Origin of the sequence: Phenylobacterium sp. (assembly GCF_037968635.1) — a bacterium.
GTDB lineage: Bacteria > Pseudomonadota > Alphaproteobacteria > Caulobacterales > Caulobacteraceae > Phenylobacterium.
Map to the genome: position 1 here is coordinate 1 of NZ_JBBKVV010000061.1, position 114,588 is coordinate 114,588.

102 protein-coding genes and 1 tRNA gene (1 of these 103 only partly in view) are annotated in these 114,588 nt (G+C 67.6%); 53 read left to right on the forward strand and 50 right to left on the reverse strand.

Annotation, left to right across the window (positions count from 1 at the left end):
* Positions 1-258: 258 nt before the first annotated feature.
* The gene (locus tag AAC997_RS06485) at positions 259-1,233 is read right to left on the reverse strand and encodes a hypothetical protein (protein WP_340644872.1); all 975 of its coding nucleotides are present in this window, start codon (positions 1,231-1,233) and stop codon (positions 259-261) included.
* Positions 1,234-1,365: 132 nt separating this feature from the next.
* On the reverse strand, positions 1,366-2,475 hold the full coding sequence (locus tag AAC997_RS06490; protein WP_340644873.1) for a L,D-transpeptidase: 1,110 nt from the start codon (positions 2,473-2,475) through the stop codon (positions 1,366-1,368).
* Between the two features lie 38 nt (positions 2,476-2,513).
* Here AAC997_RS06490 and AAC997_RS06495 point away from each other — a divergent pair, with 38 nt between their 5' ends.
* Positions 2,514-3,383, forward strand: coding sequence for a D-alanyl-D-alanine carboxypeptidase family protein (locus AAC997_RS06495; RefSeq protein WP_340644874.1), 870 nt, complete (start codon positions 2,514-2,516; stop codon positions 3,381-3,383).
* A gap of 160 nt (positions 3,384-3,543) precedes the next feature.
* Entirely contained in the window at positions 3,544-4,329 is a 786-nt protein-coding gene (locus AAC997_RS06500) for an alpha/beta hydrolase (RefSeq protein WP_340644875.1), read from the forward strand.
* 167 nt (positions 4,330-4,496) lie between these two features.
* On the opposite strand, the gene AAC997_RS06505 is transcribed toward AAC997_RS06500, so the two are convergent.
* Positions 4,497-5,135: a glutathione S-transferase gene (locus AAC997_RS06505; RefSeq protein WP_340644876.1), complete on the reverse strand. Its 639-nt coding sequence runs from the start codon at positions 5,133-5,135 to the stop codon at positions 4,497-4,499.
* Between the two features lie 68 nt (positions 5,136-5,203).
* Between AAC997_RS06505 and AAC997_RS06510 the strand changes: the two genes are divergently transcribed.
* A complete protein-coding gene (locus AAC997_RS06510) occupies positions 5,204-6,847 on the forward strand; it encodes an acyl-CoA dehydrogenase family protein (RefSeq protein ID WP_340644877.1) in 1,644 nt (547 codons plus the stop codon).
* Between the two features lie 6 nt (positions 6,848-6,853).
* On the opposite strand, the gene AAC997_RS06515 is transcribed toward AAC997_RS06510, so the two are convergent.
* Complete coding sequence (locus tag AAC997_RS06515; protein ID WP_340644878.1) at positions 6,854-7,459, reverse strand: TetR/AcrR family transcriptional regulator; 606 nt, start codon at positions 7,457-7,459, stop codon at positions 6,854-6,856.
* A gap of 118 nt (positions 7,460-7,577) precedes the next feature.
* Entirely contained in the window at positions 7,578-8,231 is a 654-nt protein-coding gene (locus tag AAC997_RS06520; protein ID WP_340644879.1) for a helix-turn-helix domain-containing protein, read from the reverse strand.
* 506 nt (positions 8,232-8,737) lie between these two features.
* Here AAC997_RS06520 and AAC997_RS06525 point away from each other — a divergent pair.
* Positions 8,738-8,938 carry a twin transmembrane helix small protein gene (locus AAC997_RS06525; protein ID WP_340644880.1) on the forward strand — a complete coding sequence of 67 codons (201 nt, stop codon included), beginning with the start codon at positions 8,738-8,740 and terminating at the stop codon, positions 8,936-8,938.
* Between the two features lie 2 nt (positions 8,939-8,940).
* Positions 8,941-9,510: a cob(I)yrinic acid a,c-diamide adenosyltransferase gene (locus AAC997_RS06530; RefSeq protein WP_340644881.1), complete on the forward strand. Its 570-nt coding sequence runs from the start codon at positions 8,941-8,943 to the stop codon at positions 9,508-9,510.
* Positions 9,511-9,625: 115 nt separating this feature from the next.
* Here AAC997_RS06530 and AAC997_RS06535 read toward each other — a convergent pair whose 3' ends face one another.
* The gene (locus AAC997_RS06535) at positions 9,626-9,889 is read right to left on the reverse strand and encodes a hypothetical protein (RefSeq protein WP_340644882.1); all 264 of its coding nucleotides are present in this window, start codon (positions 9,887-9,889) and stop codon (positions 9,626-9,628) included.
* A gap of 150 nt (positions 9,890-10,039) precedes the next feature.
* Between AAC997_RS06535 and AAC997_RS06540 the strand changes: the two genes are divergently transcribed.
* From AAC997_RS06540 to AAC997_RS06595, 12 genes are all read left to right on the forward strand, one after another.
* Positions 10,040-10,786 carry an electron transfer flavoprotein subunit beta/FixA family protein gene (locus AAC997_RS06540; RefSeq protein ID WP_340644883.1) on the forward strand — a complete coding sequence of 249 codons (747 nt, stop codon included), beginning with the start codon at positions 10,040-10,042 and terminating at the stop codon, positions 10,784-10,786.
* Positions 10,786-11,730, forward strand: a complete 945-nt coding sequence (locus AAC997_RS06545; protein WP_340644884.1) for an electron transfer flavoprotein subunit alpha/FixB family protein — start codon at positions 10,786-10,788, stop codon at positions 11,728-11,730. Before AAC997_RS06540 ends, AAC997_RS06545 begins: the two co-directional genes overlap by 1 nt.
* Positions 11,731-11,973: 243 nt before the next feature.
* Positions 11,974-12,852 carry a 3-hydroxybutyryl-CoA dehydrogenase gene (locus tag AAC997_RS06550; protein ID WP_340644885.1) on the forward strand — a complete coding sequence of 293 codons (879 nt, stop codon included), beginning with the start codon at positions 11,974-11,976 and terminating at the stop codon, positions 12,850-12,852.
* 34 nt (positions 12,853-12,886) lie between these two features.
* Complete coding sequence (locus AAC997_RS06555; protein ID WP_340644886.1) at positions 12,887-13,318, forward strand: DinB family protein; 432 nt, start codon at positions 12,887-12,889, stop codon at positions 13,316-13,318.
* Between the two features lie 97 nt (positions 13,319-13,415).
* Complete coding sequence (locus AAC997_RS06560) at positions 13,416-15,074, forward strand: choline dehydrogenase (RefSeq protein ID WP_340644887.1); 1,659 nt, start codon at positions 13,416-13,418, stop codon at positions 15,072-15,074.
* 86 nt (positions 15,075-15,160) lie between these two features.
* Positions 15,161-16,420 carry an EAL domain-containing protein gene (locus AAC997_RS06565; RefSeq protein ID WP_340644888.1) on the forward strand — a complete coding sequence of 420 codons (1,260 nt, stop codon included), beginning with the start codon at positions 15,161-15,163 and terminating at the stop codon, positions 16,418-16,420.
* A 33-nt stretch (positions 16,421-16,453) separates the two neighbouring features.
* The gene (locus AAC997_RS06570; RefSeq protein ID WP_340644889.1) at positions 16,454-17,308 is read left to right on the forward strand and encodes a TIGR01459 family HAD-type hydrolase; all 855 of its coding nucleotides are present in this window, start codon (positions 16,454-16,456) and stop codon (positions 17,306-17,308) included.
* Positions 17,309-17,451: 143 nt separating this feature from the next.
* Positions 17,452-17,874 carry a MaoC family dehydratase gene (locus tag AAC997_RS06575; protein WP_340644890.1) on the forward strand — a complete coding sequence of 141 codons (423 nt, stop codon included), beginning with the start codon at positions 17,452-17,454 and terminating at the stop codon, positions 17,872-17,874.
* A gap of 5 nt (positions 17,875-17,879) precedes the next feature.
* Complete coding sequence (locus AAC997_RS06580; RefSeq protein WP_340644891.1) at positions 17,880-18,815, forward strand: bifunctional riboflavin kinase/FAD synthetase; 936 nt, start codon at positions 17,880-17,882, stop codon at positions 18,813-18,815.
* Between the two features lie 166 nt (positions 18,816-18,981).
* A complete protein-coding gene (gene ileS, locus AAC997_RS06585) occupies positions 18,982-21,894 on the forward strand; it encodes an isoleucine--tRNA ligase (RefSeq protein WP_340644892.1) in 2,913 nt (970 codons plus the stop codon).
* Between the two features lie 2 nt (positions 21,895-21,896).
* A complete protein-coding gene (lspA, locus tag AAC997_RS06590; protein ID WP_340644893.1) occupies positions 21,897-22,382 on the forward strand; it encodes a signal peptidase II in 486 nt (161 codons plus the stop codon).
* A gap of 79 nt (positions 22,383-22,461) precedes the next feature.
* Positions 22,462-23,019 carry a DUF3035 domain-containing protein gene (locus tag AAC997_RS06595; RefSeq protein ID WP_340644894.1) on the forward strand — a complete coding sequence of 186 codons (558 nt, stop codon included), beginning with the start codon at positions 22,462-22,464 and terminating at the stop codon, positions 23,017-23,019.
* A gap of 52 nt (positions 23,020-23,071) precedes the next feature.
* Here AAC997_RS06595 and AAC997_RS06600 read toward each other — a convergent pair whose 3' ends face one another.
* Complete coding sequence (locus AAC997_RS06600; protein WP_340644895.1) at positions 23,072-24,007, reverse strand: TraB/GumN family protein; 936 nt, start codon at positions 24,005-24,007, stop codon at positions 23,072-23,074.
* Between the two features lie 58 nt (positions 24,008-24,065).
* Between AAC997_RS06600 and mutL the strand changes: the two genes are divergently transcribed.
* Entirely contained in the window at positions 24,066-25,910 is a 1,845-nt protein-coding gene (gene mutL / locus AAC997_RS06605; RefSeq protein ID WP_340644896.1) for a DNA mismatch repair endonuclease MutL, read from the forward strand.
* Here the strand turns inward: mutL and AAC997_RS06610 are convergent, their stop codons facing one another.
* Positions 25,911-26,237, reverse strand: coding sequence for a cell division protein ZapA (locus AAC997_RS06610; RefSeq protein WP_293495474.1), 327 nt, complete (start codon positions 26,235-26,237; stop codon positions 25,911-25,913). It abuts the gene before it with no gap.
* Positions 26,238-26,240: 3 nt separating this feature from the next.
* Positions 26,241-26,549 (reverse strand): DUF4164 family protein, encoded by a 309-nt coding sequence (locus tag AAC997_RS06615; RefSeq protein ID WP_340644897.1) that lies wholly within the window; start codon positions 26,547-26,549, stop codon positions 26,241-26,243.
* A 135-nt stretch (positions 26,550-26,684) separates the two neighbouring features.
* Between AAC997_RS06615 and tkt the strand changes: the two genes are divergently transcribed.
* From tkt to fba, 5 genes are all read left to right on the forward strand, one after another.
* Entirely contained in the window at positions 26,685-28,655 is a 1,971-nt protein-coding gene (gene tkt / locus AAC997_RS06620) for a transketolase (protein WP_340644898.1), read from the forward strand.
* 11 nt (positions 28,656-28,666) lie between these two features.
* Entirely contained in the window at positions 28,667-29,866 is a 1,200-nt protein-coding gene (gene purT, locus AAC997_RS06625) for a formate-dependent phosphoribosylglycinamide formyltransferase (protein ID WP_340644899.1), read from the forward strand.
* Between the two features lie 197 nt (positions 29,867-30,063).
* Positions 30,064-31,071 (forward strand): type I glyceraldehyde-3-phosphate dehydrogenase, encoded by a 1,008-nt coding sequence (gene gap, locus AAC997_RS06630; RefSeq protein WP_340644900.1) that lies wholly within the window; start codon positions 30,064-30,066, stop codon positions 31,069-31,071.
* Positions 31,072-31,081: 10 nt separating this feature from the next.
* Entirely contained in the window at positions 31,082-32,272 is a 1,191-nt protein-coding gene (locus tag AAC997_RS06635; protein WP_340644901.1) for a phosphoglycerate kinase, read from the forward strand.
* A gap of 30 nt (positions 32,273-32,302) precedes the next feature.
* Complete coding sequence (gene fba, locus AAC997_RS06640) at positions 32,303-33,388, forward strand: class II fructose-bisphosphate aldolase (RefSeq protein WP_340644902.1); 1,086 nt, start codon at positions 32,303-32,305, stop codon at positions 33,386-33,388.
* A 63-nt stretch (positions 33,389-33,451) separates the two neighbouring features.
* On the opposite strand, the gene AAC997_RS06645 is transcribed toward fba, so the two are convergent.
* Both AAC997_RS06645 and AAC997_RS06650 read right to left on the reverse strand, forming a co-directional pair.
* Positions 33,452-34,588, reverse strand: coding sequence for a serine hydrolase domain-containing protein (locus tag AAC997_RS06645; protein ID WP_340644903.1), 1,137 nt, complete (start codon positions 34,586-34,588; stop codon positions 33,452-33,454).
* On the reverse strand, positions 34,585-36,828 hold the full coding sequence (locus AAC997_RS06650; protein ID WP_340644904.1) for a TonB-dependent receptor: 2,244 nt from the start codon (positions 36,826-36,828) through the stop codon (positions 34,585-34,587). Before AAC997_RS06650 ends, AAC997_RS06645 begins: the two co-directional genes overlap by 4 nt.
* Before the next feature lie 156 nt (positions 36,829-36,984).
* Between AAC997_RS06650 and AAC997_RS06655 the strand changes: the two genes are divergently transcribed.
* Positions 36,985-38,253 carry a TetR family transcriptional regulator gene (locus tag AAC997_RS06655; RefSeq protein WP_340644905.1) on the forward strand — a complete coding sequence of 423 codons (1,269 nt, stop codon included), beginning with the start codon at positions 36,985-36,987 and terminating at the stop codon, positions 38,251-38,253.
* On the opposite strand, the gene AAC997_RS06660 is transcribed toward AAC997_RS06655, so the two are convergent.
* The 4 genes from AAC997_RS06660 to AAC997_RS06675 all read right to left on the reverse strand — a co-directional run bounded on the left by AAC997_RS06660 (position 38,250) and on the right by AAC997_RS06675 (position 41,031).
* Entirely contained in the window at positions 38,250-39,890 is a 1,641-nt protein-coding gene (locus tag AAC997_RS06660) for an MFS transporter (protein WP_340644906.1), read from the reverse strand. The genes AAC997_RS06655 and AAC997_RS06660 overlap by 4 nt on opposite strands.
* Before the next feature lie 87 nt (positions 39,891-39,977).
* The gene (locus AAC997_RS06665) at positions 39,978-40,187 is read right to left on the reverse strand and encodes a hypothetical protein (protein ID WP_340644907.1); all 210 of its coding nucleotides are present in this window, start codon (positions 40,185-40,187) and stop codon (positions 39,978-39,980) included.
* 54 nt (positions 40,188-40,241) lie between these two features.
* Positions 40,242-40,733, reverse strand: a complete 492-nt coding sequence (bfr, locus tag AAC997_RS06670; RefSeq protein WP_340644908.1) for a bacterioferritin — start codon at positions 40,731-40,733, stop codon at positions 40,242-40,244.
* Positions 40,734-40,845: 112 nt separating this feature from the next.
* Positions 40,846-41,031, reverse strand: coding sequence for a (2Fe-2S)-binding protein (locus AAC997_RS06675; RefSeq protein WP_340644909.1), 186 nt, complete (start codon positions 41,029-41,031; stop codon positions 40,846-40,848).
* 197 nt (positions 41,032-41,228) lie between these two features.
* On the opposite strand from AAC997_RS06675, the gene AAC997_RS06680 reads away from it, so the two are divergent.
* From AAC997_RS06680 to AAC997_RS06710, 7 genes are all read left to right on the forward strand, one after another.
* Positions 41,229-42,614 carry a cytochrome ubiquinol oxidase subunit I gene (locus tag AAC997_RS06680; RefSeq protein WP_340644910.1) on the forward strand — a complete coding sequence of 462 codons (1,386 nt, stop codon included), beginning with the start codon at positions 41,229-41,231 and terminating at the stop codon, positions 42,612-42,614.
* Positions 42,611-43,633 carry a cytochrome d ubiquinol oxidase subunit II gene (cydB, locus tag AAC997_RS06685; protein WP_340644911.1) on the forward strand — a complete coding sequence of 341 codons (1,023 nt, stop codon included), beginning with the start codon at positions 42,611-42,613 and terminating at the stop codon, positions 43,631-43,633. The genes AAC997_RS06680 and cydB overlap by 4 nt, the downstream gene beginning before the upstream one ends.
* Complete coding sequence (locus AAC997_RS06690) at positions 43,617-43,769, forward strand: DUF2474 domain-containing protein (protein ID WP_340644912.1); 153 nt, start codon at positions 43,617-43,619, stop codon at positions 43,767-43,769. The genes cydB and AAC997_RS06690 overlap by 17 nt, the downstream gene beginning before the upstream one ends.
* A gap of 31 nt (positions 43,770-43,800) precedes the next feature.
* Complete coding sequence (thiE, locus tag AAC997_RS06695; RefSeq protein ID WP_340644913.1) at positions 43,801-44,448, forward strand: thiamine phosphate synthase; 648 nt, start codon at positions 43,801-43,803, stop codon at positions 44,446-44,448.
* 66 nt (positions 44,449-44,514) lie between these two features.
* Positions 44,515-45,084, forward strand: coding sequence for an elongation factor P (efp, locus tag AAC997_RS06700; protein ID WP_215343057.1), 570 nt, complete (start codon positions 44,515-44,517; stop codon positions 45,082-45,084).
* The gene (locus AAC997_RS06705) at positions 45,084-45,878 is read left to right on the forward strand and encodes an inositol monophosphatase family protein (protein ID WP_340644914.1); all 795 of its coding nucleotides are present in this window, start codon (positions 45,084-45,086) and stop codon (positions 45,876-45,878) included. Before efp ends, AAC997_RS06705 begins: the two co-directional genes overlap by 1 nt.
* A gap of 34 nt (positions 45,879-45,912) precedes the next feature.
* Complete coding sequence (locus AAC997_RS06710) at positions 45,913-46,932, forward strand: glycerophosphodiester phosphodiesterase (protein WP_340644915.1); 1,020 nt, start codon at positions 45,913-45,915, stop codon at positions 46,930-46,932.
* Here the strand turns inward: AAC997_RS06710 and AAC997_RS06715 are convergent.
* Entirely contained in the window at positions 46,929-48,779 is a 1,851-nt protein-coding gene (locus AAC997_RS06715) for an ABC transporter transmembrane domain-containing protein (protein WP_340644916.1), read from the reverse strand. The genes AAC997_RS06710 and AAC997_RS06715 overlap by 4 nt on opposite strands.
* A gap of 120 nt (positions 48,780-48,899) precedes the next feature.
* On the opposite strand from AAC997_RS06715, the gene rpmE reads away from it, so the two are divergent.
* On the forward strand, positions 48,900-49,124 hold the full coding sequence (gene rpmE / locus AAC997_RS06720) for a 50S ribosomal protein L31 (RefSeq protein ID WP_215343053.1): 225 nt from the start codon (positions 48,900-48,902) through the stop codon (positions 49,122-49,124).
* 96 nt (positions 49,125-49,220) lie between these two features.
* Here the strand turns inward: rpmE and AAC997_RS06725 are convergent, their stop codons facing one another.
* Both AAC997_RS06725 and AAC997_RS06730 read right to left on the reverse strand, forming a co-directional pair.
* Entirely contained in the window at positions 49,221-49,733 is a 513-nt protein-coding gene (locus AAC997_RS06725) for a DUF1465 family protein (RefSeq protein WP_340644917.1), read from the reverse strand.
* A 137-nt stretch (positions 49,734-49,870) separates the two neighbouring features.
* Positions 49,871-50,077 (reverse strand): DUF1192 domain-containing protein, encoded by a 207-nt coding sequence (locus AAC997_RS06730; RefSeq protein ID WP_340644918.1) that lies wholly within the window; start codon positions 50,075-50,077, stop codon positions 49,871-49,873.
* 84 nt (positions 50,078-50,161) lie between these two features.
* On the opposite strand from AAC997_RS06730, the gene AAC997_RS06735 reads away from it, so the two are divergent.
* The gene (locus AAC997_RS06735; protein ID WP_340644919.1) at positions 50,162-51,139 is read left to right on the forward strand and encodes an NAD(P)H-quinone oxidoreductase; all 978 of its coding nucleotides are present in this window, start codon (positions 50,162-50,164) and stop codon (positions 51,137-51,139) included.
* 110 nt (positions 51,140-51,249) lie between these two features.
* Here the strand turns inward: AAC997_RS06735 and AAC997_RS06740 are convergent, their stop codons facing one another.
* The 5 genes from AAC997_RS06740 to AAC997_RS06760 all read right to left on the reverse strand — a co-directional run bounded on the left by AAC997_RS06740 (position 51,250) and on the right by AAC997_RS06760 (position 56,898).
* On the reverse strand, positions 51,250-52,035 hold the full coding sequence (locus AAC997_RS06740; protein ID WP_340644920.1) for an ABC transporter ATP-binding protein: 786 nt from the start codon (positions 52,033-52,035) through the stop codon (positions 51,250-51,252).
* A gap of 11 nt (positions 52,036-52,046) precedes the next feature.
* Positions 52,047-52,922 (reverse strand): nitrate ABC transporter permease, encoded by an 876-nt coding sequence (ntrB, locus tag AAC997_RS06745; protein WP_340644921.1) that lies wholly within the window; start codon positions 52,920-52,922, stop codon positions 52,047-52,049.
* Positions 52,923-52,934: 12 nt separating this feature from the next.
* Positions 52,935-54,221, reverse strand: a complete 1,287-nt coding sequence (locus tag AAC997_RS06750; RefSeq protein WP_340645006.1) for a CmpA/NrtA family ABC transporter substrate-binding protein — start codon at positions 54,219-54,221, stop codon at positions 52,935-52,937.
* A gap of 7 nt (positions 54,222-54,228) precedes the next feature.
* Positions 54,229-55,596, reverse strand: coding sequence for an alginate export family protein (locus AAC997_RS06755; protein ID WP_340644922.1), 1,368 nt, complete (start codon positions 55,594-55,596; stop codon positions 54,229-54,231).
* A 423-nt stretch (positions 55,597-56,019) separates the two neighbouring features.
* Positions 56,020-56,898 (reverse strand): SDR family NAD(P)-dependent oxidoreductase, encoded by an 879-nt coding sequence (locus AAC997_RS06760; RefSeq protein ID WP_340644923.1) that lies wholly within the window; start codon positions 56,896-56,898, stop codon positions 56,020-56,022.
* A gap of 441 nt (positions 56,899-57,339) precedes the next feature.
* Here AAC997_RS06760 and AAC997_RS06765 point away from each other — a divergent pair, with 441 nt between their 5' ends.
* The 5 genes from AAC997_RS06765 (at position 57,340) to AAC997_RS06785 (ending at position 66,512) form a co-directional block, all read left to right on the forward strand.
* Positions 57,340-59,958, forward strand: coding sequence for a TonB-dependent receptor (locus tag AAC997_RS06765; protein ID WP_340644924.1), 2,619 nt, complete (start codon positions 57,340-57,342; stop codon positions 59,956-59,958).
* A 454-nt stretch (positions 59,959-60,412) separates the two neighbouring features.
* Positions 60,413-61,936: an MFS transporter gene (locus AAC997_RS06770; protein ID WP_340644925.1), complete on the forward strand. Its 1,524-nt coding sequence runs from the start codon at positions 60,413-60,415 to the stop codon at positions 61,934-61,936.
* 4 nt (positions 61,937-61,940) lie between these two features.
* Positions 61,941-63,437: an MFS transporter gene (locus tag AAC997_RS06775; RefSeq protein ID WP_340644926.1), complete on the forward strand. Its 1,497-nt coding sequence runs from the start codon at positions 61,941-61,943 to the stop codon at positions 63,435-63,437.
* A gap of 28 nt (positions 63,438-63,465) precedes the next feature.
* Entirely contained in the window at positions 63,466-64,959 is a 1,494-nt protein-coding gene (locus AAC997_RS06780; protein ID WP_340644927.1) for an MFS transporter, read from the forward strand.
* A gap of 65 nt (positions 64,960-65,024) precedes the next feature.
* The gene (locus AAC997_RS06785) at positions 65,025-66,512 is read left to right on the forward strand and encodes an MFS transporter (RefSeq protein WP_340644928.1); all 1,488 of its coding nucleotides are present in this window, start codon (positions 65,025-65,027) and stop codon (positions 66,510-66,512) included.
* A 9-nt stretch (positions 66,513-66,521) separates the two neighbouring features.
* On the opposite strand, the gene AAC997_RS06790 is transcribed toward AAC997_RS06785, so the two are convergent.
* The 5 genes from AAC997_RS06790 to AAC997_RS06810 form a co-directional block, all read right to left on the reverse strand.
* A complete protein-coding gene (locus AAC997_RS06790; RefSeq protein WP_340644929.1) occupies positions 66,522-67,751 on the reverse strand; it encodes a TetR/AcrR family transcriptional regulator in 1,230 nt (409 codons plus the stop codon).
* Between the two features lie 137 nt (positions 67,752-67,888).
* Positions 67,889-68,242 (reverse strand): YdbL family protein, encoded by a 354-nt coding sequence (locus AAC997_RS06795; protein WP_340644930.1) that lies wholly within the window; start codon positions 68,240-68,242, stop codon positions 67,889-67,891.
* Between the two features lie 12 nt (positions 68,243-68,254).
* Positions 68,255-68,440 carry a YnbE family lipoprotein gene (locus AAC997_RS06800; RefSeq protein ID WP_340644931.1) on the reverse strand — a complete coding sequence of 62 codons (186 nt, stop codon included), beginning with the start codon at positions 68,438-68,440 and terminating at the stop codon, positions 68,255-68,257.
* Between the two features lie 10 nt (positions 68,441-68,450).
* A complete protein-coding gene (locus AAC997_RS06805) occupies positions 68,451-71,513 on the reverse strand; it encodes a YdbH domain-containing protein (protein ID WP_340644932.1) in 3,063 nt (1,020 codons plus the stop codon).
* A gap of 96 nt (positions 71,514-71,609) precedes the next feature.
* Complete coding sequence (locus tag AAC997_RS06810; RefSeq protein WP_340644933.1) at positions 71,610-72,386, reverse strand: SDR family oxidoreductase; 777 nt, start codon at positions 72,384-72,386, stop codon at positions 71,610-71,612.
* A gap of 172 nt (positions 72,387-72,558) precedes the next feature.
* On the opposite strand from AAC997_RS06810, the gene AAC997_RS06815 reads away from it, so the two are divergent.
* From AAC997_RS06815 to AAC997_RS06825, 3 genes are all read left to right on the forward strand, one after another.
* Positions 72,559-74,640 (forward strand): 3-hydroxyacyl-CoA dehydrogenase NAD-binding domain-containing protein, encoded by a 2,082-nt coding sequence (locus AAC997_RS06815; protein ID WP_340644934.1) that lies wholly within the window; start codon positions 72,559-72,561, stop codon positions 74,638-74,640.
* 113 nt (positions 74,641-74,753) lie between these two features.
* Complete coding sequence (locus AAC997_RS06820; protein ID WP_340644935.1) at positions 74,754-75,956, forward strand: acetyl-CoA C-acyltransferase; 1,203 nt, start codon at positions 74,754-74,756, stop codon at positions 75,954-75,956.
* 274 nt (positions 75,957-76,230) lie between these two features.
* On the forward strand, positions 76,231-77,292 hold the full coding sequence (locus AAC997_RS06825) for a GDSL-type esterase/lipase family protein (RefSeq protein WP_340644936.1): 1,062 nt from the start codon (positions 76,231-76,233) through the stop codon (positions 77,290-77,292).
* A 109-nt stretch (positions 77,293-77,401) separates the two neighbouring features.
* Here AAC997_RS06825 and AAC997_RS06830 read toward each other — a convergent pair whose 3' ends face one another.
* The 11 genes from AAC997_RS06830 to ybaK form a co-directional block, all read right to left on the reverse strand.
* The gene (locus AAC997_RS06830) at positions 77,402-78,796 is read right to left on the reverse strand and encodes a D-arabinono-1,4-lactone oxidase (RefSeq protein WP_340644937.1); all 1,395 of its coding nucleotides are present in this window, start codon (positions 78,794-78,796) and stop codon (positions 77,402-77,404) included.
* A complete protein-coding gene (locus AAC997_RS06835) occupies positions 78,793-79,140 on the reverse strand; it encodes a c-type cytochrome (RefSeq protein WP_340644938.1) in 348 nt (115 codons plus the stop codon). Before AAC997_RS06835 ends, AAC997_RS06830 begins: the two co-directional genes overlap by 4 nt.
* Positions 79,141-79,370: 230 nt before the next feature.
* The gene (locus AAC997_RS06840; RefSeq protein ID WP_340644939.1) at positions 79,371-80,147 is read right to left on the reverse strand and encodes an alpha/beta fold hydrolase; all 777 of its coding nucleotides are present in this window, start codon (positions 80,145-80,147) and stop codon (positions 79,371-79,373) included.
* Between the two features lie 12 nt (positions 80,148-80,159).
* Entirely contained in the window at positions 80,160-81,431 is a 1,272-nt protein-coding gene (locus tag AAC997_RS06845; protein ID WP_340644940.1) for an LLM class flavin-dependent oxidoreductase, read from the reverse strand.
* Positions 81,432-81,500: 69 nt separating this feature from the next.
* Complete coding sequence (locus AAC997_RS06850) at positions 81,501-84,497, reverse strand: DUF2339 domain-containing protein (RefSeq protein WP_340644941.1); 2,997 nt, start codon at positions 84,495-84,497, stop codon at positions 81,501-81,503.
* Positions 84,498-84,557: 60 nt separating this feature from the next.
* Positions 84,558-85,217 (reverse strand): GDSL-type esterase/lipase family protein, encoded by a 660-nt coding sequence (locus AAC997_RS06855; protein ID WP_340644942.1) that lies wholly within the window; start codon positions 85,215-85,217, stop codon positions 84,558-84,560.
* A gap of 56 nt (positions 85,218-85,273) precedes the next feature.
* Positions 85,274-86,065: a hypothetical protein gene (locus AAC997_RS06860; RefSeq protein WP_340644943.1), complete on the reverse strand. Its 792-nt coding sequence runs from the start codon at positions 86,063-86,065 to the stop codon at positions 85,274-85,276.
* Between the two features lie 20 nt (positions 86,066-86,085).
* Complete coding sequence (locus AAC997_RS06865) at positions 86,086-87,522, reverse strand: autotransporter outer membrane beta-barrel domain-containing protein (RefSeq protein WP_340644944.1); 1,437 nt, start codon at positions 87,520-87,522, stop codon at positions 86,086-86,088.
* A gap of 152 nt (positions 87,523-87,674) precedes the next feature.
* A complete protein-coding gene (locus AAC997_RS06870) occupies positions 87,675-89,969 on the reverse strand; it encodes a TonB-dependent receptor (RefSeq protein ID WP_340644945.1) in 2,295 nt (764 codons plus the stop codon).
* 241 nt (positions 89,970-90,210) lie between these two features.
* Positions 90,211-91,911 carry a LuxR C-terminal-related transcriptional regulator gene (locus tag AAC997_RS06875; protein ID WP_340644946.1) on the reverse strand — a complete coding sequence of 567 codons (1,701 nt, stop codon included), beginning with the start codon at positions 91,909-91,911 and terminating at the stop codon, positions 90,211-90,213.
* A gap of 66 nt (positions 91,912-91,977) precedes the next feature.
* Complete coding sequence (gene ybaK, locus AAC997_RS06880) at positions 91,978-92,454, reverse strand: Cys-tRNA(Pro) deacylase (RefSeq protein WP_340644947.1); 477 nt, start codon at positions 92,452-92,454, stop codon at positions 91,978-91,980.
* Positions 92,455-92,505: 51 nt separating this feature from the next.
* Here ybaK and AAC997_RS06885 point away from each other — a divergent pair, with 51 nt between their 5' ends.
* Complete coding sequence (locus tag AAC997_RS06885) at positions 92,506-93,123, forward strand: hypothetical protein (protein WP_340644948.1); 618 nt, start codon at positions 92,506-92,508, stop codon at positions 93,121-93,123.
* A 59-nt stretch (positions 93,124-93,182) separates the two neighbouring features.
* On the forward strand, positions 93,183-93,872 hold the full coding sequence (locus AAC997_RS06890; RefSeq protein ID WP_340644949.1) for a hypothetical protein: 690 nt from the start codon (positions 93,183-93,185) through the stop codon (positions 93,870-93,872).
* A gap of 12 nt (positions 93,873-93,884) precedes the next feature.
* Here AAC997_RS06890 and AAC997_RS06895 read toward each other — a convergent pair whose 3' ends face one another.
* Together AAC997_RS06895 and AAC997_RS06900 are read right to left on the reverse strand one after the other, a co-directional pair.
* The gene (locus AAC997_RS06895) at positions 93,885-96,674 is read right to left on the reverse strand and encodes a PAS domain S-box protein (RefSeq protein ID WP_340644950.1); all 2,790 of its coding nucleotides are present in this window, start codon (positions 96,672-96,674) and stop codon (positions 93,885-93,887) included.
* A 77-nt stretch (positions 96,675-96,751) separates the two neighbouring features.
* Positions 96,752-97,255 (reverse strand): RNase H family protein, encoded by a 504-nt coding sequence (locus tag AAC997_RS06900; protein ID WP_340644951.1) that lies wholly within the window; start codon positions 97,253-97,255, stop codon positions 96,752-96,754.
* 81 nt (positions 97,256-97,336) lie between these two features.
* Between AAC997_RS06900 and AAC997_RS06905 the strand changes: the two genes are divergently transcribed.
* Positions 97,337-97,699 carry a hypothetical protein gene (locus tag AAC997_RS06905; RefSeq protein ID WP_340644952.1) on the forward strand — a complete coding sequence of 121 codons (363 nt, stop codon included), beginning with the start codon at positions 97,337-97,339 and terminating at the stop codon, positions 97,697-97,699.
* On the opposite strand, the gene AAC997_RS06910 is transcribed toward AAC997_RS06905, so the two are convergent.
* The gene (locus tag AAC997_RS06910) at positions 97,696-99,879 is read right to left on the reverse strand and encodes an ATP-binding protein (RefSeq protein WP_340644953.1); all 2,184 of its coding nucleotides are present in this window, start codon (positions 99,877-99,879) and stop codon (positions 97,696-97,698) included. The genes AAC997_RS06905 and AAC997_RS06910 overlap by 4 nt on opposite strands.
* 285 nt (positions 99,880-100,164) lie before the next feature.
* Between AAC997_RS06910 and AAC997_RS06915 the strand changes: the two genes are divergently transcribed.
* The 3 genes from AAC997_RS06915 (at position 100,165) to AAC997_RS06925 (ending at position 101,462) form a co-directional block, all read left to right on the forward strand.
* A complete protein-coding gene (locus tag AAC997_RS06915) occupies positions 100,165-100,302 on the forward strand; it encodes a hypothetical protein (RefSeq protein ID WP_340644954.1) in 138 nt (45 codons plus the stop codon).
* A 126-nt stretch (positions 100,303-100,428) separates the two neighbouring features.
* Positions 100,429-101,091: a ParA family protein gene (locus tag AAC997_RS06920; protein WP_340644955.1), complete on the forward strand. Its 663-nt coding sequence runs from the start codon at positions 100,429-100,431 to the stop codon at positions 101,089-101,091.
* Between the two features lie 203 nt (positions 101,092-101,294).
* Positions 101,295-101,462 carry a hypothetical protein gene (locus tag AAC997_RS06925; protein WP_340644956.1) on the forward strand — a complete coding sequence of 56 codons (168 nt, stop codon included), beginning with the start codon at positions 101,295-101,297 and terminating at the stop codon, positions 101,460-101,462.
* Here the strand turns inward: AAC997_RS06925 and AAC997_RS06930 are convergent.
* The 5 genes from AAC997_RS06930 to selD all read right to left on the reverse strand — a co-directional run bounded on the left by AAC997_RS06930 (position 101,454) and on the right by selD (position 106,417).
* Positions 101,454-101,954, reverse strand: a complete 501-nt coding sequence (locus AAC997_RS06930) for a CPBP family intramembrane glutamic endopeptidase (protein ID WP_340644957.1) — start codon at positions 101,952-101,954, stop codon at positions 101,454-101,456. The genes AAC997_RS06925 and AAC997_RS06930 overlap by 9 nt on opposite strands.
* A gap of 8 nt (positions 101,955-101,962) precedes the next feature.
* Complete coding sequence (locus tag AAC997_RS06935) at positions 101,963-102,892, reverse strand: DUF6454 family protein (protein ID WP_340644958.1); 930 nt, start codon at positions 102,890-102,892, stop codon at positions 101,963-101,965.
* Positions 102,889-104,163 (reverse strand): serine hydrolase domain-containing protein, encoded by a 1,275-nt coding sequence (locus AAC997_RS06940; RefSeq protein ID WP_340644959.1) that lies wholly within the window; start codon positions 104,161-104,163, stop codon positions 102,889-102,891. The genes AAC997_RS06935 and AAC997_RS06940 overlap by 4 nt, the downstream gene beginning before the upstream one ends.
* 68 nt (positions 104,164-104,231) lie before the next feature.
* A complete protein-coding gene (locus tag AAC997_RS06945) occupies positions 104,232-105,350 on the reverse strand; it encodes a cysteine desulfurase family protein (protein WP_340644960.1) in 1,119 nt (372 codons plus the stop codon).
* An 11-nt stretch (positions 105,351-105,361) separates the two neighbouring features.
* Entirely contained in the window at positions 105,362-106,417 is a 1,056-nt protein-coding gene (gene selD, locus AAC997_RS06950) for a selenide, water dikinase SelD (protein WP_340644961.1), read from the reverse strand.
* Positions 106,418-106,517: 100 nt separating this feature from the next.
* Between selD and mnmH the strand changes: the two genes are divergently transcribed.
* The 5 genes from mnmH to AAC997_RS06975 all read left to right on the forward strand — a co-directional run bounded on the left by mnmH (position 106,518) and on the right by AAC997_RS06975 (position 111,379).
* Positions 106,518-107,579, forward strand: coding sequence for a tRNA 2-selenouridine(34) synthase MnmH (gene mnmH / locus AAC997_RS06955; RefSeq protein ID WP_340644962.1), 1,062 nt, complete (start codon positions 106,518-106,520; stop codon positions 107,577-107,579).
* Positions 107,580-107,854: 275 nt separating this feature from the next.
* Positions 107,855-109,093, forward strand: coding sequence for a DUF1254 domain-containing protein (locus AAC997_RS06960; protein WP_340644963.1), 1,239 nt, complete (start codon positions 107,855-107,857; stop codon positions 109,091-109,093).
* Positions 109,094-109,521: 428 nt separating this feature from the next.
* Positions 109,522-110,058 (forward strand): hypothetical protein, encoded by a 537-nt coding sequence (locus AAC997_RS06965; protein WP_340644964.1) that lies wholly within the window; start codon positions 109,522-109,524, stop codon positions 110,056-110,058.
* A complete protein-coding gene (locus tag AAC997_RS06970; protein WP_340644966.1) occupies positions 110,048-110,497 on the forward strand; it encodes a hypothetical protein in 450 nt (149 codons plus the stop codon). The genes AAC997_RS06965 and AAC997_RS06970 overlap by 11 nt, the downstream gene beginning before the upstream one ends.
* A 351-nt stretch (positions 110,498-110,848) precedes the next feature.
* Complete coding sequence (locus tag AAC997_RS06975) at positions 110,849-111,379, forward strand: YbjN domain-containing protein (protein ID WP_340644967.1); 531 nt, start codon at positions 110,849-110,851, stop codon at positions 111,377-111,379.
* 54 nt (positions 111,380-111,433) lie between these two features.
* Here AAC997_RS06975 and AAC997_RS06980 read toward each other — a convergent pair.
* The 3 genes from AAC997_RS06980 to AAC997_RS06990 form a co-directional block, all read right to left on the reverse strand.
* Positions 111,434-111,523 (reverse strand) — tRNA-Ser (locus tag AAC997_RS06980).
* Positions 111,524-111,620: 97 nt separating this feature from the next.
* Positions 111,621-112,118, reverse strand: coding sequence for a ribonuclease E activity regulator RraA (gene rraA / locus AAC997_RS06985; protein ID WP_340644968.1), 498 nt, complete (start codon positions 112,116-112,118; stop codon positions 111,621-111,623).
* Positions 112,115-113,665: a class I adenylate-forming enzyme family protein gene (locus AAC997_RS06990; protein ID WP_340644969.1), complete on the reverse strand. Its 1,551-nt coding sequence runs from the start codon at positions 113,663-113,665 to the stop codon at positions 112,115-112,117. Before AAC997_RS06990 ends, rraA begins: the two co-directional genes overlap by 4 nt.
* A 204-nt stretch (positions 113,666-113,869) precedes the next feature.
* Between AAC997_RS06990 and AAC997_RS06995 the strand changes: the two genes are divergently transcribed.
* Positions 113,870-114,588, forward strand: the 5' portion of a protein-coding gene (locus AAC997_RS06995) for an AMP-binding protein (protein WP_340644970.1). 763 nt of this gene lie beyond the right edge of the window; the window shows 719 of its 1,482 coding nt (coding positions 1-719); its start codon is at positions 113,870-113,872; its stop codon lies off the right edge, out of view.

Below are 114,588 nucleotides of genomic sequence, written 5' to 3' on the forward strand. Positions count from 1 at the left end.
ACGCCGCCGCCTCCCTTACCTGCGCCTGAACCTCCACCGCGCCCGGAACCGCCTCCAGAGCCGAGCCCGCCGCCGGCGCCGGAACCCGCACCGCCACCCCCCGAGCCCACGCCAATAGCCGCACCCACGCCAGAGCCGCCGCCCGTCACGGAGCCCGCCATTGCCGATCCACCGGATGAGCCGGCGGAGGATGTGGATGAATCAGCGCCGCCGCCGGCGCTCTGAGCCTCTCCCCTGGCGGGAGACGGATCGCGCGCTTCAGGCCACCTGACGCGGGGCGGCCTCAGGCGCGGGATCGGTGAGGCGCAGGTCGTCGATGCGGATGGGCGCAAAGCCGCGCGAAGGATCCCAGTCCAGGCGGCCACCGAGGGCCGTGACACAGGAGATCGGCTCCAACTGGGTCAGGTCCATGCGCGACAAGGCGGCGTGAGGCAGCCGGACATAGAGGACCGGATGTTGTTCGTACTCCCCCGTGCGGCCCGGCAGATGGACCCGGGTGACCACCTCGACAGACTCCCCGCCCACCACCGAAAGCACCTCGGCGCCGATGCGCAAGGTGATGGAGCAGACGTTGGTGATGTGCATCTGCTGGACGTTGGAGAACGGCAGCAGGGCATAGCCGGCGCGCTCGTTGTCGACGGGGATGATCGCCTCGTCGGGCATCGCGTCCAGTTCGAGGGCGTCCAGATAGACGATGATCCGGCCTGAAGCGGGCATGGTGATGGCGAAGCCCTCGAGGGCCGGAGTGATAGCCTCCATGTCGAGGTTGATTCGCAGGGTCTGCTCAATGGCGCTCAGGTCCAGGGCCAGCACGCTGGAGGCCAGGTTGACGTCAAGATTGTGCGCGTCGGCTGCACGCTTGCCCCGGTTGTAGAGCTCAGCGTCTTCCTTGGCGGCCGACAGCACGGCCTCGGCCAGGGCTCTCCTGCGGTCGGCGCCCAGGCCGAACAAGGCGTCGATCAGGCCCGGCTCATAGCGGGCCAGCTTCTTGCGGGCGATCTGCTCCTTGGTGTGCGTCCGCGGCGCGGGGTCGACGAGGCCCTGGGCGGCGATCGTATTCCAGTCCTTGCGGGCGTACTTGATGCAGTGAGCGCGGGTGAGATTCTCCACCAGCTTGTCGTACTTGGCGGCGTTCGCCACGGTGGTGTCCGGCTTCCTGGCGCGGGCCGACGGGCGCTCCTTGCGCTCCCGATCACGCAGGGTGCGCTTTGTCGCCCGGTCGATCCGATTCATCGTCGCGATCACGGTCTTAGCCGCCTGCCCTGACATTCCGCCGCTCCGAGACTTTTCGTCACACCCATTCTGGGTACTATCTGAGTAACCCCGGTTTCTGACTGAGCGGTTAAAATGTCGCCAGCCGGTTGATCATGCTGCTGTTTTTCCCGCTTTGGTTTCAGAACCGAGAAACACCACCACCGCGCCCTTTTTGACGGCGGCGCCCAGTTCGTTGGCGTCCCAGTTGGTCAGCCGCACGCAACCATGGCTGTCGGTCTTGCCGATATGGTTCGGATCGGGGCCGCCGTGAATGCCGTAGGTGTCCTTGGTGAGGTCGATCCACATGGAGCCCACCGGATTGTTGGGGCCGGCGGCGATGGTGAATTTGCCCTTCTTGCCATCTCCGAAGGTCAGGCGCTTGGGGTCGTAGATCCAGGTCGGATTGGGAGCGACGGTGTTCACCGCCCACTCCCCGGACGGCGCCGGACGGTCGGTGGAGCCCACCGAGGCCGGATAGACCGCCAGCAGCACATCGCCCTCGCCATAGGCGCGAACCTCGCGCTCGGCCTTGTCCACCTCGATGCGAGTGACGGCTGTGTCCAGCTTGTCGGCGCCGGGCGCCAACACGACGATGGCCGTGCCCGCGACGGCGAAGTCGGCGTCGGGGTTGAGGGTCTTCAGCAGCTTCTCATCCATGTGGAACCGCTCGGCGAACATCTCCGAGGCGCTGGCGAAACCCAGGTGATCGAGCTTGGCCTGGTCCTCACTCTTGGCGGGGATGGCGACGAAGGGGCCCTTCAGGTCGTCTGAGGTGATGACATGGTCATGGGTGACCGGCGTGGCGCCGGCCGTCAGGGCGTTCCAGGTGGCTTCGTCAAGTTTGCCCGAGGCGGTCAGGTTCCTGGCGCTCTGGAACGCGGCCAGGGCCTGACGCATGTTCTCGCCCATGACGCCGTCGATAACGCCCGGCGAGAAGTGGGCCCGGTCCAGCAGGACCTGGGCGCGGATCAGGGCCGGCTTCAGCAGAGCGGCTTCCGTCACTGTGTCGGCGGGAAGGACAGCGTTGTCGATCGCCTTGCCCTGCTCGGAGGTGGAGGCGGTCACCAGGGCGGGGATAGCCAGCGGCTGGGTGGAGACGTCTTGCAGCGTCGGCGCAGCTTGCGCGTTGGCGAGGGGTGACGCCGCCTTTCCGCCGGGCGGCGGTTCGGAACAGGCGGCGAGCGCCACCGTGAGGACAAGGATCGATGCAGACCAGTTCATCAGTGGACCTCCGCCATAAGCCGCGCAGAATGGGCGTCGTGACCAGGAAGCCCTCAAGATGGCGGCGGTTCCGGCAAGCGGCAGGAGGCCTCCTGGCCGCGACGGTGGCCCTGACCGCCATGGCCGCCAGCGCCCAGACCCCGCGCTCGGTCTGCACGGTGGCGGCCTTCGAGCCCCCGGCTCGGATCAACGCCTCGTCTCTGAGAAGCCTCGTCTGGGCCCCCTTCCGCCGCGACGAAATCGGCTGGGAAATCTATGCCCGCCAGATCCAGCGCGAGTTGCGCACAACCTGCGCGCCCGACACCTCCCGGTTCGCGCAACTGCTGGCCGGCTTCCAGAAGCGCTTTCGCATGAAGGCCACCGGACAGATGGACGCCGACACCTTCCTGCGGTTCAAGGGCGTCTGGCAGGAGCGCCGGCCCTTCGTGATGGTCAACCTCAATGGCTATTGTCCGCCCGCGCCCGATCCCGCGACCCTGGCCATCGCCGCGCCGACCGAGAGCTATGGCGGCAAGACCATTCCCCTGCGGCCCGGAACGCTGAACGCCTATCGCGCGATGGTGGCGGCGGCCAAGCGGGAGGTCCCGGCCATCGCCAAGGACACCCGAAGCCTGACCATCTTCTCCGGCTTCCGCGATCCGGACGCCGATGCGGCGCGCTGCCTGGCGGACGCCAATTGCGACGGCGTGGTTCGAGCCACCTGCTCGCCGCACCGCACGGGCCTGGCGCTCGACCTCTATGTGGGTCAGGCGCCCGGCTATGGCCCGGACTCCAGCGCCGATCCCAACCGGCTCTACATGACGCGCACGCCGACCTATGGCTGGCTGGCGGCGAACGCCCACCGGTTCGGCTTCGTGAACTATCCCTTCGAGCCCTGGCACTGGGAGTGGATCGGGCAGGCCCCGTAGAGCCAGACATCCGAAAGCGGCCGCCGGATCCGGGGCCGTCGCGCCCTGTTCCCCAGGTTGGAGCCGTTCTGATCGTTCAAATGGTCATTTGAAACGGCAGGGCTCCGGGCCATCATGACGACGACACGGCCGCAGAGCCGCGCTGCACACGGAAACGCCCATGCCGACCTTCACCTCCGACGGCCTGACCCTGGCCTATGACGACAATGTCCCGCCCGGCGGCGGCGAGCGCACCATCGTCCTGGTTCACGGGTTCTCGTCCAACCGCAACGAGGGCTGGAAGCGCACGGGCTGGTACACCGCCTTCGATCGCCGCCGCGTCCGCTGCATCGCGCTCGACCAGCGCGGGCACGGGGAGAGCGCCAAGCCGCACGACGCGCAGGCCTATACCCGCGACAAGCTGGCCGGCGATGTCATCGCCCTGCTGGATCACCTGGGCCTGAACCGGGTCGACCTGTTCGGCTATTCCATGGGGTCGCGGACCGCCCTGGCCACAGCGCTCAAGGCGCCGGACCGCATTTCGAACCTGATGCTGGGCGGGGTCGGCGGGACCCTGATCGGCGAGCGCGCCCTGCCCGGGGGCAATCCGATGGCGCAGGCGATGCTGGCGGAGGATCCCGAGACCATCACCCAGCCGATGCTGAAGAGCTTCCGGCAGTTCGCCGACGAGCAGGGGGAGGACCGCCAGGCGCTCGCAGCCATGACCGGCGCCCAGAACCCGGCCTTCGACAGGGACGCGATGGCGGCCCTGCCCATGCCGGTCCTGGTGGTGGCGGGCCAGGGCGACACCGGGGCCGGAGACCCCGCCGACCTGGCGGCCGTCTTCCACCACGCGCACGGGATCACCGTTCCCGGCTGCGACCACTTCTCGGCCATTCCCCACGCGCTCACCAAGGCCGCGGTGTTCGACTTCCTCGATGGGGAACTGGACTATCCGAGCCGGTAGGTCCTCCTCCAGCGCGCCAGCGCGATGAGGGGAGGTGGACCGTCGCGCAGCGGCGAGATGGAGGGGATCGCCGTCGGCGACATCTTCGACCCCAAAAACGAGAGTCAAAGTCCCCCTCAGTCAGCGTCGCTGACAGCTCCCCCAATGGGGGAGCATCTTGGTTCCGCCTAAGCCTTGGCGCGCGGGCCCATATTGTAAGGGCCGCCTTTTTCCAGGGCGGTCTGGTAGGCCGGGCGAGCCTGGAAGCGTTCCAGCCAGGCGGCGATGTTGGGATAGGTCGCCAGACGGCCAAAGGCGCCGGTGACCTCGCCGACGAAGCTCATCTGGACGTCGGCGCCAGAGAACTCCGACCCCATGATCCAGTCCTTGCCGGCCAGGGCGCCGTCGACATAGCCCAGGTGATTGGCGATCTCGCTCTCCAGGCGCGGGTGCAGCGGCGCCCCGGCCTCGCCCAGGCGGCCGACATACATGAACAGCATCAGGGGCAGCATGGCCGAGCCCTCGGAATAGTGCATCCACTGCTGATAGTGGTCATAGGCGGGCGTCGACGGATCGGGCTGCAGCCGGCCGCCGGCGTGGCGGCGGATGATGTAGTCGATGATCGCGCCACTCTCGATGACCGTCATGTCGCCGTCGGTGATCACCGGCGACTTGCCCAGAGGATGGACGGCCTTCAGCTCCGGCGGCGCCAGCCGGGTTGTGGCGTCCCGGGCATATTGTTTGATCTCGTAGGGAAGCTTCAGCTCTTCCAGCAGCCAGAGAATGCGCTGCGAGCGCGAGTCGTTGAGGTGGTGGACGACGATCATGGTGCGTATTCCCTGAAGCTGTTTACGACGTATAGGCTCACCGTACGGCGGGCGCCTATAGTCGCGCGATGACCGCATTGATCCTGCCCCAACTGACCGATCTTCTGGCCGAGGCCGCCGAAGCGGCGGAGGCCGTCGTGACCGAGGCCAAGGCCGCGGTCTCGGCCCTGGTCACCCGCGACGGGCGGCTGGATCGCGCCGCCGTGGACGCCCAGCAGCACGTGGCCCACGGCCTGGCCTGGGCGGCCGCCTATGCCGAGACCCTGCGCCAGACAGCGGCCTGGGGGCGGGATCTGGGAGACGGCTTTGGTGAAGCCGAGGCCCTGCCCGCCCAACTTCTCGCGTTTGAGTATCTGAGCCAGCTCTCGGGCGGCATCCCCATGAACCAGGGCGAGACCTTCCGGCTGACGGACCTGGGCCTGATGGACGACCGCCTGCGCCCTGTGATCGACCGCTTGAGGCCAGGCGCGTCCCAGGCGGTGAAGAGCCGGATCGTCGAGCTTCTGGAGGCCGCGCGGGGCCGCCCCTCCCTGGAGGCCAGCGGCCTGGACGCCACGCTGGAGATGATCCGTGACCAGTTCCAGGCCTTCGCGGCGGCGAAGATCACGCCCTTCGCCCACGGCTGGCACCTGCGCGACGAACTGATCCCGCTGGACCTGCTGCAGGAGCTGGCGGAGTTGGGGGTGTTTGGCCTGACCGCGCCGGAGGCCTACGGCGGGTCGGGCCTGGGCAAGATCGCCATGTGCGTGGTGTCCGAAGCCCTGTCGCGCGGCTGGATCGGGACCGGGTCGCTGGGCACGCGTTCGGAGATCGCCGCCGAATTGCTGCTGGCTCATGGAACAGAAGATCAGAAGGCGCGCCTGCTGCCCGGCATCGCCTCCGGCGCGATCATTCCCACGGCGGTCTTCACCGAGCCGGAGTCCGGCTCGGACCTTGGCTCCCTCAGGACCCGGGCGGTGCGCGACGGCGAGGTCTGGCGCGTCAGCGGCGCCAAGACCTGGATCACCCACGCGGCGCGCGCCGACCTGATGACCCTGCTGGTGCGGACCGATCCGACCTCCAAGGACCATCGCGGCCTCTCCATGCTGCTGGCGGAGAAACCGCGCGGCACGCACGCCGAGCCCTTCCCCGCAGCCGGCATGAGCGGCGGGGAGATCGGGGTGATCGGCTATCGCGGCATGAAGGAGTACGAGCTGGCCTTCGACGGCTTCGAAGTCCCCCAGGCCAACCTGTTAGGGGGCGTTGAGGGTCAGGGATTTTCCCAGCTGATGGCCACCTTCGAGAGCGCCCGTATCCAGACCGCCGCCCGCGCCATCGGGGTGGGTCAGGCCGCCCTCGACATCGCCCTGGACTACGCCCTGGCGCGGCGGCAGTTCGGCCAGCCGATCGCCGACTTCCCCCGCGTGGCCAACAAGTTGGCCATCATGGCGGCCGAACTGCTGGGCGCCCGGCGGCTGGCCTGGTTCGCGGCGCGGGCAAAGGACGAGGGCCGACGCTGCGACCTGGAGGCCGGCATGGCCAAGCTGGTGGCCGCCCGCGTCGCCTGGGCGGCAGCCGACAACGCGGTGCAGATTCACGGCGGGACAGGGTTTGCGGTGGAACAGCCGGTGAGCCGTCTGCTGGCCGACGCCCGCATCCTGAACATTTTCGAGGGGGCCGGAGAGATCCAGGCCCAGGTGATCGCCAGACGCCTGCTTGAAGGGGCGAACTGACCGCCCTCAGGGCCTCGGCGCGAAGCCCTGGCAGATCAGGCCGATATGCTTGTCGAAGACCGCGCTCAACGTCTCGGCGTCGCTATCATTCCAGGCCGCCAGTCGATAGGTCCAGGCGTAGGAGGCCATCAGGGTGTCGACGATGATGTCGAGATCGATTGCGGGGTCGACGTCGCCGCGAGTGATACCCTCCGACAGGCAGTCCTTCACCACCTGCTTCAGGCGCAGATTGCGGCCGAAGGGACGGGAGGCGGGCTCAAGGGTCCAGTCATAGGCCGCCGCGATGTGGGCCAGGAACAGCTTGGTGCGCCGGGTTTCGAAGGCGTAGTGGATGGCGAACATCGAGGCCAGGCGGTCGGCGGTGGAGCCGCGCAGGTGAGGCACCACGCGATCAAGTTCGGCATAGAGGGCGTCCAGCCGGTCGGCCATGACCTGGCTGAGGATGTCGCCCTTGGAGGAGAAGGTGGTGAAGACGCTGCCCACCGAGACCTCGGCGACGCGCGCGATCTCGCGGACCGTGGTCTCTTCGTAGCCTCGCGTCTCGAAGAGATCGCGCGCCGCGTCGAGCACGCGTTGCCGCGTGGCCTCCTTCTGAGACTGCCTGACGCTCAAACGGCTTCCCCCCCGAGACCACGTCGTGAATGCGCGGCTTGACCCATGGTTAGGGTGAAACTCCGCGCGGCGACGCCTCGCTCAACCGGGCGCGACAGTACGTCGCACCCGAACAGGGTCAACCCCGGCGGGCGCCGGCCAGGATCACGCGGATCTGATCCTTCGCCTTGGCCTGCAGCGCATCGATGCTCCAGCCCAGGAAGATCGCCTCCGGATAGTTGGCGAGGTAGCAGTCGAACAGCATCTGGGTGCGAAGCTTGACCTCCGCCTCCTGGCTGAGTTCGCCGCGCTCGACACCGGCCAGCAGTTGCTCGGCGATTAGGTCGTGCAACGCCAGGACCGGCGCCATGTTGCGCAGCTCGGGGCCCTGGTCGGGAGTCCAGGAGATCGAGAAGGCGGCGCGGGCCAGGGGCAGCTGGCTCTTGTAGAAGGCGTAGCCGGCGCTGAAGGCCTTCAGCAGGCAGTCGTCAACGGCGCGGCCGCGATGGGCGGCTTCACGCATGACCTCGGCGAGGCTGGCCATGTCGACCAGCATGATCTCGCGGAACAGGTCCGACTTGTCGGCGAAGTTGGCGAACACCGCACCGGTCGACATGCCGGCGGCCGCGGCGATGTCGCGGATGGTGGCGCCCTCATAGCCTTCTTCGGAAAACAGGCGGCGCGCGGCGGCCAGCACCTTGGCGCGAGTCTGCTGCTTGGCCAGGGCGCGCCGGGTGGGGACGCGGACTTCGGCTTCCTGGGCGCCGTGGAGGGTGGAGGGGTCGTGTTTCATGATGTGCGTTCAGCCGGGGGAGGGCCGCCTTCGCGAGTTGTTCAATCCGTACGCAAGCTCTTCGATCTGACGCTCCAGCCCGACGTGACTCCGCACGGGCGGGCGCCCGGTCAGAAACATCGTCGCGCTGATCAATCGTCAGCCCGCACTACAACTGCAGAATCAGGACGCGGGGAGGCGCCCAAGCCATGGGCCCGAATGGGCGGCACGGCATTTCTCGTTCTCTAACCTGATCGCCGCCGCGCGTCCAAGCGAAAGGGTCATTTTTGATCAAGTTCACCTAACTCGTTCCGCGATCCGAGCAAGGAGGTGCATTTAGCTCATAGGTTGAAGCTGGGCCGTGTGGCGCAGCGTCGCACGCGCCCATATTGGGGCGATTTCGATCATTGCAGGTTGGAAATAGAAGGTCCGGCATATCCCCGATCAGTGAGCGCGCTCGTGTAACGGCGTTCAAACGCGCGATTCGGCAGGTGGTTTCGCGCGGCCGACCGCCCTAGATTGCGGCCATGGAACGCGCATTCGACATCCTCATCCCGCTCGCCCTGCTGGCGGTGACGGTCACCCTGTTCATCGGCCTGTTCGCCCTGTTCCGCGGCGGCGAGTTCGGCCGGTCCTATTCTAACAAGCTGATGCGGTTGCGGGTGCTGCTGCAGGCGATCGCCGTGGCCCTGCTGGTCGCGGCCGTCTGGTGGCGGCACAGGGGCTAGGGATGGTCACGCTCAACAGAATCTACACCCGCACGGGCGACAAGGGCGCGACGCGCCTCGCCACCGGGGCGACCGTCAGCAAGGCGTCGCTCCGGGTTGAGACCTACGGGGCGGTGGACGAGACCAATGCCTGTATCGGCCTGGCGCGACTGCACACCACCGGCGATTTCGACGCCATACTGGCGCGCCTTCAGAACGAGTTGTTCGACCTCGGCGCCGATCTATCGACCCCGGCCAAGCCTGATGAGGCTCCCGGCCAGATGCTGCGCATCCTCGACAGCCAGGTGGCGCGCATCGAGAGCGAAATCGATCTGCTGAACGACGCCCTGCCGGCCCTGACCTCCTTCGTCCTGCCGGGTGGGACCCCCGCGGCGGCGGCCCTGCATCAGGCCCGGACAGTGGCGCGGCGAGCCGAGCGCATCGCCGTGGCCCTGATGGAATCGGGCGAGGACGTTTCCGGCCCCGCCTTCCGCTACCTCAACCGGCTGTCGGACCTGCTGTTTGTGGCGGCGCGTCACGCCAACGACCAGGGCCGGGCTGACGTGCACTGGGTCTCGGGGGGAACCCGCTAACCTCTCCGCTCGTCCCGGCGAACGCCGGGATCCAGGTCGTAGGTCACGACCTGCGCCAAGAATCCTGAAAGCGGCCGAAGGTATCTGGGTCCAGGCCTTCGCCGGGATGAGCGGCCTATTTGACGGCCGCAGCCCTGACCTTGGCGGCATGTTCCTTGGCGGCCTTGCGCTGCTCGGGCGTGTCGAGGACCCGACCGGTGATGTCGGAGATCAGGACGGGCCGCGCGCAGGTCCGACCGCGCCAGTCCCACCAGTCCCCGCGGGCCTCGCAGGCCTGGCCAGGCATGGCCCAGCCCACCTGATAGACCACGACCCCCACCAGCGAGAGGGCGAAGACCCCCACGAAAATCAACATCAGGCGCTTGATCGTTCGGTTCATGATCTTCGTCTTGGCAGGGGTTTCAGGGGGCTTAGACGGCCGCCCCGTCAAAATTGCGGCGCTGTGTGGCGGGCCTCGGCTTGCATTGCGCGTCGGAACCGTTATGCCCCAACCGTTCAATTTTTAGCAATTTGAGGCGTCAGCGAAGCCATGAAGGTGCTCGTCCCCGTAAAGCGGGTGATCGACTACAACGTCAAGGCCCGGGTCAAATCCGACCAATCCGGTGTGGACCTTGCCAATGTGAAGATGTCCATGAACCCCTTCTGCGAGATCGCGGTCGAAGAGGCCGTTCGCCAGAAGGAAAAGGGCGTCGCCACGGAAGTGGTGGCCGTGTCCATCGGCCCGATCCAGGCGCAGGAAACCCTGCGCACGGCGCTGGCCATGGGCGCCGACCGGGCGATCCTGATCCAGACCGACCAGGATCCCGAGCCCCTGGCTGTCGCCAAGCTGCTCGCCGCCATCATCGGTGAAGAGAGCCCCGACGTGGTGATCATGGGCAAGCAGGCCATCGACGGCGACAACAACGCCACCGGCCAGATGCTGGCGGCCCTGCTCGACTGGCCCCAGGCGACCTTCGCCAACTCCATCGAGTTGAACGCAGGCGACGCCAAGGTGGGCCGTGAGGTCGACGGCGGCATCCAGACCATCGACGTGACCCTGCCGGCGATCATCACCGCCGACCTGCGTCTCAACGAGCCGCGCTACGCCTCGCTGCCGAACATCATGAAGGCCAAGAAGCAGCCGCTGGACGTGAAGGACGCCGCTTCGCTCGGCGTCGACACCGCCCCGCGCCTCAAGGTCGTCAAGGTCACCGAACCGCCGAAGCGCGGCGGCGGCATCAAGGTGGAAAACGCCGCCGACCTGGTCACCAACCTCAAGACCGCAGGGGTGCTCTAATGGCCGTTCTCGTTATCGCCGACCATGACAACGCGTCCCTGAAGGACAGCACCCACAAGACCGTGACCGCAGCGCTCGCGCTGTCGTCCGACGTCGACATCCTGGTGGCCGGGTCCGGCGCCAAGGCCGTCGCCGAGGCCGCCGGCAAGATCGCCGGCGTCCGCAAGGTGCTGCTGGCCGAGAGCGACGCCCTGGGCCAGGGTCTGGCCGAGGCCGTCACCGCGGTCGCCGTGCCCCTGATGAGCGGCTACGACGCCGTCCTGACGCCCGCCACCTCGCAGGGCAAGAATTTCAGCCCCCGCATCGCGGCCAAGCTGGACGTCGCGCAGATCTCGGAAATCGTCGAAGTCGTCGACGGCTCCACCTTCGTGCGCCCGATCTATGCCGGCAACGCGCTGGAGACCGTTCAGTCCTCCGACGCCAAGAAGGTGATCACCGTTCGCGCCACCGCCTTCAAGGCGGCGGGTGAAGGCGGTTCGGCCTCGGTCGAGAGCATCGGCGCCGGCGACGGCGCGCCCAAGACCAAGTTCATCGACCAGCAACTGGTGAAGTCGGCCCGTCCCGAACTCGCCGGCGCCAAGATCGTCGTCTCCGGCGGTCGGGCCATGGGTTCGGCCGAGGAATTCCAGCGGGTCATCGACCCCCTGGCCGACAAGCTCGGGGCCGCCATCGGCGCCAGCCGCGCGGCGGTCGACGCGGGCTACGCCCCCAATGACTACCAGGTCGGTCAGACCGGCAAGGTCGTCGCCCCGGAGCTCTACATCGCCATCGGCATCTCCGGCGCCATCCAGCACCTGGCCGGGATGAAGGACTCCAAGATCATCGTCGCGATCAACAAGGACGCCGACGCGCCGATCTTCCAGGTCGCCGACTTCGGTCTGGTGTCCGACTACAAGACCGCCGTGCCGGAACTGATGGACGCCCTGGCCGCCGCCGGGAAATAACTCGCAGCGGACATCGTTGACACGACCTGGGGCGGCTCCGCGAGGGGCCGCCCCTTTTCGTCGCGGGTGGCCGAAACCGTCCCTGCACGGGCCTGATCGCGGCGTCCGGGCCACAGTCTCAGGCCCTCCTTGCGCTGCGGCGCAGCAAAACCCTTGGCGGCGCCGCACATCGGCATGTTAGAAACCCGTCACAAGCGGCGGCGGACAGGGGATACCGCCCCGTATGATCGAGGCTTTGGCGGCATGGTGGATATCAGGTCGGTCGGCGTCATTGGCGCTGGTCAGATGGGTTCGGGCATCGCCCACGTGGTCGCCCTGGGCGGCTACGACGTGCTGCTGCACGATGTGAGCGCCGAGCGGATCGAGACGGGCCTGGCCCAGATCCGCAAGAACATGACCCGTCAGGTCGTGCGCGGCATCATCACCCAGGAAGCCATGGATGTGGGCATCGCCCGCATCAAGGCCGCCCCGGAACTCCAGACCATCGGCGGCACCGACCTCGCCATCGAGGCGGCCACCGAGAACGAGGAGGTCAAGAAGTCGATCTTCAAGGCGCTGACCCCACACCTCGGGCCCGACACTCTGCTGGCGTCGAACACCTCGTCGATCTCCATCACCCGCCTGGGCGCGGCCTCTGACCGGCCCGGCCGGTTCATCGGCCTGCACTTCATGAACCCGGTGCCGCTGATGAACCTCGTGGAGATCATCCGCGGCATCGCCACCGACGCCCCGACCTACGAGACCGCCGTCAACTTCGCCAAGTCGCTGGGCAAGACGACCGCCAACGCCGAGGACTTCCCGGCCTTCATCGTCAACCGCGTGCTGGTGCCGATGATCAATGAGGCGATCTACACCCTGTATGAAGGCGTCGGCACGGTGGACGCCATCGACACGGCCCTGAAGCTGGGCGCCAACCATCCGATGGGCCCCCTGGAGCTGGGCGACTTCATCGGCCTGGATACGGTGCTGTCGATCATGAACGTGCTGTACGAGGGTCTGGCCGATTCCAAGTACCGGCCTTGCCCGCTGCTGGTGAAGTACGTCGAGGCCGGCTGGCTCGGCCGCAAGACCGACCGCGGCTTCTACGACTACCGCGGCGAGGTGCCGGTCCCGACGCGGTAAACTGGCGGACGTTCTTCGGGCAGGAGACCCCGGCATGGATGTCCTGAAGACACGCCTCGCCAAGACGCTCGACCTTACCAACGCCCTGGCTGAGGGCCTCTCCGCCGACGCCCTCAAGAGCCACAATGGCAAGGCTCCGTCCAACCCCATCGGCGGGCAATTCTGGTGCTTGGTGGGCGCGCGGGAAAGCTACGCGCGCGCCTTTGAAGCCGGACGCTGGCGCGGTTTCTCCTGCAGCCTGGCGGAACCCGGCGCGCCAGCAGCGGTGCAGGCCGCATTGGCGGCTTCGCGCGACCTGGTGCTGGCGCGACTTTCTGCTGCGCCGGGCGACCTGGACGAGGCCCGCCAAGGCATTCTGGTCGACCTCATCGAGCACGAGGCCCAGCATCACGGCCAGCTGATCCGCTATTTCTACGCCAACGCCCTGCCCTTCCCTCCAGCCTTCGCGAGCCGCTACGCGCTGTAGGGCGTCGACGCTGCGCAGCTAACGGATTTGGCCGTTTACGGCGGCGCTTCGAACCGACACAACGGCGCCTGCAACCCACCAAGCAGGAGCCGCCCCGATGTCCGACACCTCGACCGCCGACTACATCATCGTCGGCGCCGGTTCGGCCGGCTGCGTGCTGGCCAACCGCCTGAGCGCGGACGCCGCCAACACCGTCCTGCTGCTGGAGGCCGGCGGGGACGACCGGCCCACCAGGGAACCCAGCCAGTTCCTGTCCAACGTGATGATCCACGTGCCGGTGGGTTACGCCCAGACGCTGAAGGATCCCAAGGTCAACTGGCTCTACCCCACCGAGCCCGATCCGGGCACCGGCGGGCGCGTCCACACTTGGCCGCGCGGCAAGGTCCTGGGCGGCTCGTCCTCGATCAACGGCCTGCTCTATATCCGCGGCCAGCAGGCCGACTATGACGGCTGGCGGCAGCTGGGGTGCGAGGGCTGGGGCTGGGACGACGTCGCCCCCTATTTCAAGCGCTCGCAGCACCAGGAACGCGGCGCCAATGCGCACCATGCCGTGGGCGGGCCGCTGAACGTCTCCGACGTCACCACCAAGCACCCGGTGTCCGACGCCGTGGTGGAGGCCTGTGTCGAGGCCGGTATCCCGCGCAACGAGGACGTCAACGGCGAGAACCAGGAGGGCGTCAGCTACTATCAGCTGACCGTGAAGAACGGGCAGCGCCAGTCTGCGGCGGTGGCCTATCTGCATCCGGCCATGGGCCGGGCGAACCTCAAGGTCGAGACCCGCGCGCTCACCACCAAGGTGATCTTCGAGGGCAAGAAGGCCGTCGGGATCGAGTACCTGCAGGACGGCGTCCGCAAGATCGCCAAGGCCCGGCGCGAGGTGATCCTGGCCGGCGGCGCGATCAACTCACCGCAACTGCTGCAGCTGTCGGGCATCGGCCCCGGCGAGCTGCTGCGCGACCACGGCATCGAGGTGATCGCCGATCTGCCCGGCGTCGGCGAGAACCTTCAGGACCACTACGTCATGGGGGTCACCTACCGTCTGAAGCCTGGGACGATTTCGGTCAACGAACTGACCAAGGGGCCACGCTTCCTGGGCGAGATCCTGAAATACGCCTTCCAGCGCAAGGGTCTGCTGACCTTGTCGGCGGCCCATGTCGCGGCTTTCTGCAAGTCTCGGCCCGATCTGGCGGGGCCAGACATCCAGTTCCATATCCTGCCGGCCTCGCAGAACCTGGAAAAGGCCATGAGCGGCAAGATGGAGCTGGACGGGGCGCCTGGCCTGACCATCGCGCCGTGCCAGGTGCGGCCTGAGAGCCGTGGGACCATCCACATCAAGTCGGCCGACCCCACCGTCTATCCCGCCATCGCCCCCAACTACCTCTCCGATCCCCTGGACCAGGAGGTGGCGGTGGCCGGGCTGAAGTGGGCCCGCAAGATCGCCGCCCAGCCGGCGCTCGCCAGGTATATCGACCACGAGATGCTGCCCGGCCCGGACTTCAGCAATGACGAGGCCCTGCTGGGCTACGCCCGCATGGCCGGATCGACCATCTATCACCCGGTGGGAACCTGCCAGATGGGGTCAGGACCCATGGCGGTGGTGGACGCCCAGCTTCGGGTGCGCGGCGTCGAGGGCCTGCGGGTGGTGGACGCCTCGGTGATGCCGCGCCTGGTGTCGGGCAACACCAACGCACCGACCATCATGATCGCTGAGAAGGCCGCCGACATGGTGCTGGGCAGGGCCGCCGCGTCCAATTAACGCGACACGCTCGCGCAATCGTTAATCCGTTCGACTTGCACCGGCGGCGCATCCGATACTGAGGAGCGATTCGGGCAGGCGGGACCATGCGACGGCTCACATTGGCGCTGCTTTCGGGCGCCTACCTCTGTGTTGCACTGATCTTCGCCCTCCTCATGTGGCGTAACGGGGGAGGCTGGGCGGCTGGCCTCTCCATGCTCGCGGCTGGATTCGCCCTTTGCTACACCTTCCATGGCCTGATCATGCACAGCCTGGAGAACGTCGCCCTGCGGCGTGAACTCGAGAACATCCGCGAGGCGCAGCGCATCCTGATCGACCAGATGGAGCGTATGGACGCCCGGGTGGTCGAGGTCGTCGAAACCGTCACCGACGACGCCGCGCGCCGCTCCGAGGAGCTGACCGGCGAGGTCCACATGCTGGAGGACCTGGTGCAGCGTATGGGCCAGCGGCTGGAGGAGCGAATGGTGCAGGCGCCGCCCACCGCTCGCCACGCGCCGCAGCACCGCCAGTCCGCCGCCCTGCTGGAAACCATCCGCGAGGCGCTGGCCGAGAACCGCGTCGACCTCTACCTGCAGCCGGTCGTGGGCCTGCCGCAGCGCCGCACCGTCTTCTACGAGAGCTTCTCGCGCCTGCGCGACGAAACCGGCCGGGTGATGATGCCCGCCGAATACCTGGCCGTGGCCGAGCCTGAGGGCCTGGTCACCTCCATCGACAACCTGTTGCTGTTCCGCTGCGTGCAGATCGTCCGGAGGCTGGCCAAGACCGACAAGAAGATCGGCATCTTCTGCAACATCTCCACCTCCAGTCTGGCCGACGAGAGCTTCTTCCCGCAGTTCCTCGACCTGCTGGCCGCCAACCGTGACCTGGCCGGCGCCCTGATCTTCGAACTGGGCCAGGCCGCCTTCGACGCGCGCGGCGCGGTGGAGGCTCGCAACATGGGCAAGCTGGCCGACCTCGGCTTCCGCTTCAGCCTGGACAAGGTCGTGGACCTGGACCTGGACTTCCAGGACCTGGCCCGCTCGGACGTGAAGTTCCTGAAGATCGGCGCCCAGTTCCTGCTGGGCCAGTTGATGGACACCGACGAGGGGCTGGTGCTGAAATCGATGCCCGACCTCGCGGCCCAGGACTTCGCCACCCTTACCCGCCGCTACGGCGTGGAGATCATCGCCGAGAAGGTCGAGGAAGAGCGCCAGATCGTCGACATCCTCGAGCTCGACATCGCCTATGGCCAGGGTCACCTGTTCGGCGAACCGCGCCCGATCAAGGACGCCATCCTGGCCGAGACCGATCCCCCCGCCGAGTTCCTGCGCACCAACATGCGCCGCCGCGCCGGCGGCCGGCATTGACCATCTAGGCTCGGGCCTTTACCGCCCGGCTCCATGACCGCGCTGATCTCCGGACTCTCCGACCTCGCCGACCGCTACGACGTGATCCTCTCCGACGTCTGGGGCGTGATCCACAATGGGCGCGAAAGCTTCCCCGCCGCCTGTGGCGCTCTGGAGACGTGGGGGAAGACCAAGCCCGTGGTGCTGATCTCCAATTCCCCGCGCCCCTCACACTCGGTGATACCGCAACTGGACGAGCTGGGCGTCCAGCGCGCGACCTGGCAGGCCTTCGTCACCTCAGGCGACGCCACCCGGGTGCTGCTGAGTGAACTCGCCCCCGGCCCGGCCTGGCGGGTCGGCCCCGACCGCGACGCCCCGCTCTATGAGGGCCTGGGTCTCGACTATGCCGACTACGACAAGGCCGCTTTCATCTCGGTGACCGGGCCCTATGACGACGAGGTCGAGGGGCCTGGCGACTACCAGGAGCAGTTCGAGGCCTGCGCCGAGCGCGGACTGGTGATGACCTGCGCCAATCCCGACATCGTCGTGCAGCGAGGCGACCGGCTGATCTATTGCGGCGGGGCGCTGGCCCAACTCTACGCCCAGCTGGGCGGCAAGGTGCTGATGGCCGGCAAGCCCTATGCGCCGATCTACGACCTGTGCCTCGTCGAGGCTGAACGACTGCTGGGCCGCCCCGTCGATCCCGCCCGCGTGCTCTGCATCGGCGATGGCCTGCCCACCGACGTGAAGGGCGCCAACGACCAGGGCCTGGACGTGCTGTTCGTGGCCAGCGGCATCCATGGGGCCGAGACCATCGGGGCCGACGGGCTCAACGCCAAGGCGGTGGAGGATCTGCTGGCCGCCGACGGCCTGACCGCGACCTACGCGATCGCGGACCTGATCTGGTAGGCGCTCCCGCCACCGGCGGCCCGGAGTTTGATCGCAAACTCCTCAGCAGTCCTTGCGAGCTTTGCCGTCAGGTCCGATCTCGTCCAGGGCTTCGCTTGGCGGGCCAAGGCGGCTAAGGAAGGCCAACGGTAGGGGACGCGCGCGTGCAGGGACTGTTCTTCGAAGATCTGAGTGTCGGCCAGTCGGCCGAGAACACCAAGGTCGTCACCGCCAATGACGTGGAGGCCTTCGCCGCTGTCTCCGGCGACACCAACCCCGTGCACCTGGACGAGGCCTATGCAAGGACCACCACCTTCCAGACCCGCATCGCCCACGGCATGCTGTCGGGCGCCTATATCTCCGCGGTGATCGGCACCAAGCTGCCGGGCCCGGGCGCGATCTACCTGTCGCAGTCCATGCGGTTCCGACGGCCCGTGAAGCTGGGGGATCTCGTGGTGACGCGCGTGACGGTTCAGGCCCTGGACGACAAGCGCGGCCACGCCACGTTGGCCACCGTCTGCCAGGTGGACGGCAAGACCGTGGTGGACGGCGAGGCGGTGATCATGGTCCCGCGGAAGGGCGCCTGACCTTCATGCGGATCGTTCACGACTGGCAGGACCTGGCCGAACGCGACCGCGGCGCGGCGGTGGCCCTGGGGAATTTCGACGGCGTGCACCGCGGCCACCAGAAGGTGATCGCGCTCGCCGCCAAAGCCGCCGGCCAGCTGAAGGCGCCGTTGGGGGTGGTCAGCTTCGACCCGCATCCGCGCCGCATCTTCCAGCCGAATTCGCCGTCCTTCCGGCTGATGCAGCCCGACCAGCAGGCCCGCGCCCTGGCGGGACTGGGGGTCGATATCTCCTACGTCCTGCCCTTCACCCAGGAATTCGCCGAGATGAGCGACCGGGAGTTCGTGGTGGAGGTGCTGCACAAGGGCCTGGGGATCCGTAACGTGGCCGTCGGCTTCGACATCTCCTTCGGCAAGGGCCGCACCGGCAGTCCCGAGACCATGGCGCGCTACGGCCAGGACCTGGGCTTTGGGGTCTCGGTGGCCCAGGCGGTGGGCGAAGGTAACGCCAAGTTCTCCTCCACCGCGGTGCGCGAAGTCCTGCGGGACGGCCATCCCGAGATCGCCGCGTCGATCCTGGGGCGGCCCTTCGCAATCGAGGGCATGGTGGTGCGCGGTCGCCAGCTCGGCCGCACCCTCGGCTATCCCACGGCCAACGTCGCCCTGAACGACTATGTCCTGCCGCGCTTCGGCGTCTACGCCACCCGCACCCGCCTGCCCGACGGCCGCGAGATCGCCGGGGTGGCCAATATCGGGGTCAGTCCCATGATCGACGGGGTGACAGCGCCGCGCCTGGAGGTCTGGCTGTTCGACTTCGACGAGGACATCTACGATCAGGTGATCGAGACCGACCTGATCGCCTTCCTGCGCGACGAAGCCAGGTTCGACAGCATGGACGCCATGACCACCCAGATCATGGCCGACGCCGCCCAGGCGCGGACCCTGCTGCTGCCGGAGCTGTAGCGCGCAAAGGGCTCGCCCCACGCGCGCCCCTCTGCTATCTCGGCCCGCTATGACCTTGGTTCGGACATTGTCGCGAATTACCCGCCCGGCGTGACGCCGCCGGACGAAGCTCCAGCGCGCGCCGGGATCACCCGCACACTCGTTCCGAACATCGCTGGAAAGCCCCATGGCCGACGACGCTGACAAGCCCGCGCGCGACTATCGCGAAACCGTCTTCCTTCCCGACACCCCGTTCCCGATGCGGGCGGGCCTGCCGGTCAAGGAGCCCGAGATCCTGGCCCGCTGGGCCAAGATCGATCTCTACAACACCGCGCGCGCCGAGCGGCAGGCGGCAGGCGCGCCGCTGTTCGTGCTGCATGACGGCCCGCCCTACGCCAACGGCGCCATCCACATCGGTCACGCCCTGCAGAAGACTCTGAAGGACTTCGTGGTCCGCTCGCGGTTCGCGCTGGGCTACGACGTCGACTACGTGCCCGGCTGGGACTGTCACGGCCTGCCGATCGAGTGGAAGATCGAGGAAGAGCTGCGCGGCCAGGGTCGCCGCAAGGACGAGGTCTCCAAGGCCGAGTTCCGTGAGCGCTGCCGCGAATACGCCGCCAAGTGGATCGACGTGCAGCGTGACGGCTTCAAGCGCCTGGGCGTCGTCGGCGACTGGGAGAACCGCTACGCCACCATGGACTATTCGTCCGAGGCGGCCATCGTGGCTGAGTTCCACAAGTTCGTGACCTCCGGCCAGCTCTATCGCGGCTCCAAGCCGGTGATGTGGAGCCCCGTCGAGCGCACGGCGCTCGCCGACGCCGAGGTGGAATATGCCGATGTGAACTCACCGACCATCTGGGTGAAGTTCCCGGTGGTCGACGGCAGCGACGCGGCCCGCGGCGCCAGCATCGTGATCTGGACCACCACGCCCTGGACCATCCCGGCCAACCGGGCGATCAGCTACAACAACGACATCGCCTATGGCGTCTACCTGGTGGAAGCCATGGAAGAGGGCCTGGAGTTCGAGCCCTGGGCCAAGGCCGGCGACAAGCTGATCGTGGCCGACAAGCTGGCCGACGACGTCTTCAAGGTCGCCAAGATCGCCAAGACCCGCCGGATCGAAACCTTCGACCCGCAGGGCGTCACCGCCGAGCATCCGCTGGCGGGCCTGGACAGCTATTACCAGTTCGCCGTGCCGCTGCTGGACGGCGACCACGTCACCGATGACGCCGGCACCGGCTTTGTTCACACCGCGCCGGGCCATGGCGCGGACGACTACCTGGTCTGGCTGGCCCACGGGCATCGCGAGATCCCCGAGACGGTCGATCCGGACGGCGCCTATCACGACCACGTGGCCCTGTTCGCCGGCCTCAAGGTGCTGGAGACCGAGGGCAAGAAGGTCGGCAAGTTCGGCCCGGCCAACGGCGCGGTGCAGGAAAAGCTGATCGAGGCCGGCCGCCTGCTGGCGCGCGGCCGGGTGGAGCACTCCTATCCGCACTCCTGGCGCTCCAAGGCGCCAGTGATCTACCGCAACACGCCCCAGTGGTTCATCCGCATGGACGAACCCATCGAGGACAAGGTCCACGACGGCAAGACCCTGCGCGAGACCGCGCTGACCGCCATCGAGGCCACCACCTTCCATCCGGCCGGCGGCAAGAACCGTATCCGCGCCATGGTGGAGAGCCGTCCCGACTGGCTGATCAGCCGCCAGCGCGCCTGGGGCGCCCCCCTGGCCATGTTCGTCGACAAGGAGACCAACCAGCCGCTGGTGGATCCGCAGATGAACCAGCGGATCGTCGACCTGGTCAGGGCCGAGGGCGCCGACGCCTGGTTCACCCGGCCGGTGACCGACTTCCTGGGGAACCACGATCCGGAGCGCTACGAGAAGGTCGAAGACATCCTCGACGTCTGGTTCGATTCCGGCTCGACCCACGCCTTCACACTTGAGAACCGAGAGCACACCCGCTGGCCCGCCGACCTCTATCTGGAGGGCTCGGATCAGCACCGCGGCTGGTTCCAGTCCTCGCTGCTGGAAAGCTCCGGCACGCGGGGCCGCGCGCCCTACGACGCCATCCTCACCCATGGGTTCACCATGGACGAGAACGGCGAGAAGATGAGCAAGTCCAAGGGCAACACCGTCGATCCCGAGGTGGTGATCCGCGAGTCCGGGGCCGAGATCATCCGGCTCTGGGCCTCGATGATCGACTATTCCGACGACAGCCGGATCGGCAAGACGATCCTGGCCACCACCACCGACGCCTATCGCAAGCTGCGCAACACCGTCCGCTACCTGCTGGGCGCCCTGGCCGGCTTCGAGGAGAGCGAACGCGTGGCGCTTGAGGACCTGCCGCCGCTTGAGCGGTTCATCCTACACCGGCTGCACGAGCTTGATGGCCAGGTGCGCACCGCCTACGACGCCTACCTGTTCCAGGACGTCAGCCGGCCGATCACCGAGTTCTGCCAGGTGGAGCTGTCGCAGCTGTTCTTCGACATCCGCCGAGACGCCCTCTACTGCGACCAGCCCACGGCGCTGCGCCGCCGGGCCGCGCGCACGGTGATGGACGCGGTGTTCGAGCGGCTGACGGTGTGGCTCGCGCCTCTCATTCCCTTCACCATGGAGGAGGCCTGGACCACGCGCTTCCCCGACGCGCCCTCCAACTGCCTGCGGGTGTTCCCGGAGACCCCGGCGTCCTGGGCCAATCCGGCCGAGGCCGAGCGTTGGGCCAAGATCCAATCGGTGACCTCCGTGGTCACCGGGGCCCTGGAAGTCGAACGCCGCGAGAAGCGGATGGGCGCGGCTCTGGAAGCCGCGCCTGTGGTCCACATCGCCGACGCCGCCCTGCTGGCCGCCTTCGATGGCCTGGACGCCGCGGAGCTGTTCCGCACCAGCCAGGCGACGCTTGTCGCCGGCGACGGCCCGGCCGGGGCCTTCCGCCTGGCCGAGACGCCCGGCGTCGCGGTTGAGCCGATCAAGGCGGACGGCAAGAAGTGCGCCCGGTCCTGGCGGATCCTGCCCGAGGTCGGGTCGGACCCACGCTATCCGGAACTGTCGCTGCGGGACGCTCAGGCGGTCGCCGCCTGGGACGCTGAAAGGGCCTGACGATGAAAGCGATCTCCAAGTACGGCTGGTCGGCCTACCTCCTGGCCCTGACGGTCATCGTCCTGGACCAGCTTTCCAAGCACCTGATCCTGGGTCTGCTGGGAACCGAGGCCGGCTCCAGCGTGCCGGTGGGCGGCCCCTTCAGCCTGACGCTGGTCTGGAACCAGGGGGTCAGTTTTGGCCTGTTCCGCGCCGAGCATGACATCGTGCGCTGGGCGCTGACCGCCTTTTCGCTGATCGTGGCGATCTTCCTGGCCAACTGGGCGCGGACCGCTCTGCGCTGGCCCATGGCCCTGGGTCTGGGTCTGGTGATGGGCGGCGCCATCGGCAACGCCATCGACCGGGTCCGCTTCGGCGCGGTGGTGGATTTCCTGGACTTCCAGCAGCTTGGCTTCTTCCCCTGGGTGTTCAACGTGGCCGACGCGGCGATCACCGTGGGGGTGGTCTTCCTTTTGCTCGATTCCACCCGCAAAGAGGCCGCAGCCTAAACGCGTTGGCGGCGATTGCCGTTTGCGCTATCTGACTCTTCCATTCCGGCCGGGGGCGGCCAATCGGAGCCTATAGTTCATGAGCTTGAACCGAGTGATCGTCGCGACCGCCCTGATCGGGATGGTGGGTCTCACCGGCTGCGCCTCGTCCCGCAAGGCGTTGGGCATGACCAAGGTGACCCCTGACGAGTTCCGCGTGGTCTCCAAGGCCCCCCTGGTGGTGCCGCCCGACTATTCGCTGCGTCCGCCGGCCCCGGGTGAACCCCGTCCGCAGGAACTGCAGCCCGAGAGCGCCGCGCGCAACGCCCTGCTGGGCCGCCGGGACGCCGAAGCCCGCTCCGAGGGCGAGAAGATGCTGGTGGCCAAGGCCGGCGCCGACAAGGCCGACCCCCTGATCCGCTACGTCGTCGACGACGAGGGCGGCGACCTGGCCCACAAGGAAAAGAGTTTCGCCGACAAGGTGATGTTCTGGAAAGACGGCAAGGCCAACGCCGCGGCGACCGAGGCGGCCGGCGACAATGTCGCCGCGCCGATCGATCCGGCCTCCGAGGCCGCCAAAATCCGCGAAGTCACCGGCGACAAGCCGGTGGTCATCGCGCGCGAGAAGAGCACCCGGATCAAGCTGCCGGGCCTGTAGGACGAAGATGCTACGCGCCCTTCTCCCGCAAGGAGAGAAGGAACTCCGTGGATCACTCCTCCCCCGGCGTCTTCACGTCGAAGCCCTGCGACTGGAGCTGATCCAGCACGCCGTCCTTGGCCAACAGGGGGCGGAGCGGGACAACGGCCACCGCATGGCCGGGAATCTTCAACGCCTTGGCGATGGCGGCGGCCTGGTCGGCCTTAAAGCGGCGGTCGAGGGCCAGGGCGCCGGGCGCCGAGGCCAGGCATTTCTCGAAACCGCGCTCGGCGGTCAGCGCGCCGCGAACATCACCGTCGGCCCAGGCCTGGGCGGCGCGGCGGGCGGCTGAAGGGCCGGCTTCGGCTTCGGATATGGCGTCCTCTAGGCAGGCCTGTTGCGCGGCCAGGGGCGTGCGCACCACCTGGCCCAGCAGCCGGCCCGCATCGTAGGACTTCTCCTCGACCTTGATCTTCCGCGCCTTGGCCAAGCGGCGGACGGTCTTGGCCGGATCGGCGGCGGTGAGTTGGCTGGCCTGCCGGTAGTCGTCCACCAGGATCAGGCCTGCGGCGAGGCCATTGGTCGTGCGGTAGCGATCGGCGGGCTTCCCGCTGCGGGTGCGCACCGCCGCGAAACGGGCCCTGAGCGCCGGCGGCAGGGTCTCCTCATAGGGCGTCCTGGAACGCAGGCGCAGCAGGTTGATGGCCGCGCCGGGGACGGTGAGCAGGCTGATGCTGACCTCATTGAAGGGCAGGATCAGCCGGTTGGCGCCCTCCAGTCGGCGAACCAGCACGCTCTGGTCCCAGATGAGCGACTTGGGCATGACCGAGGGCGCCCCCAGCACATAGACCACGGTGTCAGCGTCGGAGACCCGCCACCACGCCGGGCCTGGCAGGCGGGCGGTCACCACCAGTTCCTCCACCAGGACCGCGTCCGGATCGGGGGTCTGGGCCTGGGCGGGCCCCGCCAGCAGCAGGACGGCGAGGGCGAGAGGTCGCGCGAAGGTCATGGGCCTCATACCGGCTGGAATCGTCCTATATATCCAGTCCGAGGACCTAGACTTCAAAATGACCATCCGCCGCCTGCCGCCCGAGACCGTGAACCGCATCGCCGCCGGCGAGGTGGTGGAGCGGCCTGCCAGCGCGGTCAAGGAACTGGTGGAGAACGCCCTGGACGCCGGCGCCCGCACCGTCGAGGTGCAGGCCAACGGCGGCGGCCTGACCCGCATCCTGGTGGCCGACGATGGCGCGGGCCTGGCCGCCGACCAGTTGCCCCTGGCGGTGGAGCGCCACGCCACCTCCAAGCTCAGCCCCGATGACGCCGGGGACTATGACCTCTTACACATCCATACCCTGGGCTTCCGAGGCGAGGCCCTGCCCTCCATCGGCTCGGTGGCGCGGCTCTCGATTTCATCGCGCGCCAGGGGCGAGGCCGACGCCCACGCTATCCTCGTCGAGGGCGGCGCCATGGGGGCGGTGTCGCCGTCCGGCTTCCCCGGCCCGCACGGGGCGCGGGTGGAGGTGCGCGACCTGTTCTACGCCACCCCGGCCCGGCTGAAGTTCATGAAGTCCGAGCGTTCGGAAGCGATGGCCATCGCCGAGGAGATCAAGCGCCAGGCCATGGCCCACGAGGCCGTCTCCTTCGCCCTCGACCTGGACGGCCGCCGCACCCTGCGCCTGCCCGCCGAGAGCAGGGGGCCTGACGGACGCCTGGCGCGGCTGGCCTCGATCATGGGCCGCGAGTTCCAGGACAATGCCCTGGCTATCGACCAGGAGCGGGACAACATCCGGCTGTCGGGGTTCGCCGGCCTGCCCACCTACAATCGCGGTAACTCGGCCCACCAGTACCTGTTCGTCAACGGCCGCCCGGTGCGCGACCGGCTGCTGCAGGGGGCGCTGCGCGGGGCATATGCCGACTTCCTGGCCCGCGACCGCCACCCGCTGGTGGCGCTGTATCTGGAGCTCGATCCCAGCCAGGTGGATGTCAATGTCCACCCCGCCAAGGCCGAGGTTCGGTTCCGCGATCCGGCCATGGTGCGCGGGCTGATCGTCAGCGGCCTGCGCCACGTGCTGGCGGGCGCCGGGCACCGGGCCTCCACCTCGGTGGCCAGCGAGGCGCTGAGCGGCTTTCGGACCGGCTATGTTCCGCAACCCTCGGCGGAGGGCTTTTCGGCCTGGCGCATGGGCGGCTGGGCGCAGGCGGCGGCCCAGGCGATCCCTGGCCTCACCGAGGTCTCGGCGCGGGCGGATACCCAGTACGAGCCTAACAGTTACACCCCCCGCCCTGGCCTGCACGAGGCGCCGGCCGCCTCGGTGGTGTTCGATCCGGTGGACTTCCCGCTCGGCGCCGCCCGGGCCCAGGTGCACGAGACCTATATCGTGGCCCAGACCCGCGACGGGGTGGTCATCGTCGACCAGCACGCCGCCCATGAGCGGCTGGTCTATGAGCGGATGAAGGTGGAGATGGCCGGCGGCGGGGTGTCCCGCCAGGCCCTGCTGCTGCCCGAGGTGGTGGAGCTCGATCCCGCCGAGGCCGAGCGGGTGGTGGCCAAGGCCGACGAACTGATGGCGCTGGGCCTTGCGGTGGAGGCCTTCGGCCCCGGCGCGGTGCTGGTGCGAGAGACCCCGGCCCTGTTGGGGGAGACCGACGTCGCCGGCCTGGTGCGCGACATCGCCGATGACCTGTCGGAAAACGGCCAGGCCCTGGCGCTGAAGGAACGGCTGGAGGAGGTCTGTTCCACCATGGCCTGCCACGGCTCTGTGCGGGCGGGACGGCGGCTGTCGGCGCCGGAGATGAACGCACTGCTCCGCCAGATGGAGGCCACGCCCCACTCCGGCCAGTGCAACCACGGCCGGCCAACCTATGTGGAACTGAAGCTGGCCGACATCGAGCGGCTGTTCGGGCGACGCTAGTTACTCCGCCGCCAGCTTCTCGATGCGCTTGGCGGCGTTGTCGAGGGCGAGCGTCGCGCGGACCTCGATGCGGGCCTGATCCGACTGCATGCGGGCGAGTTCGGCCTGGACCGTGCCGAGCCTCGCCTTCGCGTCGGCCAGTTCGTCGGCCAGAAGCAGGGCCCCCATCAGGAACAGGCGGGTGTCCCCGAGCTGGCCCATATCCTGGGAGACCTGGCGGACCTGGCGGTCGAAGATGCGGGCCAGTTCGATGAGATGCTGTTCCTGACCGTCCTCGCAGCCGACGGTATAGGGGCGGCCGTTCACCTCGATGATCATCTGGGCCATGGCCTAGACCTCTTCGTTTTCGGCGGCGGGGACGGGTTCGTCGTGATCGGCCAGAGCCGCCTGGATCTCGGCGATGGCGCGGCCCAGCGCCGCAGAGGCCTCGGCGCCGGCGTCCTCCAGGGCGCGCTCGCGGGCGCGGGCCTTGTCCAGTTCATCGGCGAGCTTCGCGCGGTCCTGGTCGAACAGACCGCCCGGCTCCTCGCCGGCCTGCGGCGCGCGCGCGGCCATGCGTTGCTCCAGTTGGGCGACCGCGCGATCCAGCCGCTTGGCGGCCTGGTCGAGGGCGCTATCGCCCACAGACTCCCGGTTCATTCGACGCTCCGAAGGGTGTGACTGTTAATCTATAGACCGTGGCGGGCGCACCCCGGAACCCGTCACGTTCCTTGACCCGATGTTGCGTGCGTGCGACCCCGCCCGCAATTCCTGATCAGACTCACCGGAAGCCCCATGCCCGCACCGCTCCAGACCATGGCCGACGCGATCCGCGTCCTTTCCATGGACGCCGTCGAACAGGCCTCAAATGGTCACCCCGGTATGCCCATGGGGATGGCCGACGTGGCCACGGTGCTCTGGACCAAGTTCCTGAAGTACGACGCGACCAAGCCCGACTGGGCCGACCGCGACCGTTTCGTGTTGTCGGGCGGGCACGGTTCGATGCTGCTTTACAGCCTGCTGCACCTGTCGGGCTTCAAGGCGGTCAGCATGGACGAGCTGCGCACCCTGCGCCAGTGGGGCTCCAAGACCCCCGGTCACCCGGAAGTCGGCCACACGCCGGGCGTGGAGACCACCACCGGGCCCCTGGGCCAGGGCCTGGCCACCGCCGTGGGGATGGCCATCGCCGAACGCCGCATGGCCGCCCGTTTCGGCGAGGATCTGGTGGATCACCGCACCTGGGTCGAGTGCGGAGACGGCGACCTGATGGAGGGCGTCAGCCATGAGGCCATCGGCATCGCCGGCCGGCTGAAGCTGTCGAAGCTCACCGTCCTGTGGGACAACAACTCCATCACCATCGACGGCGACGTCTCGCTGTCGGACGCCACCGACCAGGTGGCCCGCTTCAAGGCCGCCGGCTGGGCGGTGAAGTCCATCGACGGCCACGACATGGGCCAGATCCGCCGGGCCATGGCCTGGGCGATCAAGCAGGACAAGCCGACCCTGATCGCCTGCGCCACCAAGATCGGCAAGGGCGCGGGCACTCTGGAAGGCAGCCACGCCACCCACGGCAATGCCCTGGGCAAGGCCGAGGTGGCCGCCACCCGCGAGAAGCTGGGCTGGGCCCATGAGCCCTTCGTGGTGCCTGATGAGGTCTACAAGCCCTGGCGCGCCGCCGGCCGCCGTGGCGGCAAGCTGCGCCGCAAGTGGGAGCAGGCCCTGGCCGCCTCCAACTACCGCGACGACTTCAACCGCGCCGTGAAGGGCGACCTGCCCGCCGACGCCTTCGAGAAGATCGACGCCCTGATCGCCGAGGCCATCGAGACCAAGCCGGGCGCCGCCACCCGCCAACACTCCGGCGCGGCGCTCACCGCGCTGTTCCCCAACATCCCCGAGATGGTGGGCGGCTCGGCCGACCTCACCGGCTCCAACAACACCCTGGTGAAGGGCGCCCTGCCCTTCGACGCGCCGGCCTATGAGGGCCGCTACATCAATTTCGGCATCCGCGAATTCGGCATGGCCGCGGCCATGAACGGCATGGCCCTGCACGGCGGGGTCATCCCCTATGCCGGCACCTTCATGGTGTTCTCCGACTATAGCCGCCCGGCGATCCGCCTGGGGGCGATCATGGGCGCCCGCGTGATCCACGTGATGACCCACGACAGCATCGGCGTCGGCGAGGATGGGCCCACCCACCAACCGATCGAACATCTGGCCGCCCTGCGCGCCATGCCGGGCCTCAACGTCTTCCGTCCTGCGGACCTGGTGGAGACCGCCGAGTGCTGGAAGCTCGCGGTCGCCCGCAAGGACGGCCCGTCGCTGATGGCCCTGTCGCGCCAGAAGACCCCGGCCGCCCGCACGGTCGCGTCTTCCGAGAACCTGTCGGCCAAGGGCGCCTATGAGCTGGCGGCCGCCGATGGGCAGGCCCAGGTGACCATCTTCTCCTCAGGCACCGAGGTCGGCGTGGCCATGGCGGCCCGTGAACTCCTTCAGGCCGAAGGGATCGCCACCCGAGTGGTCTCCACCCCCTGCTGGGAGCTGTTCGCCGCCCAGCCCGCCGCCTATCGCGAGAGCGTGCTGGCCAAGACCACCGTCCGCGTCGCCGTGGAGGCAGCCGCCAGCTTCGGCTGGGAGCGGTTCATCGGTGAGGACGGGGTGTTTGTGGGCATGCAGGGCTTCGGCGCCAGCGCCCCGGCCGACCGCCTCTACAAGGAATTCGGCATCACCGCCGAAGCCGTGGCGGCGGCGGCGAAGTCCAAGCTCTAGGGATCACCACCATGCGCCTCGGCACGCCGCTCTCGCCCTCCGCCGTCAAGGTGATGCTGCTTGGCTGCGGTGAGTTGGGCAAGGAGGTGGCGATCGAGCTGCAGCGGCTGGGCTGCGAGGTGATCGGTGTGGACCGCTATGCCGACGCGCCAGCCATGCAGGTGGCGCACAGGTCCCACGTGATCGCCATGACCGATGCGGCGGCCCTGCGCGCCCTGGTCGAACTTGAGCGACCGCACCTGATCGTGCCGGAGATCGAGGCCATCGCCACTGATGAGCTGGTGCGCATCGAGGCCGAGGGTCTGGCCACCGTCATCCCCACGGCGCGGGCCGCACAGCTGACCATGAACCGCGAGGGCATCCGTCGGCTGGCCGCCGAGGACCTTGGCCTGCCCACCAGCGCCTACGCCTTCGCCTCGACGGAGGCTGAGCTGGCCGCCGCCGCCCACAGCGTCTCCGGCTTTCCCTGCTTCGTGAAGCCGGTGATGAGCTCATCGGGCAAGGGCCAGTCCTATGTCGAGCGCGCCGACCAGGTCGCCGCGGCCTGGAAATACGCCCTGGAGGGCGGCCGGGTGGAGCAGCCTCGGGTGATCGTCGAGGGCCGCGTCGATTTCGACTTCGAGATCACCCTGCTCACCGTCCGCTATGTGGGCCCCGAGGGCGTCACCCTGACCGCCTTCTGCGACCCCATCGGCCACCGCCAGGTGAAGGGCGACTATGTGGAGAGCTGGCAGCCCCAGGCGATGAGCCCCGCCGCCCTGGAACGCGCCCGCGACATCGCCGCCACCGTGACCGGGTCCCTTGGCGGACGGGGCCTGTTCGGGGTCGAGCTGTTCGTGAAGGGCGACGAGGTGTGGTTCTCCGAGGTCAGCCCCCGGCCGCACGACACCGGCCTGGTGACCCTGGCCACCCAGGTTCAGAGCGAGTTCGCCCTGCATGCCCGCGCCATCCTCGGTCTCCCGATAGACGTCACCCTGCGTGAGCCCGGCGCCAGCGCGGTGATCTATGGCGGGGTCGACGCCAAGGGGGTGGCTTTTGAAGGTGTGGCCCATGCGCTCGAAGTTCCGGGCGCGGACCTGCGGCTGTTCGGCAAGCCCGAGGCCTTCGAGCGGCGCCGCATGGGGGTTGCCCTGGCCCGGGCCACGGACACCGACCTGGCCCGCGCCAACGCCAAGTCCGCCGCCGACCGGGTCTCCGTCGTACTCGGCTGAGCCATTCGGCCTTAAAATCATATAATTATGCGGTATTGCGCAACCCTGGACCGCCGTTCCGACGGTGACATCGCGGAATCGGCGGCTCGAAGCACTTTGCGGGAAGACTCGATGGGTCCAGGGGTTGACTTAGCGCCCTCCAACCCGAAGAACCGCCCCCAAATCCAAGTATAAACTCAGCTCTCGAGGAGATCTTCATGACCGTCCGCGTCGCCATCAATGGGTTCGGCCGCATCGGCAGGAATATCCTGCGCTCGATCGTCGAGAATGGCCGCACGGACATCGAGGTCGTGGCGATCAATGACCTGGGTCCTGTCGAGACCAACGCCCACCTGCTGCGCTATGACAGCGTGCACGGCCGGTTCCCCGGCACGGTGACCACGGGCGAGGATTGGATCGATCTCGGTACGGGGAAAATCAAGGTCACGGCGATCCGGGATCCCAAGGACCTGCCGCACGCCGCTCTGAACGTCGACATCGCGTTTGAATGCACCGGCATCTTCACCACCAAGGAAAAGGCCGCCGCCCACCTCGCCGCCGGCGCCAAGCGCGTCCTGGTCTCGGCCCCCTGCACCGACGCCGACAAGACCATCGTCTACGGCGTGAACCACGACACCCTGACCGCCGACGACCTGGTGGTCTCCAACGCGTCGTGCACCACCAACTGCCTGGCGCCGGTCGCCCACGTGCTGCAGGAACTGTGCGGCATCGAGCGTGGCTACATGACCACCATCCATTCCTACACCGGCGACCAGCCGACCCTGGATACGATGCACTCCGACCTGTACCGCGCGCGGGCCGCGGCCATGTCGATGATCCCCACCTCCACCGGCGCGGCCAAGGCGCTGGGCCTGGTGATCCCGGCCCTGAAGGGCAAGCTGGACGGCTCCTCGATCCGCGTGCCGACCCCCAACGTCTCGGTGGTGGACCTCTCCTTCGTCCCCACCCGGACCACGACGGTCGAGGCCATCAACGCCGCCTTCGAAGCCGCCGCGGGCGGCGCCCTGAAGGGCGTGCTGGCGGTGACCAAGGACCCGCTGGTCTCCATCGACTTCAACCACGTTCCGGCCTCCTCGACGGTGGCCCTGCCCCAGACCCAGATCGTCGATGGCAGCCTCTGCCGGGTGCTGTCCTGGTACGACAACGAGTGGGGCTTCTCGACCCGCATGAGCGACACCGCGCTCGTCATGGCGAAGCTGATCTAGGGATCAGATCGTGGCATTCCGGACCCTCGACGACGCCGACCTGAAGGGCCGACGCGCCCTGGTTCGTGTCGACCTCAATGTGCCGATGGCCGACGGGCAGGTGTCTGACGACACCCGCCTGCGGGCCGTGGTTCCCACCATCGCCAAGCTGCGCGCCGGTGGGGCCAAGGTGATCCTGCTGGCCCACTTCGACCGGCCCAAGGGCAAGGTGGTTCCGGCCATGAGCCTGGAGCCCATCGCACCAGCCCTGGCCAAGGTGCTGGGGGCGCCCGTCGCCTTCGGCCCCGACTGCGTCGGTCCGGCGGCGGCCTCGGCCATCGCCGCGATGAAGGACGGCGATGTCCTGCTTCTCGAGAACGTGCGGTTCCACGCGGGTGAGGAAAGCAACGATCCGGCCTTCGCCAAGGCGCTTGCCGCCAACGGCGACTTCTACGTGAACGACGCCTTCTCGGCCGCCCACCGGGCGCACGCATCGACCGAGGGCCTGGCCCATCTGCTGCCGGCCTATGCGGGCGAGCAGATGCGCCTGGAACTGACCGCCCTGGACAAGGCGCTGGGCCACCCCGAACGGCCCGTGATGGGCATCGTCGGCGGCTCCAAGGTCTCCAGCAAGCTTGACCTGCTGCGCAACCTGGTGACCCGGCTAGACAAGCTGGCGATCGGCGGCGGCATGGCCAACACCTTCCTCTACGCCCAGGGCCACGACGTGGGCCTGTCCTATTGCGAGAAGGACCTGGCCGAGACCGCCCGCGACATCATCCGCCTGGCCGGCCAGAACGCCTGCAAGCTGTTCCTTCCCATGGACATCGTGGTCGCCGAGACTCTGGCCCCCGGCGCCGCGGCCCGGGTGCGCGGGCTGGGCGAGGTGGACGAACACGAGCGGATCCTGGACGCCGGTCCCGAGACCGTCGAGCGTCTCTGCCGCGCCATGGACAACTCCAAGACCCTCATCTGGAATGGCCCCCTGGGCGTTTTCGAGATCCCGCCCTTCGATCAGGGCACCGTGGCCGCGGCGCGGCATGCCGGCCTCCTGGCCAAGAGCGGCAAGCTTGTGGCGGTGGCCGGTGGTGGTGATACAGTCGCGGCTCTGAACGTCGCTGGCTGCGCGGACGATTTTACTTTCGTGTCGACCGCGGGCGGCGCGTTTCTTGAATGGATGGAAGGCAAGGAACTGCCCGGCGTGGCGGCTCTTGCCAACTAGTCTAACGATTTAGATGGAGCACGGGGACACATGGCCCGGGTCACACTGAGACAACTGCTGGATCACGCCGCCGAGCAAGGCTACGGCGTGCCCGCGTTCAACATCAATAATATGGAACAGGCCCTGGCCATCATGGAGGCCGCGGAGGCCACCGACTCGCCGGTGATCATGCAGGCGTCCCGCGGCGCCCGGTCCTATGCGAACGACATCGTGCTGAAGCACCTGATCGACGCCATGGCCGAGATGTACCCGCACATCCCGATCTGCATGCACCAGGACCACGGGAACAACGAAGCCACCTGCGCCACGGCGATCCAGTACGGCTTCACCTCGGTGATGATGGACGGCTCACTGATGGCCGACGGCAAGTCGCCCGCCGACTACGACTACAACGTCAAGGTCACCCGCAACGTCGTCGATATGGCCCATTGGGTCGGCGCCTCGGTCGAGGGCGAGCTCGGCGTGCTGGGCAGCCTGGAAACCGGCATGGGCGAGAAGGAAGACGGCCACGGCTTCGAGGGCAAACTCGGCCATGACCAGCTGCTGACAGATCCCGACCAGGCCGTCGAGTTCGTGAAGGCCACCGAGGTCGACGCGCTGGCCATCGCCATGGGCACCAGCCACGGCGCCTACAAGTTCACCCGCAAGCCCGACGGCGACGTCCTGGCCATGGGCGTGATCGAAGAAATCCACCGCCGCCTGCCCAACACCCACCTGGTGATGCACGGCTCCTCGTCGGTGCCGCAGGACCTGCAGGACCTCATCAACCAGTACGGCGGCGAGATGCCCCAGACCTGGGGCGTGCCGGTGGAAGAGATCCAGCGCGGCATCAAGCACGGCGTGCGGAAGATCAACATCGACACCGACAACCGGATGGCCATCACCGCGGCGATCCGCAAGGTGTTCGTCGAGAAGCCCGGCGAGTTCGACCCGCGCGGCTACCTGAAGCCCGCCAAGGAGGCCATGCGCAAGGTCTGCGTCCAGCGCTTCGAGGAGTTCGGGACCGCCGGCCACGCCTCGAGCATCAAGGCGATCCCGCTCTCGGACATGGCCAAGCGCTACGCCTCGGGCGAACTGACCCCGAAGATCGGCGTCACGCGTCAGGCCGCAGAATAGTTCGACCTCTCAGGGGTCGCAAATTGGAAGCCGCAGCTCCCCGGAGCGGCGGCTTCCTTCGTATCAGGCCAGCCCCTCATAGGCTGCGGCGATCAGAGCCACGTCGCGCGGGTCGCCCACCAGGTCGGTCCCCATGCGGTTCATGGTGTAGGCCAGCGCCATCCGCGCCACCGGGTCCACCACCACGAAGGAGCCACCCCAGCCGGAGTGGCCGAAGCTCCGGGCCTGCGGGCCATAGAGGCCGTCGGTGTTGAGCAGGAAGCCGGCGCCCCAGCGGGCGGGAACCCCCAGCACCTCGTCGACGCCGGAGATCTGCTCAGCGGTCGCCTGGTCGAGGGCGGCCCGCCCCACGACATGGCGGCCGTCCAGGGTCCCGTCGCCCGCCACCGCCCCAAACAGCCGGGCCAGGGATCGGGCGTTGGAGAACCCGTTGGCCGAGGAAAGTTCGCAGGCCCGCCAAGCGGCGGTGTTGGGCAGCAACGGCTCGATCACCGGATTGGTGTAGGCCGCGACCTGGGAGGGGTTGAGGTCGCTCGCCATGTTGGAGGTGGCCAGCTCCGGCGGCGCGATCATCTCAGCGCGGCGGGCCTCCTCCGAAGGTGGCAGGCCAAGGGTGAGGTCGAGGCCTGAGGGTCCGGCAAGCTCTTCGCGGATGAAGGCGCCCAGGGTCCGCCCCTCGATCCGGCGGAACAGTTCGCCCGCCAGGTTGCCAATGCTGATGGCATGGTAGCCGGAGCGGGAGCCTGGCGGCCACAACGGGGTCATGGCCGCGAACCGAGCCGCGGCGCGGGGCTGGTCGTAAAAGTCCTCCACCACCGCCGGATCGGCGAAGCTGCATAGGCCCGCCTGGTGGGAAAGCAGCATGGCGATGGTGATGGCGTCCTTGCCCTGGGCCGCGAACTCAGGCCACCAGCGGGCGACGGGATCGGCGTAGGCCGCCTGCCCCCGGTCCACCAGCATGGCGAAACAGAGCGCGTTCACCGCCTTGGTGGTGGACCAGACATTGACCACCGAATTGGCGGTCCAGGACCGCCGACCGGCGGCGTCCAGGGTCCCGCCCCAGAGGTCCACCAGCAGTTCGCCGTCCTTCACCAGCGCCAGGGAGGCCCCGACGTCACCGCGCGCGCTGAAGTTCTCCTTGAAGGCCCGGGCGAGGGCCGCAAGGGCCGGGGCGGCGGCGCCCTGGATCATCCCGCTCATCGGAAGCTCTTGGAGAAGGAGACGCCCCAGGTGCGCGGCGCGCCATAGACCCGGAAGCCGACGCCCAGCGGCAGATTGTTGACTCCCTGGGTCACGTAGCGCTCGTCGGCAAGATTCTTGCCCCAGACCGCCACCTCCCAATCGGCGCCGGAGAACAGGCTCGCCCGGGCGTTCCAGAGCCAATAGCTCCGGGTGGCGATCAGGGGATCATTCAGCGCATCCTTGAACATGTCGTCGGCATAGCGGCCGTCAACCTGGACCTTGGCCTGCAGATCTTCGCCCAGGTCGGCGGTGTAGGCCGCCGAGAGATTGAAGCTGATTTCCGGTGCGTCGGGCAGCTTGTTGCCCTTGGGCGTGATCCCGGACGACGAGGCGAACGCCCCAAGCTCCGTGTGCAGCAGGCCGAGACCTGCCGTAAGATCCAGGCCCGGAAGGCCGGCCGGCGACCACATGGCGTCTAGGTCGGCGCCATAGATTGTCGCCTCGCCCACATTGCCCAGGCGCTGGATCGGCAGGCCGCCGGAGGTGTCGCGGATGAAGGTCTGAACGTCGGAATAGTCGTAATAGAAGACGCTGCCCGACCAGGAGAGGCCGGCGCTGGACAGGCGCTGCTTCACGCCGACCTCATAGGCGACGAGGGTCTCGGGACCATAGGGTTGAAGCTGGCCGGAATTGGTGGCGACACCGGAGAAGAAGCCGCCGCTCTTCACCCCCTGGCTGATGCCGCCATAGACCAGCAGGGTGGGGTCGGGCTTCCAGTTGAGGCCGATCTTCCAGGACCAGTTGGTGTCGTCGATGGTCGTGTCCACCACCGCCAGCGGGATCGGCGGCGTGCCGAAGGGGGCCCCGGTCAGGGCGCTGCCGGGGGGCTGGGAGACCAGGTCGAGGGTCGCTCCGACGTCGGCCTTCTCCTCCCAGGTGTAGCGCAGGCCGGCCACCAGGCTGAGGGTCGGGACCAGGCGGTATTCGATGTTGCCGAAGGCCGCCGCCGACTTCGAGGTCTGGTTGGAGAAGGTCAGGGTGGTGGTGTTGAAGAGGTCCTGCAGGCCCCCGTCATAGGTCATCTCCACCCGGTCGCGGGAGGCGAAGGCTCCCACGAGCCAATCACTGCGCTCCCCGGTTCCGGAGAGGCGCAGTTCCTGGGACACCTGGCTGATCTTGTCGTGCTCGATGAAGTCGGTCTGCCGGTAGGGACCCGCGTCAGTGTCGGCGCCCCACTGGCGCTTGAAGTCGACATAGCCGGTGATGGAGGTGAGCGTGGCCCATCCGAGGTCGTCGCTGATCCGCAAGGTCGCCGCCCGCTGGTCGACGTTATAGGTGGGGTCGACCGAGTACTCACCCTTGAAGGGGTCGCCGTCGGTGTCGCGATAGCCGAGGAAGTCGGTGCAGCCGGGAGAACCGGGGCATGCGAGGCCGGCCGGAGCGCCCGCGGGCGCCAGCAGGCCGAAGAACTCCGGGGCGCCGGCCTCCGAGCGGAACTTCTGGACCTCCACCTTCAGCAAGACATCGAGGTCGTCACTGGGCGCCCAGCGCGCCTGGAGCCGGCCGAGGCCCACATTGCGGCGGCCAAAGTCGGTATTGGTCTTGCGGTTGAAGAAGAAGCCCTCGTCCTGCCTGACCCCCTTGCCGCTGAGCCGCAGGGCGAAGGTGTCGGAGAGCGGCACATTGACCATCCCCTCCAGTTCGCCGGTCTTGTAGTCGCCGTAGCCCCCGGCGACGCGGCCCTCGACGCCACCGAAGGTGGGCCTGGCCGTGAGGATGTTGATGGCGCCGGCGGTGGAGTTGCGGCCGTAGAGCGTGCCCTGGGGTCCCTTCAGCGCCTCCATCCGCTCAAGATCGAAGAGGTCGAAGTTCATCAGGGCCAGGGAGGAGAGATAGATCTCGTCCACATAGACCCCGGCGCTGGGATTGTTCGTGGCGCTGAAGTCGTTGAGCCCGACGCCGCGGATGGTCACGACCGGCAGGATGCCCGGCATATTCTCCTTGATGTCGACATTGGGGGTGAAGGCGGACAGGTCGCTGACCTGGGTGACCCGGCGGGCCGCCAGGTCTGAGCCGGAGATCACCGCCACATTGAGGCCGACGTCCAGGGTGTCCTGCGCGCGCTTCTGGGCGGTGATGGTGATGGCCTCCAGCTCGGTAACCGGTTCGGCGGCCTGGGCCACACCGGCGCCGGCCAGGATCAGGGCCGCGGCCCCCGCACTGGCCACCAGCCGCAGACGTCCCGATTGCTGAGTCATTCCTCGCCCTCCCTAGGCGTGCCGCCCGGCGCCCGGGAGGCCACCGTTTTTCGACACTTGAGTTTGAATGGATAACGACATGCACAGTTATGGTCGTCAAGTTTTTCGACATCGAAGTAGGTTTGCTGTATTCAACGACCAGGAATGCAGGAGCCCATGGCGCAGGACGAGTCGGGATCGGGACGGGTGAAGCCGGCGCGCAAACGGGCCGCGCGGCGCGACCTGCTGCTGGACGAGGCGGCGCGGCGCATCAATGCGCAGGGCGCGGGAGCCATCGTGCTGAACGACATCGCCGAGCAGGTGGGGCTGTCGCGCAACGCCCTCTACTACTACGTGGCCGATCGCGCCGACCTGGTGTTCCGGACCTATCTTCGGGCCTGCGAGACCATGACCGACGACCTGGTCATCGCCCATGAGCAGGGGAGCGGCCCGGCCGAACGCCTGCGCGTGTTCATCCACATGTCGCTGGCCTTTGAGCGTCCCGCCCAGGCGGTGCTGAGCGACATCGACTTCCTGCCCGAGCCGCAACGCGGCCTGATCCGGGAGCACCACGGCCGCAACGTCGCCCACCTGCAGGCGATGGTCTCACAGGGGATCGCGGAGGGCGCCTTCCGCCCTTGCGAGACCGAGGTCGCGGCCCAGGCCCTGATCGGCATGCTGTCCTGGGCGCGACTGTCGGCGGGCTGGTTGGGCTATCGCGATGGGCGGGCGGCGCGGCGACGGATGACCGCCGCGATCAGCGTCCTGTTCCTGGGCGGGTTCGGGGCCGGGCCTGAGGTTGGCGGACGCTGCGAGATCGACGTGGAGGCCCTGACCGCCAAGCCGTTCAACGCCTTCGATCGACGCCAGACCAACGAGATCAAGATCACCCAGCTGATCGCCGCGGCCTCCCGGCTGTTCAACCGACGGGGCATCGACGGCACGTCACTGGACGAGGTCAGCGCTGCGGTGGGGGCCACCAAGGGGGCGGTCTATCACTACTTCGACGATAAGGCCGACCTGGTGGTGCGCTGCTACCGCCGCGCCTTCGAACTGTACGACGTGTTCATGGACACCGCCGTCTCGACCGGGACGACCGGCTTCGAGCGGGCCCTGATCTGCCTGCACCTGAACGTCCAGGCCCAGGCCGGGCCGCTGTCACCGCTGATGCTGCAGCCGGGCCGCACCGCCCTCCCCGCGGAGGAGGTGGCCCGCTTCACCCAATCCTCCCGCAAGCTACGGATGACCTCGACGCGAAGCTTGAAGCAGGGGATCGCCGACGGCTCCTGCCGCCCGTGCGACGCGACCTTCGTAGCCGAGGTCGCGGCGGGCATCTTTCTGTGGCTGCCCAAATGGCTGCCGGAGGCCTACCCCCTCAGCCCCACCAAGATCGCCGACGAGGTCACCAACCTCTTCGCCCTGGGGCTGGAGACGCGACCAGCCTAGTCGTCGATATTGGCGCCGCGCATTTCCTTCACGAAGAAGACGCCCACCACCACGGTCACCGCGGCGATGACGATGGGATACCAGAGGCCGTAATAGATATTGCCCGTGGCGGCGACCATGGCGAAGGCGGTGGTGGGCAGGAAGCCGCCGAACCAGCCGTTGCCGATGTGATAGGGCAGCGACATCGAGGTGTAGCGGATCCGCGCCGGGAACATCTCCACCAGGGCCGCGGCGATGGGGCCATAGACCATGGTCACATAGAACATCAGCAGGAACAGCAGGCCGACCACGGCGGGCTTGTGGACCAGAGCGCTATCGGCCTTGGCCGGGTAGCCGGCCTTGGTCAGTTCGCCGCCCAGGGTCTTGGTCCAGGCGCTCTTAGCGGCTGCGAACTCAGCCTTCGGCAGCTTGGCCCCGTCCATGCCGGTGACCTCGATGTCACCGATTTTCACGACGGCGAGGGCGCCGGCCGGCGCGGCTTGGTTGGCGTAGGAGACGCCGGCGGTGGCCAGCGCCCCCTTGGCCACGTCGCAGGAGGAGGTGAAGGCCTTCTTGCCCACCGGATCGAACTGGAAGGCGCAGTCGGCGGGGTCGGCGATCACGGTCACCGGGTTGGTCGAGGTGGCGGCGGCGAGCGCCGGGTTGGCCGCCGCGGTCAGGGCCTTGAAGATCGGGAAATAGGTCAGCGCCGCCAACAGGCAACCCAGCATGATGATCGGCTTGCGGCCGATCTTGTCCGACAGCCAGCCGAACACCACGAAGAACGGCACCCCCAGGATCAGGGCGAAGGCCACCAGGGTGTTGGCCAGCGCCCCGTCCAGCTTGAGCATCTTCTCCAGGAAGAACAGGGCGTAGAACTGGCCGGTGTACCAGACCACCGCCTGGCCCGCGGTGAGCCCCGCCAGCGCCAGGAAGACCAGCTTCAGGTTGCTCCACTGACCGAAGGCCTCGGTGAGCGGCTTCTTCGAGGTGGTCCCCTCGTCGACCATCTTCTGAAAGACCGGACTCTCGTTCAGCTTCAGGCGGATCCACAGGGAGACCGCCAGCAACAGGGCCGAGACCAGGAAGGGGATACGCCAGGCCCAGGCCTTGAAGACTTCCTCACCGAGCACGGTGCGGATCGCCAGGATGACGATCAGGCTGAGGAAGAGACCCAAGGTCGCCGTGGTCTGGATCCAGCTCGTATAGAGGCCGCGCTTACCGGGCGGGGCGTGCTCGGCCACATAGGTGGCCGCGCCGCCATACTCGCCGCCGAGCGCCAGGCCCTGGATCAGGCGCATGACGATCAGGGCGATCGGCGCGGCGACGCCGATCTGGTCGTAGCCGGGCAGCAGGCCGACGGCGAAGGTCGAGAGCCCCATCAGCAGCATGGTGACCAGGAAGGTGTTCTTGCGGCCCCACAGGTCGCCCAGGCGTCCGAACACCAGGGCGCCGAAGGGGCGGACCGCGAAGCCCGCGGCGAAGGCCAGCAGGGCGAAGATGTAGCCGGTGGTCTCGTTCACACCGGAGAAGAAGTGCTGGGTGATAAAGCCGGCCAGCGATCCGTACAGGTAGAAGTCGTACCACTCGAAGACCGTGCCCACCGAGGCGCCGGCGATCACCATGCCGTTGCCGCCGCGCGTCTTTGCCTGAGCCATGCCGCCCTCCCCCGAAGCTTCACGAGGGTGAGCCTAGCTCCAAATCTTAGCGAGTCGATCCCGCGCCCGCCTTCAGCGCCGCGCGGCTTAATGCAGCGTGGGATTGGGGGCGCTTGATGACCGGTCGCGCCCATTCAGGCCCTGGGCCACCCAGCCCGGATAGGGCGTATCACGATGGACAATCCGCACGGCAAGCCTGGAGAGTAGGGCCGAGGCCGCCACCGCGCCCAGCACAAGGGCCAGGCCGAGGAGGATCGGACGTGACCGGCGCCCGGCGATGACGATATCCCCCGGCATGGCGCTCTCCTCGGCAAATCCCGTTGAGGGAACAGCCCCTGTCGCGCTTGGTTCCTAGTGGCCCTCGCCGCCCGACATCTCGCCCATGGCGCTCTGCAGATAGTTCTGCTCGCCGAGTTGGCGGACCAGGCTGAGCTGGGTCTCCAGGAAATCGATGTGTTCCTCGGTATCGGTGAGGATTTCGCGCAGAATCTGGCGGGTGACGTAGTCGGCCGACTCTTCGCACAGCTTGATGCCGCGAATCTGGTCGGCCCGGCCGCCGACCTCGACGGCGAGATCCGACGTCATGCACTCTGGCACGGTCTCGCCGATCCTCAGCTTGTGCAGATCCTGCAGATTGGGCAGGCCGTCCAGGAACAGGATGCGCTTGATCAGCTTGTCGGCGTGCTTCATCTCGCCGATCGATTCTTCGTAGGTGATCGCGCCCAGCTTGGTGAGACCCCAGTTCTGGTACATCCGCGCATGCAGGAAGTACTGGTTCACCGCCGTCAGTTCGTTGGTCAGGACCGCGTTGAGCAGTTGGATGATCGCCTTGTCGCCCTGCATGTGAGCCTCCGTCCTTCGCCGTTTCGGCGCGCAACCTCACGCCGCCCGCAGACGGTGTCAAAGCCTATGTTTGCAAGTGATTCAGCCTCGCATTCGCGAGGCTGAAAACGATCTACTCGGCCGCGTAGCGCAGGGCTTCGCCCTGGTCTTCGACCATCTTCTTCATGTCGCAGACGCAACGCGCGCACTGGGGCTTGGAGCCGCAGGCGCGGAAAATCTCGGACGGACGCTGGGCGCCGGCGTCGATTGCGGCGCGAACGTCGCGCTCGCGGATGCCGTTACAGTTGCAGACGTACAAGGGGAACCTGCCTCCGACCTAGGTGTCCAATGTAGCAAATGAGAACGCCGTTGCAACTCATTTGCAAAAAGCGCCGCCACTTAGCCCGCGACCGTTTGTCGCTCACAACCGAGCTTGGCCTCACACGTTATGTCGGATGAGAGTGCCCCCCCGATCCACCCCGAGTGATCGGAGACTGAAAAAGGTCCGAACACCCCATGGACGTCGACGCTCTATTGCTGTCGCGGCTGCAGTTCGCCTTCACGATCGCATTCCACATCATCTTCCCAAGCTTCACCATTGGACTGGCCAGCTACCTGGCGGTGCTGGAGGGGATGTGGCTGGTCACCCGGAATGAGGTGTTCAAGACCCTCTATCTGTTCTGGCTGAAGATCTTCGCCATCTCCTTTGGCATGGGCGTCGTGACCGGCGTGGTGCTGAGCTACGAGATCGGGGCCAACTGGAGCGTCTTCGCCGCCGTCTCGGCCCCCGTGATCGGGCCGCTTCTGGCCTTCGAGGTGCTGACCGCCTTCTTCCTGGAGGCCAGCTTCCTCGGCATCATGCTGTTCGGCTGGAAGAAGGTCGGGCCCGGCCTGCACTTCACCGCCACGGTGCTGGTGGCCATCGGCACCCTGATCTCGGCCTTCTGGATCGTCTCGGCCAACAGCTGGATGCAGCACCCGACCGGGTTCGCCACCCTGCCCAATGGCGACCTGATCGCGACGGACTGGTTCAAGGTGGTCTTTTCCCCCAGCTTCCCGGCCCGCCTGGCCCACATGACCCTGGCGGCCTACCTCACCACGGCCCTGGTGATCGGGGCGGCCTCGGCCTGGCGGCTGCTGAAGGACGCCGAGGAGCCAGAATCCAGGATGAGCCTGCGGATGGCCATCGGCATGTTCGCCATTGTGGCGCCGCTGCAACTCCTGGTCGGCGACATCTCGGGCAAAAGCGTGGAGCGGCTGCAGCCGGCCAAGCTGGCCGCCATCGAGGCGTTCTGGGACACCCGGTCCGAACAGCCCTTCCACATCGCCGCCTGGCCCGACCGCGAGATCGCCGGCAACCGCTGGGAGATCTCGATCCCGAAACTGGGCAGCCTTATCACCGGCGGCAGCACCCAAGCCGAGATCCGGGGCCTGAAGTCCTTCGAGCCTCGCGACCGCCCGCCTGTCGCCCTGGTGTTCTGGGCCTTCCGGGTGATGGTCGGCCTGGGCGTGGCCATGATCGGCCTGGGGGTCTGGGGCGCGTGGCTCACCTGGAAGTCGGCGCCAGAACGATCGCGGCTCTATCTGATGGCCGCCGTCGCCATGGGCCCTACCGGCTTCGTGGCGGTGATCGCCGGATGGATGGTGGCCGAGGTGGGCCGCCAGCCCTGGGTGATCTACGGCGTCCTGCGCACGGCCGACGCCGCCTCGCCTCTGCTGGCGGGACAGGTCTCCCTCTCCCTGCTGGGCTTCCTGATCGTCTACGCCATCATCTTCAGCGTCGGCGTCCTCTACATCCTGCGCCTGATCGCCGAGGGGCCGGTGGCCGGATCGCAGGAGCAGGTGGATGATGAGCGTGCGCCGGGCTCGGCCCTGGCCGCCATGCCGGAGGATCCGGGATGAACCTCGACCTGCCGCTGATCTGGGCCGGGATCATCGCCACGGCGGTGCTGCTCTACGTGATGCTGGACGGTTTCGACCTCGGCGTCGGCATCCTCTTCCCCTTCGCAAGCGAAGCTGAACGGGACGTGATGGTCGACAGCATCGCGCCGGTCTGGGACGGCAATGAGACCTGGCTGGTGCTGGGGGGCGGAGGCCTGTTCGCGGCCTTCCCCAAGGCGTATGCCGTGGTCATGCCCGCCCTCTACGGGCCGATCATGCTGATGCTGCTGGGCCTGGTGATGCGCGGCGTGGCCTTCGAGTTCCGGGCGCGGGGAAGGGTGCGGGGCCGCGCCTTCTGGACCGCCGCCTTCGCCGGCGGCTCGATCACCGCAGCGGTGGCGCAGGGCTTCGTGCTGGGGGGCTTCATCCAGGGGGTGACGATGAAGGACGGCGCCTTTGCGGGTGGCCCGCTGGACTGGCTGACTCCCTATACGGTGCTGGTGGCCGCCGGGATCGTGGCCGGCTACGCCCTGCTGGGCGCGACGTGGCTGGTCTGGCGCACCGAGACCGAACTGCACGTCAAGGCGCGACGCTGGGCCTGGACCGCCGGGCCGAGCGTGGCCCTGCTGCTGGCGGCCGTCAGTCTGGCCACCCTGTTCGTCCATCCGAGGATCGCCGTACGCTGGGGCTTCACCGGCGAGGCCTTCGACGTCTCGACCTTCCTGCCCCTGGCGCCGATCCCGCTGCTGGGCCTGGCAGGCCTGGCCATCGTGACGGTGGGGCTGATGCGGAAGTCGCACGGCTGGCCCTTCGCCGGGGCCCTGCTGGTCTTCCTATCGGGATACGCAGGCCTCGCGGCCGGCTTCTTCCCCAACATCGTCCCCTACGGGATGACCTTCCGGCAGGCGGCCAACGCGGAGAACGCCCTGGCCTTCATGCTGTGGGTCACGGCCTTCGTCCTGCCGGCGATCCTGGCCTATTCAGTTTGGGTCTACTGGGTTTTCCGGGGAAAGGTGACCGCCGATGCCGGCTATCATTGACCCGCCGCCCGACCCAGGCGCGCCGCTGGCGCCGCTCTGGAAGCGCCTGGCCTGGTTCTCGGGCATTGCGGTGGCCAGCACCACGGTTGTGGCCCTCGTCGCCTACGCGATGAAGGCGGTCCTGCCGAGCTATTAGCCTCCGGCGAAGGATGGGCTAAAAGCGGCCCATGATCCCGTCCTGCCGCCTCTACCTGATCACCCCGCCCCGCATCGACGACCTGGCCGCCTTTGGCCGGACGCTGGCGGCGGCGATGGACGGCGGCGACGTCGCCGCCGTGCAGATCCGCCTGAAGGATCAGCCGGAGGCGGTCATCGCCGCGGCGGTGGCCGCGCTGTCACCCATCATTCAGGCCCGTGGCGCCGCCGTGATCCTCAACGATGACCCGGTGCTGGCGGCGAAGCTGAAGTGCGACGGCGTGCATGTGGGGCAGGACGACATACCGATGGCCCAGGCCCGCAAGATCATGGGGCCCGACGCCATGATCGGGGTGACCTGCCATGACAGCCGCCACCTGGCCATGGAGGCCGCCGAGGCGGGCGCTGACTACGTCGCCTTCGGCGCCTTCTTCCCCACCACCACCAAGGACGCGCCCACCCGCGCCGAGCCGGAGATCCTGGCCATCTGGCAGGAGGTGATGGAGACCCCCTGCGTCGCCATCGGCGGGATCACGGCCGACAATGCCCGCGGCCTGGCCGCCGCAGGCGCGGACTTCCTGGCGGTCTCCGCCGGGATCTGGGGCCATCGCGACGGCGCCGCCGCCGCCGTGAAGGCGATCAACGCCGAGATCGCCCTGGGGGTATCGGAGCGTCCCTGAGGCCTCACCTTGCCTTAAAGCCCCGGTCCCACTAGGTTCCGCGCCTCAAATTTCGCAAAGAACCCCATGTCCAAAATCAACGCCGTCTCGATCAAGCCAGGAAATATCCTGCAGCATGACGGGGGACTGTGGGTGGCCGTGAAGGTCGTGCACGTGAAGCCCGGCAAGGGCGGCGCCTTCGCCCAGTGCGAGCTGAAGAACATCGAGGACGGCCGCAAGCTGAACGAACGCTTCCGGACCTCCGACACCGTCGAGCAGATCCATCTGGACCAGAAGGAATATTCCTTCCTCTACGAACAGGGCGACATGCTGGTCTTCATGGACCAGGAAACCTACGAACAGATCGAACTGGCCAAGGACTTTGTCGGCGACGACCAGGTTCGCTTCCTCCAGGACGGCATGGTGGTCAAGCTGCAGCTGTTCGAGGAACGCCCCATCAGCATCGCCCTGCCCGAGCACGTGGTGCTCGTCATCGTCGAGGCCGACGCCGTGGTGAAGAACCAGACGGCGTCCTCGTCCTACAAGCCGGCCAAGGCGGACAACGGCATGCGTATCCTGATCCCGCCCTATATGGAGGCCGGCGAGCGCGTCCTGGTCTCCACCGAGACCGGCGAATACCTGCGCAGGGCCGACTGATGTCCACACAAACCGCCCTCCTGAAGGTCATGTCCGACGCCGCCCGCAAGGCGGCCCGTGGCCTCAACCGTGACTTCGGCGAACTGCTGGAACTTCAGGTCTCCAAGAAGGGGGCCGCCGACTTCGTGTCCGCCGCCGACCTCAAGGCCGAGCAGACCATCTTCGAAATGCTGCAGAAGGCCCGTCCGGGGTACAGCTTCCTCGGCGAGGAACGCGGCCTGATCGAGGGCACCGACAAAACCCACACCTGGATCGTCGACCCGCTGGACGGCACCACCAACTTCCTGCACGCCATCCCCCACTTCGCCATCAATATCGCCCTGCAACGCGAGGGCGCGATCGTGGCGGCGGTGACCTACAATCCCATCACCAACGAGCTGTTCTGGGCAGAGAAGGGCAAGGGCTGCTTTGTCAACGACAAGCGCCTTCGGGTCGCCGCCCGTCAGCACCTGAACGAGAGCGTTCTGGCCACCGGCATCCCCTTCCTGGGCCACGGCCAGCACGCCACCTTCCTGAAGGAACTGCACCAGATCAGCCAGCGGGTTGCCGGCGTGCGCCGGTTCGGCGCGGCGTCCCTCGATCTCGCCTTCGTGGCGGCGGGCCGCTTCGACGGCTACTGGGAGCGGGACCTGAAGCCCTGGGACCTGGCCGCGGGCCTGCTGCTGGTGAGCGAAGCCGGCGGCAAGGTGACCTCGGCCGACGGCGGCGAGGACATGCTCACCGCCGGGAGCATCTGCGCCTCGAACCTGGAACTGCATCCGCTGATCCAGCAGCGGCTTCGCGCGGCGGCTTGACGTAACCGTCACCGGCGCCGGCTAGATCGGAGCCATGACCCTGACTCGCCGGACGTTCGCCGTCACCGCCGCCGCCCTCGCCGCCACGCCCGTGCCGGCGGCGACGTCCCGGCGCCCCATCGTCATCGCCCATCGCGGCGCCAGCGGCGAGCGGCCTGAGCACACCCCGATGGCCTATCGCCTGGCCGTGGAAGAGGGCTGCGACTTCATCGAGCCTGACCTGGTGCTGACCAAGGATGGCGTGCTGGTGGTCCGCCACGAGAACGAGATCGGCGGCACGACGGATGTCACCGCCCGGCCGGAGTTCGCCCCCCGCAAGACCAGCAAGGTCGTGGACGGTGAGACGGTCGTGGGCTGGTTCGCCGAGGACTTCACCCTGGCCGAGCTGAAAACCCTGCGGACCCGCGAGCGCCTGCCGGCCTTGCGGCCCGTCAGCGCCGCCTTCGACGGCCGCGAGGCCATCCCCACCTTCCAGGAGGTGCTGGACCTGGCCAAGGCCGAGAGCCAGAGGGTGGGCCGGGTGATCGGCGTCTATCCGGAGATGAAACACCCGACCTTCCTGGCCAGCCAGGGCCTGCCCATCGAGCAACGGCTGGCCGACGCGCTGAAGGCCAACGGCCTGAACAGCCGCACCGCCCCGGTCTTCGTCCAGTGCTTCGAGACCGCGCCCCTGAAGACTTTCGCCAAGCTGTCGTCGGCCCGCCGCGTGCGTCTGGTGGGCGGCGACGCGAAGGACCTGGTGACCGCGGCCGGCCTGAAGGACATCGCCACCTATGCCGATGGCGTCGGACCCGACTGGTCCCTTGTGATCCCGACTCTGGACGGCGCTCTGGCGCCCGCCACCAACCTGGTGGCTGACGCCCACGCCTTGGGTCTGGCCGTGCATCCCTGGACTGTGCGCGCGGAGAACCGCTTCCTGCCGGAAACGCTGCGCAGCGGGACCGACCCGGCCGCCCACGGCGACGTGACCGCCGTGTTCGCGGCCCTCTACGCCGCCGGCGTCGACGGCCTGTTCAGCGACTTCCCGGGCTTGGCCGTGAAGGCGCGAGCCTAAGCCGCCGCATCGCCGAACTGCAGGGACGCCAGGCGCGCATAGAGGCCGCTCTTGCTGATCAGTTCGTGATGGCTGCCCTGTTCGACCACGCGGCCCTTGTCCATCACGATGATCCGGTCGGCCTTCAGCACGGTGGCCAGGCGGTGGGCGATGACCAGGGTGGTGTGCCCCACCATGGCCTCTTCCAGGGCCTTCTGGACCAGGCGCTCGTTCTCGGCGTCCAGGGCGCTGGTGGCCTCGTCCAGCAGCAGGATGGGGGTTTCGCGGATTAGAGCCCTGGCGATGGCCAGGCGCTGCCGTTGACCGCCCGACAGGCTGCGGGCGCGTTCCCCCAGCGGAGTGTCGAAGCCTTGCGGCAGGGCGTCGAGAAAATCCTCGGCTTGAGCGGCGCGGGCGGCGGCGCGGACGGCGTCGAGATCGGCGCCAGCATTGCCGAAGCGGATATTGTCCAGGGCCGAGCCGGAGAACAGCGGCGAATCCTGGGCCACCAGCGCCATGCGGGCGCGGACCTCGGCGGGATCGGCGTCGCGCACGTCGACGCCGTCCACCTTCACCGCCCCGAACTGGGGATCGTAGAAGCGCAGCAGTAGGCGGAAGACCGTGCTCTTGCCGGCGCCCGACGGGCCGACCAGGGCCACGCGCTCGCCGGGGGCGACCCGCAGGTCGAAGCCCTGCAGGGCGGGCGCCTCTGCGCGGCCCGGATAGGCGAAGGTGATGTTGGAGAACTCGATCTCGCCCCGCGCCGGGGCGGGCAGGTGCTTGGGCACGACGGGCGCGGCGATGCCGGGCCGGGCGGCCAGCAGGTCGCTGATCCGCTCCATGGCGCCGGCCGCCTTCTGGACATCCCCCCAGGTCTCGCCCAGCGCCCCGACCGATCCCGCCGCCATGACGGAAAGGAACGCGAACTGGAAGAGCGCGCCCCAGGTCATGTCTCCGCGCAGACCCGCGTGGACCCCGAGCCAGAAGATCCCCACCACCCCGCCGAACACCAGGGTGATCACGGCGGCGATCATGCCCGCCCGCGCGGTCATGCGCCGCAGGGAGGTGCGGTAGGAGGCCTCCACGGCCCCGCCGAACACCTTGGCTCCGGCGGCCTCGCGCCCGAAGGCCTGGACGGTCTCCAGGGCGTCCAGGGTCTCGCCGGCGTGGCCCACGGCCTGGGCGAACTGGTCCTGGGTCGAGGCGGTCAGCTTGCGCACCCGGCGGCCGAACAGGAACAGCGGCGCCAGGATGGCCGGGATCAGCATCACCACCATGCCCGTGAGATGCGGGCTGACGATCACCATCAGGATCAGCGCCCCGATGAGCATCAACAGGTTGCGAAGGGCCACGGAGATCGAGGTGCCGATCAGGCTTTCGACGATCTGGATGTCGGTGGTCAGCCGCGACAGCACCTCGCCGGTGCGCATGTGCAGGAAGAAGGCGGGATCGAGGGTGAGGATGTGGGCGTAGGCGGCCTTGCGCAGGTCGGCCACGATCCGCTCGCCCAGCTTGGTGACGAAGAAATAGCGCAGGGCCGAGGAGACCGCCAAGGCGACCGCGACAACACCCATCAGCCAGAACCACTGATCCACCGAGGCGCCCGTGGTCCGGGCCTTGGTCAGGTGGTCCACCAGCAGCCGCACGGCGCCGGAAAGCGCCAGGGTGGACCCCGCCGCGGTGACCAGGAAGACCCCGGCCAGGCCAACATCGCTCAGATGGGCGCGCAGGAAGGGATTGAGCGCAGCCAGGGGCTTGATGCTGCGGCTCTTGGCCCGCTGCGCGGCGGCTTCAGAGATATCCTGGGCGAGAGACGCACCCACGGTCGGTCGGCCTTCGACAGCCGCCCCGGACCCAAAATCACTCATGAAAACCCGCGCCCTTGCTCTTGCCCCGCCTTTTCCTGTATAGGCGCGGCTCCGTTCGATCCGCCTGCCTCGGCGGAGCGATTACTTTATGGCCGCTCCTTTACGTCGGATGCCCGCGCGATGAAACAAGACACCCACCCCGACTACCACTTCATCAATGTGGTGATGGTCGACGGCACCACCTATCAGACGCGCTCCACCTACGGGAAAGAGGGCGCGACCCTGAACCTCGACATCGATCCGAAGACGCACCCGGCCTGGACCGGCGGCAACCAGCAACTGCTGGACCGTGGCGGCCGCGTCTCGCGCTTCAACGCCAAGTTCGGCGCCTTCACCCGCAAGTAAGCGCCCGCGGCCCCCGTGGCCGCGCGCATTGCGAGCACAAGAAAAACGCCGCGTGGATCACGCGGCGTTTTTTGCTGTCTGAATGTCTGGGGCGGGTCAGCCCCCAAAGGCGGTCCGCAGGCGGTCGAACTGGGACTGCACCGGGTTCGGGGTCTCGACGTCGGTGTCCTCGACATACATGCGGCGGTCGAGGTGGCGGACACGCTCATAGAGCCGCTCAGAACGGTCCAGCAGCAGCAGCAGGCCGCTGGGCAGATCTTCGGCGCTGTCATGGCCGGCGCGGCACACATCCTCGGCGCCAAGCCGATAGCGTTCGTCGCAGGCGCCCTCGGGGGGCATGTCGCCCTCGCGCACGGCCCGCTGCACCAGCAGCCAGGAGGCCACCTGCATCAGGCGGGTGGTCAGGCGCATGCTCTCAGCGGCATAGGCCAGGGCCGCGTTGCGGGAGAGCAGCTTGGATTCCTGACGTCCGGAGCCGTCCAGATAGCCGGCGGTCTCCTCGACGAGGTCCATACCCTCCTGGAAGGTCCGGTCAAACAGCTCGGAGCGCGCGAAATCCTGGATGACGTCCGCGCGCCAGGCCCCCGCCGGCAGGTTTCCATCGCTCATGAGCACAAAGTCCCCGACTGAAAATTCGTCCGCGCACAGATGCGCCGTCTGGTCCTAGCTGTTGCAACCGCCGTGCCAAACACCGTCTCTATGCGACAGATACGCCCCCTTATGCCTAACCAGCTCCTAACCGGCCCCTAACTGGGGGGCGAGCCAAAGAGCGCGTCGGCCGCCTGACGACCCGCCCGCTTCTTTTCGATCTGCGCCTGGCAGCGGGCGATCTCACCCTGCAGCAGCTCGATGCGCTCCTCGAGCTCGCCGACGCCGTAGAGCTCCAAGTCTTCGCGGACCGCTTCCGTCAGCCTCTGGCCACGGCCGATCCGAACCTCCGCGGGTTCCTCCATGGAAGACCTCCCTTTGCCGGTTCCGTTTCTGCGCCTATCTGAACCCCCAACGACACTCGCACGCAAGACCAGGGAGGCCACAGGATGAGCCAGACAGACATGACGGCGATCGCCGTCGAGGGCGGCAAGGGCTCCGCAGCCGACATGAAGGCCGTCCAGCTTGCCCGCCCGCAGGCCGGTCCCGGCCAGATTCTGATCAAGGTCGCCCACGCCGGGGTGAACCGACCCGACCTGATCCAGCGCATGGGCTTCTATCCCCCGCCCCCCGGTTCACCCGACACCATGGGCCTGGAGGTTTCCGGCGAGGTGGTCAACGGCGCCGGGCGTTGGAAGGCCGGAGACCAGGTCACAGCCCTGCTGGGCGGCGGCGGCTATGCGGAATACGCCGTGGTGGACGCCCGCCACGCCCTGCCGATCCCCAAGGGCCTGTCGCTGCTGGAAGCCGCGGCCCTTCCGGAGACCGTCTTCACGGTGTTCGCCAATGTGTTCGAGCATGGGAGCCTGAAGGCCGGCGAGACCTTCATGGTGCATGGGGCCACTTCGGGCATCGGCACCACGGCGATCCAGATGACCAAGGCCGCCGGCGCCAAGGTGATCGCCACGGCCCGCGGCGCCGACAAGGCGGCCCAGGCCAAGGCCCTGGGCGCCGACGTGGTGGTGGACACCACATCGGAGGACTTCGCCGAGGTCGCCAAGCGCGAGGGTGGCGTCGACGTGATCCTCGACATGGTCGGGGGCGACTATTTCGCCAAGGGTCTGGACGCCCTGAAGACCGGCGGCCGCATCGTCTTCATCGCCAGCCTCGGCGGCGGCGAGGTCGCCCTGCCCATCGGCAAGCTGATGATGAAGCGCGCCCTCGTCACCGGCTCGACCCTGCGCCCCCGCAGCCTGGACGAAAAAGCCCGGCTGGCGGCCGCCGTCGAGGCCACGGTGTGGCCCTGGATCGAGGCCGGCAAGCTGAAGCCCCAGATCGACGCGACGTTCCCGCTGGCGCAGGCCGGCAAGGCCCACGCCCACCTCGAAGCCGGGGCGCACGTGGGCAAGGTGATGCTGACCGCTTAGAGCCTTTTGGGGTCAGATGGATTCATCTGACCCGTCTAGAAAGGCTCTAAACTCAAAGAAGTAGAGAGCGCCGGACGGGTTAACCGGCTTCCACTTAACCCTGGCGCTCTCTAGGCCGCGCGCCGGGCGTAGAGGAACTCGATCACCGAGGCGCGGCCCCCGATATAGGTCGGGTCGCCCGCGACGGCGAGCCGGTCGCGGGGGCGGGCCAGATCCACGGTCAGGATTTGGCCGATCCCGGCGCGGGGACCGTTGGTCATCATCACGATGCGGTCCGAGAGCAGCACCGCCTCGTCGACGTCGTGGGTGATCATCAGGACGGTGTTCTTCAGCGCCGTCTGGATCTCCATGACGCTGTCCTGAAGGTGGGCGCGGGTCAGGGCGTCCAGGGCGCCGAAAGGCTCGTCCAGCAGCAGCACCTTGGGCTGCATGGCCAGGGCCCGGGCGATGCCGACCCGCTGCTTCATGCCGCCGGAGATTTCCGAAGGCCGCTTGTCGCGGGCCTGGGTCATCTTCACCAGATCCAGGTTGTGCAGGGTCCAGTCGCGGCGTTCAGCGGCGGACTTCTTGCCGGCGAACACCTTGTCCACCGCCAGGCGGACATTCTCCTGCACCGACAGCCAGGGCAGCAGGGAGTGGTTCTGGAACACCACCGCCCGCTCCGGCCCCGGCGCCTCGACGGCCTCGCGGTCGAGGATCACCGCTCCCGTGGTCACCGGGATGAGGCCGGCCACCACATTGAGCAGGGTCGACTTGCCGCAGCCGGAGTGGCCGATGATGGAGACGAACTCCCCCTGATCGACCTGCAGGTTGATGTCGCGCAGCACCTCTGAACGGCTCGCGCCCTTCTGGAAGGTGACCCCGACGCCCTCGATGGAAAGATAGGCCTTGGCCATGGTCAGGCTCCCTAGCTGAGCGCGTTTCCGCGCGAGACGATGCGGCCGGCCAGCGCCACGATGCGGTCGAGGAAGAAGCCGGTGAGCCCCACCCAGGCCAGGGCCACGACGATGTCGGAGATCCGGGAGGCGTTGTACTGGTCCCAGATGAAGAACCCGACGCCGACGCCCCCCAGCAGCATCTCCGAGGCGATGATGGCCAGCCAGCTCATGCCGACCCCAATACGCAGACCGGTGAAGATGTAGGGCGTGGTGGCCGGCAGCAGGATTTTGAAGAAGTACTCCGCCGGCGATAGCCGCAGCACCCGGGCGACGTTGACGTAGTCGTCGGGGATGTTCCGCACGCCGACGGCGGTGTTGATGATGATCGGCCAGATCGCGGTGATGAAGATCACGAACAGGGCCGAGGGGTTGGCCTCGTGGAAGGCGGCCAGGGAGATCGGCAGCCAGGCCAGGGGCGGCACAGTCCGCAGCACCTGGAAGATGGGATCCAGACCGCGGTGCGCCCAGCGGTTGGCGCCGATCAGCACCCCCAGCATGACCCCGCAGACCACCGAGATGGAGAAGCCCAGCGCCACCCGCCGCAGGCTGGTGAGGATGTGCCAGAACAGGCCCTTGTCCACCCCGCCCCGGTCGAAGAAGGGGTCGACGATCAGCTCCCGGGACTCCAGCCAGATCCGCGATGGCGAGGGCAGGCCCTCATAGGAGTCACCGCACAGCAGCTGCCATACCGTCATGATGATCAGCAGGGTGAGCGCCGGCGGCAGGACGGCCGCCGCCGTCGCCGAGGCCCGACGGGCAAGCCCGTCGAAGGGTCGGGCGGGCGGATCGCGCAGATCCATGGCGATCGGTTCGCTGGCGGTGAACTCAGGCTTGGGATAGCTCATCGACGCCTCCCCCTAGACCAGCTTCTTGATGGCCTGGCTGGCCAGGTAGGCGGCCGGGTTGGCGGGGTCGAAGACCTTGCCGTCGAAGAACCGCTCGACCCCGCGACTATCGCCGGCCGGCCCGGCTTGGCCGATGGAGGCGGCCGCGGCGCGCCAGATGTCGACGCGGTTGACCTTGTTCACCAGGGCCTTGGTGTTGGTGGCCTGGGGCAATACCCCCCAGCGGACGTTCTCGGTGGCGAACCACAGGTCGTGAGACTTGAAGGGGAAGCTGGTGTTGTCGGCCCAGAACTTCATGGTGTGGGGCGAACCCGTGACCTTGCGGCCGTCACCGTAGTCGATGGTCCCCTGCAGCCGGGGCAGGATGTCGCCGATCGGCACGTTGATGTACTGGCGGCCTGAGACGATGGAACACATGGCCGGGCGGTTGCTCATCTTGTCGCACCAGATCTGAGCCTCCAGCACCGCGGCGGTGAGCGCCTTGGCGGCGCGGGGATAGCGGTCCACCCAGTCGGCGCGCATGCCCAGCGCCTTCTCCGGGTGGTTCATCCAGATCTCGCTGGTGGTGGTCGCCGTGTAGCCGATCTTCTGGTTCACGGTCTGGCCGTTCCAGGGCTCGCCGACGCAGAAGGCGTCCTGTGTGCCGGCCTTCAGATTGGCCACCATCTGCGGCGGCGGGATGATGATGGTGGAGACGTCGGTCTCGGGGTTGATCCCCGCCGCCGCCAGCCAGTAGCGAACCCACAGGTCGTGGGTGCCGCCCCGGAAGGTCATGGCGATCTTGGCCGGGGTCTTGGCGGCCTTGAGCTGGGCGAACTTGGCCTTGGCGCCGGCTGCGTTGAGCCCGACCTTCAGCGCCTTCAGGTCGTTGCCCACCGAGATGCCCTGACCGTTGGTGTTGAGCCGGGCCAGGATGTACATCGGCAGCGGCTTGCCGCCGGTCTGGACCCCCAGGGTGAACTGCAGGGGCATGGGCGACAGGATGTGCGCCCCGTCGATACCGCCGCCCCCCGAACCCAGCACCAGGTTATCGCGGGTGGCGGCCCAGGAGGCCTGCTTCACCACCTCTACGTCGGGCAGGCCGTGCTTGGCGAACAGTCCCCGCTCCTTGGCGATGATCAGGGGTGAGGCGTCGGTGAGCGCGATGAACCCCATCCGCGCCTTGGCCACCTCAGGTCCGGCGCCTGCGGCGAAGGCCCCGGAAGGGAAGGCGGCCTTGGCGGCGGCGAGGGTGGCGGCGGCGGCCAGGAATGCGCCGCGGCGGGTCAGGCCAGTGTCGGTCTTGTCGGTCATGATCAGGGTCCGCCTAGAGCTTGTATTCAAGGGTGAGCCAGGCCTTGGAGCGCGAGGCCGGGGGCGCCAGGGTCCCGGCGGGCACGGTGGCCTCACGCCGGAAGTCGGCATATTTCAGTTGGATGGAGAGCTTGGGGGTCAGGGCCGCGGTGAACTGGGCGTTCCACTCCGACCCCAGATCCGCGCCGGTCCGCTGATCGTCGAAGTCGTGGTAGCGGACGATCAGGTCGGTGTTGAACAGCCAGGTCCGCCGAAAGCGCGGCTTGGCGTTGAAGCTGATGTTCTTGTCCTCGATCCCGTCGGCGAAGCTCTTGTTGCCTCCGGCGGAGACGAAGGCGTCAGACCAGCCCTGGAAGGCGTGGACGGTGGCCAGCGGCGTCGTGAAACCCCGCGTCCCGTTGCCCTCAAGGGACTCGTAGCCGAGCTTGACGGTGTAGATGTCGAAGGTTCCGGCGACATCGGCGCCGACATAGGCCAGGTCGAAGGCCGCTGTGTTGCCGCGGTACTCGCTCTGCACGGCGTAGGTGGCGCTGTAGGCCAACTGATAGAGGCCCAGCCAGGTCTTGCCCGAGGCCTTGCCGCCCTTGGTGATCGAGGAATTGATCGCCGAGTTCCCGAAATCGAGAGCGTAGACGAAGCCCTGCAGACGCAGGGCCTCGGCCGGCGACCAGGTGACGTTCAGCAGATGGCTGTCACTGTCCCAGTCCTTCATCTCGCCAAGGATGCGGTTGATGTGGGTGACGTAGGCGTAGGTCCCCTTCACCCGGCCGAGCGCGAAGTCGGCCCGGACGCTGTCGAAGGTCTGCTCGTCCTGCCGCCAGCCGACATTGCCGACGAAGCGCTGGTCATCCAGCAGGATGCGTTGGCGACCGGCGATGACCTGCAGGTCGGCGTTGGGGGTCCAGGTGAGCTGGGCGCGGTTCAGTTCCGTGACGTCGGGATCGTTGACGACCGGATAGCGAGCCTTGTCCGCCCCGTTCAGGGGCGGGGTGAGCGCGCCGGGAACATTGACCGCGAAGTGCTCGGGTCCGATCTGGCGGACATCTTCGAATTCGATGAGGCCCTTGAAACCGTTGAAGTCAGCAGTCTCCCAGCCCAGGCGGGTGCGGACGGTGAAGGCCTGACCCGCCTCGCGCAGCGCCGCTGTCCTGGTCTGGTCGACCTGCTCGTAGCGGCCTCGCACCTCCAGCAGCAGACGCCCGGCGGCGATCTGGTCGCTGAGGGTCGGCGCCGACGCGGGTGGCGACGGCGGCTCGGGGGCCGCCTCGGCTTCCGGCTCAGCCGCTGTTTGCGGATCCACTGTCTGGGCCTGGGCCAGCCCGGTCCAGAGCAGCGCCGCGACCCCCGCGCCCAGGGCCAAACTTGTCTTGGTTCTCTTCATGCCTGCATCCCCCGAGGCCAAAAAAAAACGTCCGGCGAAGCCGCTGTGCGGCCTCTCCGGACGTCGTTGTCCCTTCCATCCGACGATCACCGCCGGCGGCCCTGTCGGGCCTGCGCGGAACCTCGTTGCCCCGCGTGTCGCCTCTAGGGAGAGGCCGGACGCGCGGCGCGGCAATGGGAAACCCGTGCTATCGGAGTCGATAGCCGCTCATCGGCGTCATATTGCACAGCAGCAAAGCAGGACGCGGGGCCTCTCTGCCCGGATTTCACGCGTTTTGACTGTCGCGTGAGGTCGGGGGGCCCGCTATGACGGGGTTACAGCGGGCTCCGTCGCTGTCATTGACGTTGCGGAGGCGCATTCAGGAAACGGAAACTCACCGCTCGGACAGGCGGATGCTGACGATTTCGCTGCACCCGCGAAGACTCAGCCCTGCTGGGCGTCCTCGGCTTCCGCCGTCTCGAAAGCCGTGCGGCGAGCCTCCATCTGGGCCATCCGCTCGGCGCGCATGGCCGGGTCCCAGGCGTTGCGCGGCCCGACGTGCATGCCGCCGTCCACCAGCATCGAGACCCCCGTGACAAAGGCGCTCTCATCACTGGCGAAGAATAGAGCGGCGTTGGCGATGTCCTCGGGCAGACCCGGCTTGGCGATCGGCTGGGCGTCCGGCGCGGTCTGAGCCATGCCCTGCTTGATCATCGTGGCCATACCCGCCGGCACCACCGAACTGGGGGTGAAGATGTTGGTGAGGATCAGGCCGGGACAGATGGCGTTCACCCGCACGCGATCGCGGGCCACCTCGGCGGCGGCCACCTTGGTCAGATGGATCACGCCGGCCTTGGCCACCGAGTAGGCGATGGGTCCGGCTCCGGCCTGGGTTCCGGCGATGGAGGCGGTGTTGACGATCGCCCCGCCGCCGCGCGCCTTCATGTGCGGCAGGGCATAGCGCATCCCCAGCGCCACCGAGCGCAGCAGCAGGTTCTGGCTGAGGTCCCAGGCCTCACCCGTCATGTCCTCCAGCCGGGCGGGCGAGCCACCGGCCCCGGCGTTGTTGAACAGGATATCCAACCCCCCGAAGGTGTCGGCGCAGGCCGCCATGAGCCCCTCGATCTGGCTCTCCTGCATCACGTCGCAGTGGCGATACCGGACCTGACCTTCAAATCTCGCCTCCAGGGCGGCGCCCGCCGCGTCGTCGATATCGCCGACCATGACCTTGGCGCCCTGCGCCACGAAGAGCTCCACCGTCCCCAGGCCAATGCCGGAGCAGCCACCCGTGATGACGGCGATCTTGTTCTTCAGGCGGTCCATGAACGTTTCCCCACTGGCCGGATTCGGCGATCCCTGGCCTCAAGAATGGGCCGGGTCCGACGCTCGCGCAAACCCATTCTTCGAAAAACCTCGGACCTGCCGACTCCTTTCAGGAGCGGCGGAAGGTCTCGGCCCACTTGGCATCTCAACGATATTTTTTCGAGATGGGACTCCCCGCCCGGCGCCCCGATTAAAAGCCGCCTCAAGCCTCACCCGACAATACTCAACCCTAGTATTTTTAAGGCGTAACAGGTTATCCAAACCTCGAGATCACGGACCCGAAGTTCGAAAGTTTTCACCACATCCGAGCATGTAGCGCCATGCCTGGGCTGATGCGGCCTTCAACGTCAAAGATTGACGGGACGGAATGCATACCTCAGGTTCGAAAACAACGCAGCCATAGCGTTAGGCCGAAGAGCCATACGGGGAAGGATACCTAGGATGAATCGTAGATTCTATTTGCTGGCCGCCAGCGCGCTGGTCAGCGCCACGGTCGCCGGCGCAGCCCACGCGCAGGGCGCGGGCGGCTCCAACACGATCGAAGAGCTGGTGATCACCGCCGAGAAGCGCGAGCAGAGCCTGCAGGACGTTCCGGTCGCGGTTTCGGCCTTCACCTCAGAGAAGCGCGACCTCATCGGCATCAGCTCGGTGCAGGACATCACCAACTTCACACCGGGCCTGGCCTACTCCGCCGGCACCGATCGGATCAGCCTGCGGGGCATCGGCCGCCTGACCAACAACCTGGCCTCCGAGCCCGGCGTCGCCACCTATGTGGACGGCATCTACACGTCGTCGACCGTCGAGGTCGGGCGTTCGCCGCTGTTCGTCGACCGGGTCGAGATCCTGCGCGGGCCGCAGGGCACCCTCTATGGCCGCAACTCCATCGGCGGGGCGATCAACGCGATCTCCAAGCGCCCGACCAACGACTTCTCCGGCGAGATTCGCGGCAGCTACGGCAACTACAACCGCCGGGTCCTTGAGGGCACGGTCTCAGGGCCGATCACCGAGGGCCTGCGTTTCCGCCTGGGCGCCTCGATGATCAAGCAGGACGAGGGATGGTTCCACAACATCGCCGGCGGCCCCGACGAGGGCGATGTCCGTGACGAGAAGTACTTCGAGGGCCAGGTCGAGGGCGATCTGGGCGAAAATGTCGACTTCTGGCTCAAGGTGGCCCGCGGCAAGTACGACAACCGCTCGGCCCCCGGCGGCCGCACCGGCGGCGGCCTGACCCCTCAGGACACCGCCCTGATCACCCCGGGCAGCCTGACCCCCGGCGTCGGCTACGGCTTCGCCTTCGGGCAGAATGTCGTGGCCCTGGGCCCGGCGCGGAACTCCACCTTCGTGACCACCGGGGGTGACCTGCGGGCGTTCAGCACCAACGGCGACACCTTCAACCGGCTGACCGACTACAGCGACCAGATTCAGACCAACGTCACCTTCCACATGGACGGCGCCGACCTGAAGTACATCGGCGGATTCCAGCACTACAAGTACGCCCTGCAGAGCGACTTCGACGCCACGGCGCTGATCTCCTACACGATCCCGCTGAACCCCGGCCTCACCTCGCCCACCACCTGCAATCCCACCTTCGTGGCGCTCAACATCTGCCGTCCGCTGGTGGCGCGACCGAACGTCGTCAGCCTGTATCAAGAGAACAAGGAATGGTTCAGCCACGAGCTGAACCTGTCCTCCACCAACGACGGGCCCCTGCAGTGGATCCTGGGGGCCTATCTCTACAACGAGAAGTACAAGCAGCCCTTCCAGATCACGCTGCCCGACCAGGCCGAACTGGCGACGCCGTCCGGCGCGCCGGCCAATCCCAACCGGCTCATCTACTACACCGATCAGTCGATGGAGGCCTGGTCGCGCGCAGCCTTCGGCCAGATTGACTGGCAGTTCACCGACACCCTGAAACTGACGGCGGGCCTGCGCTACACCACCGACAAGAAGAAGGGCGTGGAGGCCGGGCGGCTGTTCTGCTTCGGCTGCTCGGCGGCGGTGGATCCCCGCATCCTGGGCTCCTTCACCCCGGTGCTGGACATCACCACCTCGACCTTCTCCGGCGTCCGCCCGGCCGGGGTCACCGACCCGCAGAACGGCGTCATCGGGCCGGCGATCACCGACGCCGCCACCGGCATCCGTCGTCGCGGCCTCTACGACACCTGGGACGCCTGGACCGGGACCCTGGGCCTGCAATGGCAGCCGGACAGCGACACCCTGGCCTACGCCAAGTACAGCCGCGGCTATAAGGCAGGCGGTTTCAACTCCGGCACCATCACCGCCTTCCCGGAGACCGACTCCGAGAGCGTGGACGCCTATGAGCTGGGGCTGAAGAAGGACTGGAGCGGCTCGCTGCAGACCAATGTCTCGGCCTTCTATTACGACTACCAGGACGCCCAGGTGCCGGTCAGCACCCAGCCGCCGGTGGGCCCGTCGACCTCGATCTTCTACAACATTCCCAAGGCGCGAAGCATGGGGATCGAGCTGGAGAGCATCTGGCAGCCGGTCCGCAACCTGCAGATCCTGTTCAACTACTCCTTCCTGGACGCCACCATCCGCGAGTCCTGCTGCATCACCGACGGCGCCGATCCGGCCGCGGTGGCGCCCGGGGCCAAGCCGGTCAGCAGCCTGGGGCCCGTCGATCCGATCACCGGGGCGCCGACCTCGCGGGGCCAGGACCTGTCGGGCAACCACCTGCCGGTGGCGCCGCGCAACAAGGTCAGCTTCAACGCCAACTACACCTGGGAGTTCGAACCCGGGTCGCTGACCGGCTCGGTGAGCTATGTCTGGCGCGACAAGGTCTATTCCTCGATCTTCGACCGCGCCTATTACGAGGCTCCGGCTCGCAGCCAGATCGATGCACGCATCGCCTGGAAGGACCTCGAGGACCGCTACACCGTCATCCTCTACGGCAAGAACCTGACCGACCAGGAGGACTTTGACACCATGAGCGCCACCCGGCAGACGGGCTATGTCCCGGGCGGGGCCTACAACCTCAACCGCACCTATGTCCTGGTGCCGCCGCGCACCTACGGGATCGAACTTCAGTACCGCTGGTAGGACCTGGACCGCCCTGCCAAGCGGGGATCTGGGGGGCGCGCCGGTTCGCCGGCGCGCCCCTTATTCTTCCATCGCCGCCCGTCGAAACGTCGGCGCCGGAACATGCCGGGAACGCGTTGGTCGAACGCGGGTGTTCGGCGAAAAACCCTTGGCGGATAAGGCCTGGCATTATGTCAGGACTGTAAGATCAAAGCCGTTGACGAGGCGGTACGGCTACCGCACGGTTCATTACAAACGAGATCCGAACATCGGTTCCTCAATTCAAGAGGCGGTCGGCGGCGGGTCAAAAGAATGGTGGCCGCGGGCGTCTTCCGCGGCGGGAGGAAGACGTGGATCGTGGCGCCCCGATGACCTTCGGAGTCCTGGCCCGTCCTGTCGCAGCCCCCTCGTCTTCCAGCCTCGATCTTTCCGCCCGCGCCTCGGCGCGGCCGCCCCTTCATCTCCGGAGCCATTGATGACCGCGACCTCAGCCGTGGGCGAACGCCCCCCTGTGGGACTGACCACCAAGGTTCTGTACGGCCTGGGCGCCGTGGCCAACGCCGTGAAGGCGCGTGGCCTCTCCACCTTCCTGCTGATCTTCTACAATCAGGTGATCGGCCTGCCGCCGCAGATGGTGTCCACCGCCATCTTCATCGCGCTCATCTTCGACGCCTTCTGCGACCCGCTGGTGGGGCAGATTTCCGACAACTTCCGCTCGCCCTGGGGCCGTCGACACCCGTTCATGTATGCCGCGGCCCTGCCGGTCAGCCTGGCCTTCTTCCTGATCTGGAACCCGCCCAGCGGCTGGAGCCACACCGAGCTGTTCGGCTACATGCTGGCCTGCCTGCTGGTGATCCGGCTGTTCGACACCTTCTTCGAACTGCCCTCCTCGGCGCTGGCCCCGGAACTGGCCCATGACTACAACGAGCGCACCAGCCTGATCGCCATCCGCGGCTTCTTCACAGTCCTCGGGGGCCTGGGCATGACCCTGATGGTCTACCAGGTGTTCATGAAGGAGGCCGCCGACGGGTCGGGCGGAATCACCGAGCGCGCCGGCTATTTCGGCTATTCGCTGTTCGCCGCGGTGCTGATCTTCGTGGTGATCATCGTCTCCACCACCGGCACCTTCAAACAGATCCCCTATCTGCGCCAACCGCCGGCCCGCAAGATCGGCTTCAAGCTGATGGCCCGCGAAGTGGCCGCCACCCTGAACAACCGCTCCTTCGTCGTCGCCGCCGTGGCCGGCATGTTCATCGCCGTGGCCGCCGGCCTGAAGAACGGCCTGGAGCTCTATTTCGCGCTCTACTTCTTCCAGCTCAACCAAGCCCAGCTTTCGCTCCTCACCATCGTCGGCGTGGCCGCCAGCGTCGGAGGCGTGATGCTGGCGCCTCGGGCCGGGGTCATGTTCGGCAAGAAGCGCGCGGCGATCGGGCTCTTCACCGGCGCGCTCGCCACCGGCATCACCCCGCTGACCATCACCTTGATGGGCATCGCCCCGCCTCCGGGCTCGGACGCGATGTTCTACATCATCTTCGTCGAAACCTTCTTCAACGGCGCCATGGCCGTGGCCACCGGGGTGCTGCTGTCCTCCATGATCGCCGACGTGGTGGAGGACGCCGAGGTCAAGACCGGCCGCCGCTCCGAGGGGCTGCTGTTCTCCGCCGACAACCTGTTCAAGAAGATCGTCTCGGGCATGGGAATCTTCGTCTCCGGAAGCCTGCTGGCCTTCGTGAACTTCCCGGCCAACGCCAAGCGCGGCCAGGTCGATCCCGAAATCCTGCGCGAACTGGCCCTGATCTACCTGCCCCTCGCCACCCTGCTCTACGGCACCGCCATCGTCTGCCTGTTCGCCTTCAAGATCGACAAGGCGACCCATGAGTCCAACCTTTCCAAGCTGAAGGACGCCGCGGCCCTGGCCGAACTCTCAGGCGCCGACGACCAGATCGGCGGTCTGCCCGGCGTGGCCGGCGGCGCGGCCCCCGTCGCACCGCGGAACTGAGACCATGAGCCTGGCCCCAGCGACCGCGAAGGTCCCGCAGTCCACCAAGCTGATCTATGGCCTGGGCTCGGTGGCCTACGGGGCCAAGACGCAACTTCTGGGCCTCTTGCTGCTTTTCTACAACCAGCTCGTCGGCCTGCCTGCAGCCGCCGTCAGTCTGGCGCTCTCCATCTCCATCGTCATCGACGCCGTCTGGGACCCGCTGGTGGGACAGTGGTCGGACAATCTTCGCAGCCGCTGGGGCCGACGCCACCCGCTGATGTACGCCTCGGCCATTCCCTTCGCACTCTGCTGGGTCCTCCTGTGGCATCCGCCCGCCGGCTGGTCAGACCAGGCGCTCTTCGCCTATCTGCTGGTGCTGGTGGTGGCGTCGCGGATGCTCATCAGCCTGTATGAGGTGCCCTCCTCGGCCCTGGCGCCCGAGCTGGCGCCCGCCTATCACGAGCGCACCAGCCTGCTCTCCTACCGCTATCTCTTCGGCACCCTGGGCGGGGCCGGGGCCTCGATCCTGGCTTTCGCGGTGTTCCTGAAAGGCACGCCCGACCAGCCCATGGGGCAGCTGAACATCGAGGGCTACTGGCCCTACGCCCTGACGGTGGCCGCCATCATGGTGATCTCGATCCTGGGCTCGACGGCCGGGACCCACGACCGTATCCCGACCCTGCACCAGCCGCCGGCCCGCAAGGCGACCCTGGCCGACATGGTGCGCGAGGTGTCGGCCACCCTGGCCAACCGCAACTTCCTGGTGATCGTCCTGTCGGGGACCTTCGCCGGCATGGCCGGCGGCCTCTCCAGCGGCTTGGGCATCTATTTCAGCACCTATTTCTGGGAGCTGCCGTCCTCCAACCTGCTGATCCTGGTGCTGGGGGGCCTCGTGGCCTCGCCCGTGGCCGCCGTCATCGCGCCGCTGCTGTCCAAGCGGTTCGGCAAGAAGGACGCCTGCATCTACCTGTTCTTCGCCGGCCTGCTGGTCTCGATCCTGCCGGTCGGACTGCGGCTGGTGGACCTGATGCCGCCGAACGGCGAGCCGCTGCTGGTGGGCATCCTGCTGGTGGACCGCATCGTCTCCGGCATGCTCGGCATCGCCGGCTACATCATTGTCGCCTCGATGATCGCCGACATCGTCGAAGAGAGCCAGATCAAGACCGGCCGTCGCTCCGAGGGCCTGCTGATGAGCGCCGACACCCTGCTTCAGAAGGTGGTGGGCGGGATCGCCGCCATCATCCCGGGCGTCATGCTCGCGGTTGTGGGTTTCCCGGACCACGCCAAGCCGGGGGCCGTCGACCCTGACGTCCTGCGCAACCTGGCCCTGCTCTACCTGCCGGCGACGGCGTTGCTGAGCGTGGCGGCCATCGGCTCGCTTTACCTCTACCGGATCGACCGCAACAGCCATGAGCGCAACCTGGAGACCCTCGCCGAGGGCGCCGCCCAGGCTGAGAGCCTGGCCGAGGCGCTCGACCAGACGCCCGAGTCCATCACCACCATCTCCCGTCCGACCTGACCGACGCCTCCAACCCAAGAGCCGCAACGTGCCCGACGCCATACCGACCCTTCGAGAAACGTCAACGCTCAGCGTTGGCACCAAGCTCTCCTACGGGGTGGGCTCCATCGCCGTCGGGGTCTCGGTCCTGGGCCTCTCGGCCACCCTGCTGCAGCCCTACCTGAACCGGGTCATCGGCCTGCCCGCCCTGTGGGTGGGGACGGCGATCATGCTGACCCTGATGCTGGACGCCCTTATCGACCCGGCCATCGGCCAGTGGTCGGACAAGCTGCGCACCAAGTGGGGTCGCCGCCACCCGCTGATGTACGCCTCGGCGCCGCTGATCGCGGTGGCCTGCATCGCCTTCTGGAATTCGCCGTCCACCTGGCCGGTGACCACCACCGGCATCTTCGTGATCGGGATGCTGGTGCTGCTGCGGCTCTGCGTCAGCCTCTACGAGATCCCGTCCTCGGCCCTGGCGCCCGAACTCACCAGCGACTACCACCAGCGCACCAGCCTGTTCAGCTACCGGTTCTTCTTCGGGGTCCTGGGGGGCCTGGGGATGAATGTGGTGCTCTATCAGGTCTTCCTGTCGCCGGCGGCCGGCGGCATCCTGAACAAGCAGGGCTACGCCAATTTCGGCATCCTGGCGGCCTGCGTGATGGCGGTCTCCATCCTGGTCTCGGCCATGGGCACCCACCGCCACATCAAGGACCTGTACCAGCCGCCTGTCCGCAAGGTTCCGCTGCGCCAGGTGGCCAGGGAAATCGTCGGCACCATCGGCAACCGCTCGCTGATCGTGGTGATGATCTCGGGCCTCTGCTCAGGCGTCTCCACCGGACTGTCCGGCGCGCTCAGCCAGTACTTCTACATCGAGCTGTGGGGCGTCAGCGCCGCCTCGATCTCCTACATCTCCATGGCCGGGGTCCTGGCCTCGGTCTCCGGCGTCCTCGTGGCCGGCCCCGCCTCGAAGGCTTGGGGCAAGAAGCGGGCGATGATAGGCCTCTTCACCTGCTCGGTCTTCACCTCGGCTATCCCGCTGTCGCTGAAGCTGCTGAACCTGGCCCCCACCGACAGCGGCATGGTGCTCACCCTGCTGCTGGTGGACTATTTCATCGCCACGACCCTGGCGATCTCCGGCTTCATCATCATCTCCTCGATGATCGCCGACGTGGTGGAAGACGCCGCGGTGAAGACCGGCGTGCGGTCGGAGGGCCTGCTGCTGGCCGCCAACGGACTGCTGCCCAAGTTCACCGGCGGCATGGGGGTGTTCCTGTCAGGCGTGCTGCTGACCGTGGTGGCGTTCCCGACCCATGCGGCGGCCGGATCCGTCGACCCTGAGGTCATGCGCCGCCTGGCGCTGATCTTCCTGCCCATCAACACCGGCATGAGCCTGCTCTCGATCCTTGTCCTGCTGCCCTACAAGATCGACGAGGACCTGCACGCCAGCAACGTCGCCACCCTGGAGGAGGCCGCCGCGGTGGCCGAGCGGTCCCGTATCGAAAACGCCCATCCCGTCGTGGACGGCGCGGGCGGCGCCTGAGACCAAGACGGCGCGCTGAAAGCGGGCTAGGTTCGCAAAACAAAACAGAAGCCGGGGGAAAGACAGTGGCCGAAGCCGTACCAGATGCTCAAACCGGCCGGCGGCTGAGCCTGCCCACCAAGCTGTTCTACGGCTTTGGTTCCGTGGCCTTCGGGGTGAAGGACAACGGCTTCTCCTACTTCCTGCTGATCTTCTACAATCAGGTGATGGGCCTGCCCGCCCAGACCGTAGGCCTGGCGATCATGATCGCCCTGTTCGTCGACGCCTTCCTTGACCCGATCGTGGGCCAGGCCTCCGACAACTTCCGCTCCAAATGGGGCCGTCGGCACCCGTTCATGTACGCCGCCGCCCTTCCGGTGGCGATCTCCTACCTGCTGCTCTGGAGCCCCCCCAAGTCGCTGGATCACCAGGGTCTGTTCTTCTACCTGATTGGTGTGGCGATCCTGATCCGCAGCTTCATCACCTGCTACGAGATTCCCTCCTCCGCGCTCGCCGCCGAACTGACCACCGGCTACGACGAGCGGACCAAGCTGCTCAGCTACCGCTTCCTGTTCGGCTGGATCGGCGGCCTGGCGATGTACTTCGCCGCCCTGAAGGTCTTCCTGACCCCGGACGCCAACCACAAGGTCGGCCAGCTCAATGTCGAGGGCTACGCCCACTACGGCGTCGCCGCGGCCCTGCTGATGCTGGCCGCCATCCTTATCTCCGCGGTGGGCACCCACAGCCAGATCCCGTTCCTGCGCGACGCCCCCCACCGCAAACTCAGCCTGCCGACCCTGGCTCGCGAGATGGTGGGCACGCTCTCCCACCGGTCCTTCCTGCGCATCCTGGTCGCGAACCTGTTCGGGGCCATGGCCGGGGGCCTGACCCTTTCCATCAGCCTCTATTTCACGACCTTCTTCTGGGAGTTCAGCTCCGCCCAGATCGCACTGTTCACCTTCGCCAGCCTGACCGCGGCCCTGTTCGCCTTCGCCGCGGCCCCGGTCTTTTCGCAGAAGTTCGGCAAGAAGCGCTCGGCCATGACCCTGCTGTCGATCGGCGTCGTGGTGGGGATCAGCCCCATCGTGCTGCGCCTCTTGGGCCTGTTCCCGGAGAACGGCAGCGCCCTGCTGTTCCCGCTGATCTTCGTGCAGAACGTGATTTCCACCGGAGCCACCATCACCTCCAACATCCTCACCGCCTCGATGATCGCCGATGTGGTGGAGGATTCCGAACTGCAGACCGGCCGCCGCTCGGAAGGCCTGTTCTTCGCGGCCTCGGCCTTCGTGGCCAAGGCGGTCACCGGGATCGGCATCTTCACCTCGGCCATGCTGCTGAAGGCTGCGGCCTTCCCGCAGGGCGCCAAGCCGGGCGAGGTCGATCCCGCCGTCATCGCCCGCCTGGGCATGATCTATGTCCCGGTTCTGGTGGTCCTCTACGGTCTCTGCCTCGCCTTCATGAGCGGCTACCGCATCACCCGCGAGAGCCACGCCGAATCCCTGCGCAAGCTGGCGGCGGCGGCGGACCTAGTGAACGAGGGCGAGCCGGCGAGCCAGACCGGAAAACTCAGCTAACCGGCGCGATCACCGGGCGAAAATGCCCATCAGCATTGGCCGGGCGAAGACCGACGGTGCGGCCTTCTGGGTCACACCCGGCACCCAGAAGGCCAGTTCCGCGCCGGCGTTCAGGGTGGCGTTCAGCATCTGGGCGGCGATGAAGGGATCCACCGGCCGGATCGACCCCTCGGCGATGCCGTCGGAGATCATCGAGGCGAAACGGTCGGAGACCCGGTTGGAATGGGCCACCTGCTCCTCACGCATGGCTTCGGGCAGGGCCGACAGCGCCGAGGTGCGCAGCAGCGGGCCATATTCCGAGAGCTGGTATTCGGCGAGCGCCGCGGCCGCGCTGGAGAGCTTGGACCACTGGTCGCCCGGCTGGCTCATGGCCAGGCGTTGGACGCGCCGCATCACCTCGAACGTGCGATCGAAGCAGGCCACCACCAGGTCATCCTTGGCCTCATGGTGGTGGTAGAAGCTGCCCTTGGTGACATTCAACTCAGCCGAAATCTTGTCCACCGAGGCCCCCTTGTAGCCTCGGCTGTTGATCAGGCGGGTGGCGGCCAGCAGGAAGGTTTCGCGGCCCAGCTCAGCGCTGTCGGGCGCGGCCAGTTCGGCAAGGGGCGCAGGCGCCGGAGCCCACTCCGCCCCCTCCACGGCCAGACCGCCGGTAAGGATGTCGAACATCCGGTCGCAGATGCGGTCGTAGTCCTCGGGATCGTACTTGGGCAGCCAGGCGCCGGCCCAGAACAGCTGCTCCAGCAGCATGTGGGTGCGCGCCGTGCGGCGGCCCCGGCCCAGCCATGACAGGTCGGGCGTGTCGAACAGGTTCCGCACCTTGCGGAACAGCTTCATGAAGGCGTCGAACACCTCGGTGCGACGCGGATTGTTCAGCGCCCGGATATCCGACAGCACCGGCAGCGGCGGGGCGGCCCCGATGGCGCCTTGGCGGATCCGCTCCAGATAGAGCTCCAGCAGCCTGCGCAGGCGCTCGGTGGGGGTTTTCTCGATCAGGGCCGCCTCGGCGGCCTGGGTCAGCCAGTCGATGCCACGCATCAGGCAGGCGGCGGCCAGGTCGTCCTTGCGCTTGAAGTAGTAGGTGACGCTGGTGGTGGAGAGACCGACGGCGGCGGCGGCGACCCCCAGGGTCAGCCCCTTCACTCCCTGCGTGTTGAGGATGACCGTGGAGGCGTCGAGGATGGCGTCGCGCTTCTTCTCGAAGCGGTCCGTCGACCGGGCGACGTTTCGTTCAGCCATCTCCCCTCCGACCTTCGCGTGGCCGAACCTGACCGCTCAGCGAATATCCCTCTGTATCGGACGGTCTATCTCCGCGCCAAGCAACAAGTTTCCCCGCACGTCACCCCGAAGGGAACACGCGCGAGGGCGTCGGGACGCTACTTCTGAACCCAGGCGCCCTCGGCGGTCTGATAGAATTCTCCGGGCTGCAGCTTGAGCTGGACCACGCTCTTGTAGGTCGCCGCGCCGGCGGTTTCCGGCGTGACCCCGTTCTTGGCCGCCACACCCCGGTAGAGCTGAGCGCGGCCGGCGTTGATCTCGGCCACGGCGGCCTGCACGGCAGGGGCGCCCTCGCCCTTCACAAAGCCCAGATAGCCGTCGTTTCGCTCGCCCACGACGCCCGCCGCCTTGGCGGCGTCCACGGTGTCCTTGGCGCTGTCGGCGAACGCCGGTCCGGCCACGAGCGTACCGATGACGGCGGCGACGGGGATCAGGTGGTGTTGGAAATTCATGGTCATGGCCCCTTAGAACAGGTCCGGATTCTGCTTGATGAGCGCCTTGACGTCGTCGTCCAGCCGCAGGCGGACATCGGCGTCGAGCTTGGCGTAGATGGTGATCGGCTTCACATCGACATGCACCGTCGCGCAGGCGCCGAAACCGAAGCCGGCGGCGGCGACCGCGAGCGCGGCGAGGGATCTGGCGGGGTTCATAGCGGGCACCTCATGGGTTGGGTTTCGCAAGGTTCGGCTGAACGGCGTCTGAACCGCGCAGCTTCTGATACTCGGCGAAGTCGCCCAGCAGTTGATCCAGGTTGAGGGATGAGTCCAGGGTCAGGTCGACCTTGGTGCCCGACGGCAGGGGCAGCTTCTTGGTGAGGAAGCTGCGGGTGAGGATTTCCAGCGGCGTCAGCCAGATCTCCTGATGGGTCGGCGGCGCGTTCTCGCCCTTGATATGGAACAGCATGCCGAGCCGGCCTCGGGGCAGGCTGTTGATGCTGGCGTCCAGGCTCTGGAAAGCCAGGTTCTCCATGGCCTGGTAGGCGAAGTCGGTGAAGGTGTCGGTCTCCGGCGGCGGGGTTTCGTCACCCAATGGGCCCGCCGCTAAGGCCCCATCGGCGGCCACCCCGGTGAGAGCGTCGCGGCGGATGGACAGCCGGCCAGGGCCGGTGGCGCGGAGCGTGCCGCCCACGATCCGAACCCCGTCCGGCGTCACGGTGAACGGGATTGTCCCGCTGGCCCTGGCGGTCAGGTCCATGCGATTGGCGAAGGGCGAGGCCTCCACCAGGTCCGAGAGTTGCACGTCCTCGAAGCCGACCACGCCCTTCCAGGACTGGCCGCCGGCGAAGGGCAGGCTGAAGGGCTCCACGTGCACCTGGCCGCCGGCCAGGGCCATATCGAGACCGGCGACGTTCACCGCCTCGTCGGCGATGCCGAAGGTCACCTGGGCGGTCGTCAGGCCCGCCAGCGCCTCGATGCGCTGGGCCTTCAACGTCTGGCCCGGCGCGGCCGTCAGCGGGGCGAGGCTGGTGAAGGTGACGCTGCCCGACAAGCCCGAGACCTGTCCTGCGGGGCTGCGGAAATCGAGACCGGGGATATCCAGCGTCCCGCCGCTGGTGGAACCGGCCTTGGTCCAGGACACCTGACCTTGGAAACGGGCCTGACCTGCGGCGGGCGAGCCCACCATCTCCGCGCGGGGCGAGAGGGCCGCAGGCTGCAGGCCGCCCTCGGCGAAGGTCAGGGTTCCGGTGTCGAAGGTGAGCGTGCCCCCACCGGTGGCGCCGTCGTGGCCGAGGCCGCCCTTGCCCAGGGCATGACCGGCGGGATCGGTGACACCGATGTCAGCCGTCCACACCTCGCCGCTGACGCGGGCCAGGGCGGTCGCGCGGACCGGGTTGAACCGCAGGTCGGGCGTGGTGTCCGTGATCATCCCCGAGGTGAGGGCCAGGCTTCCGGCCAAACCCCCGTCGACAGCGCCCAGGTCGAGGCGCCCGGCGCCCTGGCTCACCGCCGCCTGCAGGAACGGGACCTTGGCCGACAGGGACGTCGCGTCGGCGCGGATGCGCCAGTCGCCCTTGGCCAGGGTGAACAGCGGCGCGCCGGTGGGACAAAGCTGGGTCTCGAGGGCCTCGACGCCATTGGTCCCCAGTTCCAGGCGGCCGGAGACCGGGGCGCAACGGGAGGCCGTGAAGGCGATGGCGCCGTCCGCGATCCGAAGCTCGCCGTCGGCGGTGACCTTGCCGTCGCGGACCGGGCCAACGCCCAGCTCGGCCTTCACATGGGTTTGGGCGGTGAGGCCGCCAGCGGTCAGGCGATAGCGGTCCACCGCGAGGTCCACCTGGGGCAAGCCGCCGCCGCTGACCGCGAGGTTCAGGGCCCCGCCGCCACCGGCATGGATGGGCCTGCGCCCTCGCGCCGAGATCGTGGCGAGGCCGCCGGCGGTGGGGCGCACCGTCAGGGGCGAGGTCAGGGCCAGCGTCAAACCGCCCTCTCCCGCCGTGACGGAGAGCCCGAGCGTCTCGGCGTCGAAGCTGCGGACGGCGCGCTTGAGGGCCGCGATCTGCGGAGCGTCGCCGGCGCTGACGGGGCCCAGCCCCGACCAGTCGCCATGGGTCGCCACCGTGCCGGCCAGAGCCAGGTCACCCCCCTCGGCGGCCAGGACCGCCGAGCCGCGCAAGGCGCCGGAGAGCCGGGTCAGGGCGAGCTTGTCTTTCGTCAGCGCCTCGGCCCTGACCCGTGTGGCCAGGCTGGCCGCGACCCGGTCGCCACCGCGCCGTGTCCAGTTGAGGCCTCCGACATTGGCGGTCATCCGCAGACCGCGTACCCGAGCGCCCGCCAGGTCGGCGCGGGCTGCGCCCAGCACCGCCGCGCCGTCGCCGGTGATGGCCAAGGTGTCGATCCAGCCGGCGGACTGGCCGTTGAAGGTCGCCTCCAGACTGACATCCCGCAGCCGCGTCGTTCCGTGGGCCACCGACCGCGCGTCGACCTTCAGGACCTGAGTCAGGGCGCCGTCGCCGCGCTTCTGCTTCAGGTCCGGATAGGCCGTGCGGGCCGTGAGCCGGATCGTCGCCTCCTGGACAGTGACCTGCCCCAGCTTGAGGTCGCGGATCGTGGTCTCCAGGGTCGAGGAGACCTGGTCGCCCTCCGTCACCAGATGCAGCTCGCCAGGTCCCAGGCGGACAGAGCGGTCGTGACCCTGCAACGTCGTGGGCGCGAAGGTGGTGTCGAGACGCAGCAGCCGGCCGTTGTCCAGCAGGGCGCTGGCCCGAGCCAACAGCGGGCCGTAGTCTGTGTCCAAGCGCAGGCGGGCGTCCTCCACCACGATCCTGGGCTGGCGGGCGTCGGGACGCGGTGGGCGCTTGCGCAAGGTTTCGATGAGCGGATCGAGGGCGCCGAGGCTCAGGCGGCCGTTCGTCCAGCGGCCCTTGATCACCGGACGCACCAGTCGCACAGCGGTCACCGTGGCGCCGAAGGGCTTGCCCGCCCACCAGCCGGTGAGGCCATAGCGGACCTCCGCGACCTGGGCTGTGAGATCGGGGTTGGCGGCCGGACCAATGCGCAGGGTCCCGGTGAAGCCGCCGGGGCCGAAGGTGGCGAAGGCGACCTGCGACTCCACGCCCTGGGACCGCAGCCATCCGGTCAGCGCCTCGCGGGCGATGACCCGGCGGCCGCCATAGGCCACGACCAGGATCAGAGCCACGGTCACGCCCGCGAGCACCAGGACGGTGCGCCAGGTGCGCCGCGTCGCCTTGGCGGTCGCCAGGGGAATGATCTCAGGATCGGTCAAGGCGCGCCGTTGCTGCGACTGGGAGTTCCAGTCTTAGCGCAAAAACGGCAGGGGTGAGGCCGTTCCCCGCAGATGCGGAAAACGGCCCGCTTTGTCCTAGAGCCCGCCGAGGGTGGCCAGCGCCACGCCACCGTCAACGGCGATGGTTTCACCGACGACGTAGTCACCGGCCCGCGACGCCAGATAGATGGCGGCTGCGGCCATGTCCTCATCGCGGCCGATGCGGCGCGAGGGGATGCGCTTGGCGATCTGGTCGCCCTGGTCGCGGGCCACGCGGTTCATCTCCGAGGCGAAGGCGCCCGGCGCGATGCCGGTGACGTTGATCGAATCCTCGATCAGCGTCGCGGCCATCCGGCGCGTCAGGTAGATCAGGCCCGACTTGGACGCGTGGTAGGAATAGGTCTCCTGCGGATTGAGGCGGATGCCGTCGATCGAGCAGATGTTGATCACCTTGGCCGGCTGCTCGTGGCTGGCGGCGGCCTTCAGCGCCCCGTGCAGGGCCTGGGTCAGGAAGAAGGGCGACTTCAGGTTCAGGTCCATCACCTTGTCCCAGCCGCTCTCCGGGAACGCGTCGAAGGGCGCGCCCCAGGCCGCCCCGGCGTTGTTGACCAGGATGTCGAGCTTCCCCTCATGCTCGCTGAAGCGCTTGGCCAGCGACTGGCAGCCCTCCACGGTGGAGACGTCCTGCGGCAGGGAGATGCAGTTTTCGCCAAGCTCGGCGGCGGTCTCGTCGCAGGCGCCCGGCTTGCGCGAGGAGATATAGACCTTGGCTCCCTGCTCGATGAAGCCGGCGGCGATCATCTTGCCGATGCCGCGCGAGCCGCCGGTGACGAGGGCCACGCGGCCCTTCAGTGAGAACAGATCCAGAGCCATCAGGCGCTTCCCTTTTGATCGTTGAGGCTTGGTCTTAAACCCAGGTTTCCGCCGCGAAAACCCTACGCACATTTGACTCGCGCCACGCGCGACGGGCCTGTAACAAACGTTTGAATCTCTCCAGCCGCCCAGTCTAGAGGCGGCCTTGAAACACCGAACCGAGGATGCGCCCATGACCGCCATCAACGCCGTGACCGATCTCACGCTGGATGGCGACGTCGCCGTCCTGACCCTGAACTCCCCGCCCGTGAACGCGCTCTCGGCCGCGGTGCGCCAGGGCCTCTACGAGGGCTTCAAGGCCGCCATCGCCGATCCGGCCGCCAAGTCCATCGTGCTGATCTGCGAGGGCCGCACCTTCATCGCCGGCGCCGATATCACCGAGTTCGGATCGGCCATGGCCGATCCGCAACTGGCCGACGTCCAGGACATGATGGAGAGCTCCACCAAGCCGGTGGTGGCCGCGATCCACGGCACCGTGCTGGGCGGCGGCCTCGAGGTCGCGCTCTGCGCCCACTATCGCGTGGCCGTCCCGTCGGCGAAGTTCGGCCTGCCCGAAGTGAACCTCGGCCTGTTGCCGGGCGCCGGCGGCACCCAGCGCCTGCCCCGCGTGGTCGGCCCCGAACGCGCCCTGGAGATGATGACCAGCGGCCGCCACGTACCGGCCAAGGAAGCCCTCTCCGGCGGCCTGGCCGACGAGTTGGTGGAGGAAGGCAAGCTTCGCGACGGCGCGATCGCCTTCGCCCGCAAGGTGGTGGCCGAAAACCGCCCGCTCACCAAGATCCGCGACCAGAACGCCAAGGTCGAGGCCGCCCGCGGCAAGCCCGAGATCTTCGCCGACTTCCGCAAGGCCAATGCGCGCAAGTTCCGCGGCTTCCTGGCCCCGGAATACAACATCCAGACCATCGAGGCGGCGGTGAACCTGCCCTTCGCCGAGGGCCTGAAGGTCGAGCGCAAGCTGTTCAACGAGTTGATGGCCGGCAGCCAGTCGGCCGCCCAGCGCTACACCTTCTTCGCCGAACGGCAGGCTCAGAAGATCCCCGGCATCGCCGACGACACCCCGCTGATCCCCATCAAGAAGGTCGGTGTCATCGGCGCCGGCACCATGGGCGGCGGCATCGCCATGAACTTCGCCAACGCCGGCATCCCGGTGGTGATCGTCGAGCAGAAGCAGGAGCCCCTGGACAAGGGTCTCGGCATCATCCGCAAGAACTATGAGCGCACCGCCTCGCGCGGCGGCATCACGGCCGCCCAGGTCGAGGAGCGTAGCGCCCTGATCACCGGCTCGCTGTCGATGGAAGATAGCTTCGCCGACGTCGACCTGGTCATCGAGGCGGTGTTCGAGCGGATGGACATCAAGAAGGACATCTTCACCAAGCTGGACGCCATCTGCAAACCCGGCGCGATCCTGGCCACCAACACCTCGGGCCTGAACATCGACGAGATCGCCTCGGTGACCAAGCGCCCCGAGAGCGTCATCGGCCTGCACTTCTTCTCGCCGGCCAATGTCATGAAACTGCTGGAGATCGTCCGCGCCGACCACACCTCCGACAGCGTCATCGCCACCTCGATGAAGCTGGCCAAGCAGATCGGCAAGACCGCCACCCTGGTGGGCGTCTGCCCCGGCTTCGTCGGTAACCGCATCCTGGGCCAGCGCCAGCGCGAAGCCCAGAAGCTGGTGATGGAAGGGGCGATGCCCTGGGATATCGACCGCGTGCTCTTCGACTTCGGCTTCCCCATGGGTCCCTTCGCCATGAGCGACCTGGCCGGCCTGGATATCGGCTGGGTGAAGGAGCGCTCCAACGGCGAGAGCATCCGCGACGTGCTGTGTGAAGCCGATCGCCGCGGCCAGAAGACCGGGGCCGGCTATTACGACTACGACGAGAACCGCGTCGCCAAGCCCAGCCCCTTCACCGAGAAGGTGATCAACGATTTCATCGTCAAGTCGGGCGCCAATCCGCGCAAGATCAGCGACGAGGAAATCCTGGAACGCTGCATCTTCCCGATGATCAACGAGGGTGTGAAAATCCTTGAAGAGAAGAAGGCCATCCGCGCGTCGGATATCGATGTGGTCTGGCAGAACGGCTACGGCTGGCCGGTCTATCGCGGCGGCCCCATGTGGTACGGCGACCAGGTCGGCCCGGCCAAGGTGCTGGCCAAGATGCAGGATTTCCAGGCCAAGATGGGCGACGCCTTCAAGCCGTCGCCGCTGCTGGAAAAGCTGGTGGCCGACGGCAAGAAGTTCTCCGACCTGTAGGACTGCATCTCGAAAATCACCGGAGAGCCACTATTTCGGTGGGGCCTTCCAGCGACTTGTGACATTCCACCCGCTCAAATTACCCGTCTCTCCTCAGCCCTAAGGACCCCTTCATGCGTGAAGCCGTCATCGTCTCCACCGCCCGCACGCCGATCGGCAAGGCCTATCGCGGCGCGTTCAACAACACCTCCGGCGCCGAGCTGGGCGGCCACGTGATCGCCGAGGCGGTCAAGCGCGCCGGCATCGATCCGGCCACCGTCGACGACGTGGTGATGGGTGCCGCCCTGCAGCAGGGCTCCACCGGCAACAACATCGCCCGGCAAGCAGCGCTCCGCGCGGGCCTGCCCAACACCGTCTCGGGCATGACCCTGGACCGTCAGTGCTCCTCGGGCCTGATGGGTATCGCCACGGCCGCCAAGTACATCCTCAACGACGGCGCCAATGTCGCCATCGGCGGCGGACTGGAAAGCATCAGCCTGGTTCAGAACGACAAGATGAACCGCTATCGCACCAGCGACGCCTGGCTCAACGAGCACGTGCCGGAAATCCACACCTCGATGATCGAGACCGCCGAGATCGTGGCCGAGCGCTACGGCGTCTCCCGCGAAGCCCAGGACGAGTACGCCTATCAGTCCCAGCAGCGCACCGCCCAGGCCCAGGCCGACGGCCGGTTCGACGCCGAGATCGCGCCGCTCGCCTCAACCATGCTGGTGCAGAACAAGGAGACCGGCGAGTTCTCCGAAAAGGAAGTCCGCCTGACCCAGGACGAGGGCAACCGCCCGCAGACCACCCTGGCCGACCTCCAGAAGCTCAGCCCCGTGTTCAAGGGCGGCCAGATCGTGAAAGAGGGCAAGTTCGTCACCGCCGGCAACGCCAGCCAGCTCTCCGACGGCGCCGCCGCCGTGGTGCTCATGGAGCGCAAGGAAGCCGAGCGTCTCGGCCTGACCCCCCTGGGCGCCTATCGCGGCATGGCCGTGGCCGGCTGCGGCCCGGAAGAAATGGGCATCGGCCCCGTCTTCGCGATCCCCAAGCTGCTGGAACGTAACGGCCTGACCATCGACGACATCGACATGTGGGAGTTGAACGAAGCGTTCGGTTCGCAGGTCGTCTACTGCCGCGACAAGCTCGGCATCGATCCCGCCAAGTACAACATCAGCGGCGGCGCTATCTCCATCGGCCACCCCTACGGCATGACCGGCGCGCGCGCGACCGGCCACATCCTGCACGAGGGCAAGCGCCGCGGTTACAAGTACGGCGTCGTCACCATGTGCGTCGGCGGCGGCATGGGCGCGGCGGGTCTGTTCGAGATCTTCTAAGACCTCTGACCCCAATCACATCGATGAGGGCCGTCCGCATGGGCGGCCCTTTTTCGTGGGCGCACCGGTAGCTCCTTGCGCGAGAGGGTCGAGTGCAGGCTTCCTCTGAGGGGCCATTGTCGTAGCCGGGGCAGCAAGTCCTCGGCTTCGCGGAGCCCCCCAGACTTTGCGCAGGGACCGGGGGAGGAGAAGTCTGACGCCGCTGCCGGCGACCGCACCCTCCTTGCGGAGGGTCCCCCTCCCCGATCAAGATGGAGCGGAAATGGAGTTCCGCATGCAAGCCGTCCCCCTCACCGCCATCGAGACCCTCATGGATGGCCAGATCGAAATCCGGCGACGCGAGGGATCGTTGCAGCCGATGCGACTGCCGGTGAAGGAGCTGCCCTATTACGACGCCTTCAACCGCTGGGTCGGGTCCTGCGCCACTGGCTGCCGGCTGCGGTTCTCCACCGACAGCACCACCGTGCGGCTGACCGCCACCCAGCACCTGCTGGCCCAGGCCAATGACGGGGAGAAGCGCGGCGCCTATGACCTCTATGTGGACGGGGCCTTCTTCGCCCGCGGCTGGGGTGAGGGCGGAGCGGTGATGGAGGCCGACGGCAAGCTCGTCGGAGACCCGGCCCTCACCGTTGAGTTCACCAGCCTGCCCTCCGGGACCAAGACCGTGGAGCTGTGGCTCCCCCAGGCCGCGACGGTGGCGGTCACCGGCCTGGCGGTCGACAAGGGCGCCAACCTGGAGCCCACCGCCGAGTGGCGGCCGCGCATCCTGTTTCATGGCAGCTCCATCACCCACGGCATGGAAGCCGAGGGCGCCACCGCCAACTGGCCCGCGGTGGCCAGCAACCTGGCGAATCTCGATCACCTGAACCTGGGCTGGGCCGGTTGCTGCCTGCTGAGCGGCCAGGCTGCGCGGATCATCCGCGACCAGCGGGCCGATGCGATCGTCCTGAAACTGGGGATCAATGTCCACGGCGAGGGGCTGCTGAAGGAGCGGACCTTCCTCGACAGCGCCCACGCGATGATCTCCATCATCCGCGAGAAGCACCCCATCACGCCGATGCTCATCGTCTCCCCGATCTGGTCGCCACCGCGGGAAGAGGCCGGCGAGGGCCTGACCCTGGTCCGGATGCGCCAGCTGCTGCGGGAGGTGGTGACCGCGCGAATTCGGACCGGGGACGCCGCGATCGGCTATCTGGACGGCCTGGAACTGTTTGGTCCCGCCGACGCGGCCCTGCTGCCCGACGCGTTGCACCCCAACACCGAGGGCTACCGGCTGATGGGAGAGCGGTTCCATGACTTGGTGCTGAGCGGGCCGGAGGGGTTGATCAAGGCCTGACCCTCCCAACCGTCATCCCGGACGGCCGACGGGCCGATCCGGGACCCAGGGGGGGGGTGTGGCCCCTGGGTCCCGGCTCTCCGCTTCGCTGCGGCCGGGATGACGTGAGTCAGGCCCCGAACAGCTCGCGCAGATAGGGGTTCAGCATGCGGCCCCGGGGGTCGAGCCTGCGGCGGACCTCCTGGAAGGCCTCCCAGTCCGGATAGAGCTTGGCAAGCTGCGGCGCCTTGAGGTTGTGCAGCTTGCCCCAGTGGGGCCGCCCGCCATGCGCCAGGAAGAGCGGCTGGATCAGGTCGAACAGGAACCGGTAGTCGTCCTTGTAGTAGCAGTGGACGGCCACGGAGCCGCGCGGCCCGCCATTGAACGGCGAGAGCCAGGCGTCGTCGCCGGCGATGCGGCGCAGTTCGATGGGGAAGAAGACCTCACGTCGGTGCGCCTCGATGGCCGCCACCACCTCCTTCAGCGCCGCCATCTGGTTCTGCGGCGGCAGGTGGAATTCCATCTCGTTGAACCGCACCGGGCGCTCGGTGGAGAGCAGCTTCCAGCCCTGGTCCACGGCCTCCTCCGGCTTGGTGGAGCCCAGCAGGGCCTTGGCGGCCGCCTTGCGCAGGGGGGTGGAGAAGCCCAGCAGATTGCGCAGCTGTTTGAGGACCTCGAGGAAGGCGTCGTCGCTGGAGGCCGCGGGCGGCGTGGCCGGCAGGTTGGTCTCGTCGTGACTGATGTTGGCCGCCAGGTCGGTGAAGGGGACGGCGTAGAACTCGTAGTTGCGATGCTTGGCCCAGCGTTCCTCGCACCTTGCAATGGTCTCCGCCAAGGGCTCGATCCAGACGTGGCGGTGCAGCCGCCTGTTGGCCGAGGTTTTCAGCCGGACCTGGGTGATGACGCCGAGCCCGCCCAGCGACACACGGGCGGCGTTGAAGAGGTCGGCGTTATGGACCGCGTCGCACTCCAGAATTTCGCCGGCCACGGTCGCCAGTCGCAGGGCGGTGATGTCGCCGTGGATGGCCTTGAAGGACGTCCCCGTGCCGTGGGTGCCCGTCCCGATGGCGCCGCCCAGGGACTGCTTGTTGATGTCGGGCAGGTTGGGCATGGCCCGGCCCTTGGCGGCGAGCGCCGGTCCGAGCGCCCCCAGGCGCGTGCCGGTCCAGACCACGGCCTCGTCGCCCTCCCAGCGGTCGATCCCGGCCACCTGGTCCAGGGTCATCAGGGCGCCGGAGGTCGGCGCCAGGCCGGTGAAGGAGTGACCGGCGCCGACCGGGCGGATCGGGGCCGGCGCCGTTTTCAAGGTCGCGGCGACCTCCGCCTCGGAGCTGGGCGCGCTGCGCACGGCGGGATAGGCGCTCTCGATGCCCGACCAGTTGCGCCAGAGCAGACGGCCTTGACGGTCGACGCTGGGCGGCGAGATCGGCTCGGGCTTCTCCCGGACCGCCAGGGCGACCCCCCCGCCGCCCACCACCACGACACCGGCGGCCCCGGCCAGCAGGGCCTTGCGGCGGCTGATCATGACCTATCTCCCTCGTGGCCGGCGATGAAGGCGATGAGGGCCTTGAAGTCGTCTGGCGTGCAGGCCGCGCACTGGCCGCCGGCCGGCATGGCGCGGTAGCCCTGGACCACATGGTCCAGCAGCACGCCCTCCCCCTGATGCCAGCGGGGCGCCCAGGCCCGCGCGTCGTGGGTCAGCGGCGCCCCGGCCGCCGGATTGACGTGGCAGGTCTTGCAGGAGCCCTCATAGAGCTGCGCCAGACGCGGGTCGGCGGGCTTGAGACTGGCATAGTCGGCGGGCGGCCCGGCCGGCTTGGCGCAGGCGGCGAGGCTCAGCAGCGCGGCCAGGATAAGCAGGTGTCTCAAGCGTCCTCCCCGGGGCGCGCTGGCCCTCTTGCCGAGAGAGAGCCTAGCCGTGGTTCAGGGAAGATTGGAACCACGAACCGGGCCGCCAACCCCCGGAACTGCTGCATGGTGAGGGAGCCCACATCACGGCAGAGGCCAGAGATCAGGGCTCGACCTGGATCGTGGGTATGGATCGTCCGCCCCAGGAACGGGTGGGGCGGGGCCGGAGAAAAGGGATGAATCCTAAATGATCAGCCTAACCTACTGATGGCCTCCACCACCTGGGCGGTCTTCTCCACAGTCACCATGTGGCCGGCCTCGGGAATCGAAACCAACTCCGCGCCGGCGATGCCCTTCTTGAAACCGTGAGCATAGAAGGGCGGGACCATGCGGTCGCTGTCGCCCCAGATCACCACCGTCCTGGCCTTGATCCGGTACATGCGCTGAGACAGGCCCCGCTCCGGGATCGGGAACAGGATACGTCCGGCCATGCCCAGCTGGCGCGCGTTGGCCACCAGATAGGTCTGCAGGAAGTTGGGATCCTCGACATTGCGGCCCGCGGTCAGGATGGCGGCCCCGGCCTCGGCGTCGTGGAACAGATACTGCGGCATCTCGTAGGGCATCAGCGAGAACATGTCGGCCACCGGATGGTCGTCGTCCCACATTCCCGCCGGACAGATCAGCCCCAGGCGGGTGACGTCATTGGGCGCGATAGCGGCCATCTCGGCGGCGATCATGCCGCCCATCGAGTGGCCCACCAGGATGGGGTCCTTCAGGCCCAGGGCCGCCACCACGTCCCAGGTGTGGAGGGTGAAATCCAGCATGTCGCGGATCTCTCCGCATTCCTCGCTGTCGCCGTAGCCAGGGATCAGCGGCGCGTAGACGTGGTGTTTCTCGGCCAGGGCGCCCAGGAACGGGTCCTCAGGCGTCACCCCGCCCGCGCCATGCAGGAAGACGAGGTCAGGGCCGGAGCCGCCCTCCAGATAGCGGACGGGGACGTGCGGGGTTTCGACGGTCTTGAGGTCCATGATCGCTCCCCCTTAAGCGTAGGTCTTGGCGAGTTCGGCGCTGGTGGGCGCCTCCTTGCGCAGGCTGCCCGAGGTGACGCGCTTGGCCAGCGGGCTGGTCCAGAAGCGGTTGTCGTCATCCCAGTCGGGGAACATGTTCCGAAGCTTCGGCATCACCTTCTCGGCGAACAGCTTGGTGGAATACATGCACTTGTCGGCGGGCATGTTCCCCACGTGCATCAGGCAGAAGATGTTGCCGACGTTCAGCCCCTTGATCAGTTCCTCCATCCGCTGACGTACGGTCTCCGGCGAGCCGGCGATCACGTGGCCCTGCTCGGTCAGTTCTTTCCAGGTCAGCTGGGTGTAGCCGCCGCGCGGCGGGGCGTACTGCGACAGAGCGCCGGTCTGGATGGTCTTGATGGTCCGGTAGCCCGGCGCGTCGGCGAAGCCCGGATAGACGTGCAGGCAGCGATTGTAGAAATAGCTCACGTGCTCGGAATAGAGCCGCTCAGCCTCCTCGTCGGTATCGGCCACCAGGATAGTCTGCGCAAAGCCCGCCCGGTAGGGGCTCTTGTCCACCCCGCGCTCGTCCACCCGGCGCCAGTAGCCGTCCATCAGGGCCTGGGCCCTCAGATAGCCGGAGAAGCTGAGGTAGGAGTACGAGTAGGTGTTGTCGATGCAGAAGTCGTAGGTCTCCACCGAGCCGCCGCCCGGGATGTGGACCGGCGGGTGCGGCGCATCCTGGATCGGGCGCGGCCAGATGTTGACGTGCCGCAGCTTGTTGTAGCGGCCGTTCCAGGCGAAGGGCTCCCGCGTGGTCCACGCCTTGATGATCAGGTCATGGGCCTCCTGGTACTTCTCCCGCGTCAGCGAGGGAATCTGGCCGTAGCAATAGTTGGTGTCCATGGAGGTCCCCACCGGGAACCCCGCGACAAGCCGGCCGCCCGAGATGCAGTCCAGCATGGCGAACTCCTCGGCCACGCGGATCGGCGGATTGTAGAGCGCGATGGAGTTGCCCAGGACGACGATGGCCGCGTCCTTGGTACGGCGCGCCAGGCCGGCGGCGATGATGTTGGGGCTGGGCATGATGCCGTAGCCGTTCTGATGGTGCTCGTTCACACCGACGCCGTCGAACCCCAGGGTGTCGGCGTATTCCAGCAGGTCCATATAGGTGTTGTAGACCTCATGGCTCTTGGCGGGGTCGAACAGCTTCTGGTCGATATCGACCCAGACCGACCGGTTCTTCTCCCGGAAATCGTCCGGCAGATAGGGCCACGGCATCAGGTTGAACCAGGTGAACTTCATCGGTCGTTCCTCCGCGCCGCCTCTGTCGGGCGGTCATGTGAACGACGATAACCCGATGAGGCGCGGCGCCTAGTCCCTCTCTGCGCCGCCGTGGGTGGCCACCAGTCCGAACCGTCGCGCAGCCAAGGCGCCGGTGATCAGCAGGACACCGAGCGCCAGGAAGGAGGCGGCGCGGATCACGCCGTCCAGCCTAGCCATGTCGAACAGGAAGACCTTAGCGGTAGTGAGCAACAGCAAGACGAGGCCCGTCCAGCGCAGGGCGATCTCGTGGCGGCGCACCCCCAGGATCATCACCGCCAGCCCATAGAGCGCCCAGACGGCGGAAAATACCCAGGTCTCCAGCCGCGCCTCAGCGTCGGCGGGCGCCAGGTCCGGGCCGCGGAACGCCATCCGCACGCCAAGAGTGACCAGAATGAAGACCTGCATCGCGGCCAGCACCTTGGCGGCGCGCCCGAGCCAGCTCTCGGCCGAGAGCAAGATCAGCAGGCCACCCCCCAGGGCGTAGAGCACGAGCAGCAAGGCCGAGGCGGCCACGGAATCCAGCGGCCGGTTGATCGGCCCCCACCAGGGGTTGGCGGCGTAGCCGAAGATCATGATGGCCGCTCCGAAGGCGAGCATCATCGCGAGATCGGCGACGTCCTCCATTTGCGGGGCGAGGCGCGAGGCGCGGGCGGCGGCACGGCGCGCGACCCACACCAGGGAGCGGGCGGTGATCAGCAGCAGGACCGCATAGGCCGCGGCCTCCGCCCGCCCCACCGGATCTACGCCGCCGTCCAAGGTCACGCCCTGGAACAGCCGACGAATTTCCATGCCGCCCCAAAGCACCGCGAAGGCCAGGGCCGCGGCGGCATAGGCGCCGGTAAAGCTGCGGGTCTCGCTAGCCCATCGCCGAGCGGCGGCGGCGGCGAGCAGAGCCGGGGCGAGATAGGCTAGCATCAGGCCGTCGAGGATCGGCGGCCCCTGCACGGCCACCTGTCCCCACAGCGGATTGATCGCCAACGTCTGGACCACGAAGGCGTGCAACAGGCCTGCTGCCAGGAAGATGTGCGGCCGCCAGCGCGACAGCCAGCTGCCTGAGGTCGAGACCCGGGCCGAGAGCAAGCCCGAGGCCATCAGCAGGATCGTGCGCAAAGACGCTTCGGTCAGGCTGTCCATCCCGCGCTGCGGCTCGCTGGACCAGACGCGCAGTAGGACGAAGGCGCCCGTCAGCGCGATCAGCAGAGCGCCGGTCCCCAAGGAGTCGGCAAGGGGAGCCCCAGGCTCGCGACGGCGGACACGCCAACTCGCCGCCAGAACCAGGCCGACTGGGGCGGCGGTGGCCAGAGCCATCATCCAGGCCGGCAGCTTGGCGGCCAGGGTCTTGCCAGCAAGATCGGGGCCCATAACCGCAGCCAGGGCTGCCAGGACAGCGGCGATTGCGGCGGCGCCCAGGCCGCGCCAGCCGAGGCGCAAGTGCAGGAGGACCACAGCCAGGACCATGACCCCGTAGGCAGTGGGTAGCCCGCGAGGATCCAGCCCCTGATACAGGGCTTGAATCAACACATATGCGCCAGACCAGATCCACAGGGCGACGGACAGATCAGTGTTCGGGGCATCGCTACGGCGGGCCAGCGCCGTGGCGCCGAATGCCACCAGCACCACGCCCACCGCCGGGGCGATCCAGGCCAGGGTTGGCCAGATCAGGTGCAGGCCGGTCGCGCCGATGGCAAGACAGAGAGCGGCGGAAACCGCGCCGGCCGCCGCGGCGATTCCGGCGGCGCGTGTCTGGGCGTGGACCCCGGCCAAGAGGCCCGCCGCGATAAGGGCGACGGGCAGCAGAGCAGTCCAGACCTGGGCGTGATGGGTCAGGACATCAGCCAGCGGGCCGATCCCGGCCCGCATGATCATCACCCCCAGAACGGCGGCGGCGAAGGGGAAGGCCGTGACCTCGGGCGGGGCCAAGCGTCGGACAGCGAGGGCAGCCCCGAGCGCTGCGAGTATCGCGGCGGTGAGGGCAGGCAGCCAGGGCAGCGAGGCCGGGAAGCTGTTCCAGACCACCAGGGACAGGACACTTGCCGCGGCCAGGGTGATGCCAGCCCCCAGGTTCGGATCGCGGATATCGGGCCGGGCGGAGGGGGCAGCCTCGCGCGGACGGCGGGAGAGCCACCAGCCGGCGGTGGCGGCCGCGACCGGGGTGAGCACCACCAGGATGGCAGGTGGGGCTCCGGGCCAGTCTGCCGCGCTGACCACCACCCAGATCATGGCGCCGGCCGTGGTCACCAAGCCGACCTCGCCCCAGCGCCGCAGAGCGCTGACCGCATGGCCGGCGAGGAGAATCACGGCGAGGTAGGTGACCAGGGGCGCTGCGTTCCAGACTCCGCCGGTGATCAGGGGCGCCCCATAGCCCCCGGCGACGGCTAGCAGCGCCAGGGGCGCGCCGTGCCGGAAGGCCAGGCCCAGCAGACCGGCCGAGATCAGTCCCAGCAGCGGCCCGGCCGTCGCAAGGTCGATGAAGCCGTACAGCCGCTCGGCGGCCCAGATGGCGCCATAGAGGGTCGCGGAGCCGGCGCCGGCCGCCAGGGCGGCGGCGAGCGCGTTGCCGCGCTTCAGCCGGCGCATGGCCTCGCTGGCGGCGATCATGGCCAAGCCCGTCACCACGGCGGCGATCAGGCGCAGTTGCGGCGTGAACACCCCGCGCTGGACGGCGTAGGTGACCAGGAACAGGCCGCCGAGCGCCAAGGCCCCGCCCCCGAGCCAAGCCAAGCCGTTCTCCGACAGCCAAGCCGCCGCCGACTGGCGCGGCTTGGCTGATTTGCGCGCCACCACCTCAGGCGCTGAGACGGCCGCCTGCGCCAGCTTGCGCGCTGGGAGGGCATCGGGAATCGGAGCGGCAGCCGTCTTGGGCGGCTCCGGCGAGCGCTCGGCCGGCGACGCTTCTGGAAGGACCGATACGATCTCGTCGAGCTGTTCGCGCCGCCGCGTGTCCAGGGCGCGCTCGGCGACATCCAGCCGACGCTTTAAACTCGACAGCTCGCGGCCCTGGACAAACAGCCAGGCCGCCACTGCCAGGATCAGCACCCATTCCATGAAGGACCCCCGCCCGATCAACGCAGGGTAGGCAGATCGCCGGCGCCTTCCAGCGAAATCTTAGCCCTCCTTGCAGGCGCGGCCGGTCGTGGCCTCGTGCTCCACCTCCGGGCGGATGACCCCGGTCCACACGACATAGCCGGCCGGTGTCATGTGCAGGCCGTCGCCGACGAAGATGTCCTTCGGCGCGCCAGACTCCAGCATGGAGGGGACGACATCGATATAGTCCAGGTCAGCGCGCTGGCCCGCGAGCGCCTTGATCGCAGCGTTGGCCTCGCTCTGCGCGGCGAACTGGTTCCAGCGCGACTTCGAGGGTTTGAGCGCGATGAAATAGACCTTCGTCGCCCCCAGCGTCTGGTCTTTGCGGTCCAGGAAGGTCTGGAAATCGGCGATCACCTGGGCGGGTGCGCGACCGGCGTTGATGTCGTTGTCGCCGGCGTAGAAGAAGATGGCGCGGGGCCGATAGGGCGTGACCACCTGGTCAAAATGGAGGGTCACGTCGGCGATCTGCGAGCCGCCAAAACCCCTATTGATAACCGGATAGGGCGCCATGTCCTGATCAAGGGTCTTCCAGAACCGAACGCTGGAGGAGCCGGTAAACAGAAAGCCGCAAGGCCTGGGCGGCGCGACCTCATCCAGGTCGGCGAAGTGCGCGATCTCCGGTGAGAACCTGGTCTCCGGCGGCGCAGCGGCCGTGAGCGACAGCAGCGCGAGCGCCATGAGCGCGCGCCGTGTGAACGACCTGGACATAAGCAACTCCCCAATTTTGGGAGAGACTACTCAGCGGGCTGGGAGAGCGCCAGAAGTCGGTCGGTGCGTTTGCTCCAGCAGCAGGTGTGCTTCTCAGGCCAGACCAGAACCGTGCCGCCGAGACGGCGTGCGGAGGCCTCCCCCAAGGCCGGCGGCACGACCTTGTCGAAACGGCCCAGGACGTGAAGCTGAACGATGCCGGGCGGCAGGCTGACGGATGCGGGGTCGAGGGAGCCGGTCAGCGGACTCGCCCCGTGCCACTGCGTCCAGGCGGCCAGGTCCAGGGGCGCGGCCAGGGTGACGAGGACGGCGACGTCGGTGCGGCGGGCCGCCACCAAGGCGGCCATTGTCCCGCCTCCGGACCAACCCATCAGCCGCAGGCGTGTCGCGCCCGACCGGCGCTTCAATTCGTCAATGGCGAGGCTGGAGGCGGTGACCGCGCTTTGCGAGTAGCGACCGGCGGTCCAGTCGGCCGGCGAACAGGCGGGGTCTTGCACATACTGGCAAGGGCGGCCGAGCCAGGCGACCGGTCCGTCGGGCCAGGCCTGGGCGAGACGCAACCCCAGCGGATCACGCGGGGTCGGATCGGCGGACGGGCGGCCTTGGCTGTCGTGGGCGTTTCCGTCGCCCTCGATCACCACCGTGAGCAACTCGCCGCTGGACGGAGCATCCTTCGAGGCGGCCACAAGGATGCGGGAGCCCGCAACCACCTCGAAGGACGTCCAACCCCTGCCGGCGGGGCTGGCGCCGGCAGGGGCCGTCAGCAGGGAGACCAGCGCCAGGCCGAGGGCCGGAACAGACGCCAATCTCCACCGCATCAGGGCTCTCCTCAGAGTCCTTAGAACGCCCGGCGAAGGGTGAAGCCGAAGCTGGTCTCACCCTCGTTCTTCTTGCCGACCAGGGTCTGGATGTTGAACGCCAGGGCCAGGTCGTCCGACAGCGGGGCCGCGAAGCCCGCGCCGATATAGCCGTATTCCTTGTCGACGCCGGCCGGACCGTCGGTCTGGCTGTTGAAGCTGGCGCTGACATAGGGGAGCCAGTTGGAGCCGGTGAAGATCAGCGCCGCCCCGGCCTGGGCGATGGTCAGGTCGGTGGAATTGCCGGCGATCGGGCGGCCGGCGTTGTCCAGATAGGCGTCGGTGTCGGAGGTGGAGGCGATGACACCCAGGCTGGGGGTCAGGACCCAGTCGGCGGCGAGATCGACGGTGGTTCCGATGCTCACCGAACCGAACAGCTGGTTGCGGTCGGTCTCACCGAAGGAGCGGAGCAGACCCGCCGTGCGGCCGTATTCGACTTCGTCGTTGGAGTAGCCGACCGTTCCGGTGATCTGGAGGGCGGGGCTCGCCGACCAACTGGCGTAGGCGCCGACGGTCCAACCCTTGGTCTGGTAATCCACCGCCGTGCCGTCCAGCTGCATGGAGCCGTAGCCGACATAGGCGCCGAGCACCGTATTGTCGAAGATCACGTCCCCGCCGATGGCGGCCGAACCGCCCCAGCCGTCCTGGGCCGAACCCGGGCGGCTGTCGTCGACGTAAGAACCCGAGGCGTTGACCCACAGGCCGGTCTGCGGCTCGAAGGCGCCGGCGTTCAGGCCCTTATAGACGCGACCGTTGCGGGTCTGGGGACCGAGGCCCGAGGCAAGGCCCGCCAGGGACAGGCCTTGCAGGCGCTGGGCGACGAAGTTCTGCATGCTGGTGGCGTTCACCCGCGTGCCCACCAGGGCCAGGAACAGCTGGTCGGCCTCAGCCTGGGTGATCAGCGCCTTTTCCGGCAGAGTCACGGTGACGATCGTGCCGTTGGGGGTCACGACCGTGGTCGTCCCCGGTGTTGTCGGCGTGGTGGGCGTCGTCGGCGTGGTCGGGGTCGTCGGCGTGGTGGGAGTCGTCGGCGTCGTGGGGGTCGTCGGGGTGGTCGGCGTCGTCGCCGGCGCCTGACCGAAGGCGACCGCGCAGGCGCCCGAACCGCTGACCGCCTGAGTCACGGTATTGACCACACAGGTGAAGGCCTCTGTGGTCCCCCCGGTGGCGATGGTCCCGGTATAGGAGATGCTGGTGGCGCTGGGCACCACGCTGGTGAACTTCACCGTGGCCGGGTTGCCCGCATAAGGCCCGCCCGAAATGTCGATGGTGATGTTGTTGAGGCCCGCGATCGTGGTGACGATGGTGGTGCCGTCGGGCAGGGTGATGGTGCTGCCGCCGGCCTGGGCGAAGGCCGAGCCCGCCCCGAAGCCGAGGGCCAGCAGGAAGGCCGCGAAGGCGGCCGCGAGAAAGCGCATGTGGAGTATCCCCAAGAAGACGTGACGTACTGTCGCGTCCTCTCGACCACGGAGGCCCACCGCGCCGCATGATCCATCCGGACTATGCGGCGCAGTCGGCGCGCGCCCTGTGCTTTCGGCGCCGGCTAGAATCCGTCTGAATTCGTCAGGGCCTAGAAGTCGCGAGCCAGCGACACCCCCCACTGCATCGGCGGACCATAGCTGGCTTCCTTCAAGCCGAAGGCGCCGCTCGACGCATTGCCGCTGACCTTGACCTGCTCGTCGGTGAGATTGGTCCCGAACACGTCCACCCGCCACAGCTCGTCGGGCGACTCCCAGCTGATCCGCGCGCCCAACAGGCTGTGGGCGCCCTGGGCGAGGTCCGGATCATTGGCGATGTCGTTATAGTATTTTCCGAAATAGCTGACGTCGGCACGCAGGGTCAGCCCACCGGCCTGGCCAAGGTCGACCCGCCGCTGCACCCCGGCATTGACCGTCCACTCCGGCGACTTCACGAACTTGGTCGTCAGATTGATGGGCAGGATCTGGGTGGGGCCCAGACCCTGGCCGACCTCGGTGTACTTGGTCTTGGTGCGCCCCACCGCCAGGTTGAGGTCCCAGCCGGGGGCGGGGCGGGCGACGGCCTCGATCTCGAAGCCCTTGATCTCACCGGCCGCGGCATTGGCCACGAAGTTGCGCGGCGTCTGGTTCACCGTCACCTGGATATCGTCGTACTGACTGAAATAGGCCGCCGCGTTCAACACGAGCCGCCGGTCGAACCAGGCGGTCTTGGCGCCCAGCTCATAGGTCTTGATGGTCTCCGGCTGATAGACGGTGACCTCGGTGATGTCGGACAGGGGCCGGGCGTTGAAGCCGCCGCTCTTGAAGCCCTTGCCGGCAGAGACATAGAGCAGAGCGTCGGGCGTCGCCTTGAACTCCATCCCGACCTTCGGTGTGAAGGCCGACCAGGAGTCCGACACCGTGGTGTTGGCCACGATGAAGCCGTCGGCGATGCGGCGGTGATCCAGATAGTAGGTCTTCTCGTCCTTGTTGGATCGTCCGCCCAGGGTGAGGCTGAGCCGGTCGGTCAGGCTGAAGGACCCCTGGGCGAAGGCCGCATAGGTGGTGGCGTCCACGACCGTATAGACATTGGCCGAGGGCGAGATCGGGGGCGGCGTCGCCGGCGGGCCAAGACCCAGCGCCAGGTGGGCGTAGCCGCGGTCGGAGCCATGTTCATTGAAGTAGTAGAGCCCGGCCACCCAGGTGAGGCGGCCGTCGAAGCCCTCGCCGTTGAACTGGAACTCCTGGCTGAACTGGCGCTGTTTGTCCCAGTTGCGGGTTTCGCGGAACGTGAAGGGGCTGTTGTCTCCGTCGCGGGCGAACTGCGCCTTCAGATGGCGGTAGGCGGTGATGGACTTGGCCTGTACGGCGCCAAGGTCCCAGTTCGCCGTGCCCGAGACACCCCACAGATCCAGGTCGTTGACGTTCGGCCCCGAGCCCCAGGTCGTATAGGGGTCCCCGGTGATGAACGACGGGTTCAGCGTCCGGGCGCCATTGGGGGCGACGATCCCCTTGTTCGGCGCCACGAAGGTGTTGAAGTTGGTCATGAACGGCGCCCCGGTGAAGCCTGGGCGGTTGGCGACGGCGATCAGGGTCTGGGGCGCGGAATGCTCGCGGGCGCGCGTATAGTCGGCCGACAGGTCGATCCGCAGGGTCTCGGTGGCGTCCCAACGCAGTTGCAGCCGGCCCGCGTCGGCGTTGCGGTTGCCCAGGTCCTGGCCGTCCGAAAGACGGTGCGCATAGCCGTCACGGTTGAGGCTGCCCGCCGAGATACGGGCGTAAAGGTTCTCGGCGACGGGGATGTCCAGGTGTCCCTTGACGTCGCGGCGACTGAAACTGCCGATCGTGCCCTCAATGCGGCCCGCCAGCTCGGTCCCCGGCGCCTGGGAGGTGATCACCACCGCCCCGCCGATGGTGTTCTTGCCAAACAGCGTCCCCTGCGGGCCGCGCAGCACCTCGATGCGACCAACGTCGAAGGCGTCCAGCATGCCGCCGATGGAGCGGGCGAAGTAGACCCCGTCCACATAGATGCCCACTCCGGGGTCGGAGAAGATGGCGAAGTCATTCTGGCCCACGCCACGGATGAAGACCGTCGCGTTGTAATTGCCGCCGGAGAGCTGGGCCGCCCCATCGAAGCGGACGTTGGGGGCGAACTTGGAGATCTCGGCGACGCTCTCAACCCCGCGATCCGCCAGGGCCTCGGCGCTGAAGGCGGTGACGGCCACCGGGGTGTCCTGCAGCCGTTCTTCCCGGCGGCGGGCGGTGACGACCACTTCTTCAACCTGACCCGCCGAGGTGGTGGTCTGAGCCGCAGCCTGTGGCGCGAAGCCCACTAGAGATCCGACGGCGCTGATCGCCGCGCCGGTGGCCATCCAGCGAGCGCGCGTCTTCCCATTCCGATGCACCATAATGCCCTCCCCATATTGTTTGTTGCACTTACAAAACATGGGTCGGCGAAGCCTGGCAACAGAAATATGACGCGTTACTTACAGTTAATTTGTGTGATCGTAAGGTTTCGTACGAAATAGTTTCGCGCCAAACGAATTTCGGCAGGTCGCTGAAACGATCTTGTCGCCGATGATCCGGTGCGTCGCTTGGCGAGTCGGGAAGCGCACGGTCGGATCTTGATCGGCGATCAGTTGATCCCGCTCAGACCCTCGCCAACCAGGCCAGCGCCTCCGCCCAGTGCTTGTGCGCCAGGAAGCGGCCGATGCCGGGGAAGATGCGCGTCGATTCCACATGGTCCCCCAGCCAGGCCTGAACCTCCTCGATCCCGTTCATCGGGTCCTGATCGCCATGCCAGAGGGTGATCGGGCAGGCGAGGTCTGAGAGGTCTGGGCCAACGGACTTGGCGGCGCATCGGATGGAGTCCGCGGCGCCCCGAGCGCTGACAGCCACCGACTCCCGCGTGTAGTCGATGATGAAGTCCAGCAGCTCGGGATGGGCCTTCAGATATGCGGCGTCGCCTGGCGCCGAGGCCGCGGCGCGGGCATAGCGCTCGAACTGCGCCCGGCTGAGGCTGAGCCGCATCATCTCGAAGATCATGTCCGACAGCCACGGGTTCCGGTAGATGCGCCGCCAGAACAGGGTGAGCGTATGGCCCCGATCCCGCTCCCGCTCGGCCTGCAGGCCCGGCGGACGCCCCGAGGCCAGCAGGATACGGGTGACCGAATCCCCCAGTTGCACGGCGGCCTCCATGGCGTAGGCCGCCCCGTCGGTATTTGTGGTTATCTGCAGTCCGTCGATCCCCAGGTGGCGGATCAGGGCCACGGAGTCGGCGGCGACGTTGGCGAAGGTGAAGTTCGGGTGCGGATCGGACCGACCAGATCCCGCCCGCTCGGTGACGACCAATCGTAACCCCATGTCCCGAGCCAGGGCGTTGGTGCCCCGCGGCAGCAGGCTGGAGGAGAGATCCTGGGTGATCACCACCGCCGGCCGACCGGCCGGATCACCATAGTCGCGCCACCCCAGGCGTCGGCCGTCGGCGAGCTTGAACAGCTGGACCGGTGGCGCGGTCTCCGCCGCCGCCCGCTCGGTGGCGACGATAGCGCCCCCGATCCGGCGCACCCCGCCGCCGGGATCCTCGAAGGCCTGGGCCAGAGCGCCGAGCTGGGTGAGGGCCCGGACCAGCTCGCTCTGTCGGTTCAGGCCCATCTTGTCGAAGACGGCGCGAAGCTGGTTGCGCACGGTGTTCAGGCTGACATCCAGGTCGTCAGCGGCCTCCTTGAGGCTGAGGCCGTCCTTGAGCCGGGCCGCCAACCTCGTCTCGGCGGGCGTCAGGCCGAAGCTTTCGCGGACGCTGGCCCATAGACGGTCGGTGGTCTCCAGCGCCGGGAAGACGATCGCGATGTCGCCCTCCCCGCGCGGCGAGGGCTGTGGCAGAGTCGCGGCCAGACCCGGGGGCAACGCCGGGGCGGGGGTGACATAGGCGAAATGCGGTCCCTCATCCTCCTCGTCGAGAAACTTGACGATCACCTGGCGGCCGCGGGTCTCACGCAGGCGTTTGCGCGCCTGGGTCAGGGCTTCGTGGTTAGACGGGTTGAGGAAGGAAAGGCCGCGCGCCTCGATGCGCCCCAGCCTGTGCTTGAACAGGCTCTCTCCGGCCGGGTTACAGGCCACCGCCCCGCCGGCGCCGGAGACCACGATGACGCCGACATCGGCGCGGTCGCCGCCGCCCGCCGCGGCGCGAGCCAGGCTGGCCATCCCCTCCGCGCCCTGAGGGGCCTCGCCGTCCTGGGCCGGCACATCCAGGGCCTCGATCACCTCCTCCCAGCGCTCGGGATCGGCGGCGATGGCGTACATCGTCTCGATCACCAGGGAGACGTTGGCCTTGGACTGGGCGGCGGACATTCGGGCCTTCGGGGGACTTGGACCGGGAAGGCCAGCTTACACGGCGCGGGGCGAACACAAGCGCCCCTATTCGGAGGCGATCGCCGCCACCTTGGCGCCGAGCGCCGCGACGAGGTCCGCCGGCGCCAGTTCCGCCTGCAATCCCCGTTGCCCGCCGTTGATGAAAATCCGGTCCTGCAGGAGAGCCGCTTCGTCCACCACGGTAGGGACCAGGCGCTTCTGGCCAAAGGGACTGACCCCGCCCACCCGGTAGCCGGTCATCCGCTCGGCGTCGGCAGGTTTCATCATCGCTCCCACCCTGCCCCCGAACACCGCCGCCAGCTTCTTCATGGACACCTCCTGGTCGGAGGCGAGCACCGCGCAGACAGGCTTACCGTCCACCTGGGTCATAAGGGTCTTCAGCACCCGGGCCGGATCGGCGCCCAGGCTCTGCGCGGCCTGCAGCCCCACGCGGCCGGCGTCGGGGTCGTAGTCATAGGTGTGCAGCGTGAAGGCGACGCCGGCCTTGCCGAGCGCCAGGGTCGCGGGAGTGGTCTTGGCCATGGGCCGCAAGCTAGCTGGACGACGCGGGCTTGAGAATGCGAGACAAACGGGATGCGTGTCCTGCTGATCGCCTTTCTGCTCCTCGCCGCACCCGCGATGGCGCGCGAGGTTCCCGACACCTACGGCAACTTCATGGAAATGTTAAAACAGGTCCAGCGCCTGAACGCCGACCTGCTCAGCCGCGACAGCGCCACGGCCACTCTCCAGCTCTGGTGCGATGCGCACGGCCCCGGTGGCGGAACCAAGATCGTGGCGCGGCGCATCAAGGGCCGGGACAAGGCGGCGGGGAAGGCTGAGCGCCGCGCCTTGGGGGTGTTCGCTCGAACGCCCGTAGCCTATCGGCGCGTTGAACTGCTCTGCGGGGACAAGGTGCTGTCGGAAGCCGACAACTGGTACGTGCCGGCCCGCCTGACGCCAGCGATGAACACCGCCCTTGAACAGTCGCAGACCCCCTTCGGCGTGGTGGTGCGGCCACTGAGCTTCCGGCGACGCACCCTGACGTCGGATCTATTGCTCGCCACGGAAATCATGGCGCACCCGAAGCCTGGGATGCTGGTCATTCCTCACGAGGTGCTGCGCCATCGCGCCGTTCTGAGCACCCCCAATGGCCGCCCCTTCAGCCTGGTGGTGGAGACCTACACCGACCAGGTCCTGGTCGCCCCGCCCTGAGTCTTCCTAGGCAAGGCGCCTTGGCCTAGGGTAGCGCTCCACAACGGGGAGTGGCGACCATGAAGACGGTGGTTTTGAGTGTTCTCGCGGCGGCGATCCTGGCCAGCGGGGCTCCGGCCCTTGCGCAGGATATCGCCAATACCGAAAAGCTGAGCCTGAAGCCCAAGCGGGTGAAGGGTCTGCTGTTGGGCTACGGCTACGACCTCGGAGAGTACTCCGGCCAGGTCAAGCAGATGAACAAGCAGACGCGGGCGCTGGGCATGTTCTCCAGCGACTATGCCAAGACCACCTTCACCATCGGCTCGCCGCGCCTGAAGGCGCCGATGGCCGTGAGCTGCGAGGGCGGCCAGAACCGGTTCGGCATGGGGTGGATCGACTTCAAACGCAACGACCTGGCCTATGTCTGCAACTTCGACGGCGGTCCCTCCGACGCCTCCTTCGCTCTGGTGCTGAGCGACGGCAAATTCATGGACAAACTCTATCAGCCGCAGCGGGCCGCGGAGATTCGCTATGGCGGCGTCACCCTGCGCGCCAAGACCAAGAAGCTGCCGGGCTCCATGCCGCTGGGCGGTGGCGGCACGCCGTCCTACGTGATCCTGAAGGGGGATCAGGAGGTGGGCGGCATGGTCCGCACGCCCATGAAAGGCGCCTTCTACCTGCCGGTCCAGGGCTCGCCGGACCGCGACGCGGCCGCCGCCATGGCCTTGGCGCTGTTCTTCTTCACCGACCCCGGCGCGCAGACGCGGTAGGCGCCTCAACATTCAGCGTTCGATCATCTCGCGAATCTTGGCGGCGAGCTGGTCGAGGGCGAAGGGCTTGGTGATCATCTCCATCTCGGGATCGAGGAAGCCGGAGCGGATGGCGGCGTTCTCGGCATAACCGGTGACGAACAGAACCTTCAGGCCGGGGCGATGCTGGCGCCCGATCTCGGCCACCTGGCGACCGTTGAGGCCCGGCAGGCCGACATCGGAGACCATCAGGTCAATCCGCTGGTCTGACTGCAGGATCGGCAGGGCGGCCTGGCCGTCATGGGCCTCGATCGCGGCATAGCCGAGCTCCGAGAGCACCTCCACCACCAGCAGCCGCACCGCCGCGTCGTCCTCCACCACAAGAACGGTCTCGCCATCCCCGCGGGGCAGGTCCGGCCGCGCCTGCTCCGCCTCGCCGTCCGGCGTATCGCCGGCGAAGCGTGGCAGATAGAGCCGCACCGTCGAGCCCTGGCCGACCTCGCTATAGATGCGCGCATGACCACCGGACTGCCGGGCGAAGCCGTAAATCATCGAGAGGCCCAGGCCCGTGCCCTGGCCGATCGGCTTGGTGGTGAAGAAGGGGTCGAAGGCCTTGGCGATCACCTCCGGCGTCATGCCGACCCCGGTGTCGGTGACCGAGAGCACCGTGTAGTCGCCGGGCTTCAGGTCCTCGTGCCGGGAGGTGTAGAGCAGATCGAGATGGGTGTTGGCGGTCTCGATGGTCAGCTTGCCGCCGCCCGGCATGGCGTCTCGAGCATTGATCGCCAGGTTGAGGACCGCGTTCTCCAGCTGGCCTGAGTCGCCGAAGGCCGGCCAGGCGTCGGGGGCCAGCGCGATGGCCAGCTCCACCTGTTCCCCCAGGGTCCGCCGCAGCAGGTCCCCCATGGAGTCCACCAGGCCGTTGACGTCCACGGCCTCGGGATCGAGGGATTGGCGCCGTGCGAAGGCCAGCAAGCGGTGGGTCAGGGCCGCGGCGCGGCCAGCCGAGGTGGTGGCCGCCTCCATGAACCGGCCGATGTCGGCCAGGCGACCATCGTCGATCCGGCGCTGAATCAAGTCCAGCGACCCGATGATGCCGGTAAGCAGGTTGTTGAAGTCGTGGGCGATGCCGCCGGTGAGCTGGCCCACCGCCTCCATCTTCTGGGCCTGGCGCAGAGCGTCCTCGGTTTCCCGCAGGCGGGCCTCTGCGTCCTTGTCGGCGGTGACATCGCGGGCGACGCAGTAGATCAAGTCCTCGTCGGAAACCGCCGTCCAGGACAGCCAGCGATACTCGCCGTCCTTGTGCTGGAGGCGGTTCTCGAAGCGCAGGGTCGGCTGTCCCTCGGCGAGCTGCGCCACCTCCGCCTGGCTGCGGTTCCGGTCGTCGGGATGCTGCAGCCACTCGGTGGTTCGCCCGGCGAGATCAGCCTCGGCCCAGCCCAGGATCGCGGTCAAGGCAGGATTGGCGCTCAGCACCAAGCCGGAAATGTCGGTCACCAGCAGCAGGTCACGGCTGACGTTCCAGATGCGGTCGCGCTCGCGGGTGCGGGTCTCAACCTCCTCCTCCAGGGCCTGCTGATGGCTGGCCTGAACCTCGCGGGCCTCGACGATCTCCTCCACTTCGGCCGCCGCGCCCACCCAGCGGGTGACGGCGCCGGCCGCGTCACGCACCGGCAGGCCGCGGACCAGGAACCAGCGATAGGCCCCGTCATGACGACGCAGGCGGAATTCGATGTTGTAGGGATCGCTGGTGGCCACACAGGCCGTCCAGACGCCCGCCACCCGCTCCAGGTCCTCGGGATGGATGGCGTTCAGCCAGCCATCAGCGACGGTCTCGTCCAAAGTCAGACCAGAATAGGTCAACCATTGCTGGGTCGCGTAGCTGAGCGCCCCACTGGGATGGGCGCTCCAGGCGAAACCCGGCATGGTCTCGGTCAGGGTGCGGAACTGTTCCTCGCTCTCGCGCAGCGCGGCCTCGGCGGCCTTCATGTCGGTGATGTCGAAGCTGACCCCGATATAGCGCGGCGGCGCGTTCGCCTCGGCCGGCAGCACCTCCCCCCTGCGGCCCAGCCAGCGGACCTCGCCGGTGTCAGGCCGCGTGATGCGGTATTCCGCGTATTCCAGCGGATTGCCGCCGCCCGCCAACCGCGCCGGGCCGGTGACGCCACGATCCTGGGATTCCACCAGACTCACCAGCAGGTCCGCGTTGACCTCCACCTCCGGACCAAAGCCCCAGATGCGACGGTACTCCTCGGAAACGTCCAGGCGGCCGGTTTCGGGATACCACTCGAAGGCGCCGACCCGGCCCGCTCGCTGGGCGATCTGCAGCCGCTCGTCGGCCCGCACCCGCTCGGTGATGTCGAAGACGATGGCCAGCACCCCGGCCGGCCGGCCGCTCTCATCCAGCACCGGACTGTAGTCGAGATCGAGGAACACCTCCTCGGGCGTCCCGTGGCGGTTAAGGACCAGACTTGTCTTGCGATAGGCGAGGGTCCCGCCGGCCAAGCCGACCTTCATGATATTGGCGTTGAAGTCGGCGACCTCGGGCCAACCTTCCAGCACCCGCGACCCCAGCAGGGCCGGATGCCGCCCGCCGGCGAAGACCGAATAGGCGTCGTTGTAGATCATCACCCCCTCCGAGCCCCAGAGCATGACGATGGGGACGGGAGACTGGAGAAGGATATCGGTGGCGGTCTTCAGACTCTGCGGCCAGCCGGAAATGGGACCCAGGCTGGTGGCGCGCCAGTCGAATGCGCGGATCAGGGCCCCGGTCTCGCCGCCGCCCCTTGGCCACTCCGTTCCTGGAAGATCGCGCGAACTCATGCGCGGCGCCTGCGACTGACCGACAACTGGACGTCCCCCTGAAGGCCTATCAACGCGCAAGCTTCGCAATCGCTGCGTCAGACTGCCGGGAATTTCGCCATATTGGGCTTGGGAATAGCCCAGGTGAAGGCCCCTGACGCCTTGCACCTCTCGCGGGCGAAATCCGACCAGGCCGAGACAAAGCCCTCGGGGCGCTTGTCGGTCGGTGCGGCGTCCACGCGGACGAAGGTGACGGGGCGGACCAGGGTGATAGCGGCGATCTGTTCCCAGAGGTCGCGCTCGACCACCGGCTCGCCCTTGGCGTCGATCCAGCCGTTCCCGCGCCAGGCGGCGAGTTGCCCCGCGCCCATCATCAGAACGGCGCTGTCGGAGTGCAGGGTGATGGGGGTCGGCGCCGGAATGTCCGCGAGGTCGGTCAGGGCGCGGAGCACGGCGGTCAGCTCCATGCGCGGGGTCGTCGCCTGGCGCTCGCCGCCGGCCGTTCCGCGCGCCTCGCGGTTCCACAACCGGACATAGGCCCAGCCGCCGAAGCCCCGGCTGTCGGTGCAGACGCCGTCGGTCCAGATGCGCAAAGGGTTCATGGGGCGCCTCTTCGTCCAGACCGCGCTCACCCGCAAGCCCTAAGCCTTGCGGGGGCCGCGCAAAGGGCTCATCTCCCTGCCATGTTGAAAGAAGAAATCGGCGATCGCGCCAGTGAGATCATCTGGCGCGGCCGCCAGTGGATCGTCACCAATTTCGGCCTCGAGACTCTGGGCGATCCGTTCCCCTATGAGGTGGCCGCCACCCGCCTGACCGAGGGCTGGCAGGGCGCTGATGAGAGCCTGCTGGCCTGGCCCATGGAGCTGGCCGCCAAGACCTGGGTCGATTACCGAGACTTCATCACCGCCTATCTGGTGGCGTTGGGCGTCCACCAGGAGGCCTATTCGCCGGTGGACGTGGCCACGATCAAGGCTTCGCTGAACGAAGGGCGCGCCATGTGGGAAGCCACCAAGGCCGAAATGCTCGGCGACATGGATGATGACTAGGCGCTGAGCGCCGCCTCCGCCTCACCCTCGCCGGCCACCAGGCGGGCGATCTCCGCCAGAAGCTGGATGGGCGAGAAGGGCTTGGGCACGAAGCCGTTCATGCCCGCGGCGTGATAGCGCTGCTGGTGGTGGGTCATGACATCGGCAGTGAGCGCGATCACCGGGGTCTGGGCCGCAACGCCGCCCAGGGCGCGGATACGGCGGGTCGCCTCCAGGCCATCGATGCCCGGCATGTTCACGTCCATAAGAATCAGGTCGAAGTCGCCGGCGACCACCGCCTCTACCGCCGCCTCGCCGGAGTCTGCCTCTTGCGCCTGCGCGCCAAGGGCCTCCAGGGACTTCACCCCCACCAGGCGGTTGACGCGGTTGTCGTCCACCACCAGGACCCGCAGGCCCGCCAGAGGCGCGTCACCGAAGGCGTTCACGGCGCTGGATGACGGGGCTTCGGCCACGGAGGCTGTGACCTCGAACCAGAAGGTTGAGCCCACGCCCTCGACGCTGTCGAAGTCCATGTCCCCACCCATCATCCGGGTCAGGCTGCGGGCGATGGCCAAGCCCAGACCCGTGCCGCCGAATCGCCGCGTCGTGCCGACATCGGCCTGCTGGAACCGGTCGAAGAGCGAGGCGCGGGCCGCGTCGGGAATGCCGATGCCGGTGTCCGTCACCTCGCAACGCAGACGGCGCACATCGCTTCCGACATAGGTCAGCCGTACCGACACTCCGCCTTCGGAGGTGAACTTCACCGCGTTGCCGATGACGTTGAACAGGCACTGGCGCAGACGCACCGGGTCGATGGCGGCATAGCCCAGGCCTTCGGCGGAGACCCGAAGATAGATGCCCTTGTCCTCGGCCTGGGGTCGGATGAGGGCCGCCACGCTGTCGGCCAGGGCGCCCGGATCGATGGGAACCGGCGCAAGGTCCAGCTTGCCGGCCTCCATCTTGCTGAAGTCCAACACGTCGTTGATCAGCTGAGCCAGCATCTGGCTGCAGGCGACAGCCTCCTGCAGCATGGCTGCGGCCTCCGCCGTCAGCGGCTCGCGCTCCAGCAGATGCAGGATGCCCACGACCCCGTTCATCGGGGTGCGGATCTCGTGACTGACGGACGCCAGGAAGTCGGACTTGGCCGCAGTGGCGGCCTCGGCCACCTGGGTCGCTTCGGCCAGGGCCAGCTCCTGGCGCTTCTGATCGTCGATGTCGATCATCAGGCCGACGCAGCGGATAGGGGCGCCAGCGGCGTCGTGCTCGACCTCCAGATAGAACCGCACCCAGATCTGACCGGCGCTGCGCATCAGCCGCACGTCCACCGGCGCGATGTGGTCGTTGCGCCTGGCGCGCGCATTCAGATCCCGCGCGCGGGTCTGGTCGTCGGGATGGAACAGACTGAAGGGATTGTCCGCGACATCGGCCAGGGCGTCCTCTCCCACCAGGGCGCGGAACTCCGGCGAGAGCCAGAAGCTCTTGGCGGCGTAATCGAACTCGAACACCCCCGCATTGGCGGCGTTGAGGGCCAGCTTCAACCGCTGGGTGCTGGTGGTGGCTTCGTCACGGGCCTGGGCCTGGGGCGAGATGTTCTGGCTGATACCGTACATCTCGTAGCGCCCGCTCGGCGTCTGCTTTCCCGCGCGATAGAGCACCCGCAGGTGCCTCCAGCCGCCATCGGCGGTGCGATAGCGCATCTCCCCCTCGGCCTCACCGCCGAATTGAGTCAGCCGTTCGCGAATCTCCCGGTCCTTGGCCTGGTCATCAGGGTGCTGGATCAGCTCAAGGACCGAGGACGGAACACCTGCGGCGGACTCGCTCCAGCCAAAGGCGAGCTCACTGGAGAAGAAGTAGAGATCCTCTTCGGGATCGTACAGCCAGGTGCCGACCTCGGCGTCGGCCATCAGCTTGTCGCGCACGCCTGAGGCGTTCAGAGCGGCGTCCATCATCCGGTGCTCGGCGGTGACGTCGATCAACAACACCAGGCCGCCGGCGCTCTGGTCGGCACGGACCCAACGGGCCTCGCCATAGGTCTCCAGCCGGTAGGCGTTGGCGGTGGGACGGGTCTCGGTGGCCGCCTCGTCCAACATCGCGCCGAGGTGGCCATCGACGAGTTCGGTGACCGGCTTGCCCAGCAGCCGGGCGAAGTCCCGGTTGGCGGCGGTGATCTGTCCCTCGGTCCCCAGGAGGGCCGCAGCCATCGGCAAGCCGTCGATCATCGACGCGGACGCAGGGGGTGTGGAGGGATCGAAACCAGCCATTTGGCCAGAGTGCCAAATCCGGCTTAACGAGGCGTTTGAGCGGGCTGTCCGCGCCGCGGCATTTCGCCCCAAGCTTTGCAGCAGGGCCTTCCGACGCGCGTTGCAGGCGGTTGGTGACCGCGGGGCCTCGTCCGACCGGGCAGCCGCACGTCCTGATCGCCCGAGCCGTCGAATTGTCCGGCGGTGGAGGCCGCAGTGTGGGATAGTCCTCGAAAGGACCGCTCCATGAAAACCTATCCCAGCACCCGCACCTTGAATCAGGGCGCGCCCGTCGGCCTGAACGATCCCCGCTCCACGGGCCACGCGTCCGCCACCAAGCCGCAGACCAAGACCGCCATGCTGCCTCACGGCCAGCGCCGCTGACCTGATCCCGGCGCCCAATGAGCGGGCGACAGCGGCGGCGCGCGACCCCGACAACGAAGGTTTACATTCTGCCGGCCCGTAAGCTGCTATCCCGCGTCGGGTGAGGCGCGGGGGCGGGCCAGGACGATGAAGACGATCGCGGTGCTGTCCCACAAGGGAGGCTCCGGAAAAACCACTGTGGCGGTGAACCTGGCCCTGGCTTGGCGGGCGCAAGGCGCGCGCACCCTCCTGGCCGACACCGACCCCGTACGTTCAGCTTCTGACAGCCTTCGCACGCGCCCCGACCATGCCGCTCTGGTGGTGGAGACCTCGGCGGCCAAGCTGGACGCCCTGGCCTATGTCAGCAGCAAGGGCGGCTGCGACGTCTTGATCATCGATACTCCCGGCGGTCCCGAAAACGGCATGATCGAGGCCATGAAGGTGGCCGACCTCTGCATCGCCGTCGCCCGGCCCACCTACCTGGATGTCGTCGCTACCCTGCGGACCGTGGACGTCGTCCGCCGGCTGGGGCGGCAGGGTCTGGTGCTGTTCAATCAATGCCCGCCCCGCCGCAACGGGACGGAATCTGCCGTCGTCAGCGGGACCATGGACATCCTTCGGCGCGGCGGACTTGAGGTCTGCTCCCTGGCCCTGCAGACGCGGGCCGCATACCAGCGATCCATCGCCCAGGGGCAAGGCGTCGGCGAATACGAGCCGGGCGGCAAGGCTGACGCGGAGATCGCCGACTTGCTGGCTTACATTCAGGGCAGAACGACCGGCTCAATCCATGACCGGGCCGCCAACGACTGAGCGGGGCTGGTCCCCTCTCTGGTCGCGGCCGGGGCGCGGACAGCACCGAGGACGCATTTATGGCGCAACGGGTTCATTCCGGGAAGGAGCCGGCAAGGTCAAAAACGCTCTAAACTCAAAGAAGTAGAGCACGTCCGGCAGGTCAACCGGCTTCCCCTTAATCCTAACGCGCTCTAGGGTCTGCCTTCCGGAGGACGAGAACCATGGCCGACCAAGACCCGCCCGCCGAGACCCCGATTCAGCGCGCCCTACGCCTGAAGAAAGAAGCCCTCGAGGCCAAGCCGAAGGATCCCCGTGGCGGCCGCTTCCAGCGCGAACGCGCCGCGGCGGCCAAGTCGTCGTCCAAGTCCAAGCCCTGGATGTCACGCTGAGGGGCGCCAGCGGCCGCCAACAATCAGCTCAACCGCCGCCACGGCCGACAATGGGCCGCTGAAGCGCGGGTCGTAGAAGGATTCCTGGATCGGATACATCTGCCAGGTGACGTTGATGGTCATGTGGAAGAGCGTGGCGGCCTGCACGCTGGCGCCGGTCCGGCAATAGAGCCAGACGATGATCACCCGGGTGGCCACCGTGCCGATGGACCAGTAGGCGATCCAGGTGATCGACCGGTGCGCCTGGGCCAGGGGCACATAATGGTAGAGCGCCCAGACTCCGCCCAGAATCAGGCCCGCCCCCAGCACACCGAACCGCGCCACCAGGGGGCCTGTGGCGTAACCCGTCCAGCCGAGCTCCTCGCAGAGCGCGGCCGCGAAGAACAGCAGGCAATAGACAAGGCCCGAAACCAGACTGAGCTCGGGGCCGGCAAGGGCGCCCCCATCAGCCGCTGGACCGCGAAGGACGCCGCCATCACCAACGGCGGCCATGCGGTGAATCAATTGACCGGTGCGGCCGCCTCATAGGCGAACAGCGTCGAGCGATCGTCGTCGGGCATGAACCAGGCCCTGACACCGGCAGCCGTCGCCTCCACATAGGTTGGGTTCTGGGTCATGGCCCGCCCCGAGGGTGACCAAAGCGGAACCGGCGCCTGCCAAGCCGGCCGGTGGTCGCGCAGGTCGACGATCTCCAGCCCTCCCAGGGACAGGCTCCCGCCCTTGGGCGAGCGGTAGTCGGCCAGGCCCGAACACAGCATCCGGCGGCCGCCCAGATGGCGACAGTCCTGATAATCGATGTAGCTGGACGGGTTGCGCACCACCTTGGGAGCCTGGGCGCCGCCGCCGGGCTTCAACTTCCAGGCATAGAACCGCCGGCCGCCCCAGGAGACGCCGTGCAGGGTTCGAGTTTCAGGATCATAGGCCACCGCCCCGATATGGTCGGCGACCCGTAGCACCTCGGTGGCCTTCAGGGTCGCCGGATCAACCCGGTAGATGATGGCCGCGCTGTCGGGCCGATATTCCGCCACGCTGACCCACAGACTTTCTCCGTCGAAGTCGATCCCGCCCGGGTGATAGGCGTCCCCCTCCCCCAGCACGAGATCGGCCAGCAGCGCGCCGTCGGCCGACATCCGGAACAGTTGCCCCACTCCGGCGCCCGGGCTGCGCGCGCCCGGCGCTCCGGCCAAGCGGGCGGGGTATTGTTTGACCTCGACGGAGGAGACGAAGAACGCCGCGCCGATCTTCACCATCCCCTGCGGATGGAAGGTGGGGAACTGGACAGCGATCTGGGCCGCCGGGGTCCAGGCGGTGGCGCGGTCGATCCGCACCAGGCGATCGGCGAGGCTCGGGGCGGCGACGGCCTGGGAGCCAAGCAGGCTCGTCAGAGCGGGAAGCAGCAGCGCGAAGCGCCGCAGGACGCCCGGTCTCATCGGCGCCGCCCGCGCAGACGCCACCCGACCATCCCGGCGCCCAGCAGTATTACCGCCAAGCCGACGGCCAGGACCACCAGGGTTTGCTTGACCTCCATCAGCACCGTCAGGTTATCCACATTGCCCGTGCGCCAGAACACCCACTCGCCGGCCAGCCGGGTCGCCAGCAGATCATCGCCCGTCTCCAGCACCACGATCCCATCACCGCTGGCCGGATCGAACCGCGCCGAGGTGTTGATGGCCGGGAAGTTGTTGCCGTCGTGACCGACGATGAATTCGCCGGCCTCATTGGGCGCGTAGAGAACCAGGCCCAGACCCCAGATATCGGCGCCGTACTGCGAGGCGTGGGGGCGGCGCATCTCCGCCAGGGCTGGGGGCGCTAGGACGCCCCGGCCCGCGGGAGCCCCATCCGGGCCCGGCCGGTGAGCGGCGATGAAGCGCGTCAGGTCGGCGGCGGAGGTGTACAGCGACGCCGCCGCCGTCGCCGTGAACCGGTAGTGGATCGCGCGCGTCCTGCCGGGGCCATAGATCTCGGCGACATTGCCGGGACCCGGTTCCGACAGCAGGAAGGTGGACCGTGTCATGCCCAGGGGGTCCAGCACCGCGCGCCGCATATAGGCTTCGAAGGGCTCGCCGGTGACGTCCTCGATCAGCAGCTGCAGCAGGGCGTAGCCACCACCGGAATATTTCCACCCGGCCCCAGGTTGCAGGCCCACCTTCACTGCGCCGTCCGCGCCGGGCGAGGCGTCGGAAGCGCGGGTGAGGGACGCCACCAGCGGCTGGATCGGTTTTCCGGGCGCGAAGCCGCCATAGCCCAGGCCGTCAGTCAGGCCCGCCGTGTGGCTCAGAACTCTGCGCACGGTCACCTGGCGGTTGTCGAATTGGCTCGCCGGCAGCTTCCAGCGCTTGAGATAGGTGTCCACCGGGGCGTCGAGATCGATGCGGCCGGCGTCCACCAAGGTCATCACGCCGAACGCCGTGATCCATTTGCTGAGCGAGGCCACTTGGAACAGGGTGTCGCGGTCCACGGGCGCACCGGCCGAGGCGAAGCGCTCATGCACAGGCCGGCCATCCTCAATCAGGGTCAAGGCCAGGTTGCCGGTGGACTCCGCCGCGATCATCGCGTCCGCCGCCGCAGCGAAGGCGGCCGGGTCGCCTCGTGGGGCCAGGGGCTGTCGCCACCAGCCCTCAAGGGTCCCTGCCGCGAAGACGACCGTCCAGACCGCCAGCGCCACGAGCGTGGCGACCCCGAGCAAGATCCAACGGCGCATCAGCTCACCCCCAACCTTGACCCTTGTTATCCGACTTCCGGCGTCGCGTCAGGTCGCGAGCTTGATGTCTAACCCAACACCTCGACCAGCCTGCCGACAACGGCGGCGATCTCGGCCGATGTCGTTCCTCGGCCCAGGCTGAAGCGGATCGCCCCCATTCCGACTTCGGGCGGGACACCCATGGCGCGGAGCGTCGGGGACAGTTCCACAAGTCCCGCATGGCATGCCGAGCCCGTGGACGCGGCGACCTCCGGCAGTCGGGCGAGGATGTCCGTGCCGACAAGGCCCACGAAGCCGACGTTCAAGGTGTTGGGCAGCCGATGCTCTGGATGACCGTTTAGCATCACGCGGTTCCCGAAATGCTTCTGCAAGTCCGCCCAAAGTGCGTCTCGCAAGTCTTGGACTCCGCGCATCGGGGCGAGGTCTGACGCCAGCGCGCAGGCTTCGCCAAGCGCCGCCGTGAGCAGCGCGCTCTCGGTGCCGGCCCGGCGGCCGGCTTCATGCCCGGCGCCGTGGATGAGCGGCTCCAGGGTTGTGCCGCGCCGGACATAGAGAGCGCCGACGCCCTTGGGCGCATAGAGTTTGTGACCGGCGATCGACAGCAGGTCGACGCCCAGCCGGTTCACCTCCGTCGCCACCTTGCCGACCGACTGGGCCGCATCGGTATGAAAGAGGACGCCGCGATCGCGTGCGATCCTGGCGCAGGCCTCGATAGGCTGGAGGGTCCCGGTCTCGTTGTTCGCGTGCATCAAGGTGACGAGCAGTGTCCGCGCTGTGATCGCTCGAGCGAGGTCATCTGGATCGACTCGGCCCTGGCGATCCACCGGAATGTAGGTCACCTGACCGCCCATGCGCTCCAGGAATGCGCAGACCTCCAGGGTGGCGGGATGCTCGGCGGCGCTGGTCACGATGTGGTCGCCGCGGTGGCGGTGGGCGAAGAACACCCCCTTGAGGGCCAGGTTGTTGGCCTCGCTCCCCCCGCTGGTGAAGACGATCTCGTCCGGCTCGGCCCCAAGCAGGCCAGAGACCTTGGCGCGGGCCCGCTCCACGGCGTCGCGCGCCGGCCCGCCGGCCCAATGGGGACTGGACGGGTTGCCGTGGGCGGTCTCGAGCAGCGGCCGCATGACCGCCGCGACCCGCGGGTCGACGGGCGTGCTGGCGTTGAAGTCGAGATAGATGCGGTCCATGCTGGTTGACCTCATCCCCTCGCGCTGACCACCCGGATTTCCGGCGGCCCACGCATGAGACGGCCGACCACACGGGAGGCCGGAAAACCCTGGGCCGAGAGCTTGGCCAGCAATCCGTCAGCCTCGGCCGCCGACACCGCGATGAGCAGACCGCCGCTGGTCTGCGGGTCACACAGCAGGTCCTTGCGCCACGGCTCCAGCCCCGACGGCAGGACGACCGACCCACCATAGCTGGACCAGTTTCGCACCGCCGCGCCCGTGCGGACATCGGCCATCGCGAGGGCTTCCACACCCTCCAGCATAGCGGGGCCGTCCGCGAAGACCTCGGCGGTCAAGCCCGCGCCCCGGCAAAGTTCGAGGGCGTGGCCGAGCAGGCCAAAGCCTGTGATGTCGGTCACCGCGTGAACGCCGGGCAGGTCGGCCAGGGTGGCGCCCACGGTGTTCAGCTGAGTGGTCGTGGCGATGAGGGCGGCGTAACCCTGCGGCGTCAGACGCTCCTGCTTGAAGGCGGCGCTGAGCACGCCGACGCCCAGCGCCTTGGTCAGGATCAGGACGTCACCATCCCGCGCCGTCTTGTTGGTGAGCACCCTGTCGGGGTGAACCAGCCCCAGCGCCACCAGCCCGTAGATCGGCTCGACGCTGTCGATGGAATGGCCGCCAGCGACAGGTACGCCGGCGGCCGCGCAGACCGCGGCCCCCCCGGCCAGGATCGATCCGATGGTGGCCGGCGACAGCTTGTCGATCGGCATGCCGACAATCGCCAGAGCGAAGATCGGCGTCGCCCCCATGGCGTAGACGTCCGACAGCGCATTGGTCGCCGCAATACGACCGAAGTCGAACGGGTCGTCGACCACCGGCATGAAGAAGTCGGTGGTGGCCACCAGGGCCTGGCTGTCGTTCAGCCGCCAGACGGCGGCGTCGTCTGAGGTCTCCGTCCCGACCATGAGGTTCGGAAACGCCTGGGCGGCGGGAACCTGAGCGAGAATTTCGCGCAGGGCCGCCGGCGCGATCTTGCAGCCGCAACCGCCGCCGTGCGCCAGCGACGTCAATCGAACAGGGTCTGGCATCTGGTCTCCGCACGCGTCATCAAGGGGCAAGCGCGTACTTAGCATCGTCTCGGCGGTGAACCCCATGACGATCAGACAGCCGACGAGGGCGATCGCCTAGATGCAGCCGATCCAGTTGCTTGCAACGGCCGACGCGGAGGCGACCGCCGCCTTCGATGTGATCATCGATGTCCGCAGTCCCGGCGAGTTCGCCGAGGATCACATGCCGCGCGCCCGCAACCTGCCGGTTCTGGACGATGCGCAGCGCGCCGAGGTGGGCACGATCTATGTCCAGGAGTCGCGGTTCCGGGCGAACCGCCTCGGTGCGGCCTACGTCGCCGAGAACATCGCGCACCACCTGCGCACGGCGATGGACGACTGGTCTCCCACCACCCGCCCCTTGATCTACTGCTGGCGCGGCGGCAACCGCTCCAACGCCATGGCGACGATTTTGCAACGGGTAGGATGGCCGACGGCGGTGCTGGACGGCGGCTATCGCACGTACCGACGCCAGGTGCAGGACGAGCTCTACGAGCAGGCCTGCCCCGTCAGATTCGTGTTGCTGGACGGGGACACCGGCTCGGCCAAGACCGAAATCCTGGCCCGGCTGGCGGAGCGCGGCCTGCAGGTTCTCGACCTTGAGGATCTGGCCGGACATCGCGGCTCGCTGTTCGGCGGTCTGGCGGGTCGTCGGCAACCCAGCCAGAAGATGTTTGAGACCACGCTGCTCACGGCGCTGAAGACCTTCGATCCATCACGCCCCGTCGTCGTGGAGGCCGAATCCAGCAAGATCGGGGATCGCATGACACCGCCGGCCGTCTGGCGCGCCATGCAGATCGCGCCCCGGATCGAGATCGTGGCCCCGCGCCAGGCGCGGGCCAGGTACCTGGTCAGCGCCTATGCCGACATCATCGCCGACCGGGACCGGCTCGAGGCCGCCTTCGCCCGCCTGCCCATTCCACCATCTCCCGCCCGACTGGAGGCCTGGCGTGGGCTGATCAGCGCGGGTGATTTCGAAACCCTGGCGTCCGCCCTGATGGAGCTTCACTACGATCCGGCCTATGCACGCGGTCGTCGCAAGGATGGTCGCATGGCGATCGCGCAGATCGCGGTGGAAGTTTTGGACGAAACCGCCCAGTCCGCCGTCGCCGACCAGGTGGCCGGCCTCGTCTCAGGCCTTTGACGGCGGGGAAGCACGGGGCCGTGAGGGCCAAATTAGTCTTGGGTGTCTGGCTCTGGCAGTGGACGCAGTGCGCGGCCATGTGAAGCCGCGCTGCTCAATAGATGTCCTACGCGGTCGGATATGGTTGTCGTCTTGAAACCTTGCGACCATGAATGGGGTGGAATGATCCTGCGCTGAGCGAACCAGGACGTATTCGGAGACCGGGGATGAAATCGAACTCCAGCGCAATCAGTCCGGCCAGCCAGGACGCGGGCAAACCTCCCTCAAATGAGCTGATGCGTGAGGCCGAGAAGGCTTGGCTCTACGCCCTCCCCCTGATTGAGATGGCGGCGGCGCGCGTGCGTATGCTCGACACAACGCACCCCGGATTGCATTCGGGACTGAACAGGTTTGTTCACAATCGCGAGTTGGTGGGACCGGCGGACCGGGAGATCACCACCCCCAACAATGACACCCTCTATTCCAGCGCGTGGATCGACCTGACCGACGGCCCTGTGACCCTGACCCTGCCCGACCCTGGCGCGCGCTATGTCTCGATCGCCGTGATGGACATGTACACGAACAATAGCGTCATCCTGGGCGCCCGGACGCCCAGCGGCCCGGCTGGTGTCTATCGGCTGGTTGGGCCAGACGAGGTCGAGCTCGGCGAGAACGATCTGAAGGTTGGCACGCCTCACGCTTGGGTGCTGGCGCGAATTCTGGTGGCCGGAGACGCCGATCTGCCTGACGCGAGGGCCTTCCAGGCGGACCTGGAGCTTTCAGGCCCCGCCGCCGCGCCGCCGAAAGGCCACGCCACGCGCGACGATGCCTGGCCGGAGTTCTTCCGGTCGGCGGCGGACCTGCTCGGCGCGGATCCGCCAGGCTCGATCGTCGGATTGGAGGCCTTTGAACGTATTCGGGCCGCCGGGCGCGGTGGAAATTTCGACCCCGCCGGATATTCGGGTGACGACCTGGTTTCGATCGAGGCCGGGGTCGCCAGAGCGCGCACCATGGTCTCAGGCGGGACGAACAATCTGCGGTTCGTCGAGGGCTGGAGTTATCCGCTTCCCGACCTCGGTCAGTTCGGCGACTCCTATCGTTTCCGTGCAGCGGTCGCGGTCCAGGGCCTCGGCGCCCTCGAAGTCGCTGAGGCGATGTACATGCGAGCTCAGTCGGAAGAGGGCTCGTGGGCGTTCAACGGTGACGGTCTTTACTGTCTCTCACTCGCCAAGCCCGTGCCCATCGACGGCTTCTGGTCCTTGACGATGTACGAGGCGACCGATGACGGGCAATTCTTCCTGACCGAAAATCGAATTGGCCGCTACGCGATCGGGGATAGGACGCCAGGACTGGTTCGAAATGCCGATGGCGGTGTCGACATCTGGATTGGCCGCGAAGATCCAGGCGGTGAAAAGACCGCCAACTGGCTGCCGGCCCCCCGAAGTGGACCTTTCGCGCTCTTCATGCGCGCCTACCTTCCGAAGCCGGAGATGCTGGATGGGACCTATCGGCTGCCCCCGATACGACCTGTCTGATCGCAGGCTTGGCGAACCGCGCCAAGTCGCGGCGAAGAACGCGAAGTCGACGCCGCGAATCCATGACGACCGACTGGTCATGTCGAGGACCTTGGGCCTTCCAGGAAGCAGAATAAAAACAATACTTTATGCCTGGCGGTGGACGCAGTGCGACGCCAACTATTCTCTGCTTTTCCCTGTTTTTATATTTTATCTTCGGCGGATTGCGCGCCCCTGACACTGCCTCGCCGCGCTGGCCCCGGAGAATGGCCCGTTCGTCATCGGCTTGTACGGCGGGGCATGTGAAATAACGCTCCAAGAACAGGGAATTGAGGCTCGCAGAGCAGGGATCCTCCGGCGGAAGAGCAGGGCATCACCTCGACCGGTCAGAAGAACATCTGCGACCACCAGACACCTTGCCGGCGGGGTGCGGCCACTGGGCGCGAAGCTTGCCGCAGGAGAACAAAGGGCGTACGATTTTTGTTGTGTCAAACGTAAATCCTCACAACGCGGCCTCAGATCCGAGCTTCTTCGACGGCCGGCTGATGATCGACATACTTGCTTGGAATTGGAACCTGCGCGTTGCGACTAACCAGCCGGTGACTCGGTCGAAGGCGCCATTTCCCGGCCTCGAATATGGGCGCGACTTCACCCTCCACGGCCGGGTACGCGCGCCTCGCGAGCTCCGCGGCAAGGGTGTGAAGGTGACGTTGTCCCCCTTTGGGCCGACGGTCCGATTCGGACGCGGAGGCCTCCAGGACGTGGGTGAACTCACGGTGCTTCCGGAAGGCGCCGAGGTCGAGATTGAGGTGGTGTTGATGTTGCCCGAGGAGGCGATCGCGCCCACGGCCACGTTCCTGGCGTCGACGTGGAAGCACCTGCAGATCAAGACTTACGACGAAGGGCCGGGCGGCGCAAAAGCCTCTGCCTACTTCTTCCAGGCCAGCATTCATCCGAACCTCGAGGCCTGGGCGAATGCTGACTGAGACCCGGCAAGATTTTCTCGTCGAGTTGCGCGGACATGATGGAGGGCTCGGCATTTTACCTTGCCCGCCCTCAGTCCCGAAGGCGCACCGTTTTCAAGGCGGCCTGATCTATTCTCGAATGATTGAAATCGAGGGTCGTGTGGTTGCGCCTGAAGGTCTGGCCGACCGCCGGATGCGCGTCTGGCTGGACCAACTGGAGAGCTGGCATTTCAGCCGTGGCCAGCCACCCCACATCGGCGACATCCTTGATCGGACCGGCGAGCTGCCGGGCGGGGGCCTGGAAGCCACGCTCTACATTCCAAAGGAGGCCTGGGTCACCGCCGTCTGTTGCCTGAGCACAGTCTGGCGCCGCCTCAGGATGACAGGCGCCAACGGCGACGGCCGCCGCATGACGCTCGTGGATTTCTCATTCTCGTCGGACGGTCCGCCATCCCATTGACGAAGCGGCCACCGCCCCGGCGGACCCGCCTTCAGGGCCAGGCCTGGCCGGAATTCCGGAAGTCTTCCGGGTCACATAAAGATAGATAGAAACAACAAATTACGGGTGGCGGAGAGGGTGGGACCGTCCCACAGTTCCCCTATTGTGCTGATTGTGTTGAACTTCGTCTGCCGCTCGTTTTCAGTCTTGCGGCCCACCATTGCGCTCGACTGAAGCCCCGACAACTGGCCTTTCCTTCAAATTGGGCCTCTTGTCCCCACGCGAAGCATCGCTCCTGCTGGCTCTTCAGGAACGCAGAGGGATCGCCGACCTCATACTTGACTATGCCACGTCTGCAGCAGACGAGCCCTCTTGGCGTTGCCAGCCTCCCCCACCTATGGTGGAGTTAATTGCCTGGGGGACGAAATGGTTAGCTTGGCTCGCAATTCTCTCGTTTGTGCAGCTGCGCTCGCGGCGTTTGCCTGCTCTACAGCTATCGCGGCCCCGGTGACCTCCACCGATCCGGCCACCGTCGTCGCTGCCCTGCAAAACGGCGGATACAAGGCCAAGCTAACGACAGATGAAGACAGCGACGTCTGGGTTGAGACAGCGTCCGACGGAAACGATATTCGGATTGCATTCCTTGATTGCGACAGCAAGAAATCCTGCTCTCAGATCGAATTCATCGCATTTTGGAATTGTGAAAAAGAAGTTAAGCGCTGCGAAAAACTCAACAATACGTGGAATTCAGAAGAAGTATTCGCCCATACGATTATGATCGATAGTAAGATCGCCATGTATCGGCACCTACTTCTGGATGAGGGTGGCTCGTCGGAGGCATTGTTCATCAAGAATTTTGAATTCTTCTCGCGAGATGCCGCCCGTCTTATGGAGGAATTCTAATTCCCAACGGGGGGACCTCAGTCGAACCCAAAGAGGGTGACCTTTTTCAGGCCATGGCGGAGAGGGTGGGATTCGAACCCACGGTACCGGTAAAGGTACGCCGCATTTCGAGTGCGGTGCTTTCGACCACTCAGCCACCTCTCCGGAGCCGTCTGGAGGCTCCCTAGAGGGGGCCCGCCGAGCGAGGGCGGAACCTACTCATACGGCCCCGCCTCCGCAAGCCCGTCCAGCGACTGAGTTTTCAGTCCTCGCCGGGCAGGACCACCACGCCGTCGGGATCGGCGTGCAGGACGTCGCCGGGCACGAAGACCACGCCGCCGAAGGCCACCGGGGTGTCCACCACCCCGTCGCCGCGTTTGACGCTGCGGATCGGCACCGAGCCCAGGGCCTTGATGCCGATATCCAGGGTCTCCAGGATCGGGGTGTCGCGCACCGCGCCATAGACCACAATCCCGGCCCAGCCGTTCTTCACCCCGTCAGCGGCCAGCATGTCGCCCACCAGGGCCATGGCCAGCGAGCCGCCGCCATCCACCACCAGGACGCAGCCCTCGCCGGGTTCAGCGAGCGTGGCCTTAACCAGGGAATTGTCCTCCCGGCACTTCACCGTGCGGATCGGTCCAGAGAAGGCCTTGCGGCCACCATAGTCGCGGAACTGGACGAGGCAGACCTCGACCTCGTCCTCGTGGTCGTCGCAGAGGTCGGCGACGCTCTTGGCGGGCTTCTGGGCGGGGTTGTTCATGCGGTGAGCGCCGGGCCCTTGTAGTCGTCGCGCAGTTCGCGCTTCAGCACCTTGCCGATGTGGCTGCGGGGCAGGCTGTCCACCAGGATCAGGTCGGCGAGGCGTTGAGTCTTGCCAAGCTTGCCGTTGGTCCAGGCCTTGAGCTCGTCACCCGTCACCTTGGCGCCGGGTTTCAACGCGACGAAGGCCACGGGAGTCTCGCCCCACTTGTCGGACGCCACCCCCACCACGGCGGCCTCCAGCACCTCCGGGTGCTGGATCATCTCGGCCTCCAGATCGGAGGGATAGATGTTGAAGCCGCCCGAGATGATCATGTCCTTCTTGCGGTCCATGAGCGTCAGGAAGCCGTCGGCGTCGAACACGCCCACGTCGCCGGTGCGGATGTAGCGGAGGCCCTCAGGGCTGTACCACTCGGCCTCGGAGGTCTTGCCCGGCTGGTTGTGGTAGCCGACCATCATGGCGCCCGAGCGGCCGACAACCTCGCCGATCTTGCCCTGGGGCACCTCCTTGAGGTCCTCGTCGATCAGCCGGATGTCGTGGCCCGGCAGGGGCCGGCCGACGGTGTGCAGCTTGTCGGGGAACTCGTGGGCCGCCAGGCCGCAGGAGCCGCCGCCCTCGGTCATGCCGTAATATTCAATCAGGCCACCGGGCCAGCGCTTCAGCACGTCGGCCTTCAGGGCCGCGGCGAAGGGGGCGCTGGTGGAGAACTTCATCACGTAGCTGGAGAGGTCGTAGCTGTCGAAGTCGGGCCGTTCCATCAGCCGGCGGTACTGCACCGGCACGAGCATGGCGTGGGTGGCGCGGTATTGCTGGCTGAGCTTCAGAAACTGCTCGGCGTCGAACTTGGGCATCAGCACCGCCGTACCGCCATTGGAGATGGTGGGCAGGTAGGAGACGAGCGTGGTGTTCGAATAGAGCGGGGTGGAGATCATGGTCACCGCACCCTCGCCGTAGATCCCACGCCGGATCTGACCCCAGCGCATCTGGTGCGGCTGGACGATGCCCTTGGGGGTCCCGGTGGTGCCCGACGAATAGATGATGTTGAAGGCCTGGTTCTCGGTGACGGTGACGGGCTTGGGCTTGGAGCCCTCAGGCGCCAGCCATTCCAGCAGCGGGACGCCGGCGTCGGAGCCGTCGAGGGCGACGCGCTGGGCGGTGATCTGATCGGCGACACCGGCCAGGGCCTCGGACACACCCTTGTCCAGGAAGAAAACCTTGGCCCCGCAGTCCTTGAGCATACCCACCAAGCCTTCCGGGGTGGATGACGGCGCGAGGGGCGCGACAGCGCCGCCGGCCCGCAGGATGCCGAAGAAGGTCGCGCCGTATTCCACCGATGAGGTGGCGCAGACGGCGGCGACGTCCTGGTTCTCTACGCCCTCGCGCTGAAGCGCCGTGGCCATGCGGCCCATGAAGGCGTCGAGCTGGCCGTAGGTCATGGTGGATTTGGCGTCCACCAGGGCGTGCTTGTCGGGCCGTTCCTTGGCCTGTTCGCCGATCACCTCGGCCAGCGTCCCGAAATCCTGGCTCAGCATCTGTTCGACGGACATCGACGGCTCCCTACCAAATGTTCAAATTTTATCGCGTCGTCTTAGCCACAGGGGGCCTGCTTCGACAATCGAATATGGCGCTTGCCGAAACGATCTTCCGCGAGGGAAACTGATCGCCAACCTCGCAGCATTGGCGGGGCCTCCACCAGTTCATGCGGCGCCTGAAATTCAATCGGGCCAATTCATTTGGGACGAACACCTATTATGGCCGACGAGATGATTTCCCTCGGCGCGAAGCTCAAGGCCTTCGCGCAATCCCAGCCCGACGCGCCCGCGGTGAGCTGCGGCGATGTCACCCTCTCCTATTCCCAGTTCCACAAGCTGACCAACCGCGCCGCCCGCGGCCTGCTGGCCTATGGCGTGAAGCACGGCGATCTGGTGACGCTGGGCCTGCCCAACTCCACCGATTTCGCCGTGGCCTGCTGGGCCATGTGGAAGATCGGCGCGACGCCGCAGCCGGTGGCCTTCCGCCTGCCCCAGGCCGAGCTGGAGGCCATCATGGAGCTGGCCAAGACCCCGGTGGTGATCGCGCAGTTCGAGGCCAAGATCGACCGGCCGCTGCTGAAGGTGTCCGACCTGCTGGCCAAGAGCGACGACGACAGCGACCTGCCCGACGCCACTTCGCCGGTTTCAAAGGCGCCGACCTCCGGCGGCTCCACCGGCCGGCCCAAGCTGATCCTGTCGGGCCAGCCCGGCGTGACCACGAAGGAGACGCCGGCCGTCGGCGGCTGGCAGCTGACTTCGCAGTCAATCGCCGTCCTGCCCGCGCCGCTCTACCACAACGCCGGGTTCGGCATGATGATGAGCGTGCTGAACCTGGGCGCGCACCTGATCGTCCTGCCGCGCTTCGATCCCGAAGGCACGCTGGCCGAGATCGAGAAGCGCCGCGCCACCTGGATCTACATGGTGCCGACCATGATGAA

Coding starts and splice junctions, on each gene's coding strand:
- AAC997_RS06895 (WP_340644950.1), bottom strand. CDS start 96,674: ATGAGTTCGCGCGATCTTCCAGGAACGGAGTGGCCAAGGGGCGGCGGC.
- AAC997_RS06680 (WP_340644910.1), top strand. CDS start 41,229: ATGGACGTCGACGCTCTATTGCTGTCGCGGCTGCAGTTCGCCTTCACG.
- AAC997_RS06930 (WP_340644957.1), bottom strand. CDS start 101,954: ATGGCCGCCGTTGGTGATGGCGGCGTCCTTCGCGGTCCAGCGGCTGAT.
- AAC997_RS06940 (WP_340644959.1), bottom strand. CDS start 104,163: ATGCGCCGTTGGATCTTGCTCGGGGTCGCCACGCTCGTGGCGCTGGCG.
- AAC997_RS06800 (WP_340644931.1), bottom strand. CDS start 68,440: ATGAACCCCGCCAGATCCCTCGCCGCGCTCGCGGTCGCCGCCGCCGGC.
- bfr (WP_340644908.1), bottom strand. CDS start 40,733: ATGCAGGGCGACAAGGCGATCATCCAACTGCTCAACGCGGTCCTGACC.
- AAC997_RS06775 (WP_340644926.1), top strand. CDS start 61,941: ATGAGCCTGGCCCCAGCGACCGCGAAGGTCCCGCAGTCCACCAAGCTG.
- AAC997_RS06705 (WP_340644914.1), top strand. CDS start 45,084: ATGTCCACACAAACCGCCCTCCTGAAGGTCATGTCCGACGCCGCCCGC.
- AAC997_RS06825 (WP_340644936.1), top strand. CDS start 76,231: ATGCAAGCCGTCCCCCTCACCGCCATCGAGACCCTCATGGATGGCCAG.
- AAC997_RS06740 (WP_340644920.1), bottom strand. CDS start 52,035: ATGGCCAAGGCCTATCTTTCCATCGAGGGCGTCGGGGTCACCTTCCAG.
- AAC997_RS06550 (WP_340644885.1), top strand. CDS start 11,974: ATGGTGGATATCAGGTCGGTCGGCGTCATTGGCGCTGGTCAGATGGGT.
- AAC997_RS06600 (WP_340644895.1), bottom strand. CDS start 24,007: ATGACCTTCGCGCGACCTCTCGCCCTCGCCGTCCTGCTGCTGGCGGGG.
- AAC997_RS06840 (WP_340644939.1), bottom strand. CDS start 80,147: ATGGACCTCAAGACCGTCGAAACCCCGCACGTCCCCGTCCGCTATCTG.
- ileS (WP_340644892.1), top strand. CDS start 18,982: ATGGCCGACGACGCTGACAAGCCCGCGCGCGACTATCGCGAAACCGTC.
- AAC997_RS06530 (WP_340644881.1), top strand. CDS start 8,941: ATGGTCACGCTCAACAGAATCTACACCCGCACGGGCGACAAGGGCGCG.
- AAC997_RS06765 (WP_340644924.1), top strand. CDS start 57,340: ATGAATCGTAGATTCTATTTGCTGGCCGCCAGCGCGCTGGTCAGCGCC.
- AAC997_RS06795 (WP_340644930.1), bottom strand. CDS start 68,242: ATGAATTTCCAACACCACCTGATCCCCGTCGCCGCCGTCATCGGTACG.
- fba (WP_340644902.1), top strand. CDS start 32,303: ATGGCCCGGGTCACACTGAGACAACTGCTGGATCACGCCGCCGAGCAA.
- AAC997_RS06760 (WP_340644923.1), bottom strand. CDS start 56,898: ATGGACCGCCTGAAGAACAAGATCGCCGTCATCACGGGTGGCTGCTCC.
- AAC997_RS06725 (WP_340644917.1), bottom strand. CDS start 49,733: ATGAGCGATGGAAACCTGCCGGCGGGGGCCTGGCGCGCGGACGTCATC.
- AAC997_RS06860 (WP_340644943.1), bottom strand. CDS start 86,065: ATGCGGTGGAGATTGGCGTCTGTTCCGGCCCTCGGCCTGGCGCTGGTC.
- AAC997_RS06665 (WP_340644907.1), bottom strand. CDS start 40,187: ATGCCGGGGGATATCGTCATCGCCGGGCGCCGGTCACGTCCGATCCTC.
- AAC997_RS06830 (WP_340644937.1), bottom strand. CDS start 78,796: ATGATCAGCCGCCGCAAGGCCCTGCTGGCCGGGGCCGCCGGTGTCGTG.
- AAC997_RS06790 (WP_340644929.1), bottom strand. CDS start 67,751: ATGGCTGAACGAAACGTCGCCCGGTCGACGGACCGCTTCGAGAAGAAG.
- AAC997_RS06655 (WP_340644905.1), top strand. CDS start 36,985: ATGGCGCAGGACGAGTCGGGATCGGGACGGGTGAAGCCGGCGCGCAAA.
- efp (WP_215343057.1), top strand. CDS start 44,515: ATGTCCAAAATCAACGCCGTCTCGATCAAGCCAGGAAATATCCTGCAG.
- AAC997_RS06535 (WP_340644882.1), bottom strand. CDS start 9,889: ATGAACCGAACGATCAAGCGCCTGATGTTGATTTTCGTGGGGGTCTTC.
- AAC997_RS06960 (WP_340644963.1), top strand. CDS start 107,855: ATGCGTGAGGCCGAGAAGGCTTGGCTCTACGCCCTCCCCCTGATTGAG.
- AAC997_RS06920 (WP_340644955.1), top strand. CDS start 100,429: ATGAAGACGATCGCGGTGCTGTCCCACAAGGGAGGCTCCGGAAAAACC.
- AAC997_RS06595 (WP_340644894.1), top strand. CDS start 22,462: ATGAGCTTGAACCGAGTGATCGTCGCGACCGCCCTGATCGGGATGGTG.
- AAC997_RS06925 (WP_340644956.1), top strand. CDS start 101,295: ATGGCCGACCAAGACCCGCCCGCCGAGACCCCGATTCAGCGCGCCCTA.
- AAC997_RS06990 (WP_340644969.1), bottom strand. CDS start 113,665: ATGTCCGTCGAACAGATGCTGAGCCAGGATTTCGGGACGCTGGCCGAG.
- AAC997_RS06510 (WP_340644877.1), top strand. CDS start 5,204: ATGACCGCATTGATCCTGCCCCAACTGACCGATCTTCTGGCCGAGGCC.
- tkt (WP_340644898.1), top strand. CDS start 26,685: ATGCCCGCACCGCTCCAGACCATGGCCGACGCGATCCGCGTCCTTTCC.
- selD (WP_340644961.1), bottom strand. CDS start 106,417: ATGCCAGACCCTGTTCGATTGACGTCGCTGGCGCACGGCGGCGGTTGC.
- AAC997_RS06865 (WP_340644944.1), bottom strand. CDS start 87,522: ATGCGCTTTCTCGCGGCCGCCTTCGCGGCCTTCCTGCTGGCCCTCGGC.
- AAC997_RS06525 (WP_340644880.1), top strand. CDS start 8,738: ATGGAACGCGCATTCGACATCCTCATCCCGCTCGCCCTGCTGGCGGTG.
- AAC997_RS06560 (WP_340644887.1), top strand. CDS start 13,416: ATGTCCGACACCTCGACCGCCGACTACATCATCGTCGGCGCCGGTTCG.
- AAC997_RS06650 (WP_340644904.1), bottom strand. CDS start 36,828: ATGACTCAGCAATCGGGACGTCTGCGGCTGGTGGCCAGTGCGGGGGCC.
- AAC997_RS06970 (WP_340644966.1), top strand. CDS start 110,048: ATGCTGACTGAGACCCGGCAAGATTTTCTCGTCGAGTTGCGCGGACAT.
- mutL (WP_340644896.1), top strand. CDS start 24,066: ATGACCATCCGCCGCCTGCCGCCCGAGACCGTGAACCGCATCGCCGCC.
- AAC997_RS06855 (WP_340644942.1), bottom strand. CDS start 85,217: ATGGCGCTCGCGCTGCTGTCGCTCACGGCCGCTGCGCCGCCGGAGACC.
- AAC997_RS06810 (WP_340644933.1), bottom strand. CDS start 72,386: ATGGCTCTGGATCTGTTCTCACTGAAGGGCCGCGTGGCCCTCGTCACC.
- AAC997_RS06905 (WP_340644952.1), top strand. CDS start 97,337: ATGTTGAAAGAAGAAATCGGCGATCGCGCCAGTGAGATCATCTGGCGC.
- AAC997_RS06545 (WP_340644884.1), top strand. CDS start 10,786: ATGGCCGTTCTCGTTATCGCCGACCATGACAACGCGTCCCTGAAGGAC.
- thiE (WP_340644913.1), top strand. CDS start 43,801: ATGATCCCGTCCTGCCGCCTCTACCTGATCACCCCGCCCCGCATCGAC.
- AAC997_RS06610 (WP_293495474.1), bottom strand. CDS start 26,237: ATGGCCCAGATGATCATCGAGGTGAACGGCCGCCCCTATACCGTCGGC.
- AAC997_RS06710 (WP_340644915.1), top strand. CDS start 45,913: ATGACCCTGACTCGCCGGACGTTCGCCGTCACCGCCGCCGCCCTCGCC.
- AAC997_RS06500 (WP_340644875.1), top strand. CDS start 3,544: ATGCCGACCTTCACCTCCGACGGCCTGACCCTGGCCTATGACGACAAT.
- AAC997_RS06845 (WP_340644940.1), bottom strand. CDS start 81,431: ATGAAGTTCACCTGGTTCAACCTGATGCCGTGGCCCTATCTGCCGGAC.
- ybaK (WP_340644947.1), bottom strand. CDS start 92,454: ATGGCCAAGACCACTCCCGCGACCCTGGCGCTCGGCAAGGCCGGCGTC.
- AAC997_RS06755 (WP_340644922.1), bottom strand. CDS start 55,596: ATGAAGAGAACCAAGACAAGTTTGGCCCTGGGCGCGGGGGTCGCGGCG.
- AAC997_RS06875 (WP_340644946.1), bottom strand. CDS start 91,911: ATGTCCGCCGCCCAGTCCAAGGCCAACGTCTCCCTGGTGATCGAGACG.
- purT (WP_340644899.1), top strand. CDS start 28,667: ATGCGCCTCGGCACGCCGCTCTCGCCCTCCGCCGTCAAGGTGATGCTG.
- AAC997_RS06485 (WP_340644872.1), bottom strand. CDS start 1,233: ATGAATCGGATCGACCGGGCGACAAAGCGCACCCTGCGTGATCGGGAG.
- AAC997_RS06820 (WP_340644935.1), top strand. CDS start 74,754: ATGCGTGAAGCCGTCATCGTCTCCACCGCCCGCACGCCGATCGGCAAG.
- AAC997_RS06490 (WP_340644873.1), bottom strand. CDS start 2,475: ATGAACTGGTCTGCATCGATCCTTGTCCTCACGGTGGCGCTCGCCGCC.
- AAC997_RS06935 (WP_340644958.1), bottom strand. CDS start 102,892: ATGAGACCGGGCGTCCTGCGGCGCTTCGCGCTGCTGCTTCCCGCTCTG.
- AAC997_RS06505 (WP_340644876.1), bottom strand. CDS start 5,135: ATGATCGTCGTCCACCACCTCAACGACTCGCGCTCGCAGCGCATTCTC.
- AAC997_RS06565 (WP_340644888.1), top strand. CDS start 15,161: ATGCGACGGCTCACATTGGCGCTGCTTTCGGGCGCCTACCTCTGTGTT.
- AAC997_RS06890 (WP_340644949.1), top strand. CDS start 93,183: ATGAAGACGGTGGTTTTGAGTGTTCTCGCGGCGGCGATCCTGGCCAGC.
- AAC997_RS06735 (WP_340644919.1), top strand. CDS start 50,162: ATGAGCCAGACAGACATGACGGCGATCGCCGTCGAGGGCGGCAAGGGC.
- gap (WP_340644900.1), top strand. CDS start 30,064: ATGACCGTCCGCGTCGCCATCAATGGGTTCGGCCGCATCGGCAGGAAT.
- AAC997_RS06915 (WP_340644954.1), top strand. CDS start 100,165: ATGAAAACCTATCCCAGCACCCGCACCTTGAATCAGGGCGCGCCCGTC.
- AAC997_RS06660 (WP_340644906.1), bottom strand. CDS start 39,890: ATGGCTCAGGCAAAGACGCGCGGCGGCAACGGCATGGTGATCGCCGGC.
- cydB (WP_340644911.1), top strand. CDS start 42,611: ATGAACCTCGACCTGCCGCTGATCTGGGCCGGGATCATCGCCACGGCG.
- AAC997_RS06555 (WP_340644886.1), top strand. CDS start 12,887: ATGGATGTCCTGAAGACACGCCTCGCCAAGACGCTCGACCTTACCAAC.
- AAC997_RS06690 (WP_340644912.1), top strand. CDS start 43,617: ATGCCGGCTATCATTGACCCGCCGCCCGACCCAGGCGCGCCGCTGGCG.
- AAC997_RS06870 (WP_340644945.1), bottom strand. CDS start 89,969: ATGGTGCATCGGAATGGGAAGACGCGCGCTCGCTGGATGGCCACCGGC.
- AAC997_RS06850 (WP_340644941.1), bottom strand. CDS start 84,497: ATGGAATGGGTGCTGATCCTGGCAGTGGCGGCCTGGCTGTTTGTCCAG.
- ntrB (WP_340644921.1), bottom strand. CDS start 52,922: ATGAGCTATCCCAAGCCTGAGTTCACCGCCAGCGAACCGATCGCCATG.
- AAC997_RS06945 (WP_340644960.1), bottom strand. CDS start 105,350: ATGGACCGCATCTATCTCGACTTCAACGCCAGCACGCCCGTCGACCCG.
- AAC997_RS06910 (WP_340644953.1), bottom strand. CDS start 99,879: ATGGCTGCGGCCCTCCTGGGGACCGAGGGACAGATCACCGCCGCCAAC.
- AAC997_RS06715 (WP_340644916.1), bottom strand. CDS start 48,779: ATGAGTGATTTTGGGTCCGGGGCGGCTGTCGAAGGCCGACCGACCGTG.
- AAC997_RS06540 (WP_340644883.1), top strand. CDS start 10,040: ATGAAGGTGCTCGTCCCCGTAAAGCGGGTGATCGACTACAACGTCAAG.
- rpmE (WP_215343053.1), top strand. CDS start 48,900: ATGAAACAAGACACCCACCCCGACTACCACTTCATCAATGTGGTGATG.
- mnmH (WP_340644962.1), top strand. CDS start 106,518: ATGCAGCCGATCCAGTTGCTTGCAACGGCCGACGCGGAGGCGACCGCC.
- rraA (WP_340644968.1), bottom strand. CDS start 112,118: ATGAACAACCCCGCCCAGAAGCCCGCCAAGAGCGTCGCCGACCTCTGC.
- AAC997_RS06730 (WP_340644918.1), bottom strand. CDS start 50,077: ATGGAGGAACCCGCGGAGGTTCGGATCGGCCGTGGCCAGAGGCTGACG.
- AAC997_RS06615 (WP_340644897.1), bottom strand. CDS start 26,549: ATGAACCGGGAGTCTGTGGGCGATAGCGCCCTCGACCAGGCCGCCAAG.
- AAC997_RS06885 (WP_340644948.1), top strand. CDS start 92,506: ATGCGTGTCCTGCTGATCGCCTTTCTGCTCCTCGCCGCACCCGCGATG.
- lspA (WP_340644893.1), top strand. CDS start 21,897: ATGAAAGCGATCTCCAAGTACGGCTGGTCGGCCTACCTCCTGGCCCTG.
- AAC997_RS06580 (WP_340644891.1), top strand. CDS start 17,880: ATGCGGATCGTTCACGACTGGCAGGACCTGGCCGAACGCGACCGCGGC.
- AAC997_RS06900 (WP_340644951.1), bottom strand. CDS start 97,255: ATGAACCCTTTGCGCATCTGGACCGACGGCGTCTGCACCGACAGCCGG.
- AAC997_RS06570 (WP_340644889.1), top strand. CDS start 16,454: ATGACCGCGCTGATCTCCGGACTCTCCGACCTCGCCGACCGCTACGAC.
- AAC997_RS06645 (WP_340644903.1), bottom strand. CDS start 34,588: ATGAGCGGGATGATCCAGGGCGCCGCCGCCCCGGCCCTTGCGGCCCTC.
- AAC997_RS06815 (WP_340644934.1), top strand. CDS start 72,559: ATGACCGCCATCAACGCCGTGACCGATCTCACGCTGGATGGCGACGTC.
- AAC997_RS06520 (WP_340644879.1), bottom strand. CDS start 8,231: ATGAAACACGACCCCTCCACCCTCCACGGCGCCCAGGAAGCCGAAGTC.
- AAC997_RS06770 (WP_340644925.1), top strand. CDS start 60,413: ATGACCGCGACCTCAGCCGTGGGCGAACGCCCCCCTGTGGGACTGACC.